General features: G+C 68.0%; 99 protein-coding genes, 2 tRNA genes and 1 riboswitch (1 of these 102 running past the window's edge). Of the genes, 58 read left to right on the top strand and 43 right to left on the bottom strand.

Going from position 1 to position 114,380, the window contains the following annotated elements:
* Positions 1-163, top strand: partial view of a YciI family protein gene (locus ABD768_RS14215; protein ID WP_343977053.1) — the 3' portion only. Its footprint begins 110 nt before the window's first position; only the last 163 of its 273 coding nucleotides appear in the window; the start codon falls outside the window, past its left edge; the stop codon is at positions 161-163.
* A 26-nt stretch (positions 164-189) separates the two neighbouring features.
* Here the strand turns inward: ABD768_RS14215 and ABD768_RS14210 are convergent, their stop codons facing one another.
* Complete coding sequence (locus tag ABD768_RS14210) at positions 190-1,422, bottom strand: hypothetical protein (protein WP_343977056.1); 1,233 nt, start codon at positions 1,420-1,422, stop codon at positions 190-192.
* Positions 1,423-1,736: 314 nt separating this feature from the next.
* Between ABD768_RS14210 and ABD768_RS14205 the strand changes: the two genes are divergently transcribed.
* A complete protein-coding gene (locus tag ABD768_RS14205) occupies positions 1,737-3,263 on the top strand; it encodes a helix-turn-helix domain-containing protein (protein WP_343977058.1) in 1,527 nt (508 codons plus the stop codon).
* On the opposite strand, the gene ABD768_RS14200 is transcribed toward ABD768_RS14205, so the two are convergent.
* Both ABD768_RS14200 and ABD768_RS14195 read right to left on the bottom strand, forming a co-directional pair.
* A complete protein-coding gene (locus tag ABD768_RS14200) occupies positions 3,228-4,085 on the bottom strand; it encodes an alpha/beta hydrolase (RefSeq protein WP_344840869.1) in 858 nt (285 codons plus the stop codon). The two genes, ABD768_RS14205 and ABD768_RS14200, sit on opposite strands and share 36 nt — an antisense overlap.
* Positions 4,082-4,672, bottom strand: a complete 591-nt coding sequence (locus ABD768_RS14195; protein ID WP_344840868.1) for a TIGR03086 family metal-binding protein — start codon at positions 4,670-4,672, stop codon at positions 4,082-4,084. Before ABD768_RS14195 ends, ABD768_RS14200 begins: the two co-directional genes overlap by 4 nt.
* Before the next feature lie 100 nt (positions 4,673-4,772).
* Here ABD768_RS14195 and ABD768_RS14190 point away from each other — a divergent pair, with 100 nt between their 5' ends.
* Positions 4,773-5,405 carry a TetR/AcrR family transcriptional regulator gene (locus ABD768_RS14190; RefSeq protein ID WP_344840866.1) on the top strand — a complete coding sequence of 211 codons (633 nt, stop codon included), beginning with the start codon at positions 4,773-4,775 and terminating at the stop codon, positions 5,403-5,405.
* A 1,888-nt stretch (positions 5,406-7,293) separates the two neighbouring features.
* Here the strand turns inward: ABD768_RS14190 and ABD768_RS14185 are convergent.
* Together ABD768_RS14185 and ABD768_RS14180 are read right to left on the bottom strand one after the other, a co-directional pair.
* Positions 7,294-8,562, bottom strand: a complete 1,269-nt coding sequence (locus ABD768_RS14185; protein WP_344840865.1) for an MFS transporter — start codon at positions 8,560-8,562, stop codon at positions 7,294-7,296.
* Positions 8,559-9,116: a helix-turn-helix domain-containing protein gene (locus ABD768_RS14180; RefSeq protein ID WP_344840862.1), complete on the bottom strand. Its 558-nt coding sequence runs from the start codon at positions 9,114-9,116 to the stop codon at positions 8,559-8,561. Before ABD768_RS14180 ends, ABD768_RS14185 begins: the two co-directional genes overlap by 4 nt.
* Before the next feature lie 85 nt (positions 9,117-9,201).
* On the opposite strand from ABD768_RS14180, the gene ABD768_RS14175 reads away from it, so the two are divergent.
* Both ABD768_RS14175 and ABD768_RS14170 read left to right on the top strand, forming a co-directional pair.
* A complete protein-coding gene (locus tag ABD768_RS14175) occupies positions 9,202-9,852 on the top strand; it encodes a RibD family protein (protein ID WP_344840861.1) in 651 nt (216 codons plus the stop codon).
* Positions 9,853-9,863: 11 nt separating this feature from the next.
* The gene (locus ABD768_RS14170) at positions 9,864-11,210 is read left to right on the top strand and encodes a deoxyguanosinetriphosphate triphosphohydrolase family protein (protein WP_344840859.1); all 1,347 of its coding nucleotides are present in this window, start codon (positions 9,864-9,866) and stop codon (positions 11,208-11,210) included.
* Between the two features lie 14 nt (positions 11,211-11,224).
* Here the strand turns inward: ABD768_RS14170 and ABD768_RS14165 are convergent, their stop codons facing one another.
* Entirely contained in the window at positions 11,225-11,920 is a 696-nt protein-coding gene (locus ABD768_RS14165; RefSeq protein WP_344840857.1) for a FadR/GntR family transcriptional regulator, read from the bottom strand.
* Positions 11,921-12,055: 135 nt separating this feature from the next.
* Between ABD768_RS14165 and ABD768_RS14160 the strand changes: the two genes are divergently transcribed.
* Positions 12,056-13,300, top strand: coding sequence for an NAD(P)/FAD-dependent oxidoreductase (locus tag ABD768_RS14160; RefSeq protein ID WP_344840855.1), 1,245 nt, complete (start codon positions 12,056-12,058; stop codon positions 13,298-13,300).
* Here ABD768_RS14160 and ABD768_RS14155 read toward each other — a convergent pair.
* Positions 13,277-13,711, bottom strand: a complete 435-nt coding sequence (locus tag ABD768_RS14155; RefSeq protein WP_344840853.1) for a hypothetical protein — start codon at positions 13,709-13,711, stop codon at positions 13,277-13,279. The two genes, ABD768_RS14160 and ABD768_RS14155, sit on opposite strands and share 24 nt — an antisense overlap.
* 132 nt (positions 13,712-13,843) lie before the next feature.
* Between ABD768_RS14155 and dnaG the strand changes: the two genes are divergently transcribed.
* From dnaG to ABD768_RS14135, 4 genes are all read left to right on the top strand, one after another.
* Positions 13,844-15,751 carry a DNA primase gene (gene dnaG, locus ABD768_RS14150; RefSeq protein ID WP_343977091.1) on the top strand — a complete coding sequence of 636 codons (1,908 nt, stop codon included), beginning with the start codon at positions 13,844-13,846 and terminating at the stop codon, positions 15,749-15,751.
* 95 nt (positions 15,752-15,846) lie between these two features.
* Positions 15,847-16,734: a sigma-70 family RNA polymerase sigma factor gene (locus ABD768_RS14145; RefSeq protein WP_344840851.1), complete on the top strand. Its 888-nt coding sequence runs from the start codon at positions 15,847-15,849 to the stop codon at positions 16,732-16,734.
* A 47-nt stretch (positions 16,735-16,781) separates the two neighbouring features.
* On the top strand, positions 16,782-17,324 hold the full coding sequence (locus tag ABD768_RS14140) for a hypothetical protein (RefSeq protein ID WP_343977097.1): 543 nt from the start codon (positions 16,782-16,784) through the stop codon (positions 17,322-17,324).
* Positions 17,325-17,417: 93 nt separating this feature from the next.
* A tRNA-Asn gene (locus ABD768_RS14135) sits at positions 17,418-17,490 on the top strand.
* A gap of 63 nt (positions 17,491-17,553) precedes the next feature.
* Here the strand turns inward: ABD768_RS14135 and ABD768_RS14130 are convergent.
* Positions 17,554-17,700, bottom strand: a complete 147-nt coding sequence (locus tag ABD768_RS14130) for a hypothetical protein (RefSeq protein WP_344840849.1) — start codon at positions 17,698-17,700, stop codon at positions 17,554-17,556.
* Between the two features lie 109 nt (positions 17,701-17,809).
* Here ABD768_RS14130 and ABD768_RS14125 point away from each other — a divergent pair.
* Together ABD768_RS14125 and ABD768_RS14120 are read left to right on the top strand one after the other, a co-directional pair.
* Positions 17,810-17,886, top strand: a tRNA-Ile gene (locus ABD768_RS14125).
* 576 nt (positions 17,887-18,462) lie between these two features.
* A complete protein-coding gene (locus tag ABD768_RS14120; RefSeq protein ID WP_344840847.1) occupies positions 18,463-21,138 on the top strand; it encodes a glycosyl hydrolase family 95 catalytic domain-containing protein in 2,676 nt (891 codons plus the stop codon).
* 69 nt (positions 21,139-21,207) lie between these two features.
* Here ABD768_RS14120 and ABD768_RS14115 read toward each other — a convergent pair whose 3' ends face one another.
* Positions 21,208-22,101: a hypothetical protein gene (locus ABD768_RS14115; protein ID WP_344840845.1), complete on the bottom strand. Its 894-nt coding sequence runs from the start codon at positions 22,099-22,101 to the stop codon at positions 21,208-21,210.
* A 119-nt stretch (positions 22,102-22,220) separates the two neighbouring features.
* Positions 22,221-23,336 (bottom strand): phosphotransferase enzyme family protein, encoded by a 1,116-nt coding sequence (locus ABD768_RS14110; RefSeq protein ID WP_344840843.1) that lies wholly within the window; start codon positions 23,334-23,336, stop codon positions 22,221-22,223.
* Between ABD768_RS14110 and ABD768_RS14105 the strand changes: the two genes are divergently transcribed.
* Positions 23,335-23,997, top strand: coding sequence for a hypothetical protein (locus ABD768_RS14105; RefSeq protein ID WP_344840841.1), 663 nt, complete (start codon positions 23,335-23,337; stop codon positions 23,995-23,997). The two genes, ABD768_RS14110 and ABD768_RS14105, sit on opposite strands and share 2 nt — an antisense overlap.
* Positions 23,994-24,476 (top strand): hypothetical protein, encoded by a 483-nt coding sequence (locus ABD768_RS14100; protein ID WP_343977115.1) that lies wholly within the window; start codon positions 23,994-23,996, stop codon positions 24,474-24,476. The genes ABD768_RS14105 and ABD768_RS14100 overlap by 4 nt, the downstream gene beginning before the upstream one ends.
* Before the next feature lie 10 nt (positions 24,477-24,486).
* On the opposite strand, the gene ABD768_RS14095 is transcribed toward ABD768_RS14100, so the two are convergent.
* The 4 genes from ABD768_RS14095 to ABD768_RS14080 all read right to left on the bottom strand — a co-directional run bounded on the left by ABD768_RS14095 (position 24,487) and on the right by ABD768_RS14080 (position 27,012).
* Positions 24,487-24,981, bottom strand: coding sequence for a pyridoxamine 5'-phosphate oxidase family protein (locus ABD768_RS14095; RefSeq protein WP_344840838.1), 495 nt, complete (start codon positions 24,979-24,981; stop codon positions 24,487-24,489).
* Between the two features lie 10 nt (positions 24,982-24,991).
* The gene (locus tag ABD768_RS14090; RefSeq protein WP_344840836.1) at positions 24,992-25,537 is read right to left on the bottom strand and encodes a P-loop nucleotide/nucleoside kinase family protein; all 546 of its coding nucleotides are present in this window, start codon (positions 25,535-25,537) and stop codon (positions 24,992-24,994) included.
* Positions 25,538-25,541: 4 nt separating this feature from the next.
* The gene (locus ABD768_RS14085) at positions 25,542-26,354 is read right to left on the bottom strand and encodes an MBL fold metallo-hydrolase (protein WP_344840834.1); all 813 of its coding nucleotides are present in this window, start codon (positions 26,352-26,354) and stop codon (positions 25,542-25,544) included.
* 82 nt (positions 26,355-26,436) lie between these two features.
* Positions 26,437-27,012 carry a TetR/AcrR family transcriptional regulator gene (locus ABD768_RS14080; RefSeq protein ID WP_344840832.1) on the bottom strand — a complete coding sequence of 192 codons (576 nt, stop codon included), beginning with the start codon at positions 27,010-27,012 and terminating at the stop codon, positions 26,437-26,439.
* A gap of 109 nt (positions 27,013-27,121) precedes the next feature.
* Here ABD768_RS14080 and ABD768_RS14075 point away from each other — a divergent pair, with 109 nt between their 5' ends.
* Entirely contained in the window at positions 27,122-27,673 is a 552-nt protein-coding gene (locus ABD768_RS14075; protein WP_344840831.1) for a hypothetical protein, read from the top strand.
* Here the strand turns inward: ABD768_RS14075 and ABD768_RS14070 are convergent.
* On the bottom strand, positions 27,641-30,463 hold the full coding sequence (locus tag ABD768_RS14070; RefSeq protein ID WP_344840829.1) for a helix-turn-helix transcriptional regulator: 2,823 nt from the start codon (positions 30,461-30,463) through the stop codon (positions 27,641-27,643). The two genes, ABD768_RS14075 and ABD768_RS14070, sit on opposite strands and share 33 nt — an antisense overlap.
* 124 nt (positions 30,464-30,587) lie before the next feature.
* Between ABD768_RS14070 and ABD768_RS14065 the strand changes: the two genes are divergently transcribed.
* The 3 genes from ABD768_RS14065 (at position 30,588) to ABD768_RS14055 (ending at position 33,038) form a co-directional block, all read left to right on the top strand.
* Entirely contained in the window at positions 30,588-31,190 is a 603-nt protein-coding gene (locus ABD768_RS14065; protein ID WP_344840827.1) for a dihydrofolate reductase family protein, read from the top strand.
* 105 nt (positions 31,191-31,295) lie between these two features.
* Positions 31,296-32,624 carry a phosphoinositide-specific phospholipase C-related protein gene (locus tag ABD768_RS14060; protein WP_344840825.1) on the top strand — a complete coding sequence of 443 codons (1,329 nt, stop codon included), beginning with the start codon at positions 31,296-31,298 and terminating at the stop codon, positions 32,622-32,624.
* A gap of 57 nt (positions 32,625-32,681) precedes the next feature.
* Positions 32,682-33,038, top strand: coding sequence for a VOC family protein (locus ABD768_RS14055; protein ID WP_343977141.1), 357 nt, complete (start codon positions 32,682-32,684; stop codon positions 33,036-33,038).
* 27 nt (positions 33,039-33,065) lie between these two features.
* On the opposite strand, the gene ABD768_RS14050 is transcribed toward ABD768_RS14055, so the two are convergent.
* The 3 genes from ABD768_RS14050 to ABD768_RS14040 are packed head-to-tail and all read right to left on the bottom strand — an operon-like array spanning position 33,066 to position 36,077.
* Entirely contained in the window at positions 33,066-34,211 is a 1,146-nt protein-coding gene (locus ABD768_RS14050) for a winged helix DNA-binding domain-containing protein (RefSeq protein WP_344840824.1), read from the bottom strand.
* Positions 34,208-35,470, bottom strand: a complete 1,263-nt coding sequence (locus tag ABD768_RS14045) for an alpha/beta fold hydrolase (RefSeq protein WP_344840822.1) — start codon at positions 35,468-35,470, stop codon at positions 34,208-34,210. The genes ABD768_RS14050 and ABD768_RS14045 overlap by 4 nt, the downstream gene beginning before the upstream one ends.
* Before the next feature lie 13 nt (positions 35,471-35,483).
* A complete protein-coding gene (locus ABD768_RS14040; protein WP_343977150.1) occupies positions 35,484-36,077 on the bottom strand; it encodes a helix-turn-helix domain-containing protein in 594 nt (197 codons plus the stop codon).
* A 61-nt stretch (positions 36,078-36,138) separates the two neighbouring features.
* Here ABD768_RS14040 and ABD768_RS14035 point away from each other — a divergent pair, with 61 nt between their 5' ends.
* From ABD768_RS14035 to ABD768_RS14025, 3 genes are read left to right on the top strand one after another with little or no spacing between them, the layout of a single operon-like run.
* Complete coding sequence (locus ABD768_RS14035; protein WP_343977153.1) at positions 36,139-37,179, top strand: glycoside hydrolase family 113 protein; 1,041 nt, start codon at positions 36,139-36,141, stop codon at positions 37,177-37,179.
* 9 nt (positions 37,180-37,188) lie between these two features.
* Positions 37,189-38,055 carry an exodeoxyribonuclease III gene (locus ABD768_RS14030; protein WP_344840820.1) on the top strand — a complete coding sequence of 289 codons (867 nt, stop codon included), beginning with the start codon at positions 37,189-37,191 and terminating at the stop codon, positions 38,053-38,055.
* Positions 38,056-39,186: a hypothetical protein gene (locus tag ABD768_RS14025; RefSeq protein WP_344840819.1), complete on the top strand. Its 1,131-nt coding sequence runs from the start codon at positions 38,056-38,058 to the stop codon at positions 39,184-39,186.
* Between the two features lie 24 nt (positions 39,187-39,210).
* Here ABD768_RS14025 and ABD768_RS14020 read toward each other — a convergent pair whose 3' ends face one another.
* On the bottom strand, positions 39,211-39,711 hold the full coding sequence (locus ABD768_RS14020) for a mycothiol transferase (RefSeq protein WP_343977159.1): 501 nt from the start codon (positions 39,709-39,711) through the stop codon (positions 39,211-39,213).
* 82 nt (positions 39,712-39,793) lie between these two features.
* Between ABD768_RS14020 and ABD768_RS14015 the strand changes: the two genes are divergently transcribed.
* A complete protein-coding gene (locus ABD768_RS14015; RefSeq protein ID WP_343977162.1) occupies positions 39,794-40,825 on the top strand; it encodes an aldo/keto reductase in 1,032 nt (343 codons plus the stop codon).
* On the opposite strand, the gene ABD768_RS14010 is transcribed toward ABD768_RS14015, so the two are convergent.
* Genes ABD768_RS14010 through ABD768_RS14000 form a run of 3 tightly spaced genes read right to left on the bottom strand, consistent with a single transcriptional unit; the run spans position 40,822 to position 43,294 of the window.
* The gene (locus tag ABD768_RS14010; protein WP_344840816.1) at positions 40,822-41,361 is read right to left on the bottom strand and encodes a hypothetical protein; all 540 of its coding nucleotides are present in this window, start codon (positions 41,359-41,361) and stop codon (positions 40,822-40,824) included. The genes ABD768_RS14015 and ABD768_RS14010 overlap by 4 nt on opposite strands.
* Before the next feature lie 32 nt (positions 41,362-41,393).
* Entirely contained in the window at positions 41,394-42,098 is a 705-nt protein-coding gene (locus ABD768_RS14005; protein WP_344840815.1) for a M50 family metallopeptidase, read from the bottom strand.
* A gap of 29 nt (positions 42,099-42,127) precedes the next feature.
* Complete coding sequence (locus ABD768_RS14000) at positions 42,128-43,294, bottom strand: hypothetical protein (RefSeq protein WP_344840813.1); 1,167 nt, start codon at positions 43,292-43,294, stop codon at positions 42,128-42,130.
* A gap of 98 nt (positions 43,295-43,392) precedes the next feature.
* Here ABD768_RS14000 and ABD768_RS13995 point away from each other — a divergent pair, with 98 nt between their 5' ends.
* On the top strand, positions 43,393-45,291 hold the full coding sequence (locus ABD768_RS13995; protein WP_344840811.1) for a S41 family peptidase: 1,899 nt from the start codon (positions 43,393-43,395) through the stop codon (positions 45,289-45,291).
* Between the two features lie 177 nt (positions 45,292-45,468).
* A complete protein-coding gene (locus ABD768_RS13990) occupies positions 45,469-46,305 on the top strand; it encodes a phosphatase PAP2 family protein (protein ID WP_343977178.1) in 837 nt (278 codons plus the stop codon).
* Here the strand turns inward: ABD768_RS13990 and ABD768_RS13985 are convergent.
* Positions 46,245-48,467 carry a bifunctional SulP family inorganic anion transporter/carbonic anhydrase gene (locus ABD768_RS13985; RefSeq protein ID WP_344840810.1) on the bottom strand — a complete coding sequence of 741 codons (2,223 nt, stop codon included), beginning with the start codon at positions 48,465-48,467 and terminating at the stop codon, positions 46,245-46,247. The two genes, ABD768_RS13990 and ABD768_RS13985, sit on opposite strands and share 61 nt — an antisense overlap.
* A gap of 193 nt (positions 48,468-48,660) precedes the next feature.
* Here ABD768_RS13985 and ABD768_RS13980 point away from each other — a divergent pair, with 193 nt between their 5' ends.
* Positions 48,661-49,434 carry an SDR family NAD(P)-dependent oxidoreductase gene (locus ABD768_RS13980; RefSeq protein ID WP_344840808.1) on the top strand — a complete coding sequence of 258 codons (774 nt, stop codon included), beginning with the start codon at positions 48,661-48,663 and terminating at the stop codon, positions 49,432-49,434.
* A gap of 237 nt (positions 49,435-49,671) precedes the next feature.
* Here the strand turns inward: ABD768_RS13980 and ABD768_RS13975 are convergent, their stop codons facing one another.
* Positions 49,672-51,726, bottom strand: a complete 2,055-nt coding sequence (locus ABD768_RS13975) for a fibronectin type III domain-containing protein (RefSeq protein ID WP_344840806.1) — start codon at positions 51,724-51,726, stop codon at positions 49,672-49,674.
* Between the two features lie 251 nt (positions 51,727-51,977).
* Between ABD768_RS13975 and ABD768_RS13970 the strand changes: the two genes are divergently transcribed.
* Together ABD768_RS13970 and ABD768_RS13965 are read left to right on the top strand one after the other, a co-directional pair.
* Entirely contained in the window at positions 51,978-53,486 is a 1,509-nt protein-coding gene (locus ABD768_RS13970) for a lysyl oxidase family protein (protein ID WP_344840804.1), read from the top strand.
* A 113-nt stretch (positions 53,487-53,599) separates the two neighbouring features.
* On the top strand, positions 53,600-54,298 hold the full coding sequence (locus tag ABD768_RS13965) for an SRPBCC family protein (RefSeq protein ID WP_344840802.1): 699 nt from the start codon (positions 53,600-53,602) through the stop codon (positions 54,296-54,298).
* Here the strand turns inward: ABD768_RS13965 and ABD768_RS13960 are convergent.
* Positions 54,292-55,809, bottom strand: coding sequence for an MFS transporter (locus ABD768_RS13960; protein ID WP_343977194.1), 1,518 nt, complete (start codon positions 55,807-55,809; stop codon positions 54,292-54,294). The two genes, ABD768_RS13965 and ABD768_RS13960, sit on opposite strands and share 7 nt — an antisense overlap.
* A 122-nt stretch (positions 55,810-55,931) precedes the next feature.
* On the opposite strand from ABD768_RS13960, the gene ABD768_RS13955 reads away from it, so the two are divergent.
* Positions 55,932-56,804, top strand: coding sequence for a LysR substrate-binding domain-containing protein (locus ABD768_RS13955; RefSeq protein ID WP_343977197.1), 873 nt, complete (start codon positions 55,932-55,934; stop codon positions 56,802-56,804).
* A gap of 47 nt (positions 56,805-56,851) precedes the next feature.
* Here ABD768_RS13955 and ABD768_RS13950 read toward each other — a convergent pair whose 3' ends face one another.
* Entirely contained in the window at positions 56,852-57,667 is an 816-nt protein-coding gene (locus ABD768_RS13950; RefSeq protein WP_344840799.1) for a UbiA family prenyltransferase, read from the bottom strand.
* An 18-nt stretch (positions 57,668-57,685) separates the two neighbouring features.
* Between ABD768_RS13950 and ABD768_RS13945 the strand changes: the two genes are divergently transcribed.
* Genes ABD768_RS13945 through ABD768_RS13935 form a run of 3 tightly spaced genes read left to right on the top strand, consistent with a single transcriptional unit; the run spans position 57,686 to position 60,440 of the window.
* The gene (locus ABD768_RS13945; RefSeq protein WP_343977202.1) at positions 57,686-58,732 is read left to right on the top strand and encodes a type III polyketide synthase; all 1,047 of its coding nucleotides are present in this window, start codon (positions 57,686-57,688) and stop codon (positions 58,730-58,732) included.
* Positions 58,732-59,259: an isoprenylcysteine carboxyl methyltransferase family protein gene (locus ABD768_RS13940; RefSeq protein WP_343977205.1), complete on the top strand. Its 528-nt coding sequence runs from the start codon at positions 58,732-58,734 to the stop codon at positions 59,257-59,259. Before ABD768_RS13945 ends, ABD768_RS13940 begins: the two co-directional genes overlap by 1 nt.
* Positions 59,256-60,440 carry an NAD(P)/FAD-dependent oxidoreductase gene (locus tag ABD768_RS13935; RefSeq protein WP_344840797.1) on the top strand — a complete coding sequence of 395 codons (1,185 nt, stop codon included), beginning with the start codon at positions 59,256-59,258 and terminating at the stop codon, positions 60,438-60,440. The genes ABD768_RS13940 and ABD768_RS13935 overlap by 4 nt, the downstream gene beginning before the upstream one ends.
* A gap of 256 nt (positions 60,441-60,696) precedes the next feature.
* Here ABD768_RS13935 and ABD768_RS13930 read toward each other — a convergent pair whose 3' ends face one another.
* On the bottom strand, positions 60,697-62,250 hold the full coding sequence (locus tag ABD768_RS13930; RefSeq protein WP_344840796.1) for a helix-turn-helix domain-containing protein: 1,554 nt from the start codon (positions 62,248-62,250) through the stop codon (positions 60,697-60,699).
* A gap of 90 nt (positions 62,251-62,340) precedes the next feature.
* Here ABD768_RS13930 and ABD768_RS13925 point away from each other — a divergent pair, with 90 nt between their 5' ends.
* Entirely contained in the window at positions 62,341-63,609 is a 1,269-nt protein-coding gene (locus tag ABD768_RS13925; RefSeq protein ID WP_343977213.1) for an NAD(P)/FAD-dependent oxidoreductase, read from the top strand.
* 439 nt (positions 63,610-64,048) lie between these two features.
* On the opposite strand, the gene ABD768_RS13920 is transcribed toward ABD768_RS13925, so the two are convergent.
* Both ABD768_RS13920 and ABD768_RS13915 read right to left on the bottom strand, forming a co-directional pair.
* Positions 64,049-64,375, bottom strand: coding sequence for a hypothetical protein (locus ABD768_RS13920; RefSeq protein WP_344840795.1), 327 nt, complete (start codon positions 64,373-64,375; stop codon positions 64,049-64,051).
* Positions 64,376-64,615: 240 nt separating this feature from the next.
* The gene (locus ABD768_RS13915; RefSeq protein ID WP_343977219.1) at positions 64,616-65,458 is read right to left on the bottom strand and encodes an SDR family NAD(P)-dependent oxidoreductase; all 843 of its coding nucleotides are present in this window, start codon (positions 65,456-65,458) and stop codon (positions 64,616-64,618) included.
* 47 nt (positions 65,459-65,505) lie between these two features.
* Between ABD768_RS13915 and ABD768_RS13910 the strand changes: the two genes are divergently transcribed.
* A complete protein-coding gene (locus tag ABD768_RS13910; protein ID WP_344840793.1) occupies positions 65,506-66,108 on the top strand; it encodes a TetR/AcrR family transcriptional regulator in 603 nt (200 codons plus the stop codon).
* Between the two features lie 87 nt (positions 66,109-66,195).
* On the opposite strand, the gene trxA is transcribed toward ABD768_RS13910, so the two are convergent.
* Positions 66,196-66,585 (bottom strand): thioredoxin, encoded by a 390-nt coding sequence (gene trxA, locus ABD768_RS13905; RefSeq protein WP_344840792.1) that lies wholly within the window; start codon positions 66,583-66,585, stop codon positions 66,196-66,198.
* Between the two features lie 90 nt (positions 66,586-66,675).
* Positions 66,676-67,551, bottom strand: a complete 876-nt coding sequence (locus ABD768_RS13900) for an aldo/keto reductase (protein WP_344840790.1) — start codon at positions 67,549-67,551, stop codon at positions 66,676-66,678.
* Between the two features lie 620 nt (positions 67,552-68,171).
* On the opposite strand from ABD768_RS13900, the gene ABD768_RS13895 reads away from it, so the two are divergent.
* The 8 genes from ABD768_RS13895 to ABD768_RS13860 all read left to right on the top strand — a co-directional run bounded on the left by ABD768_RS13895 (position 68,172) and on the right by ABD768_RS13860 (position 78,270).
* A complete protein-coding gene (locus ABD768_RS13895; protein WP_344840788.1) occupies positions 68,172-69,275 on the top strand; it encodes a conjugal transfer protein in 1,104 nt (367 codons plus the stop codon).
* A 49-nt stretch (positions 69,276-69,324) separates the two neighbouring features.
* Entirely contained in the window at positions 69,325-69,612 is a 288-nt protein-coding gene (locus ABD768_RS13890; protein ID WP_164597436.1) for a hypothetical protein, read from the top strand.
* Positions 69,612-70,190 (top strand): hypothetical protein, encoded by a 579-nt coding sequence (locus tag ABD768_RS13885; RefSeq protein WP_344840786.1) that lies wholly within the window; start codon positions 69,612-69,614, stop codon positions 70,188-70,190. The genes ABD768_RS13890 and ABD768_RS13885 overlap by 1 nt, the downstream gene beginning before the upstream one ends.
* Positions 70,190-73,057 carry an ATP-binding protein gene (locus ABD768_RS13880; RefSeq protein WP_344840784.1) on the top strand — a complete coding sequence of 956 codons (2,868 nt, stop codon included), beginning with the start codon at positions 70,190-70,192 and terminating at the stop codon, positions 73,055-73,057. The genes ABD768_RS13885 and ABD768_RS13880 overlap by 1 nt, the downstream gene beginning before the upstream one ends.
* Complete coding sequence (locus ABD768_RS13875) at positions 73,054-75,066, top strand: TrbL/VirB6 family protein (protein WP_344840782.1); 2,013 nt, start codon at positions 73,054-73,056, stop codon at positions 75,064-75,066. The genes ABD768_RS13880 and ABD768_RS13875 overlap by 4 nt, the downstream gene beginning before the upstream one ends.
* 6 nt (positions 75,067-75,072) lie before the next feature.
* Positions 75,073-75,945, top strand: a complete 873-nt coding sequence (locus ABD768_RS13870) for a hypothetical protein (RefSeq protein WP_344840780.1) — start codon at positions 75,073-75,075, stop codon at positions 75,943-75,945.
* A 21-nt stretch (positions 75,946-75,966) separates the two neighbouring features.
* Positions 75,967-77,106: a VldE C-terminal domain-containing protein gene (locus ABD768_RS13865; protein ID WP_344840778.1), complete on the top strand. Its 1,140-nt coding sequence runs from the start codon at positions 75,967-75,969 to the stop codon at positions 77,104-77,106.
* Positions 77,107-77,169: 63 nt separating this feature from the next.
* Positions 77,170-78,270 carry a M48 family metalloprotease gene (locus ABD768_RS13860; RefSeq protein ID WP_344840776.1) on the top strand — a complete coding sequence of 367 codons (1,101 nt, stop codon included), beginning with the start codon at positions 77,170-77,172 and terminating at the stop codon, positions 78,268-78,270.
* Positions 78,271-78,413: 143 nt separating this feature from the next.
* Here the strand turns inward: ABD768_RS13860 and ABD768_RS13855 are convergent, their stop codons facing one another.
* The 3 genes from ABD768_RS13855 to ABD768_RS13845 all read right to left on the bottom strand — a co-directional run bounded on the left by ABD768_RS13855 (position 78,414) and on the right by ABD768_RS13845 (position 81,830).
* Positions 78,414-79,517: a winged helix DNA-binding domain-containing protein gene (locus ABD768_RS13855; RefSeq protein ID WP_344840774.1), complete on the bottom strand. Its 1,104-nt coding sequence runs from the start codon at positions 79,515-79,517 to the stop codon at positions 78,414-78,416.
* A 61-nt stretch (positions 79,518-79,578) separates the two neighbouring features.
* Positions 79,579-80,370, bottom strand: a complete 792-nt coding sequence (locus ABD768_RS13850) for an SDR family oxidoreductase (protein WP_344840773.1) — start codon at positions 80,368-80,370, stop codon at positions 79,579-79,581.
* A complete protein-coding gene (locus ABD768_RS13845; protein WP_344840772.1) occupies positions 80,367-81,830 on the bottom strand; it encodes a flavin-containing monooxygenase in 1,464 nt (487 codons plus the stop codon). The genes ABD768_RS13850 and ABD768_RS13845 overlap by 4 nt, the downstream gene beginning before the upstream one ends.
* A gap of 43 nt (positions 81,831-81,873) precedes the next feature.
* Between ABD768_RS13845 and ABD768_RS13840 the strand changes: the two genes are divergently transcribed.
* The 9 genes from ABD768_RS13840 (at position 81,874) to ABD768_RS13800 (ending at position 94,256) form a co-directional block, all read left to right on the top strand.
* Complete coding sequence (locus tag ABD768_RS13840; RefSeq protein ID WP_344840771.1) at positions 81,874-82,467, top strand: TetR/AcrR family transcriptional regulator; 594 nt, start codon at positions 81,874-81,876, stop codon at positions 82,465-82,467.
* A gap of 128 nt (positions 82,468-82,595) precedes the next feature.
* Entirely contained in the window at positions 82,596-84,077 is a 1,482-nt protein-coding gene (locus ABD768_RS13835) for a M4 family metallopeptidase (protein ID WP_344840769.1), read from the top strand.
* Positions 84,078-84,126: 49 nt separating this feature from the next.
* Positions 84,127-85,044: an oxidoreductase gene (locus ABD768_RS13830; protein ID WP_344840767.1), complete on the top strand. Its 918-nt coding sequence runs from the start codon at positions 84,127-84,129 to the stop codon at positions 85,042-85,044.
* Between the two features lie 86 nt (positions 85,045-85,130).
* Positions 85,131-86,723, top strand: coding sequence for a CocE/NonD family hydrolase (locus ABD768_RS13825; RefSeq protein ID WP_344840766.1), 1,593 nt, complete (start codon positions 85,131-85,133; stop codon positions 86,721-86,723).
* 91 nt (positions 86,724-86,814) lie between these two features.
* Positions 86,815-87,924 carry a lactonase family protein gene (locus ABD768_RS13820; RefSeq protein WP_344840765.1) on the top strand — a complete coding sequence of 370 codons (1,110 nt, stop codon included), beginning with the start codon at positions 86,815-86,817 and terminating at the stop codon, positions 87,922-87,924.
* 151 nt (positions 87,925-88,075) lie between these two features.
* Positions 88,076-90,571, top strand: a complete 2,496-nt coding sequence (locus tag ABD768_RS13815; RefSeq protein WP_344840763.1) for a LamG-like jellyroll fold domain-containing protein — start codon at positions 88,076-88,078, stop codon at positions 90,569-90,571.
* Between the two features lie 85 nt (positions 90,572-90,656).
* Positions 90,657-91,547, top strand: a complete 891-nt coding sequence (locus ABD768_RS13810) for an aldo/keto reductase (RefSeq protein WP_343977287.1) — start codon at positions 90,657-90,659, stop codon at positions 91,545-91,547.
* A 66-nt stretch (positions 91,548-91,613) separates the two neighbouring features.
* Positions 91,614-93,896 carry a right-handed parallel beta-helix repeat-containing protein gene (locus ABD768_RS13805; protein ID WP_344840760.1) on the top strand — a complete coding sequence of 761 codons (2,283 nt, stop codon included), beginning with the start codon at positions 91,614-91,616 and terminating at the stop codon, positions 93,894-93,896.
* Positions 93,897-93,907: 11 nt separating this feature from the next.
* A riboswitch (guanidine-III (ykkC-III) riboswitch) is annotated at positions 93,908-93,978 on the top strand.
* A gap of 20 nt (positions 93,979-93,998) precedes the next feature.
* Complete coding sequence (locus ABD768_RS13800) at positions 93,999-94,256, top strand: CBU_0592 family membrane protein (RefSeq protein WP_343977293.1); 258 nt, start codon at positions 93,999-94,001, stop codon at positions 94,254-94,256.
* Here the strand turns inward: ABD768_RS13800 and ABD768_RS13795 are convergent.
* The gene (locus ABD768_RS13795; RefSeq protein ID WP_344840758.1) at positions 94,253-95,131 is read right to left on the bottom strand and encodes a hypothetical protein; all 879 of its coding nucleotides are present in this window, start codon (positions 95,129-95,131) and stop codon (positions 94,253-94,255) included. The genes ABD768_RS13800 and ABD768_RS13795 overlap by 4 nt on opposite strands.
* Positions 95,132-95,368: 237 nt before the next feature.
* Here ABD768_RS13795 and ABD768_RS13790 point away from each other — a divergent pair, with 237 nt between their 5' ends.
* From ABD768_RS13790 to ABD768_RS13780, 3 genes are read left to right on the top strand one after another with little or no spacing between them, the layout of a single operon-like run.
* Positions 95,369-96,403 carry an AAA family ATPase gene (locus tag ABD768_RS13790; RefSeq protein WP_344840757.1) on the top strand — a complete coding sequence of 345 codons (1,035 nt, stop codon included), beginning with the start codon at positions 95,369-95,371 and terminating at the stop codon, positions 96,401-96,403.
* Between the two features lie 4 nt (positions 96,404-96,407).
* Entirely contained in the window at positions 96,408-97,397 is a 990-nt protein-coding gene (locus ABD768_RS13785; RefSeq protein ID WP_425552175.1) for a DUF58 domain-containing protein, read from the top strand.
* Entirely contained in the window at positions 97,397-98,350 is a 954-nt protein-coding gene (locus tag ABD768_RS13780; protein ID WP_344840755.1) for a VWA domain-containing protein, read from the top strand. Before ABD768_RS13785 ends, ABD768_RS13780 begins: the two co-directional genes overlap by 1 nt.
* Here ABD768_RS13780 and ABD768_RS13775 read toward each other — a convergent pair whose 3' ends face one another.
* Positions 98,351-101,437 carry a glycoside hydrolase family 9 protein gene (locus ABD768_RS13775; RefSeq protein WP_344840753.1) on the bottom strand — a complete coding sequence of 1,029 codons (3,087 nt, stop codon included), beginning with the start codon at positions 101,435-101,437 and terminating at the stop codon, positions 98,351-98,353.
* A gap of 301 nt (positions 101,438-101,738) precedes the next feature.
* Here ABD768_RS13775 and ABD768_RS13770 point away from each other — a divergent pair, with 301 nt between their 5' ends.
* From ABD768_RS13770 to ABD768_RS13755, 4 genes are read left to right on the top strand one after another with little or no spacing between them, the layout of a single operon-like run.
* Positions 101,739-103,022, top strand: a complete 1,284-nt coding sequence (locus tag ABD768_RS13770; RefSeq protein ID WP_344840751.1) for an ABC transporter substrate-binding protein — start codon at positions 101,739-101,741, stop codon at positions 103,020-103,022.
* On the top strand, positions 103,019-104,047 hold the full coding sequence (locus tag ABD768_RS13765) for a carbohydrate ABC transporter permease (RefSeq protein ID WP_344840750.1): 1,029 nt from the start codon (positions 103,019-103,021) through the stop codon (positions 104,045-104,047). The genes ABD768_RS13770 and ABD768_RS13765 overlap by 4 nt, the downstream gene beginning before the upstream one ends.
* A complete protein-coding gene (locus tag ABD768_RS13760) occupies positions 104,044-104,892 on the top strand; it encodes a carbohydrate ABC transporter permease (protein ID WP_344840747.1) in 849 nt (282 codons plus the stop codon). The genes ABD768_RS13765 and ABD768_RS13760 overlap by 4 nt, the downstream gene beginning before the upstream one ends.
* Positions 104,893-104,936: 44 nt before the next feature.
* Positions 104,937-105,950, top strand: coding sequence for a LacI family DNA-binding transcriptional regulator (locus ABD768_RS13755; RefSeq protein ID WP_344840745.1), 1,014 nt, complete (start codon positions 104,937-104,939; stop codon positions 105,948-105,950).
* Positions 105,951-105,968: 18 nt separating this feature from the next.
* Here the strand turns inward: ABD768_RS13755 and ABD768_RS13750 are convergent, their stop codons facing one another.
* A complete protein-coding gene (locus tag ABD768_RS13750; protein WP_344840744.1) occupies positions 105,969-106,550 on the bottom strand; it encodes a dihydrofolate reductase family protein in 582 nt (193 codons plus the stop codon).
* 288 nt (positions 106,551-106,838) lie between these two features.
* On the opposite strand from ABD768_RS13750, the gene ABD768_RS13745 reads away from it, so the two are divergent.
* Positions 106,839-107,336 carry a DUF3145 domain-containing protein gene (locus tag ABD768_RS13745; RefSeq protein WP_343977321.1) on the top strand — a complete coding sequence of 166 codons (498 nt, stop codon included), beginning with the start codon at positions 106,839-106,841 and terminating at the stop codon, positions 107,334-107,336.
* A gap of 205 nt (positions 107,337-107,541) precedes the next feature.
* On the opposite strand, the gene ABD768_RS13740 is transcribed toward ABD768_RS13745, so the two are convergent.
* The 6 genes from ABD768_RS13740 to ABD768_RS13715 form a co-directional block, all read right to left on the bottom strand.
* The gene (locus tag ABD768_RS13740) at positions 107,542-108,966 is read right to left on the bottom strand and encodes an acyl-CoA carboxylase subunit beta (protein ID WP_343977324.1); all 1,425 of its coding nucleotides are present in this window, start codon (positions 108,964-108,966) and stop codon (positions 107,542-107,544) included.
* A gap of 109 nt (positions 108,967-109,075) precedes the next feature.
* On the bottom strand, positions 109,076-110,311 hold the full coding sequence (locus tag ABD768_RS13735; protein ID WP_344840741.1) for a beta-ketoacyl-[acyl-carrier-protein] synthase family protein: 1,236 nt from the start codon (positions 110,309-110,311) through the stop codon (positions 109,076-109,078).
* A gap of 138 nt (positions 110,312-110,449) precedes the next feature.
* Positions 110,450-110,698 (bottom strand): acyl carrier protein, encoded by a 249-nt coding sequence (locus tag ABD768_RS13730; protein WP_270131318.1) that lies wholly within the window; start codon positions 110,696-110,698, stop codon positions 110,450-110,452.
* A gap of 99 nt (positions 110,699-110,797) precedes the next feature.
* Complete coding sequence (locus ABD768_RS13725) at positions 110,798-111,796, bottom strand: beta-ketoacyl-ACP synthase III (RefSeq protein ID WP_343977333.1); 999 nt, start codon at positions 111,794-111,796, stop codon at positions 110,798-110,800.
* A gap of 1 nt (position 111,797) precedes the next feature.
* The gene (locus ABD768_RS13720; protein WP_343977336.1) at positions 111,798-112,988 is read right to left on the bottom strand and encodes an acyltransferase domain-containing protein; all 1,191 of its coding nucleotides are present in this window, start codon (positions 112,986-112,988) and stop codon (positions 111,798-111,800) included.
* A 79-nt stretch (positions 112,989-113,067) separates the two neighbouring features.
* Positions 113,068-114,282, bottom strand: a complete 1,215-nt coding sequence (locus tag ABD768_RS13715) for a PucR family transcriptional regulator (protein ID WP_343977339.1) — start codon at positions 114,280-114,282, stop codon at positions 113,068-113,070.
* Positions 114,283-114,380: the final 98 nt, after the last annotated feature.

Here is a 114,380-nt window from a genome sequence, read left to right as displayed (position 1 = left end):
CGCCGCCGGACCGTTCGCCGACGCGAGCGGCGCCCTGCTGATCTACGACGTCGCCGACGAGGCGGAGGTCCGCGAGATCATCGCCAACGACCCCTACACCGCGGCCGACGTCTACGAGGTCGTCACGCTGCAGGAGTGGGACAAGAGGTTCCCGCCGGCCTGAAGGCCGGCGGGACGTAGTACAGGTCCTCAGACCTCGGTCGGCTCGAGTTCGAGGTAGTCGACGTAGGCCCACAGCCAGACGAGCGGGGCGAGCACCATCTCGGGCTCGCCCGTCTCGTCGTCGGCGACGAACAGCATCGACGCGTCGCCGTTCGAGATGTCCTCGACGACGGCCGGGCAGACCGCGACGGCGGCGTCGAACGGCACGATCTCCGGGCCGTCGTCCCACAGCGGCGCGGGCAGCGGCAGGACCGGCGCCTCGTCGGTGCCGTCCATCTCGACCGAGACCTTCTGCAGCATCTCGTACAGGTCGTAGGAGATCAGGCCGGCCAGCGGGCTGCCGCCGATGCCGATCAGATACGGGTCGTCGGCGCCGGAGCGGAACGCGTCCCGGACCTCGGGGAACGCGGCCGGCAGATCGTTCACCTCGATGTACGGCGCCTCGGTCCCGTCGTCCTCGTACTCGTCCTCTTCCTCGGCGAGCTCACCGCTGCGCATCTGGTCGAACGAGTGCAGCAGGTCGTTCAGCTCGTCGTACGCGCCGCCGCCCGGAGCCGCCTGGGCCCGGTTCTCCAGGTCGCGCAGGTGCTCGACCAGGTCGTCCTCGAAGTGCAGGTCGTACTTCGGGAGTCCGGGCTCACGTCCCGCGTTGATCCGCGCGACGAGCTGGGTGGAGATCGGCCCGAGCCGCTCGGCCAGCACCTCGAGCGGGGTGGTCGGCTTCTCCTCCTCGTCGTGGGCGCAGGAGTCGTCCTCGGTCTTGCCGTCGCTCTCCATCGCGAGCAGCACCGAGAACGCGGGGAAGGCGATCAGGGCCGCGGTGGCGAGCATCCCGTCGCCGATCAGCATCAGCGGGTTGCCGCCGGCCTCGGTCCGTCGCAGGTGGTCGGGCAGCAGCAGCGCGGCCTGCTCGACGTTGACCTGGCTGGCCAGGGAGGACAGGCCGTGGTCGGCGTCCACCCCGAGCTGCTCGACGAGGGTCTCGGAGCTCATGTCGAAGGTGGAGCGGAGGTAGTAGCGCAACCAGCCGGCGTCGACCGGGTTGCCCAGCAGTTCGGCGATCCGGGCCCGGAAGTCGGCGAGATCGGCGATCGCCAGCACGACCAGCACCGGCTGGTCGCCGTCACCGATCACCAGCGGCCGGGTGTCACCGTTCTGGAAACCGTCGATCACTTGGTGCAGGCCTTCGGCCGCTGCCTCCAGCGGCCAGGACTCCGCCTCGAACTCGGTCACACCCGCGGTGTGAACGTCGTCGGGCATCTTAGTGTCCCGTCAGCGAGGTAGCTCGGCGCTTGCGGCGCCCAGGCACGCACCTCGCGGCACTTGAGCAGCATCCACGATGCTCCGCATCGAGGACGCTCCTCAAGCGCCGCGATGCACGCACCTGAACACCTCCATCGTTCGAGCTACCTCGCTGACGGGACACTGGTGTTCCTCTCCGGGCGGTCGGAATGGCTAAGACTATGACGCGGGGGACGCACCGGGGGTTGGCGGGCGGTGCGTCGTGACGTTGGCTACGCTGTGAGCGGCGGGTCGGTGCAGGGGTATCTCACATGTGAGATAAGGTCCGGCGCATGACTGATGACTACCTGAGCCGGATCGGCAATCTCATCCGGGACGCCCGCAAGCACCGTGGCTGGACGCAGACCCAGCTCGCCGACGTGCTGGGCACCAGTCAAAGTGCGGTGAACCGGATCGAAAAGGGTCATCAGAACCTCACTCTCGAGATGCTCGCCCGGATCGGCGAGGCACTCGACTCCGAGATTGTCTCTCTCGGTGGCGGTCCGGTCCACCTCCGTGTCGTCGGTGGACGCCGGCTGTCCGGATCCATCGACGTGAAGTCGTCCAAGAACGCCGGTGTGGCGCTGCTCTGCGCCAGTCTTTTGAATAAGGGCCGCACGACGCTGCGCAAGGTCGCGCGGATCGAGGAGGTCAACCGGCTGCTCGAAGTACTGAACTCGATCGGCGTGAAGACGACCTGGCTGAACGACGCCGGCGACCTGGAGATCGTGCCGCCGGCGCACCTCGACCTGGCCGGGATGGACGCCGAGGCGGCCCGCCGGACCCGCAGCATCATCATGTTCCTCGGCCCGTTGCTGCACCGCGAGGACACCTTCGCCCTGCCGTACGCCGGTGGCTGCGACCTCGGCACCCGGACGGTCGAGCCGCACATGTCGGCGCTGCGCCCGTTCGGCCTGGAGATCAAGGCGACCGCGGGGGAGTACCACGCGCTGGTCAACCGGGCGATCACGCCGGGCAAGCCGATCGTCCTGACCGAGCGCGGCGACACCGTGACCGAGAACGCCATCATGGCCGCCGCCCGGTACGACGGCGTCACGGTGATCCGCAACGCGTCGTCGAACTACATGGTCCAGGACCTGTGCTTCTACCTCGACCTGCTCGGCGTGAAGATCGACGGCGTCGGCTCGACCACGCTGACCGTGCACGGCACCCCGGACATCGACGTCGACGTCGACTACGCGCCGTCCGAGGACCCGATCGAGGCGATGAGCCTGCTCACCGCGGCGATCGTGACCAGCTCGGAGATCACCATCCGGCGGGCGCCGATCGAGTTCCTCGAGATCGAGCTGGCGCTGCTGGAGGAGATGGGCTTCGACTACAGCCGCAGCGACGAGTACCTGGCCGAGAACGGCCGGACCCGGCTGGTCGACCTGACCACCCGGCCGTCAACGCTGCACGCGCCGATCGACAAGATCCACCCGATGCCGTTCCCGGGCCTGAACATCGACAACCTGCCGTTCTTCGCGGTGATCGCGGCCACGGCGACCGGGCAGACGCTGATCCACGACTGGGTCTACGAGAACCGCGCGATCTACCTGACCGACCTGAACAAGCTCGGCGGCCGGGTCAAGCTGCTCGACCCGCACCGGGTGATGGTCGAGGGCCCGACGCACTTCTCCGGCGCCGAGATCATGTGCCCGCCGGCGCTGCGGCCGGCGGTCGTCACGCTGATCGCGATGATGGCGGCGAAGGGTACGTCGGTGCTGCGCTCGGTCTACGTGATCAACCGCGGCTACGAGGAACTGGCCGCCCGGCTCAACTCGCTAGGCGCCCAGATCGAGACGTTCCGCGACATCTGAGTCCTGCACACTCTGCTCGTCCTGGACGAAGGCGACGGCCTCGGTGACGACCTCTGGATCAACCATGATCTGGCGGTGGCCGAGGCCGTTCGTCTGCAGGAAGTGCGCCTTCGCTCCGTATCTCTCGAGCAGGATCGGCGCTTGACCCGGATCGACCACCTCGTCCTCGTCGTTGTGGATCGCCAGTAGCTCCGTCGCGCCTTCCGATACCGAGTACTTCGTCCAGATCGTCTCGTCGCCCTCGAACAGCCCGCGCTCGATCGCCTTCCTCAGCTCGGCGTTGACCTTGGCGTCGAGTTCGAGCTCGCGGCAGAACGCATCGACCAGATACCCGAAGTCAGCCAGCCCGCTGATCGTCACCACCCGCTTGGCCCGCACCCCCTCGCGGAGCGCGTACAGGGCGAACGGGACGCCGAGCGAGTGCGCGATCACGCCCTCGAAGGTCCCGTTCTCGTCGGCCAGCTTGTTGATGATCCGCTGGTGATCGAGGATCGTGCCCGCCTTGAGCATGGTGTCGCCGTGCCCGGGAGCGTCGTACGAGACGGGGCTGTAGCCGAGCTCGACCAACCGCTCGACGAACGCGTAGTACCGCGAAGCCCGCGACCGCCAGCCATGCACCAGCAGCACCGGCCGCTCGCCATCACCCCACGCGTACGTCACCACCCCGTCGACCACTCGGGTCTTCGCCGCCTCGTGCACCGCGCGCTCAACCGTTCGCACCTTGCCCCGCGCCAACGGCCGCCGCCACAACTCGAACGCCACCCGCCCCGCGATCCTCGACGGCAACACCTTCAAACTCGCCCGCACCACCTCGACGATCACCGCGCACTCCACTCCGGATCGCGCCCGGTCAGCGCCAGCAACCGCTCGACCGCCCCAGCCCCTTCACCCACCGGTACTACGGCCGCGAACGCCCCACCCACGGGCCGCGCCGCCGGAAACAGCGCGCTCAACCTCAACGCCGCGGCAGCCAGCTCAACCGGAATCGGGTTGGGCAGGTCGATCGCCCGAGCCACATCCCAGGCATGCACGAGGTAGTCGAGGAAGTGCATCGCCGCGGCGACCGGCCCCGGGAATACGCCGAACTCCCGCACCTCGACCATCCGCTGCAGCACCTCGTCATCGGCGAACGCCTTCGCCAGCAGTTCGACCGACGCCGGGAACTCGACCAGCGCGACCTCCGGCGGACCCGGCTGCCAGGCGAGCCGGTCGACCACCCCGGAGGCGTTGCTCGCGAAGCCGCGGTTCTCGGCCACGAGGTGGGCGACCAGTTCGCCGAGGTTCCACTCGTCGCAGGGGGTCGGATAGGAGAGCTGGGCGGGCCGGACGGCGCTCACCTGGGTGAGGCAGAGGTCGGTGGCTGCTCGATCGAGGCTTCGGGGATCGAGGTCACGCAGTACAGAGGTCATCGGAAGTCCGATCCTAGGAAAACTATACGAACGGTCGTATTATTAGATCGTGAATGCGGTGGCGTCAAGCGAACTAAGATCTCCGGCACAGGAGGTGGCGGTGGAGACGCGTGTCGACGGACGGCTGGTGCGGGGCGACCAGACCCGGCGGATCGTGCTGGCCAAGGCGGTCGACATCGCCTCGGTGGACGGGCTGGAGGGCCTGTCGATCGGGCGGCTGGCCAAGGAGCTGGAGCTCAGCAAGGGCGGGGTTTTCGCTCACTTCGGGTCCAAGGAAGAGCTGCAACTGGCGACGGTCCGCGCGGCTCGCCGGATCTATGCCGAAGCGGTGGTCGAGCCTGCCTTCGCGGTTGAGCCCGGCCTTGGTCGCGTGTGGGCGTTGAGCGAGGCTTGGCTCGACTACTCCGAGCGCCGCGTCTTCCCGGGCGGCTGCTTCTTCGCGAAGGCCTCCCATGAGTACGGAGCGCGGACCGGAGCCGTGCACGACTACTTGGCCGAGGTCAATCACGAGTGGATCGGATTGGTCGAGCAGACCATCTCCGAGGCGATCGCGGCGGGCGAGCTGGCGGCGGATCCGGTCCAACTCGCCTTCGAGTTGAACGCCTACTACGACTCGGCGAACCTCGCCTCACTACTCCGCACTGACGACGGCGCCATCTACCAGCGCGCCCGCCACTCGATCCGCGCCCGACTCGAGTCCGCCGCAACAGCCGGCACTCCACTGCCTTGGTGATCCCCGGTACGCCGACCTGGCGTGGTGGGGGTTGCATGGTGCTGGGCCCGAGGAGCTGCGGCTTGCGTGGTGCCGAGCCAAAGGGGCTGTGGATTGCGTGGTGTTGAGCGTGGTCCCGGGGTGCCCCGTCATCGCGAGTAGCTGTCCGCGCATCGTTCGGCGTCGGCTGGACGGCGGGCCGATGGCTCCGTCGAAGCTGGCGTCCGGTTGCGACTAGGAACTGTGGTTGCGTGGTGCTTGGCTGAGGGTGCAGTGGTTGTGGGGTGCTGAGGGGCTGCCGATGGCGTGGTGCTGAGCCAAAGGGGCTGTGGATTGCGTGGTGCTGAGCGTGGTCCCGGGGTGCCCCGTCATAGCGAGTAGCTGTCCGCATCGTTCGGCGTCGGCTGGACGGCGGGCCGATGGCTCCGTCGAAGCTGGCGTCCGGTTTGCGACCAGGAGCTGTGGTTGCGTGGTGCTGAGCCGAGGGTGCTGTGGTTGTGGGGTGCTGGGCCTGAGGGGTTGTGGATTGGGTGGTGCTGAGCACCAGGGGCTGTGGATTGCGTGGTGCTGAGCGTGATCCCGGGGTGCCCCGTCACCGCGAGTAGCTGTCGGCGCATCGTTCGGCGTCGGCTGGACGGCGGGCCGATGGCTCCGTCGAAGTTGGCGTCCGGTTGCGACCTGGAGCTGTGGTTGCGTGGTGCTGGGCCGAGGGTGCTGTGGTTGTGGGGTGCTGAGCCTGAGGGGCTGCGGATGGCGTGGTGCTGAGCACCAGGGGCTGTGGATTGGGTGGTGCTGAGCTGAGGGGACTGTGGTTGCGGGCTCCCGCTGCGGGAGTGTGCTAGTCGAGACAGTGCGCGTCAAGAGCGCTTCGCGTCCCTTCGGGATCGAACAAGTTCGACTCTTGACCCGCACTGTCTCGACCAGGGAAGGACGCAGCTATCGGGATCCCGCGCAGGAGTCTGGGCCCAGGGTCTCTTGGGTGAGGCGGGTCGTGTCCCGGGGTGCCGATCGCAAGGTAGGCCGGGTTGCGGGGTGAGGGCGGCAAGGGTGGCGGGGTGGCGATGGCGGGGTCGGCCGGGTTGCGGGGTGAGGGCGGCAAGGGTGGCGGGGTGGCGATGGCGGGGTGGCCGGGTTGTGGGGGTGATGGTGGGCGGCGTGGGGGTTTGGGGAGGAAAACCTTTCAGGGTAAGGGGGTTGGGGAGGGTATTGCTCTCGAATTGGGGTAATTGTCTCCCCGGTTTCCAGATAATCCTCCCCAAGTTGCCGTCGGGGCCCAGTGCCACACCGGCACGAAGGATCGGGCACGGTGAGGTAGGGGGCTGGGGTGGGACGGGGCTGTCGCGCGGGGCCGTGGCCTGATGTGGGCCTTGACGGTTGTCAGTGCATGCACAACTCACTGGGCGAGCGGTTACCCCCGGCGTGGCGGGGTTATTCCTGAGGGTTGTGCGTGCATGGCGGTCCGGGCGCTGGCGTCCGCGCTGTCCCCGCAGGGCCGGCCGTCCCATCTGGGGCCGTAGCGCGGGTCCGCTGGGCGACGGGCGCCGACCTGCTGGACGCAGACCCGCTGGGCGACGGGCGCCGACCTGCTGGACGCCGACCCGCTGGGCGACGGGCGCCGACCTGCTGGACGCAGACCCGCTGGGCGACGGGCGCCGACCTGCTGGACGCCGACCCGCTGGGCGACGGGCGCCGACCTGCTGGACGCCGACCCGCTGGGCGACGGGCGCCGACCTGCTGGACGCCGACCCGCTGGGCGACGGGCGCCGACCCGCCGGACGCCGACTCGCTGGGCGATGGGCGCCGACTCGCTGGGCGGTGGACGCAGACCCGTCGCTCCTTTGTTGCGGTGGTTCTCAGTTGCGTGTCGTCCAGGACACTCATGCAGCCCGGTCGCGGGATCCGCAGTTCCTCAGTTGGGCGACCCCGGATTCGCTGAGCCGACCGCGACCAAGTCGCCGGCAGGCAGGTCGCGTTGGTGGCGGATGGGGGAGAGGAGCAGTATCAGGCCGGCGAGGGGTATGCCGGCTGTTGTGATCCATAGGGCGGTACGGAGGCCCAGTACTTCGCCCAGGGTGCCGCCGAGCAACGCGCCTAAAGGGATCGTGCCGTAGTTGAGGAAGGAGGTGCTGGCGGCGAGGCGGCCGCGGAGTTCGGGTGGGCAGTAGGACTGGTGGAAGGTCTGCTTGATCGTGTTGCCGGCGACCACGCCGACGCCAATGCAGAAGGCGCCGACGGTGTAGAGGGCGAGGCCGGGACCCCTTGTGGTCAAGGGGATCAGCAGGGCGAGGGCCGGCAGGGCCAGCTCGAAGAAGAGGGTTGCGCGGGCGGTACCGATGGCTGTGGCGACCCGGCGGCCGAGGAACGCGCCGGCGACTCCGCCGCTGCTGGCGATCGCGATCAGGGCGCCGACGACGCCGGGGGAGACGCCGACCTCGCGGACGAGGAAGACGACGATGATCGACTGGTATCCCATCAGCGCGAGGTTGGAGACGCCGCCGAAGATGGTGAGCGTACGGAGCCAGACGTCGCCGGCGACGAGTCGCAGGCCGGCCAGCACCTCGGTGGCGAGTGGGGTGTGGGCGACGTCGGGGCGGCGCGGTTCGCGGTACCGGATCGCGGAGATGCAGAGCAATGCGATCAGGAAGGTCGAGGCGTCGACGTACATACCGTTGACGGCGCCGGCTGCCTGCACGATCACGCCACCGCAGCCGACTCCGGCGATCTGTGCGGCCGAGGCGCTGCCGTGGAGTTTGGCGTTGCCCTCGGCCTGATCCGCGTGGGGGATGAGGTTGGGCAGGTAGGCGGTGTAGGCGGTCTGGAAGAAGACGGCGGCCGCGCCGGTCAGTACTGCGATGGCGAGCAGCAACTCGATCGTCAGTACGCCGGTATGCGCGGCGATCGGGATGCTTGCGAAGAGGACCAACGAGGTCGCCGAGCTGATCCGCATGATCGGCCGACGCGACCAGCGATCGACCCAGGCGCCGACCGGCAGCCCGATCAGCAACCACGGAAGCCAGGCGGCCGCACTCAACAGCCCGACCTGGAATGTCGTTGCCTGAAGCACCGAAACCGCAATCAACGGCAACGCCACCGTCGACACCGCACTACCGAACCTATTGACCGTCTCCCCAACCCAGAACCACCGGAAGTCCCGATGCCTGGTCAGCAGGCTGTTCATGCCGGGCGCCGGGGGAAGGACTGGAGCTGGACTATGACTGGGAGGGCGTCATCGCTGGGTGCTGTTTCGGTGTAGCGGTCGATGACCTGGCCGAGTTCTTCGTTGAGGGCGAAGAGTTGTTCGGGGGTGAGCTTGAGGTCGCGCCAGTCGGAGAGGGCGGCGGCGTGTTGCCATTCGCCGGACCAGTTCTCGTCGACGTAGCGGCGTACCCGGTCGTAGTAGCGCTCGACCAGGTCCTCCAGATAGACCTTCAGCGCGCCGCTCGTCTCGGGATCGTCGCGGAAGTCGGCCGGATTGAGGACCGTGCGACCCGGCGGGATCCGCCACCAGCGCTCCCGCTTGGTGCCGCGATCGACCTCCTCCTCGATGTACCCGTGCTCGGCGAGCAGCCGCAGATGCCAGCTGATCGTCCCGGTGCTCTCACCCAGCCGCGCCGACAACCCGGTCGACGTCGCGGCCCCATCCAGCTCGAGCGCCTCGATGATCCGCATCCGCAACGGATGCGCGAGCCCTCGCAGACTCCGCGCGTCGATCCTGCGCATCGGCTTCTCCATACCCGCGACGCTAACATGCAGAGACTTCTCTGCAAAGACTCCTCTGTAAATATTTCTGTCGGTGGCCACTCCTAGGGTCGAAGACATGCGACCTCACGTGGTGGCTCAACTGGCGGTCTCACTCGACGGCGCGACAACCGGCTTCGAGGCCGATCACGCGCGCCTGTATGCCCTGGCGACCCTCTGGCAAGAGGACGTCACCCTCATCGGGGCAGACACCTTGCTCGCCCAAGAGAGCTCAGTCCGTACTGCGCTACGCCCCGGCCCCCGCGACGCCGGCCCACTCCTCGCAGTCGTCGACAGCAGGCACCGAGTCCACAACCTCGAAGCGCTTCGCGAGCTCGGCTACTGGTCCGACGTACTGGCCCTGTACTCCGAGCTGACACCGGCCCGTCGAGCCGACAGCCTGATCCGCGAGCTCGTCACCGGCTACGACCATGTCGACCTGGCCGAGTGCCTCGACCATCTCGGCCGCCGAGGCGCCAAGCTCGTCCGCGTCGACAGCGGTGGCGGGTTGCTCGGGGCAATGATCGACCAAGGCCTCGTCGACGAGCTCTGCCTGCTCGTCCATCCCGTCCTGATCGGCGACGCGCCGCGCTGGCACGACTCCTTCACCCGCCACCTCGACCTCTCACTGGCGAACGTCGAGACCTTCCTCCCCGGCGTCACCTGGCTCCGGTACTGCGTGGCCGAGAGTTCCGTCGAAGTTGGCGAAACTGTCGGTGGCGATGGCTAGTGTGACTAGTAATGAGAAAGCAGCACGAGTGGTACGACGAGCACGACGCCGAGCGCTGGGTCGCGGAGCCGGTCAAGCGGCCGGGCCGGACGGCGTTCGCGCGTGATCGGGCGCGCGTGTTGCACAGTGCCGCCCTGCGCCGGCTGGCGGCCAAGACGCAGGTCGCAACCGCCGGGAGCGACGACTTCGTCCGGAACAGGCTGACCCACAGTCTCGAGGTCGCCCAGATCGGCCGCGAGCTGGCCAGCACGCTCGGCTGCGATCCGGACATCGTCGACGCGGCCTGCCTCGCGCACGACCTCGGCCACCCGCCGTACGGGCACAACGGGGAGCGGGCGCTCGACCAGCTCGCCGAGAAGATCGGCGGATTCGAGGGCAACGCGCAGACGTTGCGGCTGCTGACTCGGCTGGAGTCCAAGACGTTCGACGCGGCCGGTCGAAGCGTCGGGCTGAATCTCAGTCGCGCGACACTCGACGCAGCGACGAAGTACCCGTGGCTGCGGCAGCCGGGGCAACGGAAGTTCGGCGTGTACGACGACGACGCGGCGGTCTTCGACTGGCTGCGACAAGGCGTCGAGGCGGGCGGGTCGACGTCGGTCGCCTTCGCAGCGCCGGCGGCTGACATGCAAGGAACACAACGACGCGATTCTGGCGAAGCCGGCCCGCGATCCGGGCGGGACCCGGGCGGCGAGCGGCGCTGTCTCGAGGCGCAGGTGATGGACTTCGCCGATGACGTGGCGTACTCGGTGCACGATGTCGAGGACGGGATCGTCGCGCACCACATCGACCTCGGCCAGGTGGACGCCGAGCGGGCGCCGTACTGGGAGACCGTCCGGCGGATCTACTTGCCGGAGGCAACCGACGCGGAGCTGGACGACAGCTGGGAGCGACTGACCGCCCTGCCGTACTGGCCGCGCGCTGCTTTCGACGACAGCCGCCGCGCGCTCGGCGGGCTGAAGGACTTGACCAGCCAACTGATCGGCCGGCTCGTCACGGCGGCGGAGCAGGCGACGCATGCCCGATTCGGGCGATCGCGGCTGATCCGCTACGAGGCGGACCTGGTCGTTCCCGACGGCGTACGCACACAGATCGCGTTGCTGAAGAGCATCGGTATGTTCCACGTCCTCAACTCGCCCGAACGCCAAGCCCGCCGCGCCAGCCAACGCGAGCTGCTCACCGAACTGGTCGAGGCCCTCTGGGACTCAGCACCCCGGGACCTGGACGTCGCCTTCGCCGCCGACTTCAAGGACGCCCCCGACGACGACGCCCGCCTCCGCGTCATCATCGACCAGGTCGCCTCCCTGACCGACCCGTCCGCTCTCAGCTGGCACACCAGGTTGGTCGGCCCAAAGCGCTGAGCCGCGCCTCGACGTCAGGACGCCGTGGTGCTCGCGGCCGCAGCCTCTTCCTCTGCCCGGCTGATCCGCGCCCGGACATCACGGAAATGCAGCCGCATCGCATCACGAGCAGCCTTCGAGTCGCGATCACGCAAGGCGTCAACGATCCGCCGATGGTTGGCGATCAGGTCACCGGTGCGGTCGGCCGGCTCGCCGAGCAGATGCTCCACCTCGTGGTACGTGTCCCAGAACAGCCCGATCAACTGCAGCACCAACTCGTTGCCGCAGTTCTCGTAAAGCAATGCATGAAAGGCCCGGTCAGCCCCCGAGTCGTGCGCGATCGCCGTCACCAGCGCCTCCAGCGCCGACAGCTTCGGCTCGCTGGTACGAGCCTTCGCAACCTCGCCGATCAGCCCGGTCTCCAGCAACTCCCGGACCTCCACCAGATCGCGGATCGCCCGGATCCCGTCACTGGACCGCACCCGAAATGCCAGCGAAGTCGTCAACCCGGTCAGCGACGCCTGCCCGACGAAAGTCCCGTACCCGTGCCGGATATCCACGATCCCCAACGCCTGCAGCGCCCGGATCGCCTCCCGCACGCTGTTCCGGCTCGCGCCGAGCAACTCCATCAGCTGCGGCTCGGTCGGCATCGCGGCCCCCGGCGCCAGCCCGCGCTCATGGATCAGCTCGATGATCCGCTCCTCCAGAGCAGCCCCCGCCCGCACCCGCATCGCGCCTCCCGTAGTACGCCGAACCCCGGCCGATTCATCCTATGTCCGGCGCCTGCCGTCACCGCTCACATACCGGACATGTACGCCGACGCGGCTGCCTGACGCGAGCGAGCCCGAAGGCTTAACCTCGGGGACATGACCGACTCGGAACGCATTGTCATCATCGGAGCGAGCCTGGCCGGCGCCAGGGTTGCGGACACCCTGCGCAAGGAGGGCTGGACCGGGCAGATCGTCTTGATCGGCGACGAACCCGAGCTCCCCTACGAACGCCCGCCGCTGTCCAAGACGGTTCTGCTCGGCAAGGAGCAGCCCGAGGTCTCCCAGCTGCACGACCAGGCCTGGTACGACGAACGGAACATCGAACTCCGCCTGGGTGTCGCGGCGACGGCGATCGACACCGCCGCGCACAAGGTCACCTTGGCCGACGGGACCGAGGCCGGATACGACAAGCTGCTGATCGCCACCGGTAGCCGGGTGCGCAAGCTCGACGTACCGGGTGGCGAGCTGATCGGCGTGCATTACCTGCGGACCGTGGCGGAGTCGAAGGCGCTGGCCGAGGCGTACGCCGCGAAGCCGCGGGTGGTCGTCGTCGGCGCCGGATGGATCGGGCTGGAGACCGCCGCGACCGCGCGGGAGCGGGGCTGCGAGGTCACCGTCGTCGAGCCGCAGCCGACAGCCCTCGCCTCCGTGCTGGGTCAGCAGGTCGGCGATCTGTTCGCCGAACTGCACCGCAGCCACGGCGTGGAGTTGCGGTTCGACACCGGCGTCGAGGGTTTCGAGGGCGACGACAAGGTCACCGGCGTTCGGCTCTCGAGCGGTGAGGTACTGCCCGCGGACCTGGTGGTCGTAGGGGTCGGCATCCAGCCCAACACCGAGCTCGCGGAGGCCGCCGGGATCAAGGTGGCGAGCCGCGAAGAAGGGCTGGGCATCCTCACCGGCCCGGACCTGCAGACCTCCGTACCGGGTGTGTACGCCGCCGGCGACGTGGTTCGCTGGGACCACCCGTTCCTGGGCCGGTCGATCCGCGTCGAGCACTGGCAGAACGCGATGGACAGCGGCAAGGCGGCCGCGAAGGCGATGCTCGGTCAGGACGTGTCGCAGGACGCGCTGCCCTACTTCTTCAGCGACCAGTACGACGTCAGCATGGAGTACACGGGCGACGTGCCGCGCGATACGTCGTACCAGGTCGTCCTGCGCGGCGACCCCGCCTCTGGCGCCTACCTGGCGTTCTGGCTGGCCGACGACAACCATGTCCTGGCCGGCCTGCAGATGAACAGCGGCTGGGATGTCATCGACCCCATCAAGGCCCTGATCCGCTCCAAGAAGCCCGTCGACCCGGCGCGCCTCGCGGACACCTCAGTGGAACTCGCCGACATCTGACCGTCCCCCTGCCGCCCGGACCCGCTCAGTCGGGTCCGGCGCGCTGGGGTTGTTCAGTCGATCGGTGATCAGGAAGTCCGGCAGTTCGAACGCCGCGGCATGCTCGTGCTCGGTTAGTACGAAGGTTCCGCCGACCTCGTCCGTCTCCCAGCCGTTGACCAGTGCGTAGTCGACGATCGCCCGGACATCCCCGGACGTCGGATAGGCGGTGTCCGTCGCGCAGGCACCCCACGGCCCGGGTGGTGTGGTGGACAGCAGGTCCACTTGCAGCGTGCGGCTGTTCTTGCCGTTGCCCCAGACCCGCAGCCGAATGACGCGATGGCAGTCGTGCTCCCCGGCCGCATGCGTGATCCGGGCGGTCCAGGCACACCGTCGAGCGCCGATCCGCAGCGTCCGTAGTCTCGTCTTCATCCGGTTCCACCTCACCTCGCAGGCGAGTATCTCTTGGTGGGCCCGCGATCCGAACTGCTTTTCGGGTGGTCGTCGTACCGTCGTTGTACCTCCGTTGTGTCACCGGCTTCCGGTGGACCGTAGACTCGGCGCGTGGCGGGCAGGATCAAGGAAGAGGACATCGCGCTGGTGCGCGAGCGGGCTCGGATCGACGAGATCGTCGGCTCCTACGTGACCCTGAAGAACGCGGGTGGCGGATCGCTCAAGGGGCTGTGCCCGTTCCACGACGAGAAGTCGCCGTCGTTCAACGTCACCCCGGCCCGCGGCTTCTTCTACTGCTTCGGCTGCCAAGAGGGCGGCGACGTGATCGACTTCATCCAGAAGATCGATCAGATCAGCTTCCACGAGGCCGTCGAGACGCTGGCCGCCAAGGTCGGCATCCAGCTCCGGTACGACGAATCCGGCGCGCCGATCCAGCGGTCGCAGAACAACCAGCGGCCGCGGCTCGTCGAGGCACACAAGGTCGCCGCGGAGTACTACGCCGAGCAGCTCTTCACCGCGCCCGAGGCGATGCCCGGGCGGCAGTTCCTCGACAAGCGCGGCTTCGACCGCGACGCTGCGGCGACCTTCGGCGTCGGCTTCTCGCCGCGCGGCGGGGAGTCGCTGGTGGCGCATCTGCGCGGTCGCGGCTTCACCAACACCGAGCTGCTCGCGTCGGGTCTTTGCTCGGACGGTCAGCGCGGGTTGTACGACCGATTCCGGGGCCGGCTGATGTGGCCGATCCGCGACGCCGGCGGGGACGTGATCGGGTTCGGGGCGCGGCGGCTGTTCGACGACGACAAGATCGAGGCGAAGTACCTCAACACGGGTGAGACCGCGATCTACAAGAAGTCGAAGGTCCTGTACGGCGTCGATCTCGCGCGCCGGGAGATCGCGAAGGGCAAGCAGGCGGTCGTCGTCGAGGGGTACACCGACGTGATGGCTTGCCACCTGGCCGGAGTACAGACCGCTGTCGCTACGTGTGGCACGTCGTTCGGTGAGGATCACTCGCGGGTGCTGCGGCAGCTGTTGCTGGATCATGACCAGTTCCGTGGTGAGGTGATCTTCACCTTCGACGGGGACAGCGCGGGGCAGCGGGCTGCGTTGAAGGCCTTCGAGGGTGATCAGGCGTTCGCGTCGCAGACCTATGTGGCGGTGGAGCCGGACGGGCTGGACCCGTGCGATCTGCGGCTGCAGAAGGGCGACGCGGCGGTGCGGGAGCTGATCGGGCGACGGGTGCCGCTGTATCGGTTCGTACTGTCCAACGTGCTGTCGAAGTACGACCTGGATCGGGCGGATACCCGGATCGATGCGCTGCGGGACGCGGCACGGCTTGTGGTGAGCATTCGGGACCGGTCGAAGGTCGATGCGTTCACGCGGGAGCTGGCGGGGCATCTTGGGATGGAGGTGGATCAGGTGCGTACCGAAGTACATCGTGCTGCTTCTCGTCCTGCCCCGGCTCCGGCTGCCGTGGTCGACCGTGGGCCGGTGCAGACGACGAGCGAGGCGCCGGTCGCGCCGCCTCGGGTGGATCTGCCGTCGCCGCGGGACCAGCGGTTCGTGATCGAGTGGGACGTGCTGAAGATCGCGATGCAGTATCCGCACTTGATGGGGACTGCTTTCGACGAGCTGGACGACCAGGACTTCACCCATCCGTGGCTCGCGGCCGTGCGTGGTGCGATGGCCAAGACCGGTGGGCCGGCGAACGCGGCGCCGGGGGAGGCGTGGGTGGTCGCGGTCCGGGAGGCGATGGGGATCGATCCTGCGGCGGCCGTGGTCAGCGCGCTCGCTGTCGATCCGGTACGTCTGGATCGCGACCCGGACGAGATCTACGCGCGGGCGCATCTGGCGCGGCTGCAGGAGCTCACCTGTCTGCGGCGGATCGCCGACCTGAAATCGAAGCTGCAGCGGACGAACCCGATCGATCGGGCCGACGACTACAACCGGATGTTCGGCGAGCTGATCGCTTTGGAGCGGTACCGCGCCGAGCTCCGCGAACAGGCGATCAGCGGCGCGATCTGAGCTTCGTCGGCGGGCTGTTATCCACAGCTTCTGAATTACAAGCCGGTCACCCCCGGTGATCACGGCACTATCCCTAGTGACAGAGGGAGACTGCCATGCCTGACCTGGACTGCGACCCGGCCGACCTGCACGCCTTGATCGCGTACCTCCGCGACATCGGCCGCCACGAACTGCTGACCACCGAGGAGGTCACCGACCACGCCACCTGGATAGAAGCCGGCCTCCTGGCCGCCGACCGCCTGGACCACCTCACGCCCTCGGCCGAGCTGCGCGATGACTTGCAAGCCATCGTCGTGCTGGGAGAGCAGGCGCGCCGGCGCATGATCGAGGGCAATCTGCGCCTCGTGGTGTCGCTCGCAAAGCGATACACGAACAAGGGCATGTCGTTGCTCGACCTGATCCAAGAAGGCAACCTCGGGCTGATGCGCGCGGTGGAACGGTTCGACCACAAACTGGGCCACCGCTTCTCGACGTACGCGATCTGGTGGATCCGGCAAGCCATCGGCCGAGCTATCTCCGACCGCTCCAGACTCGTCCGCATGCCCGCCCAGGCCTACACCGACGCCGGTCGCGTGATCGCCGTCCAACGCGACCTCACCCAACGGCTCGGCCGCGAACCGACGACCGCCGAGGTAGCCGCCGGCGCCTGCCTCACCGTCGCACGCGTGGAGCGCGCGTATGCCTGGAAGGTCCGCCCCGAGGTCCTCGACCTGGAGGAGACCGACCAGTACGTCGACGACGAGGCGATCGTCCTGCAAGCCGCGCTCCGACGTGATCTGCATTACCAACTGGAGTTCCTGGACGACCTGCAACGGGAGGTCCTGACCCTCCGCTTCGGCCTCACCCGCCCAACCGCCGCCTCAGTCGAGGAGACAGCCCTGGCCCTTGGAATCACCCCTGAGGAGGTGCAGACCCTCGAGGCCGAAGCCCTACGCGCCCTCCGCCCCCGCTGTGCCATCGGCCTGCGCGACTACGCCGCCTGATGGGACGGTTCTGTCCGGTGGTTGGAGCGGGCTGCGATCATGGCGGTGTGCTGAGACTTCGTCGTACGTCATGGCCGCGCGAGCTGACCGAAGCGGTTGCAGTCGCCTCCAGGCATTCTCCGGGCGGCAAGGAGGACGTCCTGGCCGCCGTCCAGCTGATCGACGGCAACTGGGTCGCCGGCAGCCGTGCGGCCCTCTACCTGCCGACCGAGACCGAAGGCGCAGTACGCCGCGTCGGCTGGGAAAAGATCGAGCGAGCCGGCTGGGACTCCGAGGAATCAGTCCTGCGCGTCTACGAGACCACCTCCTTCGGTACGCCGCTACGCGCCACCGAACTCAAGGTCGAAGACCCAGGCCGCTTCGGCCAGCTGCTGCGCGAACGCATCGACGCCAGCGTCCTGGTCCAGCGCCACGTCCCACTGGCCGGCAAGAAGGGCGTCCGCGTAGTAGGCCGCCGCAACCCCTCCGACCCCAACGCCCCCGTGAGCTGGAACTTCGTTCTGGACAAGGGATTGGAGCCCACCCAGCCCGGCCTCGTCGACAGCGCCGAAGCCGCCCTGGCTGCAGTCCGGGACGAGTTCGGAGTCTGACCCGGAAGCCACCCCAAATCCCATTTTTGTACTTCGTCCCAGTCCTGCTAACCTACTCAAGTCCTCGGGATCGAGCACAAAGAAGCACCACGATCCCGCGTAGCTCAATTGGCAGAGCAGCCGGCTGTTAACCGGCAGGTTACTGGTTCGAGTCCAGTCGCGGGAGCAACAATCAAAGGCCGGTTCCACACCAGGAACCGGCCTTCCGCATGTCTGGCCCGCGCTGATCTCAGCGCCGCTTGTTCTCCTTACGCCGCTCGATCGCCCGCTGAATCCGCTGCGGCGGCTGCCCGGTCAGCTTCGCGATCAACGGCACCCGGAACTTGTAAGCCGCCACCGCAGCCACCACAACCACCAGCAAGATGAAAAAGCCCATCGAACTTCCTTCCATCGGACCTAGCCCCCATCATCCCGCACCCCCACCCCAAAACCCCTCCGTCATCCCCCTGACCCACCCCTGGAATCCGATACCATCACCACGCACGGGGGCGGTAGCTCAGCCGGTTAGAGCAAGGGACTCATAATCCCTGGGTCGTGGGTTCGAGTCCCACCCGCCCCACCAGCACCACCCACTCAGAGCACCCTCCCACCCAAAGACCCCACGCGCCCTCCGCCGCAGGCTCCTGCGTCGCCCGCGGCTTCGGTCGCTCCCGCCCGCCCGTTTCTTGCCGCTTCTCCGTCGCGGTGACTACGGGACGGTCTGGTACCTCGCGATACCGGCTCACCCCATCGGGTTCGCTGCGCGTCAGCGTGCACTCGGGCTGGGATCCCTTGAACAACAAGCGGTTCGACATGGCAACGGTCGCCCTGCTCATCGAGCGGTGCTTCGATGTGGCCGATGTTGACGGGCAAACGAATCTCGGAACCACAAGCCGCAAGGCCCAGGCAGCCGTTCGTTAGGTGTCCTTGTGCTGGTTGACGTAGGTGAGGTCGACGTCGCCTTGCCATGACTCGCCGTCGGCATTGCTCGGTTCCTCGATCTGTTGCTAGCTCTGACCCACCACACCGCGGCGGCGGAGGAGGTCGGGAAAGTGTCGGTGAAGGGTAGACATCCGATCTCGGATTCGGCATTCTCGCTCGGAAGTCTGGGATCTGTGCAGAAATGGGCAGATTCACCCGATCTCCTGGAGAGGCCGCCATGCCTGAGTTGAGTCGTCGTGCTGTTCTTGCTGCTGGTGGTCTGGCGAGCGCGGCCTGGGCGGGTGGGGTGGGCGTGGCGTCGGCTCGACCGGTGTTGCCGACGGTTCGGCCGGGGCGGCTCGAGTACGACGGGCCGGCTCGGGCGTGGGAGTCGGGGGCGCTGCCGATCGGCAACGGCCGGCTGGGAGCGATGCTCTTCGGGGGCGTCGGCCGCGATCGCGTCCAGTTGAGCGAACAGAGCTTGTGGGGTGGCGTCAACGACTACGACAACGGTCTGGCCGGAGTCGGCGACGACGCGTTCGACACGTCGATGAGCGGCTTCGGCTCGTACCGGAACTTCGGTGACCTGTACGTCGAGCTGGGCGGTGGAGTCACCGAGCTGACCGCGCCGGGCGGGCCGTACGAGACGTCCGCCGCCGAGACGGTGCAGCAGACGATCGACGGCCGGAAGGAGACCAAATGGTGCGTGATCTCACCGCCGGCGACGGTGGTCTGGCAGTTGGCGTTGCGGTCGGCGGCCAGCGTCAGCGGCTACAGCCTGACGAGTGCGAACGACGTCCCGGAACGGGACCCGCAGGCATGGGTGCTCGAGGGATCGAACGACGGCCGGGTCTGGACAGTGCTGGATCGGCAGCAGTTGGCTGGTCCGTTCGGCGCGCGGCTGGAGACCAGACACTTCGGCGTCGCGGCCCCCGCGTCATACCGGCTCTACCGTTTCACGTTCACACCGGTCGCCGGGGTAAGCCACTTCCAGGTCGCTGAGATCGCACTTGACGGTGTGGATCCGCACGACACGCCGCACGTCACGCAGTACCGGCGTTCGCTGGATCTGGTGAGTGGTGTGCACAGCACCGAGTACGTCGACGAGCGTGGTGTGCGGTTCCGCAGTACTGCGTTTGCCGGTGATGTACTCGTGCTGCGGTACGTCGGGCAGCTGTCGGGCCGGGTGACGTTGCTGGCCGGGCAAGGCGCGCGAACGACCGCGGACCGGACGACGCTGAGATTCAGTGGTGCCATGGGCAACGGACTGCGGTACGCCTGCGAGGTGCGCGTCGTACCGCGGGGCGGGTCGGTGACGACAGATGGCACCTCGATCGAAGTACAGGACTGCCGGGAGCTGGTGCTCTACGTGGACGGCCGCACCGACTACGCGATGTCCGCGGCGAACGGGTGGCGTGGGAGCGCCCCAGGACCTGCGGTGCAGCAGTCCGTTGCGACTGCTGTCCGGCGAGGCGCGGATGCCCTGTTGAGCAAGCATCAGGAGGACTTCAGTGCGCGGATGAACCGCGTCGCCGTGGACTGGGGGACCACGTCTGCCGACATCGCCGCACTTCCGACAGACCAGCGACTCGCCCGGTACGCCGACGGTGCGGCAGATCCCTCACTCGAGCAGACTCTGTTCACCTACAGCCGCTATCTGCTGACCTCCTCGTCGCGGCCGGACGGACTGCCGGCGAATCTGCAGGGACTGTGGAACGACCAGGACCAGCCTGCGTGGGCGTCGGACTATCACACGAACATCAATGTGCAGATGAACTACTGGGGTGCGGAGACGACGGATCTGCCGGATTCGCATCAAGCCCTCACCCGCTTCATCGGTCAGGTCGCGGTTCCGAGCCGAGTCGCCACCAGACATGCGTTCGGCGCGAACACCCGGGGGTGGACGGCCCGAACCAGCCAGAGTGTGTTCGGCGGCAACGCCTGGGAATGGAACACGGTCGCGAGTGCCTGGTACGCGCAGCATCTCTGGGAGCACTTCGCCTTCACCCAGGATCTCGATTATCTGCGCAAGGACGCCTATCCGCTGATCAAGGAGATCTGCGAATTCTGGGAGGACCGGCTGGTCGAGAACGCCGACGGCCGGCTGGTCTCGCCCGACGGGTGGTCGCCGGAGCACGGCCCGCGTGAGGACGGCGTGATGTACGACCAGCAGATCATCTGGGATCTGTTCCAGAACTACATCGACGCCGCGGGAGTTCTGGGTGCCGATGGGCAGTATCGCCGGACGGTCACGGACCTGCAGGCCCGGCTGGCGCCCAACAAGGTCGGCCGCTGGGGGCAGCTTCAGGAATGGCAGACCGACCGTGACGATCCGGCCGATATCCACCGGCACACCTCCCACCTGTTCGCTGTCTACCCAGGTCGGCAGATCACGCCGGCCGGTACGCCGGAGCTCGCCGCGGCGGCCCTGGTGTCGCTGAAGGCGCGCTGCGGTGAGAAGGAAGGTGAGCCGTTCACCGCGGCCACGGTGTCCGGGGACAGCCGTCGTTCGTGGACCTGGCCGTGGCGATGTGCGCTGTTCGCACGGCTTGGGGACGGTGAGCGTGCGGCGATCATGCTCCGTGGGTTGCTGGCCTTCAACACCCTCCAGAACCTGTTCGCGACCCATCCTCCGTTCCAGATCGACGGCAACCTCGGCGTGTCCGGTGCGATGACGGAGATGCTGCTGCAGAGCCACACTGGCGAGATCTCGCTCCTGCCCGCACTGCCGGCCTCGTGGGCCGACGGGTCGTTCCGCGGCCTTCGTGCCCGCGGTGGCTATCGGGTCGACTGCAGGTGGGCCGGAGGCAGGGTTCAGTCGTTCCGGATCACGGCCGACCGTGCAGCCTCGCGCAGTCCCGTCCAGGTACGAGTGAACGGGACGGTCCGGACCGTCCGCCCGGAGGCGCCCTGACCGGCAAGCGGCGGACGATGAGGAGGCGGCCCGGCCCGGACTGTTGTGTTCGGCACGCGGGCGCCGACCTCACTGGGTCAGGGCGGTGAGTCGCTGCTGGTGCGCGTTTCTTCGGCGTTCGGCCGAAGCGGCGGCGCGGGTGGCTTTGTCGAGTGCGCGTTCCAGTTTTGAGGTTTCGCGCTGGGTGGACTGCAGTTGCTGCCTGGTGTGGTCGAGTTCGTCGGTCAGCCGTTGGAGCGTGGCTTGGAGGTCTGCGACGTGGTGCTGGTTGGCGTCGAGCGCGGCTTCGGCTTCGGAGCGCTTCTGTTCGGCTTCGCGGTAGTCGTTCTCGACCTCGTTCGCGCGAGTTTGCAGTTCTGCCCGGCGGCGCTGCAGCGCATGCTCGGCTCCGGAGTGGTCTGGGCCGGCCTCTGTCCGGGCGGTCCTCGTCTTCTTGGCCGGCGTGCTGCGTACGGCGCGGGGCTTCGTTGGAGGGAGTTTGGCCGGCTGGCCGGTTTCGTCGATGACGCCGAAGCCGATGTGTCGTAGAGCGCTCGTCAGCTGGCCGCTGCGGAGGAGTTGAGCCGAACCGGGATCGACGAGCGCTGCGTCGAGGGTCTCGGTGAGGCGGTCGGCGACCGTAGGGGTCACGGTCCGGCCCAACTGTTTGGCCTCCCTTCGGGCGGAAGCGACCAGTTGTCTGACCAGGGCATGTCGTTTCCGGGTCAGAGCGCGCAGCCGGGGGCCGTCCGCGGACAGGTGGGCAGCACGCAGTTCCTCGCCGAGTTCGGTGAGGTCGTTGACTCCGTCGGGGTCGGTCCGGACGAGCAGATTGGCCAGCCATGCCGCTCGTGTCGGCTTCTGCAGCGCCCTGATCGCGGCCGCGGTCGTGGCGTCGGCGCTCTTGGCCAGCCGGCTGCGCGCAGGGGTGAACTCTTCTGGTGTCAGGCCGTACAGCTCGACGGCTACCCGAGTCAGGTCCACCTCTCCAGGGTGACGCCGCAGCCACCGGCAGTCCAGAGGTGGGGGTGTCGTTTCTACATTTCAATCGAACATATGTTCGGATCGATGCCCTGGGTGTTACGCGCGCGACTGAGCTCAGGTCAGCCGCTGTTGATTGAGAGGGCGAGGCGGCGGAGCTCGTCGACTCGGATGGGCAGTTGGTTCAGCAGTTGCTCGATGCTCGACTCGATTGCGTGGTTGTCGCCCATCCACCAGGTGGGTGGGTTTCGGTTGAGGGAGACGAGGACCCGGTCGTACAGGACTTGTAGGTCGTGTCTGAGCACGCTGATGAAGAGGTCCGGGCCGGGCCAGGAGATGTCGCCGCCTGCGGCCGTGTAGGCAGTGAGGATTCGGGTGAGCTGAGCTGGGTCGCCGGCGGCGAAGATGTGGGCGACCCGGCCGGCTTCGAGGGCGGCGCTGTCGATGCGGACGCTGTCCCAGTCGATCAGAACCGGGCCGGTGGGGGTCATCAGCAGGTTGTGGGTCTTGAAGTCGCCATGGGTCGTCACTGGGTCGGGCGCGACTTCGCAGAGCTCGGCTATCCGGTTCGACAGGTCAAGTACACCGGCCAGGCGCTCCCGGGCGAGCGACGACCAAGGGCGATCGAGGTGCTGGGCTTCGTCGATCCATTCTTCCCAGTACGTTCGGGGCCAGACCGGACCTCGCCACCAGTCCGGAAGGCCGACGCCGACCATCGGTTCCAGTTGGTGGATCCGCGCCATCGTCCGGCCGATCCAGTCGGTGAGGTCGTCGTCGGGGCGCAGTGGGCGGTGGTCGATCCACCGGTAGACCCGGAAGAGGCGATCGTTGATTCGGGCAACCGAATCCAGCCATGGATCGACCGGTGAGATCGGCTCCGGCATGGCGATGCCGGCTTCGAGGGCGCGGCGCTCGAAAGCCATCGCCGCGGAAAGCTGATCGGGCACCCCACCAGGTGTGAACTGCAGGCCCAGCCCGTCCCAGGCGCCCTTCACGAAGTAGCTGCCCCGATCCGTGTCGAGTCGCCAAGCCTCTGTCGAACCCCGCCTGACGAGCACCAGGTCCGTCAGCGTCCGCCCGAGATCGAAGGCTCGCGCGACGACCTCCGGCCCGGGCGTGTCCACAATTCGCCAACGGCCGCCATCCCCGCCGAGTTCCGATCGGACCCGCCGGTTGGCGTTCCGCGCACGGACGACACGCGACGCAAGGGCCTTGTTCACCTGCCAGAATGTCTCCATGGGAACCACCTCGTACGTCGGCGTAGCGGTGACCGCCCTGACGATCGTCGGTGTGCTCTTGTACGGCTGGCAACGCTCCCGCGACCGCCACCGTCGCCAGCCGGTGCAGGTGGTGAGTGGTTGGGAGGAGTCGGCCAGGAGCGAGATGGCTGAGGTACACGCGACGTACGGGCAGCGCCTGGAGCTGCCTGGGCGGCGTCCCGACGTACTCGGGCTGGCGATCACCGTGGGGTTGTTGCTGTTCCTGCTGGCCGAGGCGTTGCCGAACGGACTGACCGGCCCACAAGGCTTCTGGATCGGCGCGGGCGGCCTCGTCGCTCTCGTCGTCCTGGTTCTGCTCGTCGCCGTCACGGTGGACAACCGCAACAGCCGCTCGCCGGAGCGCGACGAAAAGCTGGAAGACTTCGTGTTCACCCGGCTGGCCGATCAGGTCGTGGGTTTCCGGAACGACCTCACCGATGACGGCGTCGACAGCCTGGTGGACCTGCTGCTGAGATGGGACTCCGTTCCGCCGGAGGACCGGCAGCGGGGGATGAAGCAACTGCTGGGGAGTACTGAATTCTGGACCCCCGATCAGGTCGCCCGGCTGATGTCGGAGATCGCCATCGCTACGAGGTCGCAGCGGGTTCTGTTGTCGTACCTGGTCGGGGACCGCCCGTGATCGACGACCTCGAGACACTGCTCAAACAGGCCTCGAACCCGGCCGACATGGCCGTTGTGCTGCTGGCGGGAACGGCTGGGTTCGTCGCCGAGGCCGGGCTGAGTCTGGTCGGCTTCATGTCTCCCGGCGTCGTGGGCATCACTGCGGCGACCGGTGCGCTCGGCGTCAAGCGAAGTATCGATGCGTGGCAATTGAGGCGGCGACGGATCAGAGCCGAACACCTGTACTCCCAAGACATCATGCGGCGGATCGACACGATTCGGCTGATGCTGCGAGCGGCGTATGTGCCCGCTGAGGTCGAGAGCCGTCTGGACCGCGAGGTGGAGCTGTACACGGCCGGAGTGACCTCGATCGAGGACCTGCACGAAGCGGTACAGCAAACGGTCGAGTACCTCCGCCGAGGTGAGGCACCGAGGGAGCCTGTACCCCTGTCAGGCCCCGCCCGGTTGCGACGCCGCCGGCTTCGTGAACCGGACTGAGGTCCTTGCGCTAGGGGGCTTCCCGCCAAGCGTGTTCGGCGAAGCTGAAGAGGCGGTGGGGGGTCATGCGGAGCCAGGCTGTTGCCCAGTCGAGGGTGCCGCCTTTGTTGCGTTGGTTGGTGAGGGCGATGACTTCGGGAGGGGCTTCGGTGAGGACCTCGGCGGGGCCTTCGGTGAGGACGGCGGCGTGGGTTTCGTGTTCGCCTTCCAGGACTGAGAGGGCCAGCCAGGGATTGGCTTGTACGTTGCGGACGCGGATCGCGTTGCCCAGGGTGGGGAGCCAGAAGGACTCTGCATAGGTCGTGAAGAGCGTCGGGGCGGCGTGGGCCCGGCCGTCGGCTCGGGTGGTGGAGGCGAGCGCATAGCTCCGGCGGTCCAGATAGACAGCCAGTTGCGCCCCGGTCAGCCGTCGTTCCGGTGGGTATGCCGTGCGTACGGCCCCGCCTTTGCTGAACGACGCGTCCTGCAGATCTCCCAGCCAGGTCACCAGATTCGGATCATCCACGGGTCGGATCCTATGGGGCCACGTACTGGTCGGGTAGGGATGGCCAGCGTTGGGAGGCCCAGGTCGACCAGGTTGGGTAGCCGGAGGGGGCGGGCGGGAGGTCGGTACCCAGAAGCTCTTCGTCGTCCGGCGTCTCGAACAGGGTGCTCCAGTGCTCGAGCTCTGCGTCGGTCATCTGGAACGTCTGGTCGGGGGTGGTGGCGAAGCGGTGGGTTACGCGGCGGCGTTGTTCGGTGGGGGTTATCGGGAGGTAGATGACTTGGCTGTGGGCGCCGACGGTGGAGGCGATCCAGCGGAGGGAGGAGCGCTCGGCTTGGCTCCAGAAGCCGAAGTCGAGGACGACGTCGGTGCCGAGTTGGGCGGCTCGCATGGCTAGCTGGATGAGTTTGCCTTCGACCAGGTCGCGTTTGTCTTCTGGGTTCTCGTCGCCGAAGAGGGCGATCTGCCATTCGTCGGGGGTGAGGCGCAGGGCCGGGGCGGTGAGTTCCAGGTGTCTGGCGTGGGTTGTTTTGCCGGCGCCTGGGAGGCCGACGATCAGGTAGACGGTTGCGGGCATGCAGTCAGGTGTACCAGCGACGGCCTTCTCCGGTGAGGACGCGGCCGAAGGCGAGCTCGGGGAAGTGGGCGCCGACGCCGACGGTTCGTGGGTCTTCGAGTTCGCGGAACAGGCGGTCGCGGACCGTCTGGGCGAGCGCGGGGTCGACGTCGCCCAGCGAGCTCCAGGTCGGCTCGTCGAGCTGGACCGGGCAGATGATCGCGTCGCCGAGGAGCAGGGCGCGCCGGTCGCCGGACGAGATGATGACGCAGAGATGGCCGGGCGTATGGCCTGCGGTCATGATCAGGGTGAGGCCGGGCGCGATGGTGGTGTCCTGGGTGAGCAGGTTGAGGTGGTCGCCGGTTTCGGCGGCGGTACGGAGGCCTTGCCGGAGGTGCTCGGCCATGCGGGCCTGCGGGCCGTCGACGAAATGGGTCCAGTCGGCGGTACCGAACCAGATGGTGGCGTTCGGGAAGACCGGTACTGCGTCGAAGTCGAAAAGCCAGCCGCAGTGGTCCGAATGCAGATGCGTGCAGACGACGTCGGTGATGTCGGCGGGCGCGACCCCGATCGCTCGCAGGCCGAGCGGGAGTTGGCCACCGACCAGGAGCCGGCGCGGGTCCGTGTCGTTCAGCGCAGGACCCATGCCGGCGTCGACGAGGATCACGCGTTCGCCGGTACGGACCAGGAACGACCCGATGGGCAACCAGGCCATTCCGTCCCGCTGCTGGAAGAGGTCCTCGTGCCCGTCGGGTCGAACATGCTCACCGAAGTACGCCGGTGAGGCGCGGAAGGTTCCGTCGGTGAGCGGGTGGATGTCGATGTCACCGATCCGCATGCTGATCCCTCACCTCATCGCCGGGGATGCGCCTCATCCCACGGTAGGGCGTCCGCCGGGCAGCTGGCAGAGTGCCGCAGGGTCAGCGGGGTTGGGCTGTTCGGTAGGTGAGTAGGCCTTCCACTCCTTGGAGGAAGGTGTTGCAGACCTCGGTGGGGTTGCCGAGGCAGCCGGCGGACATGGCTCCGTCTCGGAGCATGATGAAGTGGCGCGCTGGGGGGTGGGGGTCGGCGTCGCCCAGGTCGGTGAAGAGAGTCGCGATGGTGGTGGCGAACCAGGCGCGGTGGGTCAGGACTGCTTGGTGGACGGGGTGGTCGGGGTCTGGGTATTCGGCGGCGGCGTTGAGGAAGGCGCAGCCGCGGAAGCCGTCGGAGGTGATGGTGGTGGTGATTGATTTGGCTACGGCGCGGATGCTGTCGGCGGCTGAGTCGGCGCCGGCGATGGCCTGGTTGAGCTGGTCGCGCTCGAGTTGAGCCGCGCCCTCCAGGTAGGCGACGACCAGTTCTTCCTTGCCGGTGAAGTGGCGGTAGAGGGTCGCGCGGGTGACCGAGGCCTCGGCGACGATGCGATCGATGCCGACGGAGTGGATGCCCTCGGTGTAGAAGACCCGCGTCGCGGTGTCGAGCAGGCGCAGACGTGCTTCGGAAACCTTCACCATCTGACCGAGCGTAGCAGATAGGTAGAACGTTCTGTCTTGACAAGGAGCCGACCGTCACCCATGGTTGAGGGAGGTAGAACGTTCGGTCTCTTTTGAAAGGCTCACCCCAATGACCACGATCGAAGCCACCACCGCCGGGATCGCCCCGGCCTTGCGCCGCCTGTACTTCGGACGCTTCGCGTTCGCCATCGTCTGGGCCGGACTGATGTTCGCCACCAAGTCCGGCCTCGGCCCGCTCGGCGTCGCGTTGATCGTCGTCTACCCCTTGTTCGATGTCGCGGCAGCAGTAGTCGACATCCGCACCACCGGCCCGACCCGCGGGCTCTACATCAACATCGCGATCAGCCTGCTGGCCGCGATCGGTCTGGCGGTCGCCGGCGCTTCCGGCGTACCGGCGGTACTGCGCGTGTGGGGTGCCTGGGCGGTCGTCTCCGGGTTGATCCAGTTGATCGTCGGCGCCGGCCGTCGCAAGCTGGGTGGCCAGTGGCCGATGATGCTGAGCGGTGGAATCTCCATCCTGGCAGGGCTCTCGTTCGTCGCCGGCGCTTCCGTGGACGACCCGAAGCTGACCAACATCGCCGGATACGCCGTACTCGGTGGAATCTTCTTCCTCGTCTCGGCGATCCGGCTAGGTCGTCAACAGCCCGCTGCCGTGCGCTGACGCGACTGCCTCGGTGCGCGTCGTGACGGAGAGCTTGCGCAGGATCCGGGCGACGTGGGTGGCGACGGTGTTGGAGGAGACGAAGAGTTCGCGGGCGATCTCGGCGTTGGACAGGCCGCGGGCAAGGACCTTCAGAACGACGAGTTCTCGCGCGGTCAGGCCGTACGCGTTGGCCACGACGGGAGCCTCGGCCAGCCCGGCGCGAGTGGTCAGGGCGGCGATCTCCGTCAGCAGGGGAGTGGCGGAGAGGTCGGTGGCCAGCGCCTGGGCTTCGGTCAGGCGGAGGCGGGCGCCAGGTTTGTTGCTGGTGGCAAGGGCTGCCGAGGCGGCGGCGGTGAGGGTCATCGCGAGTTCGTAGGGCTCGGAGAGGGCGCGCCACGCAGCCACGGCAGCATCCCAGGACTTGAGAGTGTTGGATTCGGCCGCCTCGGCGGTGCGGAGGGCGGCGGCGACCGTCGGCCAGCGGGATTCGCCGTCGGCCAGTAGAGCCCGTACTTCGGGCAGCCGCGTGGCGGGTTGTCTGCGATGGGAGCGGGAGAGCCGCTCGAAGTAGACGCCGACGAGGAGTACCCATGCCGTTTCGTAGTACAGGACGTCGGTGCTCGCGAGGACCTTGTCGAAGTGGTCGGCGAGGACCTTCTCGGCGGCGTCGAGGTCACCCTGGCCGGCCAGAACGAGCACTCGCAGGCTGGTGAAGAAGTGCTCGAAGGCGGCCGGCCGGCGCTCGCCGAAGGTGTCCGAAGCGATGCTGATCAACTCGCCGGCATAGTCGAGATCTCCACGCCTGCAGGCGATCTGGGCGACGAGGAATCGCAGAGCCGCGTCGTGGCGCGGCGGTGGGCCGTCCGCGAGGGCGTCGTCGACGACGTCGAGGGCCTCGTCCCAGCGGCCGAGGTAGAACAACGCGTAGGCACGGTTCTGAGCGAGCATGCTGCCTCGGGCGCGACCGAGCCCCCAGCGTTCGGCTGACTGTTGCGCGGCCGCGATGAGGGCGACCGCCTCCTCGCGATGACCGTTCTTGTTGAGGGTCAGGCCGGCCCATTGCACGGCAGTCAGATAGGTGTAGTGGTCGCCGCCTGCCTCCGCCGCCGCGCGGCAATCGGCGTACTGCTGCAAGGCGGACGGTACGTCGCCGTTGCGGTCGTCGACCCAGCCGAACACCAGCAGCGCCGCCGCTCGCAGGCTGTCGTCTCCGCGCGCGAGCTCATAGGCCTCCGTGGCGCAGGCTTGGGCGCGCGACTGCAGTCCGTCGATGCAGTGCAAGTAGGCGAGTGAAGACAGCAAGCGGCTTCGCAGTACGTCGTCCGCGCCGGCCGGTACGAGTTCGACAGCGGCGGTCAGGTCCTCGATCCCGCTGTTGTCGATCCGGTTCCGCAGCAGCCCTCTGAGCCCGAGAAGCCGAGCTGCCTGCGCAGGCGCTGACGAGGCATCGAGGTCGGCCAGCGCCTCGGTCGCGTAGGCGACGCCGGAAGTCGATCGACCCGCGGCATAGGCAGCTTCGACCGCCGCCAGGAGTACGTCGACTCGATCGGCTTCGATGTGGGCGGCAGAAGCCGCCGACCACAAGGTCAGGACGCGTTCGAGCAAATGCAGTTGTTCGTCGTAGGCATGCTGCTGCGAAGCGACCGCCGCTGCCTGCCAGGCCGCTGCCAGGGACAAAGCCGGTTCACCAGCCGCTGCCCAATGCTCCGCCAGCGCTGCCGACGGATTCGTGCGATCCCCAAGTACATGTGCGTAGCGCGCATGGAGTCGACGCCGTTGCCCGGGAAGAAGTGAGCCGTAGACAGCTTCGCGGATCAGGTCGTGCCGGATCGCGTAGCCGTCGGTCGTAGCGATCAGTTGGTTGCGTTCGATCAGTTCGCGCAACGCGTTGTCGGGCGGGCCGTCGCAGACCTCGGACAGCAGTTCGTCGGTCACTTCGGCACCGGCAACCGCGATGGTCTCCAGCAACTGGCGAGCATCCGATGACAGGTCCGCCACACGGTCGAGTAGCAGCGTGGTGAGGTTGGCGAGCCCGGCGGGCGAAGTACCGGAAGCTCTGAGAGCCTCCACGAACAAGGGGTTTCCGGCGCTGCGTCGGTGGATCTCGGCGCTGACCACCGGATGTGCCGGCTGGCCCTCGATCGCGGAGAGCAGCGCGCCGACCTGCTGGCGGCTCAGCGGTTGCAACTCCAGTTGGACGATCTCGGCGCGTCGCCCAAGCTCGCCGAGCAGCTGCCGAGTGGGGTGCGCGGCCGCCAGGTCGCCAGTACGAACCGTGCCCACCAACAGCACAGCCCGCGGCCCGAGGTTGCGCGCCAGGTAGACGAACAACTCCCGACTCGACGCATCAGCCCACTGCAGATCCTCGATCAGTACGACGACGGCCCGGTCGCGCGCCGCCAGGTCGAGCAGCGCCACCAACTCCTCGAACAGCCGGATCTGCCCGCCGTCAGCAGGCGTCAATCCGAGCTCCGGAAGCCAGGCCGCCAGCGCCGTACCGTCCGACGGGAGCTCCGCCCGCAATCGCTCAGCGCCCCAACTGCGCAGGAGGTCACGGAGTACGGCGACGAACGGGACCCACGGCGTACCACCGGCGCCGAGCTCGAGGCAGCCGCCGGACAGGACGAGCGGATCGCCCGGCAAGGACGCCAGCGCGGTCGACGTCAGGCGCGATTTACCGATGCCGGCCTCACCCGAGACGAGCACCGTCACCGATTCGCCTCCGGCGGCCTTCTCGTACGCCGCCAGGATCTCGGCCAGCTCGTCGCTGCGCCCGACCAGCTCCGGACTGACGATTGTCGTCGGCATGCCGCCCATGGTCGCACCCTGAGGGATCGGGATCGGATGTCATCAGATCAAGTGACGACCGGACCAGGGGTCGACAGCCAGGGTTGAGCCATCGGAACGACAACCCGTGATGGAGGAGCCCGAAATGACCGACACTTCGCACCGTACCGTCGTAGCGAACATCTCCTTGACCCTGGACGGGCGGGTGAACGGCCCCGGTGGCGACTACGACCAGAGCTGGGTCGTGCCGCATGCGGTCAGCCAGGTCGCGCTGAGCCACATGAACCGGGTGACCGGGCCGGCGACCACCGCGCTGCTCGGCCGGAAGAACTACGAAGGCTTCGGCGGCTACTGGCCGACCGTCGCCGACGACGAGACCGCGCCGGCCGAGTGCCGTGAGTTCTCGCGCTGGCTCAACGAGGTCGACAAGGTCGTCTTCTCGACCACGCTGCGCAAGGCCGCCTGGCAGAACAGCCGGATTGCGACCGGCGACCCGGTCACGACGGTGAAGGAACTGCGTGGGCAGCGCGGCGGTGACATCGTCGTCCTGGCGAGCACGAGCGTGATCAAGGCGCTGCTCGCGGCGGACGAGGTCGACCGGCTGTCGGTGACGCTGTGCCCGGAGCTGGTTGGCGGAGGCGTCCAGCTTTTCGACGAGACGGTCACGCGAGGCTCCTGGGCGCTCGTCGACCCGACCCCGACGGACAGCGGAGCCCTCTGCCTCCTGTACGACCGCAAGCGCGACTGACCGGGTCGTTTTGACGGGGTGCGCATGGTTGGGCACGCTGTGTGCGGGACGCCTCGGATCCGCACCGCCCAGCCGGATCCAGGCGAGACGCCGGAGGTACCTGAGATGGTTCTTCGAACGGTCCGACTGTTGACGGCTGTCCTGCTCGCCGGGGCCTGCGCCCTGGGAACCAGTGCTCTGGGTTCCACGCAGGCCGAGGCGAAGCAGGACGCCGAGCCGCCGAGCTGGCCAGTCTTCATCGTCAGCGTGCCGAACGGCCGGGTCGCCGACCTGGACGGCGGCGGAGTCGACGAAGGCCACAAGATCCAGGAGTGGCCCGCGAACGGCTCGGTCGCCCAGCAATGGCTGGTGCAGCGGGATGGCGATCACTACAAGATCAGACTCGAGAGCAACCACGCCTGGTGCCTGTCGCGGGACCAGGCCAGGGTGGTACTTCGCAGCTGCACGAACAACGCGTCTGGCTGGGATGTCGAAGACCTCGGCGGCCGTTTCCGGCTCAAGGACCCAGCCGGCGGCTACCTGCACGTCGTCGCCACGGGTCCGTCGAACGGTCGCGAGCTGGTCACCAGCGCCGACTCGGGGGCCGGCGCCGAGTGGTACCTCAACGGCATCGACGTACCGCGTCGCCCGATGCCGGCTGACCCGCGGCTCGACCAGGTCACCTTCCTGGCCGCGCACAACGCGATGGCCAACACGGACGAGGGTTTCTGGGGCCGGTTCCCCAACCAGTCATATCGTCTGAAGGACCAGCTCAGCCAAGGAGTGCGCGGGCTGCAGATCGATGCCTACCCGTACCAGGGTGACGTCCGCATGTGCCACGGCAGTTGCTGGGGCAACGAACGGACGCTGACCGCGGGCCTGCAGGACGTGGTCGACTTCCTCAACGCGAACCGCGACGCGATCGTCACGGTGTTCATCGAGGACTACACGAGCGTCGAGGAGCTGCGCGCGGCCGTTGCCCGGGTCAACGGGTTCGCGGATCGCGTCCTCAATCCCGCGCAGGCCGGCGTACGGCAGAACGGCTGGCCGCGCGTCTCCGAGCTGGTCGCCCAGAACCGCCGCCTGCTGGTCTTCTCGCAACGCTCCGGGCGCGACTCGTACGGCGTGATGTTCGACCGCGACTGGACCGCCGAGAACTACTGGTCGCTCGGCTCGAGCGGAAACGACGTCCAGTGCTACAGCCGCTGGGACGAGGTCCCGCTCGCGAAGGAAGAGCCCGGCTTCCGCCGCCTCTACTCGATGAACCACTACCGCGACATCCCGTCCGAAGGCTCCGCCGGCAGCGACAACGGCACCAAGCTGGCCGACCGCATCCGCCGCATCTGCGGCCCCGCCGCCGGCCGCAAACCCAACTACGTAGCCCTCGACTTCTACCAGAAACCCGAAGGCGGAGCCGTCCGCAACCTGCTCGCGGACCTCAACACCTATTGGTGATGACGCGCCCAGCTATCCGGACGCGCTTCGTCCGGGTAGCTGGGTACCGTGCTGAGCATGGCTATTGGACAGTTTCCCAGTGTCGTTCTCGACTGCCCGGATCCTGCGGCGCTGGCCGCGTTCTACGGCGCGATCCTGGACTGGAAGGTGGAGAACAGAGACGGCTGGAGTGAGATCCGGGCGGACTACGGGCACTGCATCGGCTTCCAGCGCGTCGAGGACTACCGTGCGCCCGCATGGCCGGGCCAGGACGTGCCGCAGCAGATGCACCACGACATCATGGTCGAGGACCTCGACGCAGGCGAGGCCGCCGTGCTCGAACTCGGTGCGACCAAGCCCGAGCACCAGCCCGGTACGACGTTCCGCGTCTTCCTCGACCCGGCCGGCCACCCGTTCTGCCTCTGCGTCGACTAGCTGGGGGAGTCGACCAGCTCAGGTCGACTAGCTGGTCAGCATGCGGTGGTGGCCGGCGGGGAGTTTGGACCACCAGTTGTTGTAGCGGGAGTAGACGGCTGGGTCGCGGTCGGCGAGGAGCGCGGTGAGGGACTCGGCCTCGGCGCGTAAGGCCTTCCAGACCTTGGCGGGTTGGCGGCGGAAGGTTATGGCTTCTATGCCTGCGGGGGTTGGGCGCCAGAGGCCGGCTACGTGGCCGTCTACCAGGATGGTCGGCAGTACGTCGCCGTTGGTGCGGGTGACGATGGACTTGTACTCCGTCGGCACGATGCGCGAGCGGTCCGCGTAGGCGAGCAGGGTGCTGTCCCACATCGCCATCAGGCGTGGGGGAGCGGGCGTTTTGGCCGGCGGGCGTGGTGCGTCCGGTACGTCGTACAGCTGCTCGCCGGCCGGTCCTTCGAGGACGATCAGCTTGTCGAGGAGCGACGCGATGGCAGCCTTGGCGCGGGTGCGGTGGACGGAGGCGAACTGGGCCACGTCGGCCATCGACGCCGGGCCGAATCCTTCGAGGTAGCGCCAGACGAGCGTCTCGAGCGCTTCGGCCGCCAGCTCCTCGGAGTACGGAAAAGGTTGTGGCGAGGCGACGTACAGGGGGCGTTGGCCGAAGGACCAGGGGCCGCCGGTCGGTGCGTGCACGACGGGGACGAAGCTGCGGAGTCCCCACCACACGTCCTTGCCGGGGACATCGCCCTGCTCGCCGAGCCACTGCTCGATCTCCGCGTTGGTGCGCGGCTCCTTGGTGAACTCGAGTAGCCCGGGGATCAGGTCGTGCGCGTCGCCGAGCGGCAGGCCGCCGGCGCGGGATTGCGTCAGACGACCGCGCAAGGTCGCCTGCATGGCGGTGTGCAGCGGCAGGTGATCGTCGCGATGCACCGCATGCAAGGTGAAACGCATCAGCGTCGCCTTGACCAGTTGGCCCTCGGTGAACGCCGTGTCGAGATCGGCCGCCTTGAAGTCGGTGAGCCGGTTCCAGAGCGCGATGTACGGCGATGCCGCCTGCTGCGCCTGGATGGCGACGATTCGCCTTGTCCCTTCGACCGGATCCAGGGCCTCTCGCTCGAGCAACAACTGTCGCGCAAGCGTCGCCCGGTTCAGCTCCTCGGCGCTGACCTTCAGCGGCGAACCCGGGCTCATGCGGGCGGCAGGTCTGCGGCGATGGTGAGGAGCCGGTCGAGGACCGAGCCGCCGGACGCGCGGCCGCCGTCGTGCTCCCACTCGTTGGTGATCCAGGTCTTGAGGTTGCCGACGCGAGCAGCGGTCTGCAGCGAGAGCCCTGCGTCGACGTACATGTCGTCGTGCCAGACGGCAGCCGCGACCGGCACTCGATTGGCCTGCAGTTTCGGTACGTCGTACAGGGGAGTCCAGTCGGTCGCTGTCGCGAGTAGCTCGGCGGCTTCCTTGAACGGCTTGAGCAGCGCGATCTCGTCGAACATCCAGGGATAGATCATCTCGCCGGTGAACAGGAAGTGCTCGGCGTCGCCGTCGAACTCGGCCGGGCGCAGGCGGTCAGCGGCCCAGTTGGTCGGGCGGTCGTCCTGTCCGTAGATGCTCTCGTGCAGGACGCTGAAGAGCGGGCCGGTGCCGAACTGCGTCCGCTCCATCACGCCGTAGAGGAATTCAGCGCCCAGCTCGCCGTCGTCCCAGGCTCCGTCGATCAGCCAGTGCAGGGTCTCGGCGTAGTCGCCCATGCCGAGGTTGAGGCCGAGCGTCTGGAAGCGCCGGACGGTCAGTGGGTCGCCGTCGGGAAGTCGTACGTCGTTGTCGCGCAGGTGATCCACGATCCGGCGTACCCGCTCGACGTCTTCTGGATAGCGCTGGTAGAACGCCTCCACCTTGGCGCGGACCCGCGGATAGGTCCGGCTGTAGACGTCGTCGGCGATCGTGTCGAGGCCGGGCAGTCCGCCGGTGATCAGGCAGGTCTTGAGACCCTCGGGGGCGAGTGACAGGTAGGTGAGGGTGATGAAGCCGCCGTAGCTCGTGCCCAGCGTCGTCCACGGCTTGTCGGGGCTGAGCTGTGCCCTGATGAGTTCGGCGTCCCGCACGATCGAGTCGGCGCGGAAGTGCCGCAGGTACGCCGCTAGCTCCGCCGGCGTTCGGCTGGACGCCGTACGGGCTGTTACCGCGGTACTGCGACCTGTGCCGCGCTGGTCGAGCAGCAGCACCCGGTAGTCCTTGGCGGCGCGGCCGATCCAGCCGCTGGCGCTCATGGGTCGCGGTGACGCGCCACCCGGGCCGCCCTGCAGGTAGATGAGCCAGGGAAGGTCCGCGTCGACCTTGGCCGCTGCGACGACCTCACGGGCCAACACCTCGATGGTCGGCCCGTCCGGCTGCGAGTGGTCGAGCGGCACGGTGAACACGTGGTCGGTGACGACAAGTCCTGGAAGTCTGGGCACCGGCCCATTGTCCTCAGTCGAGTTGCGCGAGGGTACGGCGGATCCGGACCAGGTGGTCGGCGGCGACCGTCGGACCGTCTTCGCCCGCCAGGATCCGGCGGATCGACTCGACGTGCACGGTCCGGTAGGCCGCCACCACCAGGGCCGCGGTCAGCTTGGGCTCCGGTACTGCTGTTGCTGCCATCGCGGTGGCGATTGCGTTCTCCAGCATTTCCAGGAGTTCGCGGGCGCGGGCCTGGAGGGCGCGGGAGCCGGTGACCAGCCGCCAGAAGGGGGCGAAGTCGGCGCTGATGGCCGACAGCGGGTGGCCTTGCTCGGCCAGAGTGACGAGGAGGGTGGTCAGGGCTCGGGTGGCGGTGGTGCGGGGCGAGCGATTGGCGACTGCCGCGACGACGAGGGCTTCGGCCTCGGGGTAGCGGTCGAAGAGCAGGTCCTCTTTGCGCGGGAAGTGGGCGAAGACGGTCGGGCGGGCGACGTCGGCTGCCTCGGCGATCTGGGAGACGGACACCTCGTCGAAGCCGTGCTCGAGGAAGAGCGCGGTGGCGACGTCGGAGATGTGGGTCCGGATCGCCACCTTCTTGCGTTCGCGCAGACCAGGTTGACTCATACAGAAAGCTTACTCGGACAAAAGACATACTGGGTATGAGTTTGTTTGCTATCGTGACGGCATGCGCAGCATCGGGGTGAACTACGACACCGGACTCGACCTGGAAGGGCGCTCGACCCGCTCGGTCTTCGATCGGGAGACGGCGCGGCGCGAGCTGCGGACGATCGCGGGGGAGTTGCACGCGGAGGCCGTCCGGGTGACGGGAAGCCATCCGGAGCGGCTGGCGGTCGCCGGAGCGGAGGCGCTGGAGGCAGGGCTGGAGCTCTGGTACTCGCCGATCGCGATGGATCTGGAACCCGACGAGCTGGTTACGTTCCTGACCGGCGCTGCAGTGGACGCCGAGCGGTTGCGGGTAGAGGCAGAGCAGCACGCCGCGCAAGGGGTCGGGGAAGGTGCCGGGCTCGAGGTTGTGCTGATTCTGGGCTTCGAGATCTCCTTGTCCTGCAAGGGGTTCGTGCCGGGGGAGACGATGGGTGAGCGGATTGCGACGATGATGGATCCGGGCACCTGGAGTGATCCGGTGATGATGGGCCGGATGATGGCGGGGCTGCAGCGTTGGGGTGTTGTGCAGGAGCAGCTGGCCGCGGCGGCTCGTGAGGTCTTCGGTGGGCGGATCACCTATGCGGCGGGGATGTGGGAAGAGGTGAACTGGGATCTCTTCGATTTCGTCGCGGTCGATGCCTATCGCGATGCGCAGAACGCGGCGACCTTCCGCGATGAGCTCGCTGGGCGGTTGAAGTGGGGGAAGCCGCTGGTGGTCACCGAGTTCGGCTGCTGCACGTTCCGGGGTGCGGCGGATCAGGGTGGGACGGGGTGGCTGATCGTCGACCGTTCGGTGGATCCGCCGGCGATCAAGGGGGAGTACGTCCGCGACGAGGGCGAGCAGGTGCGGTACCTCCGGGAGCTGGCGGCGACGTTCGAGGAGGTGGGGGTTGAGGCGGCGTTCTGGTTCAGCTTCGCTGGGTACGAGTTGCCACACCGTGCTGACGACCCGATGCATGACCTGGACTTGTCGGCGTACGGGCTGGTCGCGGTGGATCCGGACGGCGGGTGGCGGCCGAAGCAGGTGTTCCATGCTCTCGGCGAGCTGAACGGGAGCTAACGTAGGCGGGTGCGAGTAGCTACCTGGAACGTGAACTCGGTCAAGCAGCGGATGCCGCGGTTGTTGGAGTGGCTGGACGAGCGGCAGCCTGATGTCGTCTGTTTGCAGGAGACCAAGCTGGCGGACGATGCCTTCACGAAGTTGCTGGGGGACGAGCTGTCGGGGCGCGGGTATGAGTCCGCTGTCTATGGGCAGGCGCAGTGGAACGGTGTCGCGCTGCTGTCGAAGGTCGGGCTGGAGGACGTCGTCACTGGAGTTGCCGGAGCGCCGGGATTCCCGGACCCGGAGGCGCGGGCGATCGCCGCGACGTGTGGCGGGGTTCGGATCCACTCGCTGTACGTGCCGAACGGGCGGGAGCCTGACTCGGATCACTACCAGTACAAGTTGGCGTGGCTTGCCGCGTTGAAGGATGTCGTCGCGGCGGGGCCGGCTGAGCAGATCGTCTGTGGCGACATGAACATCGCGCCGACCGATGCGGACGTCTTCGATCCCGCTGCCTTTGTCGGGTCGACGCATGTCACGGCACCGGAGCGGCAGGCGCTGGCAGATCTGATGTCGACTGGATTGCACGATGTCGTTCGCGATCGATGGCCGACCGAGCGGGTGTTCAGCTACTGGGACTACCGCGCCGGGATGTTTCACCAAGACCTCGGTATGCGGATCGATCTGATGCTGACGTCGGGGCCGGTGGCCGAGCGGGTCAAGGCGGCGTGGATCGACCGGAAGGCGCGGAAGGGGACCGGGCCGAGCGACCACGCGCCGGTGATCATCGATCTGGACACTGCGCCCGATGGCGACATCGGTCCGGTCGTACCGCCGCCGTCGGCACCACGCGGCGCGAAGAAGAAGACCACCAAGCTCCCCCAGAACCGCTGAATGAACGGCCTCCGCCTGGTTGCACTCGTCAGTGCACTCTCAGTTCTTGTCGCGGGGTGTTCGGAGGACAAGGGTGCGTCGCCGCCGCAGGCGGTGGGGTGGACGCAGGTCGAGTTGCCGGCTGAGCCTGTGGTCCTGACTGGGCATGGCGACGAGTTGCTCATCGGGCTGCGGGATCGCAGTGCGAAGGTTGTGCCGAGATTGCTGCTCCAGCAGGCGGATGGGAGCCGGCAGGAGATCAAGGTCGAGGCCAAGAGTCCGTACGCGCTCCTCGCGACCTGGCAATCCGTTGCGTATGACGGGAAGCGGCTGCTGGCGCTCGGCGGGGCTTCGGGTGGGGCGCACTCCAACACGCGGTGGACGGTGTGGACGGGGTCGGTGAAGACGCTGACGGAGTACCCGCAGGAGTTCAACACGTTCGGCGGGCAGAATGCGGGCGGGCTGTACTCGGCGATCATCACGCCGGCAGGTCAAGCGCTCGCCGGTACGTGGGGAAGTGCGAACACCGGGCTCGATGGTGCCATCTGGTTGCCGCAGGGGACGAGCAAGTGGGTGCGGCAGTCGTCGGCGAAGACTCCGTTGGAGAGCGTGAAGACGTTGCTGCTGAGCCCGAGCTACGGCACCGCGGCCGGCGACGGGATTCTGCTGGTCGGGTCGCAGGTCCGGTTGGATTCGAAGGTCAAGCAGGAGACCGCGGTCTGGCGTTCGGCGAAGGTCAACGAAGGGTGGAGCCGGGTCGAGCTCCCGGAGCTGGGCGATCGCAGTCAGGGCAACACGGCGACCTGTACCAGTGCGACGGCCTGCACGATCTCCGGATTCGTCGACGGCAAGCTCGCGATCTGGCAGCTCGACGGTGACCAGGGCAAGCGGCTGGCGAACGTGCCGGCGATCCCGGTCGGCGACAAGGACAAGCTGCCGCCGCCGGTGGTCGCCGACGGGCGGACCTACCAGCTCATTGCCGAGGGCAACAAGGTGAAGGTGGTCAGCGGGCACGACGGCACCTGGACGGTGCAGGAGTCGACCGGTCCCGGGGGCGTGGTGAGAGACGCCGCGCTGGTCGGCAAGACCCTCTACCTGCTCGCTGGTCCTGCCGACAAACCGGCATCCCTCTGGAAGACCACCCTCAACTGAGCGCCCTGAGCGGAGCTGCCGGCTTCAGCTGATCAGGCCGCGGACGTAAGCCGCTTGGCCGGCGTGCTGGAGGTCGTCGGACAGGACGCTGATCAGGCGGACCCCGAGCGTCACCGGCGGGTTCCAGCGCTTGTCGACGATCCGGTCGAGATCGTCGGCGGTCAGCGTCTTCAGGTACTCGAGGCTGCGGGCGTGGACGGCGTCGTAGTACCCGAGCAACTGCTCGCCCGACAGCTTGACCGCCGCGACGTCTTCCGCCGAGTGCCCGTAGCCGGTGTCGGCCGCGTCGAACGGAAGGCCGAGCCGATCGTGCCAGCCATCAGCCGTGTAGGTCTGCTCGTACCCGCCCGCGTCCGCGAGGTGATCGTCCTGGATCCGGGTCAGATGCCAGACCAGCCACCCCATCGAGTTGCCGGTCTCCTCGGGTCGCGTCCCGAGCGTCAGGTCGTCGAGCCCTTCGACGGCTTCGTGCACGACCTCCTGGATCCGGCCGAAGGCGTCGAGCAACAGTTCACTGGTGTTCATCAGCTGCCTTCCATCAAGCGCTGTCCTTCGTCACGGGGAGTCTAGTCTGGTCAGGACATTGGTTCTCGAGCGAGGAGCAGTCGTGGAATACCGCACGCTGGGCAGCAGCGGCACGGTCGTGTCGACGTACGCGCTGGGCACGATGACGTTCGGCAACGAGACCGACGAGGACGGCGCGCACGAGCAGCTCGACCGGTACGTCGAGGCCGGCGGCAACTTCGTCGACACCGCCGACGTATACACGGCCGGCGCCTCGGAGAACATCATCGGGCACTGGCTGGCCAAGTCCGGCGCGCGCGACGACGTCGTACTCGCGACCAAGGGACGCTTCCCGATGGGCGACGGGCCGAACGATCTCGGTACGTCGCGGCGGCACCTGCGGCAGGCGCTCGACGCGTCGCTGACCCGGCTCGGTGTCGATCACGTCGACCTGTACCAGCTCCATGCCTGGGACCCGATCACGCCGCTGCAGGAGAGCCTGAGCTTCCTGGAGGACGCAGTACGGGCCGGGAAGATCCTGTACGGCGGCCTGTCGAACTTCACCGGCTGGCAGTTGCAGAAGGCTTGCGACCTGATCGACCGGCGCGGGTGGTCGCCGCTGGTCACGCTGCAGCCGCAGTACAACCTGCTGGTGCGTGAGATCGAGTGGGAGATCATCCCGGCCGCGCAGGAGAACGGTCTCGGGCTGCTGCCCTGGTCGCCGCTCGGTGGCGGCTGGCTGACCGGCAAGTACTCGTTCGACGAGGAGCCGACGGGCGACACGCGGCTGGGCGACGATCCGAACCGCGGTGTCGAGTCGTGGTTCCGGCGGAGCAAGAACCAGCGCGTACGGGATGTGGTCGAGGCGGTCCGCGCGATCGCGGAGGCGCGGGGTGTCTCGATGGCGCAGGTCGCGCTGGCGTGGCTGGTGGATCGGCCGGCGATCACCTCGGTCATCCTCGGCGCCCGCACCATGAAGCAACTCGACGACAACCTCGCCGCGGCCGGTCTGCACCTCACCCCCGAGGAGACCCAGCGCCTCGACGAGGCGAGCGACCCGGGCGCGGCCGACTACCCGTACGGCGGTCCAGGCGTCGACCAACGCGACCGCCCAATCACCGGCGGCCGCGCCTAATCCTCGACTGCGATTCGAAGAGCGGCGTACGACGCAACGAGCGCGCGCCGCTCTTCGACCAGCAATCGGTCGTCGAGGTTGCAGCCTGCCGCGACCCAGCGGTCCGAGTAGTCCATGGCGTCGACGCGATGCGCCGCAGCCGGCCGTACCGCTTCCTTGTCGGCTTTGTAGACATAGGAATAGAGCTCCACCAGCGCGTCCTCGAGTTGCACGCGGGTCACCGAGGAGTCGTGCTGATGTGCCCGATGGATCCGCCACCACTCGACCTCGAGCCGCGCGGCCTCGGCCGGATCGAAGTCCTCCGAGTCGGCCACCAATTCGTAGAAGCGACGCATATACGCCCGCGCCCCATCCGGCTGGTTGTCCGGGAAGGGCGCCCAGAGCTGGTTGGCCTTGAGCACGTACCAAGCGCCGGCAAGCGTCCGCGCCCGACTCATCCCGAACCCCGCCGCGACCATCCCGACCGAGCTCCGCAGGAACTTGATCCAGTCGTGCCGGTAGTACGCGACCCAGGCATCCGTCTCGCGGTTTCCCACCACGACAGGATCGAACGACCGCGGCCCGCTCATCAGCTCGGCAGGATTCCGGACCAGGCCACCCCGAGCGCGAGGCAAGCAAGAGTGAGAATTCCGAAGAACCCAACCCACAGAATCGCCGGTACGCCGGTAAGCCGCCGCAACTGATCAGCGTCCGAGCTCCGCCCGCCGCCATGCCGCCGCGACCGCTGCAACTCCAGCACCGCGCGCGGCGCCGCAAGCAAGAGGAACCAGGTCAGCAAGTGCGCGAACCCGGACTGCACCTGCTCCGAGCCCCACCACGACACACCGAACACGATCGCACCGAACGCCAGCACCGACCAGAGCCCGAACAGGTTGCGGATCTGCAGCAACAGCAGAAGCAGCGCCGCGAGGAGTCCCCACAGCAACGCCACGGCATACCCCTGCTTCAGCACGAAAGCCGCCGCGATCCCGAACAGCGCCGGCCCCGGATACCCGACCAGCAACACGGCGATCATCCCGACACCATCCGGCTTGCCGCGCGAGACGGTGACGCCGGACGTATCCGAGTGCAACCGGATCCCGGCCAGCTGCCGCCCGACGAGCAACGCGATCAACCCGTGCGCGCCCTCGTGCGCGATCGTCACCACCTGCCGCGTCTGCCGCCAGACCGGCCGCCAGGCGATCAGCAGCAACGCGACGATGCCGGTCACGATCACGACCGTGCCCGAAGCACCCGGCTGGGTGCTCGTGATGTTGTCCCAAACCTCGCCCATCACCCCATCCTTGCAGGCACCCGGTGAGGTCAGCTCCAGGGGATGTGGACGGTCACCCGCTCCCGCAGCTGTTCGCTGAGCAGCCAGAGTTCGTTGGTGGCCGGCCAGTAGGAGAGGTTCTCGGTGTTCTTGGGCGCTTTGGTCCAGACCGTAGTGGAGACTCCGGCGGTGCCACGGTGGAGGCAGCTCGGGTAGTCGATGCCGTCGCCGATGTTGTCGGCGTACTCCGGACAGACCCCGGTGATCACGAACTTCCCGCCGTACGAGACCGCGCCCTGCATTCCCCACACCGGCGAGTTGAACGCCTCGACAGCCGGTACTACGCCAGCCGCATTCACCGGCGGGAGCCCAGTCGCGAGGTCGACCGGCCACCGGACGATTCGCCCGCCGCCGCGCTCAGTGTGCTCGGCCGCCACGAAGGATCCGGTGTGGTCGAGCCCGAGACTCGCGAAGCACGGTTTGACGCCGGTCGTGTTGGCACACCCGCCACCGGCGTACCAGTAGGCGCCCGTCTGGGGCAGCGCGAACGCGTGCCACAGTGCGTGGTACTTGCCGTCGGCACCTAATCCGACCTCGCCGGTGCTGGTGTCGGTGCGCCAGATGTGCCGCAGGTCGAAGGTTCGCAGTACCGATCCGCCCGTGGCGACGACGAGGGTGTTGCCGGACCAATACATACCGTGCCCATGACCGGCGATCGCGGCGAAGTTGCCGATGCTGGTCGGCTCGACGAGCAACACATGCCGGTACTTGTTGGTCGCCAGGTCCAGGAACGACACCCGGATCGCGCTGTCGTTGCCGTTGTGCCAGGTCGCGGCGACCACCCTCCGCGCTCCACCGCCGGGCTGCGCGTCGCCAGACCCGGTGACGCCCTGCGGGATCCAGACGTTCTCGTCATCGTCCTCGCCGTCCTGCCAGCAGAACCCTTGCGGATTGAGCGACGCGGTCAGGTACGTCGGATGACACAGGTTCCGCCCGGTCCGGTTGGAGGCAGCCAGTACTTCGCTGACGCCGACCGGCGCGAGCGACGGCTTCTGCTCCAACGCCGCGATCCGCCCGCCGTACGTGGCGAACGTGTCGCCCGCGACGAGCTGCATCCCGCTCGCGTCGATCCTCGGAAACGAAGCGGCAGCCCCGGCCGGCGCCGTACAGACGCCCGTCACCACCGCGATGGCCAGCAACAAACGTCTGATCCTCATCACCCGATGGTGGTCGAGCCGCATGCTGTTGGCCATCTGGACAACGAGGCGTTGACAGCGATCCGGTCGCGCAGGACGGTGAGGGCAAGGGGGAGATCATGAAGGCTGCTGCCGTCGTACCGTTGTCGCAGTTTCTCGACTCGGCGGGGACGCTGACGCTCGATCAGCGGAAGTTGCTCGTCGATCAATCGTTGTTGTTGCTCGAGCAGAACTATGTGCATCTGCAGCTCAAGGTCGCGATGCACGCGGTCAATCCGCTGCAACGGCTGCGGGTGATGCGCGCACGGATGGAGCGGCAGACCGCCGAGACGATGGAGGCCGAGTGGCTGTTCCATCGGCAGATGTCGAGCATCTTCCACTCGGTCCGGGACCTGCACACCAACTACCTGCTGCCGGCGCCGTTCGCGGGCAAGATCGCGTTCCTGCCGTTCATGATCGAGAAGTGCGTCGACGAGGCGGGCGGTGAGCAGTACCTGATCACCCGGACCGTCACCGGCTACACCGCGCCGCAGTTCGGGGCCGGCGCCGAGGTGACGCACTGGAACGGTACGCCGATCGCTCGCGCCGTCGCCCTCAACGGAGCCCAGTTCGCCGGCAGCAACGACGCCGCGAACCTCGCCCGCGGACTGGAATCCCTGACGCTGCGCCCATTGGTGATCCAGTCGCCGCCCGACGAGGACTGGGTGACCTTGACCTATGTCGGCCTCGACGGCTCCTCCCAGGAACTGCGCGAGCAATGGAAGGTGACGACCAACCTGCCGCCGATGACCGACCTCGACGCGCTCACTCCAGCCTCGGCCTCCATGGGCCTCGACCTGGACTCGGACGAGAAGTCGCGAGCCAAGAAGGCCCTGTACGTCCGTGAGGTCGTCGACCTGGAACGCGGCCAGAGCTCGGCCGAGCTCAAGAACCCCAAAGCAGTCGGTGGCGACGATCTGCCGACGACGATGCCCGGTGTGTTCCGCGCCCGCGAGGTGGTCACCGCGAGCGGCACCTTCGGCCACCTGCGGATCTTCACCTTCAGTGTCACCGACCCGATCGCCTTCCGCGACGAGTTCGTCCGGCTTGCCGCCGCACTGCCGCAGAACGGCCTGATCGTCGACGTCCGCGACAACGGCGGCGGGCACATCTACGCGAGCGAGTTCACCCTGCAGACGTTGACGCCCCGGCACATCTCGCCCGAGCCCGTGCAGTTCATCAGTACGCCGCTCAACCTGCGCATCTGCCGTCGCCACAAGGACAACCCGGCCGGCATCGACCTCGGCCCCTGGTTCGACTCACTCGACCTCGCCACGGAGACCGGCGCCGCGTACTCCGCTGCGAAGCCGATCACCCCCGAGGACGGCGCGAACGCGATCGGCCAGACCTACTACGGCCCGGTCGTACTCATCACCGACGCCCGCGTGTACTCGGCGACAGACATCTTCACCGCCGGATTCGCGGATCACCAGATCGGCCAGATCCTCGGCGTCGACGAGAACACCGGCGCCGGTGGTGCGAACGTCTGGACCCACGGCCTGCTCGCCACCTTGCTCAACGAGCCGCCGCCACCCGACGAGACCTCGCCGTACGTCGCGTTGCCCAACGGCGCCAACCTGCGCGTCGCGATCCGCCGCACCCTCCGCGTCGGCGACCTGGCCGGCACGCCGGTCGAAGACCTCGGCGTACGGCCTGATTCGACCCACCAGATGACCCGGCGAGACCTCCTCGAAGGCAACGTCGACCTGCTCGACGCGGCCGGCGCCCTCCTCGCGGCGATGCCCAACCGCCGCCTCGACGTCACCACCAAGCTCACCGGCACGACGCTGACCGTCGAGCTGGACGTGGACGGTCTCGACCGCGTCGACCTCTACCTCGACGACCGCCCGATCAGCTCCGAAGACCTGGCCGGCGACCCCATCAGCATCGACATCGTCGACGTCACTCCCGGCCAACTCCTCCGCGCCGACGGCTACTCGGCCGGCACCCTCACCGCCTCCCGCCGCTCGGTGGTCTGAAAGGGCAGCGCCGGTGTGATCTCTTTCATATTCTTCGCAACTATCAGCAGATTGCGATAATTTCGAAGATGTAAGTCAGATCACAAGGTAAAACGAATGACCGTTCTTGATCTCCACGGGCTCGCGGGCGCAGGCTGGACGGTAGAGAACGAGCGTTCGGTTTCTGGGGAGGGCGACATGGCGCAGGTGACTCTGAGTCGACCACTGGAGGACCTGCCGTCGCTGTCCCCGCCCGCCGAGCACCACGCGAAGCTGAAGCGTGTCGTCCGCGAGATCGCCCTGCTGGCGGTGCTCTTCGGCATCTACAACCTCGGCCGGCTGATCTCGGCGCATCACGCCGGCTCGGCCTTCATCCACGCCGACGAGGTGCGGCACTTCCAGGCCTGGCTCGGCCTGCCGACCGAGGCACAGGTCCAGCACGTCGCCTTGCAGATCCCCGACCTGGCGCGAACGGCCAACCGGTACTACGCGATGGTCCACTTCCCGCTGACGGCCGCGGTGCTGATCTGGCTGCTGATCCGCCGGCCGGCGGAGTACGCGAAAGCACGGTGGGCTCTCGCGTCGCTGACCGGTCTGGCGCTGATCGGGCACCTGGTCTTCCCGCTCGCGCCGCCGCGGATGTTCCCGCAGTACGGGCTGGTCGACACCGCGCAACTACTCGGCCAGTCGGTCTACAGCGCCGATGCCGAGAGCGGGCTGGCCAACCAGTTCGCGGCGATGCCGAGCCTGCACGTCGGGTGGGCGTTCATGGTCGCCGTGTTCCTGATTCGTGCCACGAAGTCGCGGTGGCGGTGGTTGTGGATCGCGCATCCGGTGATCACCTTCGCGGTGGTCGTCGTGACGGCCAACCACTACTGGCTCGACGGGCTCGTCGCGCTCGCGCTGGCGGTCCCGTTGGTGCTGATTTTCGACAGCCGGCGGGTGCGCCGGGACAGCACACCCGCCGACCTGTCTCAGTTGTCGGCCGGCGGTCTCGCCGTGGTGGCCAGTTCCTCGTCGGCGCGGACCAGGTAGGGCTCGCGTTCGAGGACCAGCCGGGCGGCGGCCGCGCCGATGTCGAAGTACAGGCCGACGAGTTCGAGCCGGCCGGCCTCCTCGGCCTTGCGGACGCAGGCGAAGCTGCGCAGGTTCTCCAGCTGGACCGCCACGTTGGTGACGGACAACTTGTCGGCCGGTGACAGTTTGATGCCGGTCACCGGGTCGACGATGTCGGGCAGCGCGGCGGACCGGCGTACCGACACCTCCAGATGCTTCAGCCAGGTGTGCAACGCGGAACCGTTGTCGGTCGAGGCATCCAGCGCCGCCGCGGCCGCACCACAGTGCGAGTGACCGCAGACCACGATCTGCGCGACGCCGAGGATGTCGACCGCGTACTCGACCGCCGCGTCGACGGAGTTGCTGTTCGACCCGTACGGCGGGACGAGGTTGCCGACATTGCGAACGCAGAACTGGTCGCCCGGTCCGGTCGTCGTGATCATGTTCGGCACGATCCGCGAGTCGGCACAGGTGATGAACAGCTGCGTCGGCTGCTGGCCGTCGGCCGCGAGTCGCGCCATCATCGGCCGGATCGGATCGGCGGACGCCTCGAACTCGAGGATCCCGTCGAGCATCGCGGCCCGCTGGTCGACCTCGGCCACCAACTGGCGTTGTGGCTGCCAGGGGATGAGCCGGCGGCCCGTGTCGCCACGCATCGCGGCCCGGAACGCCGCCCGGTTGAGGACGACCGAACCGCCGCGCGCGATGTGCCCGCGTCGCCAGTCCTCGATCGCCTCGTACGCCGCGTGGTCCAGGTGATCGACCTGGAGATCCACCCGGACGGGCGCGCCGACCGGGATGGTGCGCAGCGTCCGGACCAGCGACGCCACCCCGAGGAAGACCAGCGTGCCGCGGATCCGGACGATCCACAGGCCGTCCTCCTCGGCCGCGGTGACCGTTGCCCTGGCCAACCGATAGAGCACCCGGCCGAGCGCGAGGATGAGCCCGGCGAGCACGCCCTCGGCCAGTCCGAGGGTGGCGACGCCTGCCGCTGTCACGACGTACACGAGAAGTTCGTCGTGTCTGCGGAGGGTGCGGATGTGGGCCAGCTGTACCAACCGCAGGCCGGTGACGAGGAGCACGCCGGCCAGGGCGGCCATCGGGATCAGCTCGAGCATCGCGCCCGCTGCGAGCACGAAGACCGCGATCCAGACGCCGTGCAGGATCGCTGATGCCCGGGTGCGGGCACCGGCGGCCACGTTGGTGGAGCTGCGCACGATCACGCCGGTGACGGGCATCCCGCCCAGGGCACCGGAGATCGCGTTGGCGGCGCCTTGGCCGATCAGTTCGCGATCGAGGTTGCTGCGCTTGCCGCGGTGAAGCTTGTCCACGGCAACGGCCGATAGCAGTGACTCGACGCTGGCGACGAGGGCGACGGTCAGGATGGCCGTCGCGATCTCGAGCGGGCCGCCACCGGGCAGCGCGGGTGGGATGAGTTCCTTCAGTGGCGCGTCCGGCAGGTTGACGCGGGTGACGTCGACCATGAAGACGGCGGCCGCCGCGGTGGCGGTGACCACCGCGACCAGCGGCGCGGGGACCATCCTGGCCTTGGGGATCTTCGGCCAGACGAGCAGGATCGCCACGGTCAGGATGCCGATCAGCACGGAGCCGGCATGGTGCGCCAGCAACTGCGCGGGAAGCCCTGCCACGTTGGCGATCAGGGAGCTCTGGGCCTGCCCGCCGAGCACCACGTGCAGCTGCTGGACGGCGATGGTGATGCCGATACCGGCCAGCATGCCGTGCACCACGGCGGGGGACAGGGAGAGCGCGAGCCTGCCGATGCGGGTGACGCCCAGCAGGATCTGAAGCAGGCCGGCCGCGCAGGTGATCGCCGCGGTGGCGGCCCAGCCGAACTGCGTGGCCAGCCCGGCCACGACGACCGTGAGACCGGCCGCGGGACCGCTGACCTGCAAGGGGGAGCCGCCGAGCGCGCCGGCGACGATGCCACCGACGACGGCGGCGACGAGCCCGGCGATCAGCGGGGCCCCGGAAGCGGCTGCGATCCCCAGTGACAAAGGGATCGCGATCAGGAAGACGACCAGCGAGGCCGGTACGTCATGTCGGACGATGGACCTCCACGAGCTGCGCTCGGGCGCAGCCTCGGACGGAGGCGGTGAGTGGTTGGGTGAGATGGTCGGCACGGGTCCTCCGGCGTTGGGTGCTGACAGCAACAGAACGTCGAAACAAAGAGTGTCGATCTGAGCACTCATAGTAGCCGGGCGATCAAGGGCAGACGAGCAGTAATTCGAATTCGTTGCCTGGGGCTCCGTTAGTGGGAGCTAGGCTCGCGATCGGCACACAAACGCGCAGCACGAGGTCCTGGGAGGACGACGAGTGGATCTGCAACTGTCCGGGAAGATCGCGGTGGTCACGGGAGCCAGCAAGGGGATCGGGCTCGCCTGTGTCGAGGCGCTGGCCTGGGAGGGGGTGCAGGTGGTCGGGATCTCGCGGGATCCGGGCAACCTTGCGGCTGCTCAGAAGGTGCTGGCGGAGAAGGGGCTGGGGTTCGATGTCGAGGCGGTGGATCTGACGGATCCGGAGGCTTCGGCGGAGGTGTTCTCGCGGATCGGGATTCCGGACATTCTGATCAACTGTGCGGGGGCGGCACGGCGTACGCCGGTGGCAGAGTTGGACAGCAAGGCGTTGCATGCGGCGATGGAGGCCAAGTACTTCACGTACATGCACGCGACCGAGGCGGTTGTGCGCGGGATGGCCGAGCGCGGGACTGGCGCGATCGTGAACATCGTCGGGCAGGGTGGTCGCGCGGCGAACCCGCTGCACATCGGCGGTGGGGCGGCCAACGCGGCGCTGATGCTCGCGTCGGTCGGCTATGCGAAGGCGTACGCCGATCGCGGCGTACGGGTGAACGTGATCAACCCCGGCATGACCCGCACCGGCCGCGTCGACGAAGGCCTCGAAGCGGCAGTCCGCTCCACCGGCCGCCCGAAGGAAGAGCTGCTCGCCGAGATGGTCGCCGACATCCCCTTGGGCCGAGCCGCCGAACCGTCCGAGGTAGCCGACCTAGCAGTCTTCCTGGCCTCACCCAGAGCCAGCTACATCACCGGCGCCGTCATCCCCATGGATGGCGGCGTCGCCTCCGTCATCTAGGCCCCATGACGCTTCGCGTCACCTCGACCGGTTCAAGAGCGGGGAAAGCACAGAGCGCCGCCAGGTTTGAGCGATGCAGCGTCCGGGGGCCGGCTCGCTTGAGGTGCGCGGAGCGCCGCCAGTTGAGGGCGGGAGGGCTGCCAGGTTCGAGTGTGCGGAGTGGCCTCAGGTGCGCAGGGGGCGTGTGAAGGGGACGGGCCCCGGGCAGGTGGTCCGTCCCCCTCGCACGGCTTTGGGTCAGACGGTGATCCAGTCGATGTCGGCGATGTAGCCGGACGGGTTGGAGACCTTGATGGAGTTGGTGCCTGCGGTGAGTTCGACTGGGAGGTAGACGACCTGGGGTGTGCCCCAGTCGTTGTCGCCCAGGCCGTGGTAGTTGACCCAGTAGGTGTCGGCGTTGTTGATCGTCAGCATGCTCTGGCGGCTGGTGTCGCCGTCGGTGTAGGCGATCTTCACCAGGTAGGTGCCGGTGAAGGGCACGGTGATGTCGTTGAGGGTCACCGAGGCGTCGTAGCCGATGTTGCCGATCTTCTTGCCGCCGGAGCAGAGTGTGCAGCCGTTGGCGCTGGCGTTGCCGGTGAGGGTGCTGTTGGCGGCCTCAGCCTCGTAGCGGACCGGCCCACCCGACTTCGAGGTGAACATCGTGACCGGAGCGCTCGCCTCGGACGACTTGTTGCCGTTGGCACCCTTCACCTCGAACTTGTACTGCGTCTGCGGCAGCAAGCCGGTCACCACAACACTCGGCCCAGTGCTGGTCGCCACCTGCTTGCCGTTGGCGAAGACCTTGTACGACTTGGCGCCGGTGCTCGGCTGCCACGCCAGCGAGACCGTGGTCCGGCTGACATCGGTCGCCTTGACGTTGGCCGGCTTGCTGACCGAGCCGAGGCTGTTCGGGAAGATCTTGTACAGCTTCGACCCGTGCGCCGGCAGCACCGCGCTGACCTGGCCGCTCACGTTGTTCGTGTTCTGCGCCGCCCAGACATCCCGCACCCGTGCCTTGCCGGTGATCCCGAGCTCGTCGAACTTCCCGGTCACCGTGGCGGGCTCCTCACCCAGGTTGAACAGCCCGACGGTGACGGACCCGTCGGTGTTCTTGGCGAACCAGGTCTGCTGCAGCTGGTCCTGGTTCAGCGGCCGGGCCGGTACGCCGGCCTGGTCGATCGCGATCACCTCGCGGTTGGTGAGCAGCTTGAGCCCGTACGCGTCGAGCTTGGTCAGGTCGTCACCGGCGAACAGCGGCGCCGAGTTGATCGCCCAGAACGTCATGTACGACTGGCGCTCGGTCTCGCTGATGCCGTCCATCGCGCCGACGCCGACGTTGATCGCGTCGAGGTTGTTCCAGTGCCCCGGTCCGGCGTCGTCGGCCCACTGCGCGACGTCCCACCAGCGCTGGACGACGGAGCCGGTCCAGCGGACGATCGTGTCGCAGTAGCACTCGACGTCGGTGTCGATCCGCCAGCCGTTCGAGTTCGCCTTCCAGGTCTCGGCGTACCGGTGGCTCAGTGACCACGACAGCGTGTACTGCATCGGGCGGCCGGCGTTCTGGACCGCGCGCCACCAGGACTCGACGTCCTCGGTGTTGTTGTGGTTCGGGTCGTCCGGCGAGCCCTTCCAGGAGCCGGGGCCGACGCCGTCCATCTTGATGAAGTCGACGCCCCAGCTCGCGAAGGTCCTGGCGATCGAGTCCGCGTACTTCTGCGCGCACGGGCTGGCGTAGTTGATCTTGTACGCCTGGTCCCAGCCGTTCGTCGTGCGCAGATCCGGGTAGACGATGTCGCGGGTGAAGCAGCCGGGCGCGTCGAAGATCGGGGTGTTGCCCTCGCGGTAGACGTCGAAGCCGAGGCCGACGACCGTGTAGATGCCGAACTTCAGCCCGAGCTTGTGGATGTCGTCGCCGACCGCCTTCATGCCGCGGGGGAAGCGGGCCGGGTTCGCGATCGGCCGGCCGTACTCGTCACCGCCGCCCTGCCAGCCGGCGTCGACGTTGATGTACTCGTAGCCGTAGGGCTTCAGCTTGGTGGCCAGCGCGTTGGCCTGGGTGAGGATGTTCTTCTCGTTGATGAAGCTGCCCGGGCCGTCGGGGTTCACGCCGGGGTAGTTGGTGGACTGCAGGCTCCAGCTGCTCCAGCCCAGGTAGGGCTTCGCGGCGATCTGCGGGTACTTCGCTGGTACCGGCGCCTTGGCGGTCGGCACCTCGATCGGGACGGTGGCACTCGCGGGCGCGATCCAGGCCGCTGCCGACACCAGGGCGACGGCGGCCAGCAGAGTAATGCCAGTACGGCGTACAGACATAGGAGTCCTCCGTTGTGGGCGGAACGTGCGCCGAGCCTAGGACCGTTTAATTTACTAGGTCAAGTAACAAGCCTCAATAACCGTGAGTAAGTGCTGTAACACGATTGCCATCCAACTGAGATCAACCTTGGCAGGGGGCTGGGGGTCTCTATTCACGTAAGGGATCGATGACCCGTGTGAGGCGGGTCTGCCCGAACGGGAGGGGATTGATCATCAACATTTCACGGAAGTTCGGTCGTACGGCGGTGGCCGTGACCGGAGCGGCGACACTCGTCGCGCTCGCGGCGGGGGCCGCGGGAGCAGCGACCTCGAGCCGGCAGGCGGCGGCCCAGCCGCAGCTGAAGCTGGTGGCGGGCAGTACCGACGTGACGCTCGACCGCTATCCCGAAGGGGGTGGCATCGTGCTCGACCTCGGCACCCACATGGTGGCGGGCAAGAACCCGATCGAGGTCCGGGCGACGCGCAAGTCGTACAAGGACCCGGTCGTCGGCGTGCAGATCGTCAACGGCAAACCCAAGGCACTGCCGGCCGGCTCGGTGACGGACTTCGGCGGCCTGGCCAAGTTCCTGCACCTGACCATCACCGATGCCACCGGCAAGAAGGTCTACGACAAGGACCGCACCTTCTGCCTGAACGGCGAAGGCTCGCGGACCCGGCCGGACGCGCCGGCCACCTCGCCGTACCCGGAGGGCTGCAGCGCGAATCCGTTCACGCTCGGCGCGGTCTGGGGTCTGCAGGCCGGCTGGTCGTCGAACACCACGAGCTACTACGGCAACGACGAGAACGTCGACCTGCCGGAGGGCAAGTACACCGCGAAACTGACCGTCAACAAGGTGTACAAGGACTTCTTCAAGATCGGCGCGTACGACTCGGCCGTGACGCTGAAGGTGACGGTCAAGAACGTCGAGGACTGCGGCCACGGGGTCGCTGAGGGCTGCAAGCAGGCCTTCGCGAAGGCGCAGGCGAAGGCGCTCACCAAGACCGGTGTCGCGCCGAAGCCGGCCAAGATCCAGGCCAAGCCGCACGCGCAGCGGCCGGTCGGCAAGGCGTCGGTTCCGGCCGGTCCGAAGCCGGACCTGCGGTCGGTGCCGGCCTGGGGAATCCAGGTCACCACCGGCGAGGAAGGCACGCCGGAGGCCGACAAGGACTACCTGGCGTTCTCGGCAACTGTGTGGAACGCGGGTCCGTCGCCGCTGGTGCTGGACGGTTTCCGGCAGCAGGGCAAGGACCTGATGGACGCGTACCAGTACTTCTACGACGCGAACGGCAAGGAGGTCGGGTACCAGAACACCGGCACGATGGAGTGGGACCCGCGGGAAGGCCACACCCACTGGCACTTCACCGACTTCGCCCGCTACAGCCTGCTGAGCGCCAAGCAGACCGAGGTCGTCCGCAGCCAGAAGGAAGCCTTCTGCCTGGCCGCGACCGACGCCATCGACTACACGGTGAAGAACGCCAACTGGCACCCGTCCAACACCGACCTGCACACCGCGTGCGGCAACCACGGATCGCTGTCGGTCCGCGAGGTGCTGGACGTCGGGTCCGGTGACACCTACGAGCAGTTCCGTCCCGGCCAGTCCTTCGACATCACCGGCCTGGCGAACGGCACGTACTACATCCAGGTGCAGGCCAACCCGGAGAAGCGGCTGATCGAGTCGAGCACCACGAACAACGTCGCCCTCCGCAAGGTGATCCTGGGCGGCACCGCGCACCACCGCACGGTCAAGGTTCCGCCGGTCGGCCTGATCGACGTTCCGTGACCTGTTAGTTGCTGAATGCATTGGCGGCCCTTCCTGGGGGAGGGCCGCCTTTGCGTTGCCCGGGTTCTGGGTACGGGTGGTGGAATGGCAGTAGCCGACACCCTGGAGCGACGATGACCGAGGAACGCCGGATCGAGGCGGAGATCCCGCTGGACGCGACCCCCGCCGAGGTGTGGGACGCGATCGCCACGGAGGCCGGCCTGACCGCTTGGTTCGCGCCGATGGACCCGGAGCCGGACGAGAACGGGCTGTCCGCCGACGGCGTCGTACTGCGCTGGGAGCCTGGTCTCGGCTACGCCATTCAGACCGAGACGAGTGCCTTCGAGTACCTGATCGAGGAGCAGGACGACGGCTCGTCGATCCTGCGCTTCGTCCAGACCGGTTTTCTCGGGGACGACTGGGAGGCGGAGTACGAGGCGACCGCGCGCGGCTGGGACCTGTACTTCCACACGCTGCAGCTGTATGTGTCCGGCTTCCATGGCGCGCCTGCTACCTATGTGGTTGCCGAGGGCCCCGCATGGTCTGGGACCGCGGAGGCCTGGCAGAAACTGCGCGAGGCGGTCGGCGGTGAGGTCGGCACGAAGGTCGAGCTGGATGTCTACGGGCTGGGTGTGGTGGTCGGCGAGGTCGACTACGACGGGCCGAGCCATTTCGGCATCACCACGGAGTACGCGCTGCTCCGCTTCCACAACCGCAGCCTGCTCGGCATGCCCGTTGCCCTCGGCCACCATTACTACGGACCTGGCCAGGACGCCAAGCGCCTCGAGGACGCTTGGCAATCCTGGCTGACCGAGTTCTACCTGACTCAGTAGTGCAAGGGCTTCTTCCTGGTACGCCGGGGGTGCGGGTGATTGACGTCGCGCTGGTGATGCCGCCGGGCGATCGTGCGTGGCCGCTCGATCCGCGGTGCCGCCGGCCGTTCGACCCGTACCTCGGTCTGCGTCAGCCCGAGTCGCGGCGGCTGCAGCCACGGTGAGCGGGTGTCCGAGCGGACCACGACCACGCGGAACCGGCCGGTCCGGGCGAGCTTGATCCCGATCGCGATCGTCGCCACGGCCGGGATCATCCCGGCCAGCAGCAGCCCGAAGCGGGCACCCCAATGCTGGGCGATCCAGCCGACGGTCGGTCCGCCGATCGCGCCGCCGCCGATGAAGACCAGGTTGTAGATCCCGGCGACCCGGCCGCGGAGTCCGTCGGGAGTGGTGAGCTGGACCATCGACTGGGCGGCGGTGAGGAACATCAGCGTCGCCATGCCGAGCGCGGCGAGCAGCGGGAGGAACGTCCACAGCGACGGCTGGATCGCGGCCACCATCTCGGTCACCGCGAGGATCGAGGCGATCGCGACGAGGTTGCGCAGCCGGGTCGGGCGCACTCTCCTTGCCGAGAGCAACGCCCCCGCGAGTGAGCCGACCGCAACGACGGAGTTCAGTACGCCGTACCCGGTGGCGCCGGTGTGGAAGACGCGATCCGCGAAGGCGGTCAACGTGACCGGCAGGCTGATCGTGAACATGCCGTAGACGCCGACCAGCGCGATCGCCCAGCGCACGGCCGGCTCGTGGAACGCGTACTTCACGCCGTCCTTCAGCCCATCGCGGATCTTGATCCCGGCGCCGGCCTTACGGGCAGCCTGCAGGCCGGGCATCTCGCTCTCGCGCATCATCGTCAGCGCGGTGATCGAGCCGAAGAAGGTGATCGCGTTGAGTGCGAAGGCCCAGCCGGTGCCGACCGTGCCGAGCAGCGCGCCGCCGAGCGCCGGGCCGATCAGGCTGCCGAGCTGGAACGTCGACGAGACCATGCTGATCGCGTTGCGCAGTCGCTGCTTGCCGACGAGCTCGGTGACGAAGGACTGCCGGGTGGGGTTGTCGACGGCGGTCGCGAGGCCGAGGAAGAGAGCGAGCGAGTAGACCTGCCAGACCTGGACGCTGCCGGTGAACGCGAGGGTGGCGAGGATCGCGGCGGCCAGGCCCATCGTGGACTGGGTGACGAGCAGGACCTTGCGCTTGGGGAAACGGTCGGCGATCACGCCGCCGTACAGGCCGAGCAGGAGGGTCGGGAGGAACTGCAGGGCGGTGGTGATGCCGACCGCGGTGGCACTGCCGGTCAGTGTCAGGACCAGCCAGTCCTGGGCGATCCGCTGGACCCAGCCGCCGGTCGAACTGACGAACAATCCGCTCACCAGGAGGCGGAAGTTACGGACCTGCAGAGCACTGAAGGTGTCGCGGAAGCCCGGCCGTTTGAGCGCGGCGTGCGGGTCGATCGGGGTGCTGCGATGGGTGTGGAAGTCGGGGACGGGGTGGACAGAACCGGTGGCCCGGGTGGTCAAGAGTCATCCCTACGGAAGTTTGTGTCAGGGGAGGTCTCCTCCATCCTCACCGGCCGGGGGTGGATTCTGACAGCGAATTACTCCTATTAGTCTTATTGCGTCCCGCAATGAGAGGGGTTCTGGTGACCTACGATCCGGACCAGTTGCGCACGTTCCTGGCGGTCGCGCAGTCGCTGAGCTTCACCCAGGCCGCGGAACGGCTGGGCATCCGCCAGCCGACGGTCAGCCAGCACGTCCGCAAACTCGAGGGGGCGGTCGGGCGGCCGCTCTTCGTCCGCGACACGCGGACCGTCACGCTGACCGCTGACGGGGAGGCGATGGCGGGTTTTGCCCGGACGATCCTGGCGGCGCACGAGGAGGCTGCTGGGTACTTCACCGGGTCGGAGTTGCGTGGGCGGCTGCGCTTCGGGGTGACGGATGACCTTGCGCTGACGCCGTTGCCGCGGATCCTGCGGGACTTCCGGCAGTTGTACCCGCGGATCGATCTCGAACTGACCGTTGCCCAGAGCCCCAATCTGCTGCGGCGGGTCGAGTCGGGTCATCTGGATCTGGCCTACGTCAAGCACAGCCTTGGTGGCGGCTACGAACCGAACGGCCGGGTCGTCCGGCGGGACCCACTCGTCTGGGCCGGCATCGCCGGCACCCGGATCGCCCCCGACGGCCCGGTCCCGCTGGTCGCCTACCAAGCCCCCAGCCTCAGCCGCTCCCTAGGCGTCCAAACCCTCGAGCAAGCCGGCCGCTCCTGCCGCATCACCTGCATCGTCCGAGGCGTCAACGGAGTCCTCGCCGCGGTCCGGGCCGGCCTAGGCATAGCCATCTTCGCCCGCTCCCTGATGCCCGCTGACTTGGTCGAGCCGCCGCCGAGTGCGGGGCTTCCGGAGTTGCCGGCGATCGATCTGGTGCTGATCACCAACCCAAGAGCAGCCAAGGAACCCGCCGAGGCCCTGACCTCCGCAATCCTCAGCAACAACGCCCCCCTCAAACCAGCCGACTGAGCGCGCCCATCCCGTGCGCGCCCCAGGGGCTACGCTCCGCGCTCGCGCTAGCGGATTAGGGCGTCGCCGCGGGCGACCAGGGTGAGGATGCTGATCGCGGCTACGCCGATGGTCAGGAGAAAGGGTGCCTTCTTCCACAGGACGATCAGGGTGAGCAGTGCGGCGACCACGAGCAGGGTGAGCCAGCCGATTGCGCCCAACGGACCGGGTGGGGCGATGACCAGGAGGGCTGTGGCGATCGCGAGGGGGAGCGGCGCGGCGTACCGGGCCAGCTTGCCCAGGCGTTGGGGCCAGCCGGTTACGCCGGTGGCTAGGTCGTCGGCTAAGTCGGGGACTACGTTGGCGAGGTGGGCGCCGACGCCGAGGAGGGCGGTGGCGGCGGTGGCCCACCAAGGGGCCCAGGTGCCGGCGGTACCGAGGGTGACGAACGACGGGAGCAGACCGAAGGCCACGGCGTACGGGAGCCAGGAGATCCGGGTCGACTTCAGGCCGAGGTTGTAGGCCCAAGCGGCTGCCACGCCGATCAGGTGTGCGAGGCCGGCCAGCACGCCGCTGGCGAGCGAGAGTGGGACGCAGGCAACTACCATCGAGATCGCGCCGATCCACAGGGTCCGCCGACTCACCAGTCCGAGCACGATTGGTTTGTCGTTCCGGTGGACACTGGTGTCGCGGGGTGCGTCAATCGCGTCATTGCTCCAGCCGATCGAGAGGTGGCCGGTGAGGATTGCTGCGGCGACTAAGAGGCATCCGGAGGCGTTCCTGCCTGCCGACCAGGCGACGACGGTGACCAGGGTGGTGACGGCAACGGTCGGGCCGGGATGGCTCGCCATCGCGAGCCCCTTGAGTACTCTCAGCCCGCTCACCGACCCAACGATGCCACGATGACGCGGATCGCCGCGGTGCAGGCCGCGTTGCCGCCCAACCGATACGCCCAACACGAGCTCACCGACGCGTTCGCCGAGATCTGTCTCCCGGACGGCAAGGGGATCGGTCTGCTCCGCCGGCTGCATGCCAACGCCGGCGTGTCCCATCGCCATCTGGCGCTCCCGTTGGAGCGGTACGCCGCGCTGAAGGACTTCGGCGAGGCAAACGACGCGTGGATCTCGGTGGCGGTCGACCTGGGCGCCGAAGCGGTGTCGGGGGCGCTGGCGGCGGCCGGGCTGACGGTGGATGACGTCGACGTGCTGATGTTCACCACCGTGACGGGGGTCGCGGCGCCGTCGATCGACGCGCGGGTCGCCGTACGGCTCGGGCTGCGGCAGGACGTGAAGCGGATGCCGTTGTTCGGGCTGGGGTGCGTCGGGGGAGCGGCTGGGGTTGCGCGTCTGCATGACTATCTCAAGGCCTGGCCGGGGCATGTCGCAGTACTGCTGTCGGTGGAGCTCTGCTCGCTGACGCTGCAGCGGGATGACTCGTCACTGCCCAACCTGGTTGGCGGTGCTCTGTTCGGTGATGGGGCAGCGGCAGTGGTGCTGACTGGGTCGGAGCATCCGGCTGCGGCCGGGCCATCTGTGGTGGCTACGCGGTCGCGGCTCTATCCGGACTCGGAGCGGGTGATGGGGTGGGACGTCGGGTCCGGTGGGTTTCGGATCGTGCTCGGGGCCGACGTACCGCAGGTGGTTCGGCAGTACCTCGGTGGTGACGTCACTGCCTTTCTGGCCGCGCATGGGCTGACGATTCCGGAGATCGGTACCTGGGTGAGCCACCCAGGTGGGCCGAAGGTGCTCGAGGCGGTCGCGGAGACGCTGTCGTTGCGGCCGGGGGCCCTCGACCTGACGTGGAAATCGCTCGACGCGGTCGGCAACTTGTCGTCGTCGTCGGTACTGCACGTGCTCGGTGACACCCTCCGGCTGGATCCTTCGGGTATGGGCGTGTTGCTCGCGATGGGCCCAGGCTTCTGTTCCGAGCTCGTACTCCTGGAGTGGTGATGGACTCGTCGTTGTGGTGGTACGTCGCGCTGGTGCTCGTGGTGGGGCTCGAGCGAGTGGCCGAGCTGGTCGTCTCGTTGCGCAATGCCGCTTGGAGCTTCAAGCAGGGTGGGGTGGAGTCGGGCAAGGGGCACTACCCGTTCATGGTGGTGCTGCACACTGGGTTCCTGGCGGGGTGTCTGGTCGAGGCGATCGTGGCGGACCGGCCGTTCATCCCGGCGCTCGGGTGGACGATGCTTGCTGTCGTGGTGCTGGCGCAGGGGTTGCGGTGGTGGTGCATCTCGGTGCTCGGACATCAGTGGAACACGCGCGTGATCGTCGTACCGGGGCTCTCGTTGGTTGCTGCTGGCCCCTATAAGTGGTTGCGTCATCCGAACTACGTGGCGGTGGTCGCGGAGGGGATCGCGCTGCCGCTGGTGCACACGGCGTGGGTGACGGCGGTCTTGTTCCTGCTGCTGAACATCCCGCTGCTGACGGTCCGGATCCGCGCGGAGGAAGCAGCGTTGGACTCAGCGCTGACGAAGTGATCGACCTCCTCGTCGCCGGCGCCGGCCCGGCGGGCGCGGCCACCGCCATCCGAGCCGCCCTGGCCGGCCTCTCCGTCGTCGTCGTGGAGCCTCGCTCGATGCCGATCGACAAAGCCTGCGGCGAGGGCATCTCTTCTTCTGCTGTCGAATACCTTCGACGGCTGGGCGTGGAACTGGACGGCCGCCCGTTCCACGGCATCCGCTACCTGGATTCGTCGCATGTGGTCGATGCCCGCTTCCGCCAGGGACCAGGCCTCGGAGTCCGCCGCACAACCCTCCAGCGCGCCCTGGCCACCCGCCTGGCCGACCTGGACATCCCCGTCATCCCCACCCGGATCTCGACCATCACCCAAAACCAGCACTCGGTAACAGCCGCCGGCCTCACCGCCCACTACTTAGCCGCCGCCGACGGCCTCCACTCCCCAACCCGCCGCCAACTCGGCCTAGGAGCTGGCAGCAGCCAGCGCCTGATTCCAGCCGAGCAAGCCCGGTTCCCAGCCGCGGCCGACGCCCGACCGCAGGACGCTGACAGCGAGCCCGGCTCTATCGCCCCACCCCGCCTACCGTGGGCCCTGCCCCACCTGCCCAGGCTCCCGACCCTGCCCCGCCTTTCCGCAGCCCGCGACGCGGCGCAGCCGCGGCGTGGGCTGCGCCGGCACTACAGCGTGCGGCCTTGGTGTGACCTCGTAGAGGTCTACTGGTCTCGCCTCGGCGAGGCCTACGTGACTCCGGTGGCCGACGACCTCGTGGGGGTCGCCATCCTCACCTCCGAGCGGGGTTCCTTCGACAGTCATCTGGAAGCCTTCCCCGCCTTGAAGCGCCGCCTGGTGGGTGCCTCCGAAGCCTCCTCCGTCATGGGAGCCGGCCCGCTCCGCCAGCGGGTCCGAGGGCGGGTTGCCGGGCGGGTGATGTTGGTTGGGGATGCGGCTGGGTATGTCGACGCGTTGACCGGGGAGGGGATCGCGGTGGCTTTGCGGACCAGTGCCGAACTGGTCCGGTGCGTCGAGCGCGACGACCCAGCGGCGTACGACGCGGCCTGGCGGCGGGTGTCCTGGGAGTGCCGGTTCCTGACGGGTTCGTTGCTCTGGGCCCGCAACAGATCGTTGCTGGCTCCCCGCATCGTCCCGGCCGCGGCGCGGCTGCCGAAGATTTTCGGTGCCATCGTCAACCAACTCGCGTAACGCCTGCCCCAGAACGCGCGTTGGCCCGGCGATCGCTCAGACAATCGCCGGGCCCACACGCGACCGAGCATCCTGGTGAAATGCTCGCTCGGGTTGCTCCAGCCTCCTGGTGAAAGGCTGGAACGATCTGGCCCCAGCCTCCTGGTGAAAGGCTGGGACAAGTTCTCGGTGTTTCTGAGTTAAAGATTGCCAGCCGCATGTTGCCCATCCGTTGCCGGAATATGAAGCCTTGTTACTTAGCCCGGTGACCTACGTCTCAGTGCTCGGTCCGCACGGCCGCGATCTGCAACTGCAGAGCCAGCCGCTCGCGCGGGCTGGACAGGTCGAGCCGGGCGATCTCCCCGATCCTTTTCATCCGGTGCCGCAGCGTGTTCGTGTGCAGATGCAGCTCTCGCGCCGCCTGCTGCGGCTGACCGGGATAGTTCAGCCACGCCTGCAGGGTGTCGACGAACGCGGTGTCGTGCTCGATGTCATGCCGTAACAAAGTCGCGAGCGGCCCATCCAGCTTCGTCGTGTCGAGCGAGGTGACCGCCCGGTGAACAGTGAGGACGTGCCAGGCCTGCTCGACCCGCAACGCCGGGCCGGGCGCAAGCTCACGCCGTACCAGTCCCAGCAGCTCGACGGCCTCGGCGCGAGAGCTCGGCAAGTCCGCCGCGCCACGGGCACGCCCGCCGGCGGCGGCCGTAGTACCGGGGAAGTCTTTGGCCAGGTCGATGACCAGCTTGCGCAACCAGCGCCACGATCCAGGTCCGTCGCCATCCGAGACGACTGCCAGGACGGTCCCATCCAGGTCGGCCAGCTGCGGCTCACTCCAGCCATGGCGGCGACCAGTCGACTCCCAGAGGTCCAGCTCTTGCGGTACGTCGTACGCGGCCGGCGAACCCAGCGCTACCACCCGCCACGGCGCAGGCGGCAGCCGTACGTCCAGCGGAGTGTCAGGGGAGAACTGCCGCAAGACAGTGCGCAATCTGTCGATCGCACTGCGCCTAGCGACGTCCGCCTGCGCCCTGAGCCGCAGCATGTGCAGCGCAAGCACCGACGCCGCGTTACTGAGCTCAGTAGTCACCTCTGCGCTCACCGGCCCATCCACCACAGCCCAGATAGACCCCAACCACTCACCACCGGCTCTGACGGGTACTACTAGCCGCGGCCGAATGCCGTTCGGCCCATCCGGCACCAGGAACGGCTCACTCGACCGGGCCAGCCGCCGGAAGATCCCTCGGGCCCGGAAGTGCGCAATGACCTCAGCAGGCACGCGACGGCCGACAATCGTCGACACCCGGGTCGGGTCCGTGTCAGAGACGTCATGGAGGCTCGAGTACGCCAGTACCCGGGACTGGTTGTCCTCGATGGTCACCGGCGCGTCGACGATGGCTGCAGCGGCATCGGCCAGTGCGAAGAGCTCCTGGTGCACCCCGGCGTCTCCGGCAGTGGGGGAGTCCGGTGCGGCTGCCCTGTCGATCACACCTCGCAGTAGCCACACCACGTGGGCCCAGGTGACTGACGGCTGCAGCGCGACCAGGGTGAGTCGCCGCTTGTCCGCATGAGCCACCACGGCCGGGTCCTGGGCCAGCGTCGTCCGCAGGATGATCCCTGAGGCGTTACCGACGGCACAGCGCTCTACTAGCTCTACTGCCTCCTCCGCGCTGCCCAGGCCGAAGCCAAGGACCAGGTCGCCCGGCTGACCGGTCGACGCCTCCTGCGGATCGGCGAGGAATACATCGCGGACCTCACCGTCGCCCTGCCCGGCGACGACGATCTCGAACAGGGCCGGTCCGACGGCGACGACCAGGTCAGGGACGGTGATCATGAAGTTATTGTGCTCTTGCCACTGTCATCAGTGCCAGCTGTGGTGCGATCGCACCATGACAGCGGTTCCGGGCGGCCGCACCATCGATACATGGTCGCTTCCGTGCAAGGCACTCACATCGTCCCGGACCGGGTCGCCGTCGTCGGCGCCGGCATGGTCGGTCTCGCCACCGCCTGGTTCCTCCAGGAGGCCGGCATCGAGGTCACCGTGCTGGATCGCGAAGGCGTCGCCGCGGGTGCCTCCTGGGGCAACGCGGGCTGGCTGACCCCCGGCCTGGCGACTCCGCTGCCGGAGCCGGCCGTTCTCAAGTACGGCGTCCGTGCGGTGCTGAGCCCCTCCTCGCCGGTCTATGTACCGCCGACGGCGAGCCCGCGGCTCATTTCGTTCCTGACCCGCTTCGCTCGCAACAGCACCGCCGGACGCTGGAAGACCGCGATGGAGGCGCTGGTGCCGATCAACCGGCAGGCGCTGAACGGGTTCGACGCGCTCGCCAAGGCGGGGGTCGAGGCCGAGACGTACGAGGCCAAGTCGTTCCTGGCGGCGTACCGCACCGAGGCCGAGCGCTCGGTGCTGCTCGAGGAGATCGAGCACATCCACGCGGCCGGCCAGGGCATCGAGTTCGAGGCCATCACCGGTGACGACGCCCGCGAGATCGAGCCGTCGCTGTCCGACGAGATCGGCGCGGCGATCCGGCTGCACGGCCAGCGCTTCATCAACCCGGGCGAGTACGTGAACATGCTCGCCGACTCGGTCCGCGCCCGCGGCGGCACCATCGTCACGGGCGTGACGGTGAAGGACATCGTGGACGAGATCCGCGGCGTCCGGATCGTCACGGCGGACGGTGAGAGCACGCCGTACGACGCGGTCGTGATGGCGACCGGCGCCTGGCTCGGCGATCTCGCGCGGCAGTTCGGCGTACGGACCGTCGTGCAGGCCGGACGCGGCTACAGCTTCAGCGTCCCGATCGCGCACGTGCCGGCCGGACCTGTGTACTTCCCGGCGCAACGGATCGCCTGTACGCCGCTGGGCGACCGGCTCCGGGTGGCCGGGATGATGGAGTTCCGCAAGCCCGACGCGAAGCTCGACCCGCGCCGGATCGACGCCATCGTGGAAGCGGCCCGGCCGCTGCTGCGGGACGCGGACCTGGACGCTCGCACCTTCGAGTGGGTGGGACCGCGCCCCTGCACCCCGGACGGCCTGCCCCTGATCGGTGCGACCTCCTCCCCGCGCGTCTTCGCCGCCGGCGGCCACGGCATGTGGGGCATCACCCTCGGCCCGATCACCGGCCAGCTCCTCGCCGAAACCATCACCACCGGCCGCACCCCGGTCGAACTGGCCCCCTTCAACCCCCTCCGCTGACCCACCGGCCAGCAGATCCTCGGCCGGCTGCGTGGAGATACCAGCCGACCAGACTCAAGAGCCCAGCTGCAGCCGGGCTCCCTCCCCACCGACCACCCACGAACTCCCGTCGCGGCCGAGCCGTACCCCAGCCGCCTCTTCCGCGACGGGACCAGACGGCCTCCACCCTGCAGGAGACCACCGGCCGGCCCCGCTATCTCCCGGGGCTCCGGCAGCACCACCCCGGGCCCGCGGCTCCGCGGTCCCCGGCAGCACCACCCGGGCCCTGTGACCCCACAGCCCCGGCAGCACCACCCCGGAACCACAGATCCGGGCGCACCACCCCGGGCCCCTCACCAAGACCCGGCGCACCACCCGGGTCGCTCAAGGCCCGGTGCACCACCCGGGTCCTTCACCAAGACCCGGCGCATCACCCGGATCGCTCCAGGACCCGGCAGCTCTATCCGGACTGCTCACCGCGATCCGGCGGCACTACCCCGGGACCACAGGCCCGGGCCAGCAGTACCGGCGACGTCCCGGCCCCTGTCGGGAAGTCGCCAGCACCACCGGCGGCCGCACCCAACGGCCGGCCAGTCGCACCGGCAGACCCGTTCAGAACCCAGCGGACCTGCCAGCACCACGACGGATCTCCCGCAGCAACCGGCAGATCCGCCGGCACCACCCGGTATCCGTACGGCGCCTGCTCTGCGGACACCGGCAGCACCACCCGCGACTCCCACCCTGCTGGGAGACCGCGGCGCAGTACCCGGATTCCGCGGAGCCTCACCTCCGGAACCCGGTAGCGGTCCAGCACCCGAGCGCCTGACGGGACCGTGAACGCAAGACCCGGCTCCCGCGATGCCGCGCGGGAGCCGGCCGCACCACCAGCGCAGGCGCCGGAAGCAGCAATGGACCTTCCGGCCAGCGCACCAGCGGTCCTCGGGCGGGAGGACCGTCGCACCGCCTGGCCCGGCCAATGACGCCCGAGCCAGAAGAGAGCGTGGCTCCCCAGGGAGCCACGCTCTATCTAATTCCGCAGGGCCGTGTCGGCGCCGATCGGCTCTGCCATCTCAAGCTCGTCGAGCCGTCTGCTCAAATAACCCCGGATCCACTGGTACGCCTCAGCCCCCAGCGGCAACCGCAAAGGCGAATCGTCCCGCTCAACGGCCTCGATGATCGCCTCGGCCGCGCGCAACGGATCACCACTCTGCGTCCCATGCGACGCCTCGAAGGCAGCCCGAGCCGGCCCGATCAGCGCCGCGTAGTCCTGCAGCGGCTGCCCCCAACTCAACGACCGCCCACCGAAGTCCGTCCGGAACGGCCCCGGCTCGACGATCGTCACCCGGATCCCCAGCGCAGCAACCTCCGCCGCCAGCGCCTCCGACATCGCCTCCAACGCAGCCTTCGGCCCCGCGTACGCCGAACCGCCCGCACCCGACGTCACGCCCACCACCGACGACATCTGCACCAGATGCCCCGACCGCCGCGCCCGCATCCCCGGCAGCACCGCCCGCGTGACCGCCAACGCCCCGAACAGATTCGTCTCGAACGCAGCCCGCAACTCCTCGTCCCCGTGCTCCTCGAACGCCCCGAGCAAGGCAGACCCCGCGTTGTTCACCAGTACGCCGATCCCGCCGAACGCCTCCTCGGCCGCAGCCACCGCTGCCCGAACACTCGCCCCATCCGTCACATCGAGCCGCGCCACTCGCACCCGGCCGGGCGCCAACTCCTCCAGCTCAGCAATCCGGCCAACCTCCCGAGCAGTAGCCATCACCCGCTCACCTCGCGCGGCCAGCACCTCGACCAGTGCCCGGCCGAGCCCGCTGCTCGTCCCGGTGACCAGCCAACTCCGTCCATCCTTCGCATCCATGCCGTCCACCTTGCCCAAAAGATCGCATGGTTGTAAAGTTTTAATCGATGAACAATCTGCGTGAGCGCAAGAAGGCAGCCGCTCGCCAAGCGATGTCGGACACCGCCACCCGCTTGTTCGAGCAGCGCGGCTTCGAGCACGTCACCCTGAGCGAGATCGCCACCGCCGCCGACGTCTCGGTCAAGACGATCTTCAACTACTTCGGCAGCAAGGAAGACCTGTTCTTCGACGCCGAGCCGCAAGCCCTCGAGAACCTGCTGACCACCCTCCGCGACCACCCCGACGAGTCCTGGACCAACGCCGTCCGCCCCCCGCTCCTCGAAGGCCCGATGCTCGACCTCAACTGCCCCTGGCCGGTCGTCGACCAGACCATCTACGAAGGCCTCCGCGCCTTCCACAGCTGCGAGAACGACTCCCCGACCCTCAGGGCCCGCCGCCTGGTCATCATCAACTCCTGGGCTACGCCGCTGGCCACGGTGACCAACTCACCAGCCTGGTCAGCCATGCTCGTCGGCCTGCTCGCGTTCCGTCACCAGCTACTCGTCACCGGCCTGGTAGCCGCCGACCCCATCACCACCATCGAAGACGCCATCCGCGCCAACGTCGGTGCCGGCCTCGACGCCCTCGACCGCGCCTACCCACTGACCTGAGCACCGCGTACGTAGTACGGGCAAAGAGAAGCGGTCCGGACCCGAAGTACGGGTCTGGACCGCTTCCTTATATATAGAGCGTTTGACTCAGTGCGTGTGCGGCTCGGTGCCGTGCTCGGCCTCGTGGGCCGCGATCTGGGCGCGAACCTCTTCCATGTCGACCGCGCGGAGCTGGGTGATCAGGTCCTCCAGCGCCGGCGCCGGCAGGGCACCCGGCTGCGAGTACAGGACCACGCCGTCGCGAACGGCCATCAGGGTCGGGATGGACTGGATCTGGAACGCCTGGGCCAGCTCGACCTGCGCCTCGGTGTCCACCTTGCCGAAGGTGATGTCCTCATGCGTCTCGGACGACTTCTCGAACACCGGCCCGAACATCTTGCACGGACCACACCACTCCGCCCAGAAATCCACCAGGACGAGCCCGTCGGAACCGACGACCTTGTCGAAGTTCTCCTGGGACAGCTCGACCGTTGCCACTACGACCTCCGAAGTTAGACGAATTCGTCATGCATAACAGCGTGGACCCCGCGAGTGTTCCCGGGGCCGCGCGCGGTGCCGCGCAGGGGATCAGATGGGCATGTCGACGAACGGCGACTGATAGTCCTGCACCTCGTCCAGGATGGCAGCCGCGGCGTCCGGGCTGAGCTCGGCCCGCTCTTTCTCGGCCTGGACCATCTGGCGCAGCAGCCGGGTCTCGCCGGCCGTCGCCAGGCCGGTGATCTCCGGATGCCCGTTCAGCAGCCAGGCTGTGGCGGCCGTCACATACCGTTGCTCGTCGAACGGCCGGTACCAGGTGTCGTACGCCTTCTCCTCGCCGTCCTGCCAGTTCCGCCGGGCGATCATCTTGATCGTCATCAGCGCGGCGTCGCTGGCCCTGACCGCCTCGACCAGCGCAGCGTAGTCATCGGCGTACTTCGGATCGGTGGACAACTTGTAGTTGAGCGGCGTCAGCACGCTGTCGAAATCGAACCGGCGCAGGCCCTCCAGATGAACACTCGGTGCCTCGGCGGTGTGCCCGGTGATGCCGATCGCCGACACCATGCCCTCTTCCTTGGCCCGGATCGCGGCCTCGAGCGAACCACCCTTGCCGGTGACCAGGTCGAGGTTCTCCAGATCGCAGACGGCGTGCATCTGGATCAGGTCGACGTGATCGGTCTGCAACCGCTCGAGCGACCGGTTGATCTCCGCCCAGGCCTCGTCGTACGTGCGCCGTCCGGTCTTGGTGGCCAGGAAGATCCGGTCCCGGATCTCCGCCATCCGCGGCCCGAGCCGCAGCTCGGCCTCGCCGTAATCAGCGGCCACGTCGAAATGGTTGATCCCGGCGTCAAGGGCCTCCTGGATCGACGCGTCGGCCCGATCTTGGTCGACCCCACCCAGTGATGCCGCGCCATAGATCAGTACCGAGCTCTGGTGCTCCAGCCGCCCTAGTCGACGAGTCTCCATCGCATGTCCTCTCAAAGGTCCTCGGATGCGTCAAACACTAGTACTTTGACCCCGCGCCACGGGAGAGTTTTCCACAGGGCGCACCGGGTGATCGGTTACTATCTGTGATCAGTTGGATCGTTCTGCTTACCATGGTTGTTCGCACGGATATTCGAACGTCGGTTCCGTGTGGCATGGTTTGCGCTGCCTGATCGATCGGGTCGGGCATGAGAGAGGAGTTATGGCGACGGTACCGAAGGTGTCACGCTTCACCCGTGGATGTGCATCGAGCGCAGAAGCGGGTAACAGTATGGCTGCGGGGAGCGATGGAGCTTCCGGATCCTGGTCTCAGGTCTCCCGGTGGACAGTTGCTTGCCGTATCCTCCCGGCTACTGTCCGCGTAACTGCTGTCTGAGGGGCGGGTAGCGATGAGTTGGTGGCGAACGTTGCTGAATCTGCCGCCAAAAGGTGAGCATTGGGCGGACCAACGGCGCACGAAGAGGTCGGGCAGACAACGCCCGCAGAACACCGCACCGGAGTGGTGGTCCCACCCCGATGGACCGGTGTCACCCACGCCTCGCCAGGCGCAGGGGGTGGCAGCGCAGTACAGCCAACCCCAACCGCCGAACTCCGGTGGTGTGATGGCCCCTCCGCGTCGCCCGCAGCAGCCGGGCGCCCAGCCCCCGGCCGGCCAAGCGCCTCCGGGTGCGCCTCCTGGTCAGTCGTCGGCGGCAGCCCGTAGTACCGGGCAGCCACCGGAGGGCGGGACCAGGCAGCCCGAGCGGCTTCGGCAGCGATCACCGCACGGCGCCCACGCGGCGCCCGGGCCGGTCCGCGAGCCGATTCTCGAGCCGAGTCAGACTCCTTGGGCGACCGAGCCCGAGTCCTCTTTCTCCACCTGGGCGCGGCGATTCTTCCGCGGCCTGGTGGTGGCCGTTCTGCTGCTCGCTGCCATCAGCGGCGTGCGGTCCTGGGTCCGGCCGAACAACTCGACCACGACCGGCGGCCAGACCACCCAGTCCGGCTTCCCGGCCGACGAGGCCAGAGCAGTCGCGACCCGGTACGCGGTCTCGTACCTGAACTGGGACGAGACCAACCCGGACGCCCGTCCGGCCTCGATCGCCCTCGACCTGGCCGACAAGCTGGACGCCCGGGCGGGCTGGAACGGTCAGGGCAAGCAGACCGCCGACAAGGCATACCCGGGTGAGGTCAAGGTCGACCCGTCCGGCGTCACGGCGGTCGTCGACGTCCGGGTGCAGGTCCGGGCGTTCACCAAGTCGGGCCGTACCTTCGTGCCCGGCCCTTACACGTGGCAAAGGGTCTCCGTGCCGGTGGCGCGGACGGCATCGCGGGTCGTCGCCAGCGGCCCGCCCACCTTCGTCGCCGACGAGCGGGCAGCGTTGCCCGACAACATGCCGGGGACCGGTCAGCCGGACGACGATCTGACCGCGGCCACGTCGAAGGATGCCGAGGCGTTCTTCAGCGCCTACGCCGAATCCGACGAGAAGGTCGAGGCGGTGGCGGCACCTGGTGCGGCTATCCACAGCCTGAACGGGGTCGTCAAGCTGGACGACCTGGAATCGTGGCAGGTTTACACCGGAGACGACAACGAGCGCCGGGCCACGGCCGCCGTCACCTGGGACGGGGCCGGGGACGCGACCCTCAAGCAGACCTACACGCTCACTCTTCGGCGTACTGTCGCCGCGGACGGGGCACAGCGATGGCAAGTGGCTGCCGTCGGATGACCACAGCAGACTGCCGTCGGATGACCAGAGCACCAAGGGAGATACCGCAATGATGACGCACCAACTCGTCGCGAGCGTGGTGGAGCTGACCGCGCCGATGGCCGACAGCAACGTCCCCACCGGGGCGGATTTCAAGGACTGGGTCCTGGTCATCGCGGGGAACATCTTCATCGCGATCCTCGTGCTGCGCGCGATCGGCCACTACTTCAAGCGCGAGTGGGGCGAGCTGTTCGGTCACATCGCGGCCGGCGTGCTGGTCGGTGGGCTGATCTACGCCAACAACCAGACCATCAACGTGCTCAAGGGCTTCTGGGGATTGCTGGCCGGAGGTAATTGATGCGTGTCGGCCGCACCCTGACCCACCACTTCGAGATCGAGACCCGGCAGTACGACCTGCTCGGGATCGATCTGGGAGAAGGCGCCCGCCGGCGGATGATCATCTTCGGCGCGGTCATCATCATCGTCTGGATCGCTCTGCTCGTCCCGTTCATCGGGGTGCCGCAGAAGGCCACGGTCAGCCTGTACATCGTGCCGCCGTTCGTGATCACCGCCTTCGGCTGGCGGGCGGGCAAACACCACGAACGCCGCCGCCGCGTGACCGAGTGGGCGCTCGCCGTCCGCTACGCGTTGCGGGCCCATCGCCCGGTGATCGGACTCGGCGCCCGGGCCGCCGACAAGACGGAGTACCTGCCATGGCGTGAGCGCGTCGCGACCCAGAAGGTGGCCAACCTGGCGAAGGCCAGGGTGACGCCGGAATGGGAACGCGAGGACGTGGTGGAGCTCGACCCACAGGTCCGGGCCGGCGCGGAGATCACCGTGAACCAACGAGCCCGGCTGCTCGGAGCTGACCACGTGCAGAGGGTCAGTCGCAGGACGTCGTCCGGGCTCAGCCGATCGAAGAACAAGGGGCACTGATGAAGATCGCGGACAAGCTCCTGAACCTGGTCGGTGTCGGCCGTGAGCGCGGCCTGCCGCCGCCTCGCCTGGTCGCCATCGCCGACGGTCTGCTGGTGACCGAGCGCAGCGCCGAGGCGTGGTTCCTGATCTCGGTCGCGAACACCGACCTGGCCACCGAGGGCGAGCAGGACGCCGCCCTCGACGCCGCGGTCAGCGCCGCCGCGACCATCCTCGGCGACCGGCTCAGCCATCTGAAGGTGGTCTGGGGCCGCTCGACCGGTCTGGACTACATCGACAGCGTGGCCGGCCACTACCGGATCGGCGACCACGAGGGCTGGGCGCAGACCCGCGCCGACCGGATCGACGAGATGCGGATGCCGGAGCGGTACGTCGCGCTCGGCGTGCACCTCAGCGACCGCGACCCGCGGGCGACCGCGCAGGTCCGCGGCTCGATCAGCGACGCCCTCGGCACGACCTCGTGGCGGGTGAGCGCGCGCGAGCTCGCGCACCTGGACGAGCGCGTCCACAAGCTCGCCCGTCAGCTCGGCTCGACCGTCTGGCGCGCGCACACGGCGCCGGCCGAGGTGATCTCCTGGCTGATCAGCCGCGAGATGCACCGTGGCGCGGTGGCCGCACCGCGTCGCGGCCTGATCACCGGCGCCTCGCTGGCGCGGCTGACGTCCGGCCGGGTCGTGCCCTACACCGACCACCTGCGCATCTACGACTCCCGCGGCCAGATCGCGGCGTACACGAGTGTGCTGGCGATGACCGACTTCCCCGAGGAGCTCGAGACCCCGGGCGCGGGGGAGTGGCTGCGGACGCTGTCCGAGATCAAGGCGATCGACGACGACGGCGACGAGATCGACGTCACCGTCGAGGCCTCGGTCCGGTTCCGGGTACTGACCAAGAAGACCGCGCGGCACCTCGTCGACGAGACCCGCAAGTCGGCCAAGGAGCAGCGCCGGTCGGCCGCGAAGGGCACCGCCGAGGAGACGGCCGACGAGATCGTCGAGACCGAGCGGATCATGCGTGAGGTCAAGCGGGACATCAACCGCAGTGGCCTGACTTTGGTCGAGGACCACCCGCGACTGCTGGTCAGCGCGGACACTCGCGAGGACCTCGACGCGTATGTCGACGCGGTCATCGCGCACTACGCGGACCGCGGCATCACGGTGGCCGCCGGTGCGGACGAGCAGCGGGACCTGTGGCTGGAATCGCTGCCAGGCGACCAGCTCCGGGTGCCCGATCTGGGGCACGTGCGCGAGTCGACGGCGTTCTTCGGCTCGTGGTTCTGGGGCGGGGCGTCGATCGGTGACGCGACCGGTCCGGCGATCGGGTATCTGACCGGGTCCACGCCTGGGTTGGTGCGTTTCGACGCGGCCGCCGGGTCGGCGTTGGGTGACGCGACGACGACGCTGTTCCTCGGCCGGTCGGGTCGAGGGAAGACGACTGCGGCGATGCTGGGCGGGTTGGATTCTGCCTTCGCAGGGGCCTGGGTTCCGCTTCTGGATCTGAAGGGTGATGCTGCTGGGGTGTCGGCGGTCGCCGCGGAGTACGGCGTACCGACTGCTGTCATCGAGATCACCGCCCAGTTCTCCGGTGCTGCTGACCTGCTGCGCGTGCTGCCTGTGGACGACGCTTTGCTGCAGGCGCCGTCGCAGCTCATGTTGCTGCTGCCGCCGCATCTGCGGGGTGCAGCCGAAGCGCCCGTCATGGCGGCGACTCGGGCGGAGATCCAGTCGCCCGATCCGTCCTCGTGGGGCGTCATCCAGCGACTGTGCGCGGCCGAGTCGGAGACCACCCGGACCGTCGGCTTCGCCCTGCGCGACCTGGTCGAGACGGGCCTCGGCTCGGTCGTCGCCGGCCCGCCGTCGGGCCTGTCCTCACTGACGACGAACCCGGGCCTCTGGGTCGTACAGATGCCCGGCCTCACCCTGCCCTCGCCGGAGTCGGCGCCCGAGTCATGGTCGCCGATCGAACGCGTCGGCATGGCCTGCCTCCGCGGCTGCCTCGCCTGGATGGTCCGTACCACCGGCCGTCGCGAGTTCCGCGGCCGCTCGAAGGTCGTCATCGTCCCCGAGGTCCACCTGCTGACCAAGACGCCTGACGGCGCATCGTTCCTCGACTACATCGCCCGAGTCGGTCGTGCTCTCGGCGCCTCGCTCGTGCTGGACACCCAGGACCCGGCGTCGATCCTGAAGCTCCCCGGCCTGGTCGAGCAGATCACCACCCTGTTCGCCTTCAGCCTCCGCTCCCGCGAACAGGTCGACTCGCTCCTCGAACTGCTGGGCCGGCCGCAGACCGCGCCGTACCAAACCCTCGTCCGAGGCATCAACACCGCCGCCAACGGCAAGTCCATCCGCCACGGCCACTGCATCATGCGGGACCGCTGGGACGAGGTCGCCACCGTCCAGATCGACATCCCCAGCCAGCGCGTAGCCGAACTCCTCCGCACCACCCCGGAGTCCGAGCACGACCTCGAACCCACCCAGCCGATCCTCCCGCCCTACGAGGACCCGGACCCCTTCGCCGAAGACGACGAAGACCGCGCCGACGCCGCCCTCCAACCAGCCGCGGCCGCCGCCTCCCAGGCAGAGGCCCACACCCAGGAACCGGTCCAGGACACCCCCCTCCCATCGGTCCCGGTAGTAGAAACCTCCAACCACCACGCCCCCACCGACACCCCCGCCCCGTCGAACGGCACAGCCCCCAACGGCGTGGACCACCACCACCCACCCCGCTACGAAGAACCAATCGGCCCCGACGAGGTCTACGACCAAGAAGCCGACGAAGCCGCCTACAACGAAGCGATGTACCCCGCCAACGAGCCCGACCCGACAAACTCCAACGGCAACGGCCCCGGCAAGAAGGAACACGTCGCATGAGATGGTCTCGCCGTCTCCGCACGGCGTTCACCGTCCTAGCGATCTCCTTCATCGTCACGGCCCAGGTCGCCATGGCCGCCGACCCCCACACGGGCCCCACCAACCCCACCGGCTTCGGCGACCTCCTCCCCACCCCCGACCTGACCCACGGCGACAGCAGAACCCTCTTCGAGTCCTACAGCCCCATGCTGTACACGCTGGAATTCGACAAGGGCATCACTGACTCGTTCAACATGATCTTCAACGGCTACGCCCTGATCGTGATGATGTATGTCACCGCGATCACTCGCGCGGCCATCTCCGTCGGGTGGTGGTTGTTCTCGTTCACCGATGTGACGTCGCTGACGACTGCGACATCCGCGACTGTAGGGGCCACTGGTACGCAACTGGCCGGATGGTTGTTGCCCTCGGCCCTGGCATTCGGCGCGGTTGCCGCCTACACCCAGCGAAAGACGTCGGGAAGTGCGCTCGGCCAGCTGCTCTGGGTCTTCGTTGCGGGACTCCTCAGCATCAGTTTCGCGCTGGCGCCGGGAACGTGGATCCGCGGTGTGGACGGTGCCCGGCAGCTCGGTGCAGGTGCGGTGATGACGGCATCGTCGGACGCGATGGGCTCGACCATGCAGACGCCCGTCCCGTGGCCGGAGCCCGGCTTCACCGGTACCCCGAAAGACACGCTGTTGCGTAAGTCTGCCGATGCCAGCTGGCGTGGGTTCGTCGTGACGCCTTGGTGCATCGCGGAGTTCGGGTCGATTGATGCCTGTGAGCGCTATGGCAAGGGGCTTCTGGATGTAGGCACAGACCCGGACGCTCGCTCCAAGTACGTCAATGACGTCGTCACACCGGCCGAAGGCGGCGGAGATGCGCCGACCGTCAAGTGGCTCAAGGGTGACAATCCGTTCGGCCGGGTGAGCGTGGTGATGATCGCTGCGATCGCGGCGACGCTCTTCGCCTTCCTGAATATTGCCTTGGCCTTCACAGCCCTGATGGCCTTCATAGGCTGTCTGCTGCTTTTGGTCGTAGGGGTGTTCTTTGCGTGTCTCTGGATCATCCCCGGCAGACCACGTCAGTGGGGGCTGAACTGGTTCGAGGCACTGATAGGCCTTGTCCTGCAGTCCTTCCTGGCAATGCTCATCTTCGGTACGGCGCTGACGCTGCTCACCGCCGTCTTCAGCCTGAGCGCTAGCCTTGGCTGGCTGCCGGTCACAGGTCTCGCGATCTGCGTCTTGATCGTGGGCGTCCGCGTACGACGTCTCCTCGACAGCTTGACTACGATGATGCGCCCTGGCACCGGCAGCATCATGCTGGGGAACCTTGCACGCCGAGGAGCGACCGGCGCGATCCAGCGTCTGACCAGCGCGATCAGCAACAGGGGTGTCACCTCGCCGACGCCGTCGGAACGGAATCGCGAGCGGTCCACTCAGCCTGGTAGCGGCACGCAGCGCGTTTCTACGGTTCGGGTCTTCCGGCAGGCGCCGGCCATCGGCACGGTCGGGCGATCGGCGGTGTCTGGTGGAAGTGGGAGCCCCTACGAGCTGACAACCGGCGCGGAGCGACGGAGGACCGACACGGTGGGGGCCGCAGGAGCAAGCGGGCCTGGTGGGGCCGGGTTGGCTACGTCCGAAGCAGCAAGCGTCGGTGGCGGTGGGTCCGGGCGCAAGGCGTCTGCTTTGAGCCTTTCGCGGATGCGGACGCAGACACACGGAGAAGGTCGCCGAACGATCTCGGTCGGCACAGGTACGGCGGCCGCCGGTCCCTCGGCGGCAAAGGCGCCGCGACCTGCTCCGTCAGATGCTCAGCGCCCCGCGCGTCACTCGAAGCGGATCCAAGCTGCACCGGTGAGCGAACCTCGCTACGAGCCGCGTTCCTACGTGCAGTCCGCGAGCCTGCGGGACGGCCCGCCGAAGGGGACGTCGCGCCGACGGCCCACCTCGGCGAAGCAGCGCCGGTTCAGGGAGTACTCGCAGTTCACGAAGGACGGCGTGACTGTGCACGTCCCGAAACGTCGGTGATGGGCGATGGCTGGTAGAAAGCGCGACAAGGACCCGGATCCGCGGCAGTCGGGTCAGCGTCCTCTTCCGCCGGAGCCGGACAGCTGGCGCTCCGTCATCAACAACGACTACGACTATCCCGAGGAGCTCGACGAGCTCAGTGGTCGCGAGCGACGGCGCGCCAAGAAGACCTGGCGTCGCGACGATCACGCGGCGCGGATGGCTTGGCTGCGGAGCCAGCGGCAGGCGGAGCCGGTCTCGCCTGCGGCGATCGTCGTGCTCGTGGTCATCGTGATGGTGGTGATCCTCGGGCTCGGCGGAGGCTTGCCGAAGATCCTGGGCGGTGGCGACGACGACAAGCAACCGGTTGGGTTGTTGACCCCGACGAGCCGGCCGGTCCCGTTGCCGACCGCTTCGGACACAACCTCGACCTCGATCTCGGAGCAGCCAACCGTCACCCCGACTCAGTCGACGCCGCCGCCGGAGACCCGTCGTCCGCCGGCGACGGCGATCGCCGATGCGGTGAAGGTGATCCAGACCTGGGCTCGCGTCTTCTACACCCGCGATCCGGCGGCCGAGAGCTATTCACAGCTGATCAACAAGACCGCTGAGTATGTGACGCCGGGAGTCGGAGCCAGCTTCGCCGCCGCGGGTGACTCGACGTACGACGCGTTGAAGGCAAGCAACGGCCGGTCGACGGTGGTGGCGGCCGTGGTCAGTGCTCCCCGGGCCGATGTCGCGCCGGTCGATACCGAGATCCGAATCACCCGTCTGCTGACGGTGACGATCCAGACGACCGGTACGAAGCCTCAGCGATTCGACGTTCCCCTGCTGATCACCGTGATCTCGGAAGAGGGCAAGTGGCTGATCAGTGAGGTCTCCGGCGGCACCGGGCCATGAGGATCGCGAGAGGAGGCCGAGATGTTCGACGCTCGTAACGCGTCTCGGGCCGGCGGCTTGATGAGCGCGGGCCTGGTTCTCAAGGCTGTCTCAGCGATGGCGCTGGTCGGGGTGGTCGGCCTCTTGATGCTCGCGCCGTTCGGCGCCTCGGGCAAGCCTCAGGCCGCCTGCCTGCCACTCGCGCCGGGGCAGGCGGGCGACGCCAACACCAGCGTGAAGCTCCGTCAGAACCAGATCGCCTTCGCCAGGATCATCGACGACGTGGCGGTCAAACGAGGACTACCCGGCCAAGCCACTCTGGTCGCCCTGATGACCGCTTTGCAGGAGTCGCAGCTACAGAACCTCTCCTACGGCGACCGCGACTCCGTCGGGCTCTTCCAGCAGAGACCAGCCGCCGGCTGGGGAAGCGTGGAACAGATCATGGACCCTCGCTACGCGGCGGAAGCATTCTTCGGCGGGGTCAATCCGCCAGACCCGCCAGGCCTGGTCGACATCAACGGCTGGCCGTCGATGTCCTACAACGATGCAGCTCAGGCAGTACAAGTCTCTGGCTTTCCGGATGCCTACGGACAACACGAGGAGGCGGCCAAGAGCATCGCAGCCTCAGCGGGTATCAACTTGAATCGCCCCGGTGATCCGTACGCCGGTCGCGCGGGCGCGCCACCCGGTGGCGGCGACGATGCGCAGGCGCTGACCGACAACAGCCAATGTGGACAAGGACTGATCTCCGGCCAGCCGGTCAACGGCGTGTGGCCGCCTGAGCAGCAGACGATCGCCGATCCGACCGGAACCGGCGGCCTGGTGACGCCGCGCACCGCCGCGTGGGTCGCTCTGGCACGCAAGTCGCTAGGCACGCTCAGCATGAGCTGCTGGGACGCACACGCCTGGAACCCGACTAGCGACCATCCACGCGGCAAGGCCTGCGACATCATGGTCGGAGGCGATTCCCGACGGTCGGCGCCGATCAAGGCCGAGGGAGACCGGATCGCCAACTGGGCGGTACAGACAGCGGCGCAGACCGGCGTCCACTACGTGATCTGGTACGGCAAGATCTGGTCCGCCAAACGCGGCACCTGGATCCCGTACAACGGCGGCGGCGTCTACGTCCCCACAGACGTCACCGGCGGCCACTTCGACCACGTCCATGTGTCGCTCTACTAAGACCGGCCAACCCGTGCCTAACGTTGAGACCCGAAGGCCACGACCCGACAAGGAGCGCAACCCATGAGCGGCCCGCCCGACCCGTTCGACAACAAAGGGCCAGTTGGCGGCGACCAGCCTTTCCCTGCGGTGCCGCCTCCGTACGGGTACCCGAACCCTCAATCGCAAGGCCCGGGCAGCAATCCTCCCTACGGCAGCCAGCAATGGAATCAATTGCCGCCTGGCCCGCAGCCAGGGCAGTTCCCGGGTGGACAACTACCTGAGCTGTCGCAGGGGAGTCCCGGGCCGGTCCGGCTGGACGCAGGTATCGGCTCTGCCTTGGCTGCTGCTGGAGCGTGGTTCTTCTGGAGCCTGTGTGTCGTCGGGTGGCTAGGCGGATTCTTCGGGGCCAGCGTCGGCTGGGCTGTTATAGGGGTCTGGGTGATTTCGGGCGGATTGACGTTCATCCGTCCGGTAGAGGAGCTGATTGCTCGCCATTTGCTGCGACTGCGGCTGCCAACCGCTATCGAGCGGCAGCGGATCGGGCCCGGGTGGTATCAGTTGGCTCGTCGGGCCGGCGTCGATCCGGAGCGTTACACGATCTGGATCCAGGAATCAGAAGACGTCAATGCGACGCCGACACCTGGACACACGATCGCAATTACTCGCTGGGCTCTCTACACCGTCCCGGTTCAGCATCTGGAGGCGGTTCTTGCCCATGAACTGGGTCATCACCTCGGTGGCCGCGCGTGGCTCAGCCTGCTGAGTTTCTGGTACTCGATTCCGGCGCGGGTCACGCTCATCGGCGTCCGTGCACTCGGACGCCTGATGCGCAGAATTCCGGCGCTCGGCTGCTTCATCGTCGGTTTCCTGGTCATCGGTTATGCGGGTGTTCTGGCAGCGGTACTGATCTTTGGTAACGGGTATCTCTGGCCGTTCTTGTTCCTCACACCTTTCATCGCACCCCCGATCCTTGCTTGGGTCAGCCGGGCACAGGTCAAGCAGGCAGATCGAAAGGCAGCACAGCTCGGCTACGGCCCTTCGCTGGTGCAGGTGTTGCACGGTTGGCAGATGCAGCATCAGAACACCCTGGGGCAGCGCGGCACTCGTCGGGCTGAGTTCATGTCGAGCAGGCCCTCATTGACCGATCGGATCCACGTTCTCGAGACGACTCCCAACCTCTGAAGCAGACCGCGGCGCACGGAGTCGGATCCGAAGATGCGCCGCGGTCTGATCAGCTTCAACGGTGTTGGTGCACCTCAGCCGACGCTGGAAGCATATCGCCGGCCGTGTTCAGCTCGACCCTTTTGGGTCGGGCTGTTCGTGCGTTAGGGGAGGAAGCGGATGTCGGTTGTGGTGGCTGTGGGGGAGGTGAAGGTCAGGAGGGTTTGGGCTTCGGTTTCTATGGCGGTGCGGGTGGATGGGGTGAGTTTGGTGAGGGGTTCTATTTCTAGGATCTCGGTTTTTTTGGATTGTTTGGGGCGGCGCCAGAGGGCGGTTAGGTAGCCGTTGTGGAGGATGGAGCCTTTGCTGAGGGTTTCTAGGAGGGGGCGGGTGGGGGGAGCGGGGGTGGGGTGGAAGCGGGTGCGGTTGGCGTGGGAGAGGAGGAGGTTGTCGTACTCGGGGAGGAAGCGGGTGGGGACTTCGGTTTGCTCGTCGGGGAGGGCCTGGTCGGGGAGGTCGTAGAGGGGGCGGTTAGTGGAGGGGTCTGTGTAGGTGCGGAGGTCTAGGCGGTCGAAGACTTCCGCCAGGTGGGTCAGGCCGGACCAGGTTTGGGCGTCGGCGACTGTGGCGGGGCCGTAGGCGGCTAGGTAGCGGAGGACTAGGGCGTCTACGTCGGGGGTTTGGGTGATGGGGGTGCCTAGCCAGAGGTCGGCGGTGGACATGGTGGGGTTGCCGGATTTGCCCCAGACGCCTCGGGGTGGGATTTGGATGGTGGGGAGTAGGCAGCGGACGGCGTGGGCGAGGGACGGGGCGTCGCGGTCTGGGTAGAGGGGGGCCAGGTGGTCGCGGAGTTCGGCGGCGGTGGCTGGGGCCTCGGAGAGGCGGGCGGTGCCGGCGGCTAGGACGGACTGCATGTCCAGGCCTTCCAGGCGTTTGCCGCCGTAGGTGGTGTTGGAGTAGACCTCGCGTTCCAGGCGGGGCTGGATGAGGCCGCGGATGGCCAGGAAGTCGCGGCTGGACATCAGGTGGATGGTGGCTCGCATGAGGGAGCCGCGGACGGCCTGGCGGGTCTCGAGGAGGTTGGCCAGTTCCATCGGGTCGAAGTCGACCAGGCGGGTCCAGAGGCCGACGTAGGGGGCTTGGGGGGCCTGGGCCTGCATGCCGACCAGGTGCTCGATCGCTTCGAGTGCAGTGGCGGACCGGCGGGAGATCAGCCATTGGCGGTCCAGGGTGGCCCGGTTCTGGGCTCGCAGGCTCAGCTTGGTCATGGCAGATCCTCTCCTTTGCGGGAGGTCAACACTAGGAGCAGAAGAGGCCGTGACGAGTCCGCTACTCGCGGCGGCTGAACGCCTCGATCCGGGCCGCGTACGCCGCCCGCGCCGCGGGATCCACAGCCAGCCCCCGGTCGTCACCAAGTAGGCGCATGCACCAGGCCATCAGCGGTGCAGCCACCAATCCGTCCAGCAGCCCCCATCCGGTCAGGAAGCCCGGTACCGGCGTCTCGGCGCGACGAGTGCGACAGGTCCGCACGACAGCCGCCGCGACGTCCTCCGGATCCACCGTCGGCAAGATCCCACCCAACCGCACTCCGGAGGACAAGGACGTCCGTACTGCGCTCGGCAACACAGCACTAACGCTCACCCCCGTCCCATGCAACTCCCGCCGCACCGCTGCCGAGAGCCCCACCGCAGCAAATTTCGAAGCGTTGTAAACCGCCATCCCCGGAAACGGAATCTTGCCCGCCATCGAAGCGATGTTGACCACGTGCCCGTGGCCCCGGGCAACCATCCCCGGCACCACCAGCCGCATCCCGTGGATCAGCCCCCACACGTTGACGTCGAGCGTCGCCCGGCTGATCTCGTCCGGCTCGTCGAGGAACGGCCCCAGCGGCATCACGCCCGCGTTGTTGACCAGTACGTCGATCCGCCCCGCCTCCCCGACAACCGCGTCGACGAAGCCCGCGTACGACGACCGCGAAGTCACATCCAGAACCCGCGGACCGTCCAGATCACCCACATAGACCGAAGCCCCCAGCGCCGAGAAGGCCGACGCCGTCGCCGCCCCGATCCCACGCGCCCCACCCGTGATCACCACCACCGACCGGCCGATGTCGATCTTCATGATGCCACCTCCACACCCGAACGGATCGCATAGTCACCAGGCGAGAACCGCCCGACCTGATCCCGCAGCCGCCGCGACGACCACGGCCAGTTGAAGCTGTTCCGCCCATTCGCGTCGTGGTAGTAACTCGCGCAGCCACCGGTCTCATAAACCGTCGACGGCAGGGCAGCCTGCACAGCCGAGTTGAAGGCGGCCTGCACCGACGGCCGCACAGACAGACTCGACCAGCCCCGATCCCGCAAAGCCGTCAAGGCGGCAACAGTGTGCTCGAGTTGCGCCTCCAAGATCATGAACGCCGAGGTATGCCCGGTCCCCAGACTCGGCCCGAGCAGGTTGAACAGATTCGGGAACCCACTCACTGTCGTACCGAGGTACGCCGACGGCGACCCCTGCCAGTGATCGTCGAGACTCTTGCCGGCGGCATCGAAAACGCGCGAGGCCAGCGGCAGATCGAGGATCTTGAACCCGGTGCCCAGCACAACGACATCGACATCGGTCACGGACCCATCCACCCCGACCACCGAGGAGCCGGACACAGAGGCGACACCGGATGGGTGGACAGAAACGTTGGAAGAAGCAACCGCCGGGTAGTAGTCGTTGGACATCAGAATCCGCTTACACCCCAGCGTGTACGACGGCGTCAACGCGGCCCGCAGCAACGGATCACGCACCGACCGGCGCAAGTGCCAAGCACCCACCCGTTGGATCTGCCGCATCACCGCCGGATGCCGGAAGCCGACCCCCAACGCCTCCATGCCGCCATACTCCACAGCACGCAGCAGACGCTGAGCAGCGGGCACCCGCCGCATCAGCCACCGCTCGGCCGAGGGCACGTAGTGATCGGGCTTCGGCAACACCCACTGCGCCGTCCGCTGATACAGCTGCAGCGACGACACCAAGGGCTGGATGGCCGGCACGAACTGCACCGCGGACGCTCCGGTACCGATCACAGCGACCCGCTTGCCGCGCAGATCGACGGAGTGATCCCACCGGGAGGAGTGAAACAAAGGCCCGTCGAAATCAAGGGGTACCGACGGCATCAACGGCTCATGCCAAGGCCCGGTCCCAGTGATCAACGCACGTGCCGTCACCGGACCCGAGGACGTCGACACCTCCCAATGCTGATCAGCATCCGACCAGGACGCGCGAAGCATCTCGACACCGAAACGAAGATGCGGAACCACGCCGTACCGCGCGGCCGTCGACTCCAGATACGCCTGGATCTCGGCCTGGCCGGCGAAGGCGCGGGTCCAGGACGGGTTCGGCGCGAACGAATAGGAGTAGAGCGCCGACGGTACGTCGCAGGCGCAGCCGGGGTAGGTGTTGTCGCGCCAGGTGCCACCCAGGGCGGTGGCTTTCTCCAGTACGGCGAAGGAGGTGATCCCGGCCTGACGAAGGCGGATCGCCGCTCCGATGCCGGAGGCGCCCGCTCCTACGATGAGTACTTCGTGGTCAGCCATATTTCAAATACTAGTAGTATCTGAATACTAATGGAAGGTGAAGATGCCGAGACTGACCCGCGCGGAGAGCCAGGCGCGCACCCGCGAGACGCTCGTCGCGACCGCCATCGAGCTGTTCCTGCGGGACGGGTACGCGGCGACCAGTCTGGAGAAGGTCGCCGACGAGGCCGGCTTCTCCAAGGGCGCGGTCTACTCCAACTTCCGCAACAAGGACGAGCTCTGCCTGGCCGTGGTCGACGCGATCCGGCTCGACCAGGCGCACAAGATGGCCCAGGCGCTGGACGGCGCCGCCACCTTGGAAGCGATGCTCAACGGGTTCCAGCGCTGGGCCGACGAGACGATCGGCGACGTGGCCTGGACGGTCTTCGAGGTCGAGTTCGCGACCCGGGCCCGGCAGGACGACGTGGTCCGCCGGGAGCTTGCCCTGCGCAACGCTCAGATCCGGGCCGCGGTCACCGAGCTGCTCGCGACGCACGCCGAGGAGTTCGACATCACTCTCCCCATGCCCGCTGAGGACTGCGCCACGGCGTTGCTCAGCCTCGGCGTCGGCCTGGGCGTCCAGCGAGCCATCGACCCAGACGTCGGCGTCGATGTCCTGCCGGCAGTCATCCGGTTGCTGGCAGGAGGCAACCGCTAGATGTTTTCCCTTGCCGAGCCGGGATCACGCAAAGTTTTGCTTCCCCTGACGGTGCCGGGCGAACTAGGGTCGCGACGGATCGTAGTCGTTTCACCACGGTCGTTCGCCCACCTTGGGAGGGAATGAGTATGAGGGAGCAGTCGCGTCGCCGGAAGGCGATCGCAGCCATCACCACCACTGGAGTGGTGCTGGCACTCGGGATGTCGTTCACCAGCGCGGCGGGGGCAGCGCCGGCGAGCACGTCGGCCGCCAGCGCGGTGCCGGGCAACCTGAAGCTGATCAAGACGAAGACCTCGTTGCTCGGCAAGCACTACTGGTACCAGCAGACCTTCAAGGGCCTGCCGGTCGTCGGCGGGTACTACGCGCAGCACGTCGACAAGTCGGGCAAGGTGCAGATCACCGACGGCCGCGACGCCGTACCGGCGAACCTCGACGTCAGCGCGAAGGTCGCCCCGGCCACCGCGACGAAGAGCGCCAACACCGCCGTCACCGCACGCGCCGCGCGGAGCCGGACCACCGGCGGCAAGGACGCCACCCCGGTACCGGCCGCAGCCACCGGCGCGGCCCAGCTGGCCGTGCTCGGCGGACCGAACGCCAAGCTGGTCTGGAACGTCACCTCGCGCTCGACCGAGGGCGTCAGCCGCTCACTGGTCGACGCCAAGACCGGTACGGTCGTGGAGTCGAAGGTGATCAGCGACAACATCGACGGCACCGGCTCGGTCTTCGACCCGAACCCGGTCGTCACGCTGAAGAACGAGGACCTGACCGACCAGGACGACAAGAACCAGAACGCCTTGTTCCTGGCGCAGAAGAACGTCATCCTGCGCAACCTGGACGGCTCGGGCAAGCTGAACGGCACCTACGTCAACATCGCCGAGGCAAAGGGCGGGGTGGCGGTCAACAAGAACAACCACTTCGTGTACCAGCGCGCCAACGACAAGTTCGAGCAGGTGATGGCGTACTACCAGGTCAACCAGACCCAGGAGTACATCCACTCGCTCGGCTTCAGCGACGTGAACAGCGAGTCGCAGGACTTCTCGATCAACACCTTCGAGGGCGACAACTCCTTCTACGACCCGTCGACCGACGTCATCACGATGGGCGAGGGTGGCGTCGACGACGCCGAGGACGCCGAGGTGATCTGGCACGAGTACGGTCACGCGATCCAGGACGACGTCGTCCCGGGCTTCGGCGAGTCGGAGCAGGCGGGAGCGATCGGCGAGGGCTTCGGCGACTACTGGGCCGTGCAGCAGTCCATCCCGGTCAGCAAGGGCTACGACATCCCGTGCGTGATGGACTGGGACGCGACGTCGTACACGGATGGCCCGAAGCACTGCCTGCGCCGTACCGACACCGGCAAGACCACCGACGACATCGACGGTGAGGTGCACGACGACGGCGAGATCTGGTCGAACGCGCTCTGGGACATCCAGAAGGCACTCGGCCGGAACAAGGCCAACAAGGTGATCCTGCAGGGCACTTTCTTCTACGCGCCCGACACCTCGTTCGCCGACGCTGCCCGGGTGACCGTGCAGTCCGCACGCCTGCTCTACGGCAAGGCGGCCGCCGCCCAGGTGACCACCGCCTTCAAGGCGCGCAAGATCCTCTAGTACGACCAGTACGAGCCGAGGCTCATGCGCCCACGACTACTGTGGGCGCATGAGCTGGAGCACTTCGGACATCCCTGACCTGACCGGCCGCCGCGCCCTCGTCACCGGCGCGACCAGCGGGCTCGGCTACGAGACCGCCCTCGAACTCCTCAGGCACGGCGCCGAGGTGACGATCGCCGCCCGCAATCCGGAGAAGTCCGAGCAGGCCGCCGCGAAGCTGAAGGCCGCCACCGGCAAAGAGCCGGACGTCCTCGCGCTCGACCTCGCCGATCTGGCCAGTGTCGAAGACGCCGCCAAGAGCTTCAGCGCATCGCAGGACAGCCTCGACCTCTTGATCAACAACGCCGGCGTGATGGCACCGCCCTTTCGGCAGACCGTCGACGGTTTCGAGTTGCAGTTGGGCACCAATCACCTCGGCCACTTCGCTCTCACCGCGCGCCTGCTGCCGCTGCTCCACAAGGCGAAGAATCCAAGGGTCGTCACGGTCAGCTCGTTCATGCACAAGACCGTCAACACGGTCCGCCAGGCCGACCTCCGCGCCGAGAACGGCTACGCCAAGTGGGACGCGTACGGCAGGTCCAAGCTCGCCAACCTGCTCTTCATGAGCGAGCTCGACCGCCGCGCCCGCGCCGCCGGCTCGAACCTGGTCAGCGTCGGCTCCCACCCCGGCTACGCCCGCACGCATCTGCAGTCATCCGGCCCCCAACTCGGTGGCGCCAACCTGGAAGCCCGCCTCCTCGCGATCGGCACCAACCTCGTCGCCCAGTCCGCAGCCGCCGGCGCCTGGCCGAGCCTGTACGCCGCGACGACGCCCGGCGTACCGTCCGGCTCGTACTACGGCCCGTCCTTCTTCGAGTTCCGCGGCAAGCCCAAGCTGGTGCATCCGAGCAAGGCCGCCCAGGACCCCGAACTGGCCCAGCGCCTCTGGACCTGGTCTGCCGAGGCCACCGGGGTCAACGCCTTCTGACTGAGAGCAATGAACTAGTGACACACCGGTAACTTCGTGGTTACTCTTCGGTAAAACCGAGGAGTAACCCCGCCCGGAGGTCATCGATGCGCAGACTCGTGGTCGCCCTAGCAGTCCTCGTCGCGAGCATCGGCCTCGCTCCCGCCCCGGCGCAGGCCCAGACCCAAGCGGCCGGTTTCAGTACGTCGTACCAGCGCATCCCCGGAGCCGGCGGGACCGAGCTCGGGGCCGTCGTGCTCACCCCGACCGGGCAGGGCGCCGGCCCGTTCCCGCTCGTGGTGATGCCGTCGAGCTGGGGCGTGCCGAACCTCGAGTACGTCGGCCAGGGCAGCAAACTCGCCACGGCCGGCTTCCAGGTCATCTCGTACACCAGCCGTGGCTTCTGGGACTCCGCCGGCGGGATCGACATCGCCGGCCCGCCGACCGTCGCCGACGTCACCGAAGTGATCGACTGGGCGGCCGGCCACACCCCGGCCGACACCAGCCGGGTCGCCTCCGTCGGTATCTCGTACGGCGCCGGCGTTTCGCTCCTCGCGGCCGCCCACGACCCGCGGATCAAGGCAGTCGGCGCACTCAGCGGCTGGGCCGACCTGATCGCGTCGATCCACCCCAACGACACCGTCAGTCTCCAAGCGGTGGCCGGTCTGCTTGCCGCCGGCAACATCACCGGCCGGCCGGGCCCGGAGATGCAGGCGCTGCAGACGAAGTTCATCACCGGCGACTTCGACGGCGCGATCACCGACGCGACGGCGCTCGCGCCCATCCGGTCGGCCAAGACCGTGGTCGGCCAGATCAACGCGAACCACCCCGCGGTCTTCCTGGCCAACGCCTTCGAGGACTCGATCTTCCCGCCCGGCCAGTACACCGACTTCTTCACCCAGTTGACCGGGCCGAAGCGCCTTCTGCTCGCGCATGGCGACCACGCAACCCCTGAGGTGACAGGCGCGATCGGCCTGCCCAACGAGGTCTGGGACGAGCTCGCACCCTGGCTGCGGCACTTCCTCACGGGCGCGGACAACGGCGCCGACCAAGAGGCTCCGGTCCAGCTGAAGTCGCAGCGAAACGTCTGGCGGAGCTACCCCGACTGGGCGTCGGTCGGCACCGAGAAGACCTCGTACCTGACCAAGCCGACCGGTCTGTCGCGGACCGGATCCCTGCAGTCCCAGGCCTCCACCGGCTGGTCCAACGGCATCGGCGCCGGCGTTCCGACGGTCGCCGACAGCGGCGTCGCGCTGCTCTCGGGTGCGTTCCAAGGCCTGCTCTCGATCCCGGTCGGCGTCGCCACGCCACTCGTCGATCGGACCTTCGCCGGGGTGTGGTCGGGTCCGGCGTACAGCAGCAGAACCGTGGTCAACGGTGCTCCGAAGCTGCACCTGACGGTGACGCCCAGCGCGAGTGACACCTCGCTGTTCGCCTACCTGTACGACGTGGACGCGCTCGGCGTCGGCTCGCTCGTCTCGCACAAGCCGTACACGTTGCGTGGGGCAACGGCCGGGCAGCCCGAGACCGTCGACCTGAGGCTCGAGGCGACCAGCTGGGAGGTGTCTGCCGGGCATCACCTGGTGCTCGTCGTCGACACCGTCGATCCGCGCTATCTCGGCTACAGCAGCCTCGGCAGCTCGGTCACCTTCAGCTCGCCCGCCGGCAACCCGTCATCGCTGACGGTCCCAGTTGCGTAATTTGCAACCTAGGTTGTGCCTATTGCCTCATCCGCCGAGCTAGGCCACTCTTTGTGGTCGGATCATTACCTAATTGCTCGGAGGATGTGTCATGGGTACGAGCCGCCGCCAGTTCCTCGGACTCACCGCCGCTGCCGTCGGCAGCGCAGCAGTCGGTGTCACGACCCCAGCTCAGGCAACCGCCAGTTGCCTGGCCACGGGCACGCTGTACCTCGGCACCTACACCTCCGAGTCGGGCGGTGGTACCGGCATCGGGATCGCGTCGTACGACGCAACGACCGGCAAGCTCAGCTCGACCGGCGTACTGGCCGGCGTCCAGGACCCGTCATTCCTGATCCTCTCGCCATCAGGCCGCAACCTGTACGCCGTGAACGAGCAGTCGTCCGGCGGCGTGACCGCCATCGCGGTCGACTCACCCGGCCATCTGCGCGTGCTCAATCGCCAGCCCAACGGTGGAAACGCGCCCTGCCATCTTGCTCTCGTTGCCAACGGCAAGTACCTCCTGAGCGCGAACTACGGCTCCGGCGACATCTCGGTCCACCCGGTCAGGACCGACGGCAGCCTCGGCGCCCGGACCGACCTGGTCAAGCATGTGGGCTCGGCCCCGCATGCACACCAAGTCCTGCAGGACCCGACCGGCAACTACGTCCTGGGCGTCGACCTGGGCACCGACACGATCTACACCTACACGATTGCCAACGGCAAGCTCGCCCTCAAGAGCCAGGCGAAGCTCACGACCGGCGCCGGCCCGCGCCACCTCGCCTTCCACCCCAACGGCCGCTACGCGTACGTCGCCGCCGAACTGAACAGCACGATCACCGTCTGCCAGTACGACGGCGCGACCGGCAAGGTGACCCCGGGGGCGGCCCAGGCCACGGCCCCCGCGGGCCCGACGAACTACCCGGGCGAGGTGATCATTTCGCCGGACGGCCGGTTCGTCTACCTCACCAACCGCGGCCACAACAGCGTCGCGATCTTCGCCGTCGAGTCCGGGGGAGCGAGCCTGCGGCGGATCGGTACGCCGTCCTGCGGCGGCGACTGGCCGCGCCACGTGACGCTGGACCCGACCGGCAAGCTGATGTTCGTTTCCAATCAGCGATCGAACAACATCACCACCTTGGCGGTCGACGTCCAGACCGGCGGGCTGACCCAGAAGAGCTCGTTCACCGCCCCCATCCCGGTCTGCGTCCTGCCAGGCTGACCACTACCGGTCAGCTGATGTTTGATTCTGACTGAACTCTTGCCTTTTTGTTCCCGTCGGCCTTGAATGACGAGCGTGTCCGCCCGGTCACGCTTCGTCATGGAAGCGTTTCCAGTGGACTGACCTTTCTCCGCCCACGAGAGGTAAGCCCATGCATTTCAGACGACGCGCGGTGGCAGCCGCGGTCGCCGGCCTCCTGGCCGCGACCGCGCTCGCCTCCGGCACCCAGCAGGCAGTCGGGCAACCGGCCGCTCAAACTGGTTGGCACAAGGGGACCCCGCCGCTGAGCACACCGTGGACCGACGACGTGTCGCCCACCAACGCGCTCCCGGAGTACCCGAGGCCGCAGCTCACCCGCAAGAAGTGGCAGAACCTCAACGGACTCTGGGAGTTCGCCCCGGCGGCCACGGGGGAGGCGCCGCCGTTCGGCAAGACGCTGGCCGAGCAGGTGCTGGTCCCGTACCCGATCGAGTCGGCCCTGTCCGGCGTACAGCGCCATGAGGACCGGATGTGGTACCGCCGGACCTTCACAGTGCCGAGCAGCTGGAAGGGGCAGCGGCTGCTGCTGCACTTCGGCGCCGTCGACTACGACGCGAAGGTCTGGGTGAACGGCCGCCAGGTCGCCACCCACCGCGGCGGCTACGACGGCTTCGACGTCGATGTCACGAACGTGCTCAAACGGTCCGGCCCGCAGGAACTGATCGTCTGGGCCGAGGACCTCACCGACGAGACGTTCCAGCCGATCGGCAAGCAGCGCGAGGTCAGTGACCACGGCATCTTCTACCAAGGCAGCTCCGGCATCTGGCGGACCGTCTGGATGGAGCCCGTCGCCACCTCCTCGATCGACCGCCTGCAGCTCACCCCCGACCTGCCGAGCAGTTCACTCAAGATCACCGCCGATACCAGCGGCCCCGCCGGCCTCGACGTGGAGGCCTCGGCGTACGACGGCAGCAAGCTCGTCGGCAGGGTGTCGGGCAAGGCCGACACCGAGCTCGAGCTGCCGATCAAGAACCCCAAGCTCTGGTCACCGGACAGCCCGTTCCTCTACACGCTCAAGGTCAAGCTGATCGACCGCGGGAAGACCCAGGACGAGGTCGGCTCGTACTCCGGGATGCGGTCGGTCGGCAAGGTGAAGGGTGCCGACGGCAAGCTCCGGCTCGCCCTCAACGGCAAGATCCTCTTCAACCTGTCGACCCTCGACCAGGGCTTCTGGCCCGACGGTCTCAACACCGCCCCGACCGACGAGGCGCTCGCCTTCGATCTCGTCCAGCACAAGAAACTCGGCTTCAACACCGTGCGCAAGCACATCAAGGTCGAGCCGGACCGCTGGTACTACCACGCGGACCAGTTGGGCCTGATGGTCTGGCAGGACATGCCGGCCGCCAAGCCCGACCCGATCCCGGCCGGCCCGTGGCGTGACCAGTTCAAGGCCGAGCTGCGGGAGATGGTCGACGAGCACAAGAGCTTCACCTCGATCACCACCTGGATCCCGTTCAACGAGGGCTGGGGTGAGTGGGACCTGGCCGAGACCGGCCGGATCGCGGACAGCGTGAAGGCACAGGACCCGTCCCGGCTCGTCAACGCGCACAGCGGGATGAACTGCTGCGATTCGCTCGGCGACTCCGGCCGCGGCGACATGATCGACCACCACGCGTACCTCGGCCCGGCGACGTCCACCCCGGCTGGTGATCGGGTGGCGGTCGACGGCGAGCACGGCGGGTTCGGCCTCAAGACGACCGACCACATGTGGTTCGGCGACGGGTTCGCCTACGAGATGACGCCCGACCAGGCGACGCTCACCCGCCGGTACGTCGAGAACCAGCGCGACGTCCTGCGCTCCGCCAACTCCTGTGGCATCAGCGGCTCGGTGTACACCCAGATCACCGACGTCGAGGGCGAGCTGAACGGCTTCTTCACCTACGACCGGCAGATCCCCAAGATGGACTTCGCCCAGGTCAAGGCGGTGAACACCGCGATCATCAAGGGCGCTGACGGCACCGGCACGAGTGGGCCGCAGCTCCCACCGGGCACGCCAGGTGCCGACGGCATCCACTTCTACCCGCTCGATGGAAACGCGGATGATGTTGTCGGGACCAACGACGCGACGCTGCAGAACGGCGCGGTCTTCGCCCCGGGCAAGACCGGTGAAGCCGTTGCCCTGAACGGGTCCAATCAGTTCATCGACACCGGCGCGCAGTTGCTCGACACGTCCGGCAACTACAGCGCGACGGCGTGGGTGAAGCTGAACAAGGCCGACGGATCGTTCCAGACCGTGGTCAGTCAGGACGGCGATCGCGACAGTGCCTTCTTCCTGCAGTACTCCGGCGCCGACCAGCGATTCGCGATGAGCTTCCCCGGCCAGCGCGCCCTCGCGCCGACCAAGCCCAACCCGGACCAGTGGTACCACCTCACCGGCGTACGGGATGCCGCGAAGGGTGAGCTCAGGCTGTACGTCGACGGCGAGCTGGCCGCGACCAAGAGCGCTTGCAGCCTCGACTCGACCTCGACCGGCCATGCCGTGATCGGCCGGGCGAAGTTCGGCGGCAACTCGGTCGACTACCTGGACGGCACCGTCGACCAGGTGCACTTCTTCGACCGGGCCCTCGACGATGCGGAGGTGCGCGCGCTGTACGCCTCCGGGCGCTGATCGAAGCGGGTCAACGGATTCGAGATGCGAGGCGGTCGCAAACCACGCATCCTGGTAGTGGTGCCGACCAGGGAGGGCCAGTCAGATGACCGCTCCGAGCCACGTTCTCAGCCCGTTGACCTCGACCAAGTTCCGGTTGCCCCGGTTCGGGCTCGGCGGATCGCCGATCGGTGATCTGCCGGACCCGGCCGGGGACGCGGTCGCGATGGCAACCATCGACGCGGCGTACCAGGCCGGCATCCGGTACTTCGACACCGCACCGAGCTACGGCGCCGGCCGCTCCGAAAGGCGCTTCGGTACTGCGCTGGCCCGCCGCCCCCGAGACGAGTACCTGCTGTCCACCAAGGTCGGCCGGACGATCGACGGCGCCCCCGACTTCTCCGCCGAGGGCATCCGCCGGTCGCTGGCCGAGAGTCGCGAGCGGCTCGGCCTGAGCATCGATCTGGTCCTGCTGCACGACCCGGGAGAGCACTGGCAGCAGGCGATCGAGGAGGCCTACCCGGTCCTCGACGAAATGCGGGCTCAAAGAGACATCGGCGCCGTTGGGGCGGCGGCCGGCGACTGGCAACTACTCGATCGGCTCGTCCGCGACACCGAACTCGACGCGGTCTTGCTCGCCGGGCAGTACTCGTTACTGGATCGGTCGGCGACGCCATTGCTCGACCGCTGTCAGGCCAGGGGAGTGCTGGCGATCGTGTCCGGCGTACTGAGCAAGCAAGTGCTGCAGGTCGACCAATCCAAACAAACGACTGACCCCGCGATCATCCTCGCGCGCCGGATCTCGGCGGTCTGCGAGCGGTACGGCGTATCGCTGCCGCAGGCCGCGCTGGCCTTCCCCGGCAGGCATTCAGCGGTCGCCTCGGTCCTGATCGGCGCGGCCAGCCAGGCCGAGATCCGGGCCGACGCGGCGCTGGTCCGGCAATCGGTTCCTGGTGACCTCTGGCGTGACAAGGAACTCCTCCGGCTTCTCGACTAGCAACCTCTTGTCAGTGACCTCCCGCTAGGTGATTCTGGTCGTTCGATTCCTGTGGGGGGATGGCACATGTCCAGAATCATTTCGTCCTGTCTGCGCGCCGCCGTGCTGACCGGGCTGCTCGGCTCCGGCCTGGTCGCGGTCGCCGCGCCGGTCGCCTCGGCCGCCACCATCACGGTCACCACGACGGCCGACGTCGTCAACGGCGGCGACGGTCTGACGTCGCTGCGGGAGGCGTTCACGACGGCCGGTGCGAACGGTGCCGACGACACGATCTCGCTGGGCGCCGGGCTGACCTACCCGCTGACGAACTGCGCCGGTCCGCTGACCCATGCCGACGGCCACGAACTCATTGTCCAGGGCAACAATTCGACGATCGACCAGTCCTGCAACGCGGTCGGCATCATCGACAGCACGAACCACGCGGGCCGGCTCGAGCTCCAGGACCTGATCATCGACGGTGGCCCGAACCCTGGAGCGGTCGCGCTGGAAGGTGCCGCGGTCCGCTCGGACAGCGAGTTGCTGCTGTCGAATGTCGAGATCCGCAACGTGCTCTCGCCGGGCGGCACGGTCGTCTGGTCGAGCTTCGACCACGGGATCACGCCGTACCGGCTGACGCTGAACAACAGCAACCTGCACGACAACACCGGCAGCATCGTGAGTTGTGACAACTGCTCGGCGCACTTGGACGGTACGACGATCTCGAACAACGTCGGCTCGGGCATCTCGCTCGTCGACGGCTACCCGCTGCTGGTCGACAACTCGACGATCTCGAACAACACCCGGGCCGGGATCAGCAACACCGGCCAGGGCTTCCCGGCCAACAAGACCGAACTCAACTTCAGCCAGGTCGAGAACAACGGCCGGGTCGGCATCCGCTGCGTCAACTGCGGCCGGCTGAACCTGTACTCCGCCAGCGTCGCCAACAACGGGCTGACCGCGGTCGACGCGCTCGGCGGCATCTCGATGTCGATGTCTCAGCGCAGCGGCACCCCGGCATCGGGGATCAACATCATGCTGTCGGGCATCACTGGCAACAAGAGCACCGTGTCCGGCGGCGGGCTGTCCGTCACACCGGTCCTGGTCGAGGACGGCGGCAACACCGCTTCGACCTACGTCGACCGGACGCCGATCGACAACAACATCTCGGCGGGTGATGGCGGTGGCGCGGTGATCGGCGTCGGCGACTTCAGTGCCTACAAGGGCAGCTTCATCGGCAACACGGCGGCTCAGCGTGGTGGCGGTCTGGCCTTCCTCACGGTCGGACCGGACGTGGTGCCGACGTCATCGATGTCACTGGACTCGACGGAGATCAGCAACAACACGGCCGGTACCGATGGTGGCGGTGTCTACGCCTTCAGCGCGGGATCGGTCAGCGGCTTCCAGCCGATCATCTCCGCCAACACGGCGACCGGCAACGGTGGTGGCGTCAAGGTCGGCTTCGCCTACCAGGCCACGTTCGACGGCGGCAAGTACTACGGGAACCACGCGGCCAACGGAGCCGGCCTCGACCTGGCCGCGGAGTCGGTGAAGTTCGACAAGGCGACGATCAACGACAACTCCGTCGTACCGGCCGCAGGCACGGGCGGTGGCGCGCGGATCTCGGCGATCGCGGCGAGCATGCTGAACAGCACCGTCAACGGCAACACCGCGACCACCGGCGGCGGGCTGAACTTCACCACGGCGACGCACGTCGACCTCACCCACGTGACGATGGCCGACGACCAGGCGACGACGGGCGCGCACATCGCCGCCGTACCGGCCGCCACGGTCGCCATCAGCCGCAGCGCCCTGGTCCTGCCGATCACCGGTACCGCGTGCGCCGGCGTCGGCGGCGCCTTCCACGGCGTCTCCGGCGGTTTCTCCGTACTACGCGACGCCACCTGCAGCACAATCGCCTCCGACTTGGTCACGGCCGCCGACCCGCAACTCGGCGCCTTGTCGAACGGCTACCCCGAAGGCCGGTTGCCCGCCGCGACCAGCCCACTCGGTGGGCGGGTACCCGTCGCCAGCTGCACGACCGTGGACGACCAGCGCCTGCAGGCCCGCCCGCTGGGCGCCAACTGTGACGCGGGGTCGGTCGAGTTCGCCGAGACGCCGAGCCTGGACAAGCTGCTGACCGACCTGATCGCCGAGGTGAAGGGGCTGCACCTGCAGAAGGCGCTCGAGACGTCGCTGGTGCTGAAGCTCGAGAAGACCCGGACCGCGCTGAAGGCGAACAACAAGCTGGTCGCGAGGGTCTTGCTGGTCGCGTTCGTGGTCGAGGTGAAGGCCAATTCCCCCGCGAAGATCCCCGCGGCCGCGGCCAGTCAACTGGTGACGAAGGCAACTGCGATCCGGCACGCCCTGTAGGTACTGTGGACGGAGGCCCGCTGATCCGGCGGGCCTCCGGACGAGAAGGCGCCGTACCCGGTTCACGACAAGACGACGCCGGTCCCTGGAGGGGCCGAGTCCATGCATGTCGTCGATGTGATCGAGATCGTTGGTGCCCTGACCGTGCTGGTGGCCTTCGCGGCCGCGCAGGCGGGTCGGCTCGAGCAGAAGACCCTGTCCTACCAGCTGCTGAACCTGATCGGTTCGGCCGTACTGGCCGTGATCGCGGCCGCCGAGAGCTCCTGGGGCTTCCTGCTGCTGGAAGGCAGCTGGGGGATCGTCAGCCTGATCGGGTTGGTGAGCCTGCTCCGGACCGCCAAGCCCACCACGGTGAGTTAGAAGCGGTCGCCTGGCTCCGGGGTGCCGGGGGAACCCGAAGTAGGCGAGCCCGGCGGGGGAACCGTGACGGTGTCCGACGGCGATGCGCCGGGCGTGGTCGGGCTCTCCGTGCTGTTCGAGCCGGGCGGCGGGGTGGTCGGGGTGACGGTCACCGTGAAGGTGTTGGTCGGCGGCGGAATGAGCGGGTCGGGCTCCAGCTCGGGGGAGTGCCGGAACATCAGCCAGGCGACCAGGATCGCCACTGCCATCAGTACCGCCATGGTCAGCAGCGAGAGTGCGACCGCGAGCCAGGAGGCCGGCCGCAATGCGGACGGCCAGGGGAGCGGCCAGATGCGGAACAGGCCCGGACGGCGGCGGTTCTCCCAGTAGTGGCGGAAGTCCGGTCCACGGACGCGGCCGATCGGCGGGATCCGGTCCATCAGGACCGCCGACAGGATGTCCTCGCCGCGGCGCTCCGCGATCAGCTGCTCGTCGTCGGCGGCGCTCGAGCCGTCGTACTCACGGACCGGTCCGATGGCCGCCCAGAGCGCGACGTCCTCGTCGTCTTCGTCGTTGTGACCGAGCACGACGCCGTCGGGCAGCTCGTCGACGGCGGTGATGAACCGGTCACGGGCGGCCGCGTCGTCGGAGGAGCCCTCCGTCATCATCGCGACGACCGCGCCACGGCCGGTCTCGTCGGCGGCGATGTAGAGATAACCGGCCGCATTGGCGCCCAGGCGGCCGCGGAGCCAGAAGTCGCCGACGCGCGGCGGGTCCTCCGGCAGCAGCGGCAACGCGTCCGGCACGGCCCGCGCGGGAGCCTCGGCGGGCACCTCGGCAGGAGCCTCAGGCTCGGTCGGCGCCGCCGTGTCGGTCTGGGAGTCGGTCGCGGTCATCACCTCCAATCCCACCACATCCCCGGTAGCCATGTCGCCCGCGCCCGCCGCGTACGGCGTACCGGGTGCTGTTGGGCGCCGCGGCCCGGCGTACCGGGGTGTTCGGATTTGAGCGGCTGGGCAGGATAGGAGGGGAGCAGGGCGGGGCGCGCGCGTGCCCTGGGTCGGCGATCTGATGGAATGGGCGGCAGTTCCCGTGCGCAGACATGGTCCACCGCGGACCCCGGAAGGACAGGCATGACCGAAACCACTGTGCCGACCGGGTCGGTGGCCCAGCAGTCACACCTGGTCAGCGAGGCGATCAGCGAGATCAAACGGGTGATCGTCGGCCAGGATCACATGGTCGAGACGCTGATGGTGTCGCTGCTCGCCAAGGGTCACTGCCTGCTCGAAGGTGTGCCCGGCGTGGCCAAGACGCTCGCGGTCCGCACCTTCGCGTCGGTGGTCGGTGGTTCGTTCGCCCGGATCCAGTTCACCCCCGACCTGGTCCCGTCCGACATCGTCGGCACCCGAATCTACCGGCAGACCCGCGAGGCGTTCGACATCGAGCTCGGTCCGACCTTCGTGAACTTCGTCCTGGCCGACGAGGTCAACCGGGCGCCGGCCAAGGTGCAGTCGGCGATGCTCGAGCTGATGGCCGAGCGGCAGGTGTCGATCGGCGGCCAGACCTTCCCGATGCCGAAGCCGTTCATCGTGATCGCCACCCAGAACCCGATCGAGTCCGAGGGCGTCTACCCGCTGCCCGAGGCACAGCGGGACCGGTTCCTGGTCAAGATCGACGTACCGCACCCGCGCGGGCACGAGGAGTTCGAGATCCTCCGCCGGATGAGCGTCGACCCGCCGCAGGCCCGCCAGGTGCTCAAGCCCGAGACGATCATGGAACTGCAGCGCTCGGCCGAGCAGGTCTTCGTGCACAACCTGGTCGCGGAGTACGCGGTCCGCCTGGTGATGGCGACCCGCACGCCGTCCGACTTCCATCTGCCCGACCTCGAGCCGATCATCGAGCTCGGCGTCAGCCCGCGTGCGACCCTCGGCCTGGTCTCGGCCGGCCGGGCGCTGGCGCTGATCCACGGCCGCGACTACTTGCTGCCCAGCGACATCCAGACGATCGCGCTCGACGTGATGGGCCACCGGCTCGGCCTGACCTTCGACGCGGTCGCCGACAACATCGACCCGCGCGCGGTGGTCGAGCGGATCCTGGCCACCGTCCCACCGCCGCAGCCGGTCTGGCGCGACGGCAGCGACGGCAGCGGCCGCCCCGAGTTCGTCTAACCAGATGGCCAACCGACCAGACCCACGGGTTGCGATGACGATCTCGCAGCTCGCGCCCGAGCGCGCGCTGCGCCGGCTCGAGCTCACGGTGGTCCGGCGGCTCGAGGGGTTCCTGCACGGCGAACACCTCGGTCTGCTGCCCGGCCCGGGTACCGAGCTGGCCGAGGCCCGCGAGTACCAGGTCGGCGACGACGTCCGCCGGATGGACTGGGCGGTCACCGCCCGGACCACGGTCCCGCACGTCCGCGACCTGATCGCGGACCGCGAGCTGGAGACCTGGGCGATGGTCGACCTGTCGGCCTCGATGGACTTCGGTACGTCGCAGCTGGAGAAGCGGGAGCTTGCCGTGGCCGCGGTCGCCACCGTCGGCTTCCTGACCCACCGGCTCGGTGACCGCTTCGGCGGGCTGATGCTGCGCGACTCGACCCTGCGCCGCTGGCCGGCCCGGTCGGGGCGGCTCGCCCTGTACGGCCTGCTGCGGGCGTTGCTCGCGGAGACCGATCACGGCGAGCACCAGGCGCGCAGCGACCTGGCCGGCGCCCTGGACTCGATGGCCCGGACCCAGCGCAAGCGTGGTCTCCGGGTGATCGTGTCGGACTTCCTCACCCCCGAGGACGGCGAGATCGACAGCCGGATGGAGCCGTCCTGGGAGCGGTCGATGCGCAAGCTGACCGCCCAGCACCAGGTGCTCGCGGTCGAGATCGTCGACCCGCGCGAACTCGAACTGCCGAACATCGGCGTCGTCATGATCGGCGACCCGGAGACCGGAGCGATCCGGGAGATCGACACCCGCAAGCGCCGGGTGCGCGAGGAGTTCGCCGTCGCCGCGCTGGCGCAGCGGGAACGAACCAGGACGGCCCTGCGTAGGGTAGGAGCCGGACACCTGGTCCTGCGGACCGACCGAGACTGGGTCGCCGACACCGTGCGGTTCGTCCTCGCCTACCGGCGAATGGCGCCCCGCCTGCACCAACCGCCGAAGGGAGTGGCTCGCTGATGGAGTTCCTGTCTCCGGCCAGACTGTGGTTCCTGCTCTTCATCCCGGTCGTCGTCGCCGGGTACATCTTCCTGCAGCACCGGCGAGCGCAGTACGCGCTGCGGTTCACCAACATCGCGCTGCTCGACCGGGTCGCACCACGCCGGCCGCAATGGCGCCGGCACTTGGCGGTCGTCCTGGCGCTGTTCGCGACGGCGTCGTGCATCATCGCGTTCGCGCAGCCGAAGGACGAGGTGAAGGTGCCGCGCGAGCGGGCCACCATCGTCGTCGCGATCGACGTGTCGCTGTCGATGATGGCGACCGACGTCGACCCGAACCGGCTCGAGGCGGCGAAGCGGTCGGCGAAGAACTTCGTCAGCCAGTTGCCGGCCAAGTTCAACGTGGCGGTGGTCAACTTCGCGGGGACCGCGTCGATCATCGTGCCGCCGACGACGGACCGGGCCACCGTGCAGCGGTCGATCGACGGGCTGGAGCTGGCCGAGTCGACGGCCACCGGCGAGGGGATCTTCACCTCGTTGCAGGCGCTTACCCAGGTACCGGCTGATCCCGAGCACCCGAACGATCCCGCTCCGGCGCGCATTGTGTTGCTGTCCGACGGCAAGCGCACTGTCGGCCGGACCGCCCAGGAAGGCGCGCAGGCCGCCAAGGCGAAGCACACGCCGGTCTACACGATCACCTTCGGTACCGACTCAGGCTTCATCGAGATGGACGGCATCCGCCAGCGCGTCCCTCCGGACCGCGCCGAGCTCCGCAGCGTCGCCGAGATCACCGGCGGAGAGGCCTACACGGCCGAATCCGCCGGCGAACTCGAAGACGTGTACAAGGACATCGGCTCCTCGGTCGGCTACGACAAGGTCGACAAAGAGGTCACCTCCCGCTTCGCCGGCATCGCCATGCTCTTCACCTTGCTGGCAGCCGGCGCCTGCATCGCCTTGGCCACCCGCTTCCCGTAATCAACTGCCGTTGATCAGACGGACTGCCAGGTCGGGGTCGAACTGACCTGCGGGGGTGCTTGGAGCAATCCCGCAGGGACCATCTGAATTGCCGGGGACCTTCACCCAGAGGAGCATTTCGGCGCCGCCGCCGGTTTGGGCGGGGGTGCCCAGTTTGCGGCCGGCTGGATTGCACCACTCGCCGTTCGAGCCGTTGCCGTTGCGGCTGGTGTCGATGACGAACGGTGTCGCCGTACCGAGGCTGCTGCGGACGTTGTCGGCGTAGGTGACCGAAGCGCTGGTCGTGTAGTAGTTGGATACGTTCACCGCGAAGCCGCGTGCGTTGGCGATCCCCGCGTCTTGCAGTCGCGAGGCCATCGTTGCCGCCGGCACCCAGCCGGCGTTGCCCGCATCGAGATACGCCCACGTGTTCGGCGCCCGATCGTGGAACTGCTGCGTGGCGAAGGCAAGCATCCCGTTGCGCTCGGCAATCTGATCCGCCGTCATGCACTCGAAGTCACCCAACGCGTCCGGCTCGATCACCACCACTGCCGGGCGAGTACCGATCGAGTCCGCGAACGCCGAGATCCACGACCGGTACGCCGCAGGCGACCCTGCCCCGCCGCCGGAGAGCCCGCCACACGCATCCCGCCCAGGCAGGTTGTACGCGACCAGTACCGGCAACTTGTCCGCATTGTCGGCCGCCCCGACGTACCCACCGACCATCGCGCCGATCGTCGTACCGGAAGGCGGCTGGCCGAACCACTTGGCCGTCGGCTTGCTCGCGATGTTCGTGGTGATCGTCGCGGCCCTCGAGTCACTCCCATGACTGTCCACCCAGGCCTTGGGCGTCGAGTCCGGATTGACGTAGAACCCACTCGTCAGATCGATCCGACTCGCCGGCGACGCCTGAGTGTTCAGTTGCTCATGCGACTGACGGTCAGCGAACGCCGTGATCCACGCCAGCGCCGAGTTCCAGTTCACCGCGACCTCGTTGGTCGAGTACGAACCGATGTTGTCGAGATAGCAGGTCGCCGGCGCACACCCCTGCAACCCGCGCTGAGCCACCGGATCCTGCAGGCCGGAGTTCGGCCCACCGGCCAGCGATCCAGGAGCAGGCGACGGCAGCGTCGGGTCGAGCGACTTCGCCCAGAACCGGTGATGCTGGTTGTGGCTGTCCCGCTCGCCGTACCCCGTCACGTACGACTGATTGATCGCGTTCCGCCCGAGCAGATAGTCCAGCGACTCCAGCGCCCCTTCGAGGTACCTGCTCCGATCGGTCAGCGTGTAGGCCAGCCCCATGATCATCGCGTTGTTGGCGACAGCGCTGTTCGATCCCCAGACGTACTTGCCGTCCGCCGGGAGATACGGGTTGGGGTATCCCTGCGCATGCAGGTCGTCGAGGTACACGCCCGCAGCCCGCGCGATCCGGTCGACCACGGCTTTGTACTCCGCCCGGGGCAAGGCCCTTGGCACTCTGGCGAGCGCGAGATCGGCCAGGCCACCGGTGTCCCGCCAGGAGAAGCCCTCCGCAGCGTCGAAGCGGGTGGTGATCGCCTTCCGGTAGGACTGTTGACCAGTGGCGGTGAGGAGCTCGGCCGCCGCCCACGAGAACTCGTCGGTCACCTTGGTGTCGTCGTACGCACCGCCGCCTTCGCCGCCGTCCGGCGCATAGACCGCCGGGTTCTGCACCGCTGCCTTCCACGCCTTCTCGGCCGCGGTCAGGCAACGGCCGGCCAGCGCCTTGTCCCACTGCGCATAGACCCGTGCACAGCGGGCGCCCACCGCCGCGAGGTTCAGCGTGGCCGCGGTCGACACCGGATAGAGGTAACGCTGCTGCGGGTCGGCATCCGGCCTGAGCGGGAGGCCGGTCCACTTCTCGTCGTGGATCTTGTGATGCACCAAACCCGACGGCGCCTGCATCCGGAGCAGGAAGTCGATCTCCCACTTCGCCTCGTCGAGCAGGTCGGGAATCGTGTTGCCTGCTTCAGGAATCTTCAGCGTCACGTCACCGGACTGCTCGTACTGATCGAGCAGCTGCCACGCCGCCAGCGCGCCGTTCACCACGTACTTGCCGTGGTCGCCCGCGTCATACCAACCACCCCGTACGTCGAGGCTGTACGTGCACGTCCCCGGCAGGCAGGGAACCGAGGTGTCGCCCTTGTTGGGCGCGACGCCGAGATGGCCGGCTGCCCGCGCGCGCTCCGCGCCGACGTACTGTGCCTCGATCGGGATGCCGCTGCGGTTGTTGTAGAAGTACTCCAGCGCGTCCTGCGACAGCGACTGGTAGATGTTGTTGCCGATAGCAAACGGTTCGCTGAGCTGGTCGCCGACCGCGAGACGGTAACCGTCGCCGGACCCCTCGTACCGCTTGAAGTCGATCAGCTGGACGCTGGTTCCGGACATCGCGTCGGCACCGTAGGGCATGGTTCTGCCATGGGCGACGACGGCGTCCGTAGCGTCGAGCAGACGCCAGTCGAGCGGGCTGGTCTCGTCGGTGACATAGGTGGCCCGCTTGGGTCCACTCTGCAGGTAGCCGAGCTGGTTGACCCGGACCGGAGAGCCGAAGTCCCGTACCCCACCAGGTGGTACGACACCGCCGACCAGCGAGATGTTGTCCAGGCACAGCGTGTACGGCGTACTGCCGCCGCCGGCCTGGAAGCTGACCTGAGTGTGCTCGGACGTGGTCGGCGAGGTGCCGGTGAAGGTGAAGGTCTGGGTGCCGGTGGTGACGTTGACCGTCTTGTTCAGCACCGTCGCCGTCGGCTTGGACGAGGTCTGCAAGACGGCGCGGAAGGTGGTCGCGAGGCTGGCCGACGCCTCGAAGCGCAGCGTGTAGGGCTGGCCGTTCTCCACCGGGACGTCGTCCTGCCCGATCATCGAGTCCCACACGTTCACCGTGCCGCCGGGGACCTGGGCGCACAGCCGCCCGTCGGTGACGGTCGACGGGGTGTTCCCGCTGGTCCACCACGGCGCCTTCACGCCGCTGTCGAAGTTCCCGTTCAGGATCCGTTCGTACTGCGGGCCGTCGGCCGCCGCGGCCTGGACGGCCAGGGTCGCCGGGACAAGGGTCGCTGGGACGAGGAGGAAGGCGGTCAGGGTGGTCACTGAGCGCCTTCGGAGTGTGGTCATGCAGCTGCCTCCGGAGGGATCGCGCTGGGAGCGCTTTCAGATTTTGGCCAAAGGGTCAGCGGCGTCCCTGTGCATGGTGCCGACGCCTCCGGGGCGTGTCAAGACTGAAACAGGCGGGAAATCTGCCCTTCACAACTGGCCTCCGGTGCCCTATGGTCGGCCGGAAGCGCTCCCAGTTTTTGTCCGACGCTGACTCAGCGGCGTCACCGTGGCCTCGGCGTCCATCGCACTGGGAGCGCTTCCAAAATCAGTCGCACGGAATCGGAAAGGCACCATCATGGCGAAGAGGAAAGCGCTTGCCGTAGGGCTTGCGATCGGCGCGAGCGTGGCGCTGCTGGCGGCCGGTTGCGGTGGCGGTGAGCAGGCGGCGGACGGCAAGGTCACGCTGACGATCAAGACCTTCGGGCAGTTCGGCTACGAGGACCTGATCAAGACCTACGAGTCGTCGCACCCGGGCATCCAGGTCAAGCAGGACAACATCGCCAAGCTCGCCGACTACACGCCCAAGCTGCAGCAGTGGCTGACCGCCGGTAGCGGCGCCGGCGACGTGGTCGCGCTGGAGGAGGGCATCCTGATCAAGCTGATGGGCAAGCCCGATCAGTTCGTCAATCTGCTCGACCAGGGCGCCGGTGAGCTGAAGGGCAACTTCCTGGACTGGAAGTGGCAGCAGGCGCTGACGCCGGACGGCAAGAAGCTCGTCGGTCTCGGGACCGATATCGGTGCTCAGGGCATGTGTTACCGGACGGACCTGTTCGCGAAGGCCGGGTTGCCGACGGATCGGGCGAAGGTCGGTGCGTTGTGGCCGACGTGGGACGGCTACCTGGCCACCGGCAAGAAGTTCGTTGCCGCGGGCACCGGCGCGAGCTACTTCGACACCGTCGGCGGCGTCTACCAGAACATCCTCATGCAGCAGGGCGATACGACGTACTTCGATCGCTCGAACAAACTGATCGCGGACAGCAACCCCGGCGTACGGGCTGCTTGGGACCAGTCGGTCGCGATGGTCGGCGCCGGGTTGTCGGGCAAGCTGCAGATGTGGAGCCCGGCGTGGAACGCGGGCTTCAAGAAGGGCACCTTCGCCACCATCCCGTGCCCCGCGTGGATGCTCGGCGTCATCAAGGACCAGGCGGGCCCGGAGAACGCAGGCAAGTGGGATGTCGCCCGGGTCCCCGGTGAAGGCGCGGTGCGCGGCGGGTCGTTCCTCGCCGTACCGGCCCAGAGCAAGCACCCGAAGGAAGCCGCTGAGCTGACCAAGTTCCTGACCAGCCCCGCCGGCCAGATCGGCGCCTTCAAGGCCAAGAACAATTTCCCCTCGGCACCTCAGGCCATCGACGACCCGTCGGTCTCCAGCGCGGTCAACGACTACTTCAACAAGGCGCCGGTCGGCAAGATCTTCGGCCAGTCGGCGAAGGAGCTCAAGCCGGTCTACCTCGGCCCCGACAACCAGGTGGTCGGCGACGGCATCGGCGACGCCCTCACCGCGGTGGAGCAAGGCAAGTTGCAGCCCGACGAGGCCTGGACGAAGGCGATGTCGGACGCCAAGCGGGCTGTGGAGAAGTGAGCGCAACAGTCAATCGCTCGCCGCGTAAGAGCCCGCCGCCCGCCGTCAAGGCGGCGGGCGGCGGGGGCGGGCTGCCGCCCGGGCACGCGCGCGTGCGGCGCGCTACCGGGAGAGGTGAGGCTGCGGCGTCCTGGCGGAATCGCCTTGACCTCCATGGGTCGCCGTACTTCTTCATCACTCCGTTCTTTGTCTTGTTCGCGCTCTTCGGGGCGTTTCCGTTGGTCTACACCGCATGGGTTTCGTTGCGGGCTTGGGATCTCACCGGGGACGCGGGGTTCGTGGGGCTGCGGAACTACTCGCGGCTGGTGGGGGATCCGGACTTCTGGAACGCGATGGGGAACACGCTGGGATTGTTCGTGTTGTCGACCGTTCCGCAGTTGTGTTTCGCGTTGGTGATCGCGGGGTTGCTGAACCGGCCGATCCGGGCGTTGATGATGTTCCGGCTGGGGGTGCTGGCGCCGATCGTCACCTCCGTGGCGGCGGTGGCGATCGTGTTCGGGCAGCTCTACGGACGCGACACCGGGTTGGTCAACGGTCTGCTGGGGCTGGTCGATATCGGGCCGATCGACTGGCAGGCGAGCAAGGCGTCGTCGTGGGTCGCGGTCGCGAGCATGGTCAACTGGCGGTGGACGGGGTACAACGCGTTGATCTACCTGGCGGCCATCCAGTCGATCCCGCGCGACCTGTACGAAGCGGCCCAGATCGATGGGGCCGGCGCGATCCGGCAGTTCCGGGCGATCACCGTGCCGCTGATCCGGCCGGCGCTGATCTTCACCGTGGTGATGTCGACGATCGGCGGCATGCAGTTGTTCACCGAGCCGCTGCTGTTCGGCCAGGGCGACATCTCCGGCGGCAGTCTGCGCCAGTTCCAGACGATCGCGATGTACATGTTCGAGCAGAGCTTCCAGAACTTCGACTACGGCTACGGATCGGCGATCGCGTGGGCGATCTTCCTGCTGACCGTGCTCGCCGGCGTCGCCAACGCGCTGATCGCCAGGCGCTGGAGAGGCGGTAGTACCCAATGAGACGGCAGTACCTACTGGGACGGCGTACCCGAGGCAACTCCCTCGTCTACCTCACCCTGCTCGTCAGCCTCGTGCTGTCGGTCTTCCCGCTCTACTGGCTGTTCGTCGTCGCCACCCGCTCCAACGACGTCGTCGGCCAGATGCCACCGCCGCTGCTCCCGGGCGGCAACCTCGGCGACAACGTCGGCCGGCTCTTCAACGCCGAGGAGGCCCACTTCGCCCGCGGGCTGGTCAACTCGATGGTCGCCTCGGTCGCGGTCACCATCTCGGTCGTTTTCTTCTCGTCGCTGGCCGGCTTCGCGTTCGCCAAGCTGCGGTTCAGGGGCCGCAACACACTCCTGATCGCGGTGCTCGCGACGATGATGGTGCCGGTCCAGATGGGCATCGTGCCGCTGTACATGGTGATGGTGAAGCTCGGCTGGCAGAACCAGCTCCAGGCGGTGATCGTGCCGTTCCTGGTCTCCGCCTTCGGTGTCTTCCTGATGCGCCAGTACGCCGAACGCGCAGTACCCGACGAGCTCATCGAGGCCGCCCGGCTCGACGGCTGCAGCACCTTCGGGCTGTTCGTCCGAGTGGTGTCGCCGGCGCTGCGCCCTGGCGCCGCAGTACTGGGGTTGTTCACCTTCATGAGCACCTGGAACGAGTTCCTCTGGCCGCTCGCGATCCTCGAGGCGGACAACCCGACGGTGCAGTTCTCGCTCAGCCAGCTCGCCACGCAGTACTACACCGACTACACGCTGATGTTCTCCGGCACGCTGATCGCGACGGTCCCGCTGCTGCTGGTGTTCATCCTCTTCGGCCGCCAGATCATCGGCGGCATCATGGACGGAGCCGTACGGTCGTGACCGGGTTAAAGTCTGGACCAGGCAAGACGAAGGAGAACGACCAGGTGACGACCGAGACTCCCAGACGGCAACCCACGCTCGACGAGGTCGCCGAGCGGGCCGGGGTGTCGCGATCGGCGGCGTCCCGGGTGATCAACAACGCGCCGCACGTCAGCCGCGCCAAACGCGAGGCGGTACGCCGGGCCGTCGACGATCTCGGCTACGTGCCCAACGCCACGGCTCGTGCGCTGGCGACTCAGCAAGCGGGCTCGGTCGTGCTCGCGATCTCGGGCGACGACCCGGGCATGTTCGCCGACCCGTTCTTCGCCGAGGTGGTCGTCGGCGTCAACTCCGTCCTGGAGGAGACCGAGCTCGAACTGATGCTCTCGCTCGCCACCTCCTCCCGCGGCCAGGCGAGGTTGGAGCAGTTGCTCCGCACCAGGCAAGCCGACGGCGTCATGCTCATGTCCCTCCACGGCGACGACCCCCTGGCCGCCCTGGCCGCCAACGCCTCCGTGCCAGTCGTCTTCGGTGGCCGCCCGCTCAACTTCGAACCCCGGTACTACGTGGACGCCGACAACCGCGGTGGCGCCCGACTCGCCACCGAGCATCTGGTCGCGGCCGGCCGCCGCCGGATCGCCACCATCACCGGCCGCCTCGACGAGGGCGCCGGCATGGCCAGGCTGCAAGGCTTCCAAGACGCCTTGGCCGTCGCCGGCCTGGACAACACGCTGGTCGAGAACGGTGAGTTCCGCGAAGACGGCGGCAGCATCGCGATGACCAAGCTGCTCGATCGGGCCCCCGACCTGGACGCTGTCTTCATCGCCTCCGACCAGATGGCGATCGGTGCCCTCCGGGTCCTGGCCCGGGCCGGCCGGGACGTCCCCGGCGACGTGTCCATCGTCGGCTTCAACGACATCACCAGCGCTCGCCACACGGAGCCTCCGCTGACCACGGTCAACCAGCCGATCCACGCGCTGGGCCGTGAGATGGCCCGCATGCTGCTCGCGCTGATGTCCGGCGACCAACCGAGCCCGCTGATCCTGCCGACGCAGTTGGTGATCCGCTCGTCGGTCTGAGCTCTGGGAGGTTTGTCGTCAGCCGTGCAGGGTGGGGTGGTAGATCAGTTCCTGGGTGCGGCCGTCGAAGGTGTGGCTCTCGATCAGTTCGAGGTCGAAGTCGGCCGCGCCCTGGAAGATCGGCTCCACGCCGGTCTGACCGGCGATCACCGGGAACACGGTGATCTGCACCCGGTCGACCAGGCCGGCGGCCATCAGCGCCCGGTTCAGCGACAGGCTGCCGTGTGACCGCAACGGCACGTCGGACTCCTCCTTGAGCCGGGCGACCACCTCGACCGCGTTGCCCTTGACAACGGTCACGTCCGGCCAGTCGAACGGTCCGTCGAGGGTCGAGGAGAACACCGTGGTCGGCATGCTCCGCATGGCCGCGTTCACCGGGTCGAGCGCCTCGGCCGGAATCTTGCTCAGGCCGACCATCTGCTCCATCAGCCGGAAGGTGTTGGCGCCGAAGACCATCCGCTGCTGCTCGGCGTACTGCGCCAGCCGGCGATCCAGGAACTCGTCGCCGGCCTTACCCCAGTACGGTCCCCAGTCGGCGGCGTCGTACGAGGCGAAGCCGTCGAGGCTGGAGAAGATGTCGAAGGTGTAGGTCGCGGCCATGGTGCTCTCCTTCACTGCGTCGGGCGGCCCGGTGGGCAGCTGCTCGTCCCTTGGTCGAACGGCTCGCAGGGGAATCGACAGCGCCTGCCGAATACTTTCCGACGACAGGGGACAGCCCGGTTTGCGGACTGGAGGGTTCTGGATTGCGACACGACGGTGATGTAGTTGACACGGCGAGGTTGCTGGTGTTGGCGGGGTGCGTGGTGCAGTATGGACCTCGCCGTCCGGGATCGACGGTGGTTGTTCGAGAACGCTGGGGAAGGCGCAGCTCGAACACAGGAGGTCCCGGTGGCGACGACTCGTGGCGTTTTATACGTCCACACCGTGCCGTCAGCGTTGTGCCCTCATGTTGAGTGGGCAGCGGGCGGCATACTAGGCGTGCCCGTGAAACTCGACTGGACGCCGCAGCCCGCGGCGCAGGGAACGTACCGGGCAGAGCTGTCGTGGCAGGCCGAGGCCGGCACGGCGGCGAAGCTGGCCTCGGCTCTGCGCGGCTGGCAGAAGCTGCGCTTCGAGGTCACCGAGGAGCCCAGCAACGGAGTCGAGGGCGAGCGGTACTCCTTCACCCCGACGCTCGGCGTCTTCCACGCGACCACCGGGGTGCACGGCGACATCATGGTGCCCGAGGAACGGCTGAAGGCAGCGATGCTGAAGGCGTCCACCGGCGAGGCGGATCTGACCGAGGAGGTCGAGCGGTTGCTCGGCCGCCCCTGGGACGACGAGCTCGAACCGTTCCGGTACGCCGGTGACGGCGCACCCGTGCGCTGGCTGCATCAGGTGGTCTGAGCGGAACCTGAGAAGTTCAGAAGAAAGCCCGTGAGAGCAGGACAACCAGCGCGATTTGCACGATGCTATGAACAAGCTTCCCGTTGATCGGGACCAAGAAGTGGCCGCTGGGCCACCGGGTGTCGGGACACCCCCGGTTGTCACACACAGCGGCCGCACCACGTGAAAGGGCGCGGACCTCACGGTCCGCGCCCTTCTTTTTGTATTACAGCGGAATGTTCCCGTGCCGCCCGCGAACGCGTCCGCCGGACTCTGCGGCAGCGATTGCAGCAGCCAGGGCCGAGCGTGTCTGCACCGGCTCGACGATCTCGTCGACGACGCCGATCTGACGGGCACGCTCGATACCGCCGGCGATCTTCTCGTGCTCGGCGGCCAGCTCGGCCTCGACCTGCGGGCGCAGATCCGGTTCGACCTCGGCCAGCCGGCGCCGATGCAGGATCCGGATGGCCGCGACAGCACCCATGACGGCAACCTCGGCCCGCGGCCAGGCGAACACCCGGGTCGCGCCGAGTGAGCGCGCGTTCATGGCGATGTACGCGCCACCGTAGGTCTTGCGGGTCACCAGCGTGACCCGCGGTACGACGGACTCCGCGAACGCATGCAGCAGCTTGGCGCCCCGGCGTACGACGCCGTCCCACTCCTGCCCAACACCCGGCAGATACCCAGGTACGTCGACCAGGACCACCATCGGCACGCCGAACGCGTCGCACATCCGCACGAAGCGAGCAGCCTTCTCCGCCGACAACGCGTCGAGACAACCGCCCAGCCGCAACGGGTTGTTCGCGATCACCCCGACGGTACGACCGCCAAGCCGCCCGAGCGTCGTGACGATGTTCGGCGCCCACCGCTGATGCAGCTCGACGCCGGACTCCTCGTCGAGCACCCCGCCGACCAGCGGGTGGACGTCGTACGCACGCTTGGCCGACTCCGGCAGGAAGCCGGACAAGTCGGTGTCGGAAACCTCATCCGCCACCGAGCCGGGGTTGGCGAACAGATCCGCCAGGCTTCGCGCCTTCTCGATCGCGGCCGCTTCGGAGTCGGTGGTGATGTGCACGACGCCGGACCGCCGCCCGTGCGGCTCAGGTCCACCGAGCCGCAGCATGTCGACGTCCTCGCCGGTGACCGAGCGGACCACGTCCGGGCCGGTGACGAAGATCCGTCCCTCCGGCCCGAGGATGACGATGTCGGTCAGCGCCGGCCCGTATGCCGCACCACCCGCCGCGGGGCCAAGTACGACTGAGATCTGCGGGATCTTGCCTGACGCCTGCGTCATCTCGTAGAAGATCTTGCCGACCGCGTGCAGCGACAGCACGCCCTCGGCCAGCCGCGCGCCACCGGAGTGCCACAGCCCGATGATCGGCAGCTCCTCCTCGCGTGCCACCTTGTAGGCCTGTACGACGACCTCGCAGCCCTCGTCGCCCATCGCGCCACCCATCACGGTGGCGTCGGAGCAGAAGGCGATCACCTGAGCGCCGGCGATCGTGCCACGTGCGGCGAGCATGCCGGACAGGTTGTCGGGGGTGATCAGTTCGAGCGTGCCCGGGTCGAACAGCGCGGTGAGCCGGGAGACCGGATTGCGGGGGTCCTCTTCGCGCGGCAGCTTGACCGGCTTCACAGGTGCGGTGGTCATGGGCATCTCCCGGGGTCGGAAAGGCGCGGACTGATCAGTGGGCCGGGGACAGGGGCCCCGGCCCACTCACAGATCAGACCGATTGACTGCACCAGCCTGATTCACTGGATCAGATTGATTTGAAGGCCAGGGCGACGTTGTGGCCGCCGAAGCCGAAGGAGTTGTTCAGCGCGGCGATGTCCCCGTCGCCGAGCTTGCGCGGCTCGGTGGCGATGTCGAGCTCGACACCGTCGTCGACCTTGTCCAGGTTGATCGTCGGCGGTACCAGCCGGTGGTGCAGGGCGAGCACGGTGGCGATCGACTCGACCGCTCCGGCGGCGCCGAGCAGGTGGCCGATCATCGACTTCGGCGCGGTCGCCACGGCGGTGTCGGCGACCTTGCCGAGCGCCTTGCGGATCGCGATCGCCTCGGCGACGTCGCCGGCCGGGGTCGAGGTCGCGTGCGCGTTGATGTGCACGATGTCGCCGGTGGCCAGGTCGCCCTCGCGCAGCGCCTGCAGCATCGCGCGCTCGGCGCCCGAACCGGTCGGGTCGGGCTGCACGATGTCGTGACCGTCGGCGGTGATCCCGGCGCCGGCGAACTCGGCGTAGATCCTCGCGCCGCGGGCGACCGCGTGGTCGTAGTTCTCCAGCACCAGGACGCCGGCGCCCTCACCGAGCAGGAAGCCGTCGCGGTCGACGTCCCACGGACGCGACGCGCGCTCGGGGTCGTCGTTGCGCTTGCTCAGCGCCATCATCTGGCCGAACGCGGCCAGCGGCAGGCCGGCGATCGAACCCTCGGCGCCACCGGCGACGACGATGTCGGCGCGGCCGAGCCGGATCTGGTCGGCGGCCAGCGAGATGGCCTCGTTGCTCGACGCGCAGGCGGAGACCGGGGTCTGTACGCCGGCCAGCGCGCCCAGCTCGAGGCCGACGTTCGCGGCGGCCGAGTTCGGCATCAGCATCGGGATCGCCAGCGGGGAGACCCGGCGCGGACCCTTCTGCAGCAGGTCGTAGTTGGTCAGCGTGGTGAGCAGGCCGCCGATACCGGTGGCGATCGCCACGCCGAGGCGGGTCTTGTCCAGCTCGACGTCGGCCAGGCCGGAGTCGGCCCAGGCCTCGCGGGCGGCGACGACGGCGAACTGCGCGTTGCGGTCCAGCCGGCGGGCCTTGACCCGTTCGATGATCTCGGTGGGTTCGACAGCGGCCGGAGCGGCGATCTTGACCGGCAGCTCCTCGACCCAGTCGGCGGTGAGCAGCTTGGCGCCGGACTTACCGGCCAGCAGCGCCTCCCAGGTGCTGGCGACGTCGCCCCCGACCGGGGTCGTCGCTCCGAGCCCGGTGATGACGACTCGGGTCTTCGACATGGTTACCTCATCCTTCGGCGTATCAACGGGTGGGGGAGGCCGGTACGGCGTACCGGCTGGGGCTGCCGCAGCGGCTCACCGGATGCTGAGATCCGGTGAGCCCGCGACGGCTGCCAGCACGATCGAGACGGGTCTCGATCAGCCGTTCTGCGCGCGCTCGATGAACGCGACGGCGTCACCGACGGTCTTCAGGTTCTTGACCTCGTCGTCGGGGATCTTGACGCTGAACTTCTCTTCGGCGGCGACGACCACCTCGACCATGGAGAGCGAGTCGACGTCGAGGTCGTCGGTGAAGGACTTGTCCAGCTGGACGTCCTCGACCGGGATGCCGGCGATCTCGTTGACGATCTCGGCGAGGTCGGAGCGGATCTCTTCGGTGCTGGCCATCTGTGTGGTTCCCTTTCGGATACGTGCTTTGTAGGTACTGCGAGCCGGGATCGGCCACCTGAGCCGCCCCGGACAACTATGGGCTACCGCGCCCCCGTACTACGGGAGCCGGATCACCTGGGCGGCGAACGTGAGTCCCGCGCCGAAGCCGATGATGAGGGCGACGTCCCCGCTCTTCGCCTCGCCGTTCTCGCGCATCGTCGCGATCGCGAGCGGGATCGAGGCGGCGGAGGTGTTGCCCTGCCGCTCGATGTCGCGGGCGACCTTGACGCTCTCGGGCAGCTTCAGCGTGCGCCGCATCGCGTCGGTGATCCGCATGTTCGCCTGGTGCGGGATGAACAGGTCGAGGTCCTCGGGCTTGACGCCGGCGACGTCGAGCGCCTGCTGCGCGGTCTTGGCCATCTCAAACGACGCCCAGCGGAACACCGGGTTGCCGTCCATCGTGAGGTGCGGCCACTGGTAGCTGCCGTGCGCCTCGACCCAGGACTCCTTCTGGCTGATCACCTCGTGCTGGGTGCCGTCCGAACCCCAGACGACCGGGCCGATGCCCGCCTCGTCGGACGGTCCGACCACGGCCGCGCCGGCGCCGTCGGCGAAGATGAACGCCGTCCCTCGGTCGGTCCGGTCGGTGATGTCGCTGAGCCGCTCGACCCCGATCACCAGCACGTACTTCGCGCTGCCGCCGCGGACCAGGTCGCTGGCCATCGCGATGCCGTAGCAGAACCCGGCGCAGGCGGCCGAGACGTCGAACGCGGCCGCCGTCGGGGCGCCGACCGCGACGGCGATCTGGGTCGCGATCGCGGGGGTCTGGTACAGGTGCGTGACGGTCGCGGTGATGACACAGCCGATCTGCGCCGGGTCGATCCCGGAGTCGGCGAGGGCCTCCTTGGCCGCGTTCGTCGACATCATCAAGATGGTCTCGTCCTCGGAGGCCCAGCGGCGCTCCTTGATCCCGGAGCGGGTCTGGATCCACTCGTCGCTGGAGTCGATCTGCTCCAGGATCTCCGAGTTCGGCACCACTCTGCGCGGCCGGTACGAGCCGAGGCCCAGTACTGCGGCGTGCGCCGCTCCGGTCGACTCTGCGATCTGTCCGCCCATGTCAGTTCACTCCACTCGGGTGCAGCCGCACGAGCGGCTGTCCAGGGGCGACGGGGTCGCCTTCTTCGACCAGCCACTCGACCACGCTGCCGCCGTGCGGCGCGCGGACCTCGACCTCGTCACGCAGGCTCTTCACCAAGGCGACCACCTCACCGGCCTCGACGGTGTCGCCCGACTCCCGGGTGACCTGTCCCTCCCGGGTGAAGGTGCCCTTGATCGGCGCGACCAGCAGCCGCCACGTCGGCGACGCGTTGATCTCCGACGGGCTGCCGTGCTTGTCCACGAACGCGCGGGCGTCGTCGAGCTGGTCCGGCGTCTTCAGCGCGAACACCTCGACCCCCTTGAGCGCGCGCCGGGCGATCCCGGTCAGCGTGCCGGCCGGGGTCATCTCCAGGATGCCGGTGACCTGCAGGTCGGCCATCGTCTGCATGCACAGGTCCCAGCGGACCGGCGCGTTGACCTGCTGCACGAGCCGGCGCAGGACGTCGCGGCCGTCGTGCACGATCTGGCCGTCGCGGTTCGAGATCAGCCGGGTGCGCGGGTCGTGCGTGGTGATGGAGCGGGCGTAACCGGCCAGCGTCTGGACGGCCGGCTCCATGTGCTTGGTGTGGAAGGCGCCCGCGACGGACAGCGGGATCAGCCGGGTCTTCTCCGGCGGGTCGGCCTGGAAGGCGGCCAGCTCCTCGACCGTACCGGCGGCGACGATCTGGCCGGGGCCGTTGTCGTTGGCGGCGGTCAGCCCGTACTTGTCCAGCTTGGCGAGGATCTCCTCGCGGTCACCGCCGAGCACCGCGGTCATCGAGGTCGGCGTCAGGGCGGAGGCAGCGGCCATCGCCTTGCCGCGCTCGCGGACCAGCACCATCGCCTGCTCACCGGTGATCACACCGGCGCCGACGGCGGCGGCGATCTCGCCGACGCTGTGGCCGGCCAGCGCGCCGATCTTCTCGAACGAGTCGCCCGGGTGCGGGAACAGCGCCAGCGCGGACAGCATGCTGGCGGCGACCAGCAGCGGCTGCGCGATCGCGGTGTCGCGGATCGTGTCGGCGTCGGCCTTGGTGCCGTAGTGGGCGAGGTCGAGACCGGCGACCGCGGACAGCCAGTTCAGCCGGTTCTCGAAGACGGGGTCGGCCAGCCACGGCTCGAGGAATCCTGGGGTCTGGGCGCCCTGTCCGGGCGCAGCGATGACGAGCACGAGAACAACTCTCCCTGAGGCAGCCGGTTCGCGGAGCACAATGCGCCACGAATTCTACCCGCAGGACTTTGTAGGGTTCCTACAAAAACGACGATCCGGGCTCCGGGTTGAGCAGGCGCCCGAGGGTCAGTGCGACACGTAACGTGAAAGCGTCTCGGGGATTCGACGGCGAGTAGCCAGTGAGTTCGCCCACACGCTTCAACCTGTACCGGACGGTATTGGCGTGGATGAACATCGCCCGGGCCGTCGCCTCGATGGAACCACCGGAGTCCAGGTAGGTCGAAACGGTGTCGAGTAGTACTCCGTCGCCCATTGTGAGCGGGCCGTAGACGTCCGAGGCGAGTTGGCGGCGGGCATGACCGTCCCCGGACAGCGATCGCTCGGGCAGCAGTTCGTCGGCCTGGACCGGCCTCGGGGCACCTGGCCAGGCGGGTGCGGCGCGGAGGCCGGCGACCGCAGCCCGGGCACTGGTGACCGCTGACATGAGGTCCTTGACAACGGGTCCCACGACGATCGGGCCGGGTCCAAACCAGCCCGCCAGTTTTTGTACGATCTCGACAGGTTTGCTCGTACCACCGAGTACCACCACCAGCCGGTCGCCCTGCATCGCGCACAGCGCGTCGGCTCCTGCCTCGCGGGCGGCATGGCGTACTGCGTCTGCGACGTTGGCGCTGCCGGACTCGGCCTCGAGGGCTCGTCCGACGACCACGGCGACCTCCGACGACGTGCCGCCGGTGGTACTGGTGCCGGTCCAGCCGAGGGCCGAGGCGCGGGATCGTACGGACTCGTCGGCCTCGCCGCGGATGACCGAGTCGACGACGAGCGCTTCGAGCCGGGCGTCCCAGGCGCCGCGCATCTCGGCGGCCTGGGCGTAGATGGTGGCGGCGGCGAAGGCGACCTCACGGGCGTACCGCTGCATCGACTCGCGGACGGCCGGTACGTCGTCGGCCGGGAGCAGGTCGCCGATCGTCTGCTCGATCATCTCGATCGTGGTGCGGAGCAGGTCGACGGTCTGATGCAACGAGATGACCCGGGTGAACTCCCGCGGCGCCGACCCGAACATCCGCGTCGGCATCGAAGAGTGCGCCTCAGGATCCCGGAACCAGTCGACGAAGGCGGTGATCCCGGACTGCGCCACCAGCCCGATCCACGACCGGTCCTGCGCCGACAGCTTGCTGAACCACGGCAACTTCTCATCCATCGCCGCAATAGCAGCCGTCGCCAGCGCCCCGGTAGCCCCCTGCAACCGAAGCGCCCGCGCCTCATGCGCACTGATCCTCCGCTTCCCACCCACACCCCGACCCTACAGAGCCCACCCCTACCCCCTCCCCAACCACCAGCCACCCCGCCCCACCCCGCCAGAGTCGCCCCGCCCGCCCCGCCCGCCCCGCC

Origin of the sequence: Kribbella ginsengisoli (assembly GCF_039537185.1) — a bacterium.
GTDB classification, from domain to species: domain Bacteria; phylum Actinomycetota; class Actinomycetes; order Propionibacteriales; family Kribbellaceae; genus Kribbella; species Kribbella koreensis.
This window is presented reverse-complemented; position numbering and strand designations above follow the sequence as displayed.

Bases quoted from the DNA above. Each gene is read 5' to 3' on its own strand.
- ABD768_RS14210 (WP_343977056.1), bottom strand. From the start codon at position 1,422: ATGCCCGACGACGTTCACACCGCGGGTGTGACCGAGTTCGAGGCGGAG.
- ABD768_RS14205 (WP_343977058.1), top strand. From the start codon at position 1,737: ATGACTGATGACTACCTGAGCCGGATCGGCAATCTCATCCGGGACGCC.
- ABD768_RS14195 (WP_344840868.1), bottom strand. From the start codon at position 4,672: ATGACCTCTGTACTGCGTGACCTCGATCCCCGAAGCCTCGATCGAGCA.
- ABD768_RS14185 (WP_344840865.1), bottom strand. From the start codon at position 8,562: ATGAACAGCCTGCTGACCAGGCATCGGGACTTCCGGTGGTTCTGGGTT.
- ABD768_RS14180 (WP_344840862.1), bottom strand. From the start codon at position 9,116: ATGGAGAAGCCGATGCGCAGGATCGACGCGCGGAGTCTGCGAGGGCTC.
- ABD768_RS14175 (WP_344840861.1), top strand. From the start codon at position 9,202: ATGCGACCTCACGTGGTGGCTCAACTGGCGGTCTCACTCGACGGCGCG.
- ABD768_RS14170 (WP_344840859.1), top strand. From the start codon at position 9,864: ATGAGAAAGCAGCACGAGTGGTACGACGAGCACGACGCCGAGCGCTGG.
- ABD768_RS14165 (WP_344840857.1), bottom strand. From the start codon at position 11,920: ATGCGGGTGCGGGCGGGGGCTGCTCTGGAGGAGCGGATCATCGAGCTG.
- ABD768_RS14160 (WP_344840855.1), top strand. From the start codon at position 12,056: ATGACCGACTCGGAACGCATTGTCATCATCGGAGCGAGCCTGGCCGGC.
- ABD768_RS14155 (WP_344840853.1), bottom strand. From the start codon at position 13,711: ATGAAGACGAGACTACGGACGCTGCGGATCGGCGCTCGACGGTGTGCC.
- ABD768_RS14145 (WP_344840851.1), top strand. From the start codon at position 15,847: ATGCCTGACCTGGACTGCGACCCGGCCGACCTGCACGCCTTGATCGCG.
- ABD768_RS14130 (WP_344840849.1), bottom strand. From the start codon at position 17,700: ATGGGCTTTTTCATCTTGCTGGTGGTTGTGGTGGCTGCGGTGGCGGCT.
- ABD768_RS14120 (WP_344840847.1), top strand. From the start codon at position 18,463: ATGCCTGAGTTGAGTCGTCGTGCTGTTCTTGCTGCTGGTGGTCTGGCG.
- ABD768_RS14105 (WP_344840841.1), top strand. From the start codon at position 23,335: ATGGGAACCACCTCGTACGTCGGCGTAGCGGTGACCGCCCTGACGATC.
- ABD768_RS14110 (WP_344840843.1), bottom strand. From the start codon at position 23,336: ATGGAGACATTCTGGCAGGTGAACAAGGCCCTTGCGTCGCGTGTCGTC.
- ABD768_RS14090 (WP_344840836.1), bottom strand. From the start codon at position 25,537: ATGCCCGCAACCGTCTACCTGATCGTCGGCCTCCCAGGCGCCGGCAAA.
- ABD768_RS14085 (WP_344840834.1), bottom strand. From the start codon at position 26,354: ATGCGGATCGGTGACATCGACATCCACCCGCTCACCGACGGAACCTTC.
- ABD768_RS14080 (WP_344840832.1), bottom strand. From the start codon at position 27,012: ATGGTGAAGGTTTCCGAAGCACGTCTGCGCCTGCTCGACACCGCGACG.
- ABD768_RS14075 (WP_344840831.1), top strand. From the start codon at position 27,122: ATGACCACGATCGAAGCCACCACCGCCGGGATCGCCCCGGCCTTGCGC.
- ABD768_RS14070 (WP_344840829.1), bottom strand. From the start codon at position 30,463: ATGCCGACGACAATCGTCAGTCCGGAGCTGGTCGGGCGCAGCGACGAG.
- ABD768_RS14065 (WP_344840827.1), top strand. From the start codon at position 30,588: ATGACCGACACTTCGCACCGTACCGTCGTAGCGAACATCTCCTTGACC.
- ABD768_RS14060 (WP_344840825.1), top strand. From the start codon at position 31,296: ATGGTTCTTCGAACGGTCCGACTGTTGACGGCTGTCCTGCTCGCCGGG.
- ABD768_RS14055 (WP_343977141.1), top strand. From the start codon at position 32,682: ATGGCTATTGGACAGTTTCCCAGTGTCGTTCTCGACTGCCCGGATCCT.
- ABD768_RS14050 (WP_344840824.1), bottom strand. From the start codon at position 34,211: ATGAGCCCGGGTTCGCCGCTGAAGGTCAGCGCCGAGGAGCTGAACCGG.
- ABD768_RS14040 (WP_343977150.1), bottom strand. From the start codon at position 36,077: ATGAGTCAACCTGGTCTGCGCGAACGCAAGAAGGTGGCGATCCGGACC.
- ABD768_RS14035 (WP_343977153.1), top strand. From the start codon at position 36,139: ATGCGCAGCATCGGGGTGAACTACGACACCGGACTCGACCTGGAAGGG.
- ABD768_RS14025 (WP_344840819.1), top strand. From the start codon at position 38,056: ATGAACGGCCTCCGCCTGGTTGCACTCGTCAGTGCACTCTCAGTTCTT.
- ABD768_RS14020 (WP_343977159.1), bottom strand. From the start codon at position 39,711: ATGAACACCAGTGAACTGTTGCTCGACGCCTTCGGCCGGATCCAGGAG.
- ABD768_RS14005 (WP_344840815.1), bottom strand. From the start codon at position 42,098: ATGGGCGAGGTTTGGGACAACATCACGAGCACCCAGCCGGGTGCTTCG.
- ABD768_RS14000 (WP_344840813.1), bottom strand. From the start codon at position 43,294: ATGAGGATCAGACGTTTGTTGCTGGCCATCGCGGTGGTGACGGGCGTC.
- ABD768_RS13995 (WP_344840811.1), top strand. From the start codon at position 43,393: ATGAAGGCTGCTGCCGTCGTACCGTTGTCGCAGTTTCTCGACTCGGCG.
- ABD768_RS13990 (WP_343977178.1), top strand. From the start codon at position 45,469: ATGGCGCAGGTGACTCTGAGTCGACCACTGGAGGACCTGCCGTCGCTG.
- ABD768_RS13975 (WP_344840806.1), bottom strand. From the start codon at position 51,726: ATGTCTGTACGCCGTACTGGCATTACTCTGCTGGCCGCCGTCGCCCTG.
- ABD768_RS13965 (WP_344840802.1), top strand. From the start codon at position 53,600: ATGACCGAGGAACGCCGGATCGAGGCGGAGATCCCGCTGGACGCGACC.
- ABD768_RS13945 (WP_343977202.1), top strand. From the start codon at position 57,686: ATGACGCGGATCGCCGCGGTGCAGGCCGCGTTGCCGCCCAACCGATAC.
- ABD768_RS13940 (WP_343977205.1), top strand. From the start codon at position 58,732: ATGGACTCGTCGTTGTGGTGGTACGTCGCGCTGGTGCTCGTGGTGGGG.
- ABD768_RS13930 (WP_344840796.1), bottom strand. From the start codon at position 62,250: ATGATCACCGTCCCTGACCTGGTCGTCGCCGTCGGACCGGCCCTGTTC.
- ABD768_RS13925 (WP_343977213.1), top strand. From the start codon at position 62,341: ATGGTCGCTTCCGTGCAAGGCACTCACATCGTCCCGGACCGGGTCGCC.
- ABD768_RS13915 (WP_343977219.1), bottom strand. From the start codon at position 65,458: ATGGATGCGAAGGATGGACGGAGTTGGCTGGTCACCGGGACGAGCAGC.
- ABD768_RS13910 (WP_344840793.1), top strand. From the start codon at position 65,506: ATGAACAATCTGCGTGAGCGCAAGAAGGCAGCCGCTCGCCAAGCGATG.
- ABD768_RS13900 (WP_344840790.1), bottom strand. From the start codon at position 67,551: ATGGAGACTCGTCGACTAGGGCGGCTGGAGCACCAGAGCTCGGTACTG.
- ABD768_RS13895 (WP_344840788.1), top strand. From the start codon at position 68,172: ATGGCCCCTCCGCGTCGCCCGCAGCAGCCGGGCGCCCAGCCCCCGGCC.
- ABD768_RS13890 (WP_164597436.1), top strand. From the start codon at position 69,325: ATGATGACGCACCAACTCGTCGCGAGCGTGGTGGAGCTGACCGCGCCG.
- ABD768_RS13885 (WP_344840786.1), top strand. From the start codon at position 69,612: ATGCGTGTCGGCCGCACCCTGACCCACCACTTCGAGATCGAGACCCGG.
- ABD768_RS13880 (WP_344840784.1), top strand. From the start codon at position 70,190: ATGAAGATCGCGGACAAGCTCCTGAACCTGGTCGGTGTCGGCCGTGAG.
- ABD768_RS13875 (WP_344840782.1), top strand. From the start codon at position 73,054: ATGAGATGGTCTCGCCGTCTCCGCACGGCGTTCACCGTCCTAGCGATC.
- ABD768_RS13870 (WP_344840780.1), top strand. From the start codon at position 75,073: ATGGCTGGTAGAAAGCGCGACAAGGACCCGGATCCGCGGCAGTCGGGT.
- ABD768_RS13865 (WP_344840778.1), top strand. From the start codon at position 75,967: ATGTTCGACGCTCGTAACGCGTCTCGGGCCGGCGGCTTGATGAGCGCG.
- ABD768_RS13860 (WP_344840776.1), top strand. From the start codon at position 77,170: ATGAGCGGCCCGCCCGACCCGTTCGACAACAAAGGGCCAGTTGGCGGC.
- ABD768_RS13855 (WP_344840774.1), bottom strand. From the start codon at position 79,517: ATGACCAAGCTGAGCCTGCGAGCCCAGAACCGGGCCACCCTGGACCGC.
- ABD768_RS13850 (WP_344840773.1), bottom strand. From the start codon at position 80,370: ATGAAGATCGACATCGGCCGGTCGGTGGTGGTGATCACGGGTGGGGCG.
- ABD768_RS13845 (WP_344840772.1), bottom strand. From the start codon at position 81,830: ATGGCTGACCACGAAGTACTCATCGTAGGAGCGGGCGCCTCCGGCATC.
- ABD768_RS13840 (WP_344840771.1), top strand. From the start codon at position 81,874: ATGCCGAGACTGACCCGCGCGGAGAGCCAGGCGCGCACCCGCGAGACG.
- ABD768_RS13835 (WP_344840769.1), top strand. From the start codon at position 82,596: ATGAGGGAGCAGTCGCGTCGCCGGAAGGCGATCGCAGCCATCACCACC.
- ABD768_RS13830 (WP_344840767.1), top strand. From the start codon at position 84,127: ATGAGCTGGAGCACTTCGGACATCCCTGACCTGACCGGCCGCCGCGCC.
- ABD768_RS13825 (WP_344840766.1), top strand. From the start codon at position 85,131: ATGCGCAGACTCGTGGTCGCCCTAGCAGTCCTCGTCGCGAGCATCGGC.
- ABD768_RS13820 (WP_344840765.1), top strand. From the start codon at position 86,815: ATGGGTACGAGCCGCCGCCAGTTCCTCGGACTCACCGCCGCTGCCGTC.
- ABD768_RS13815 (WP_344840763.1), top strand. From the start codon at position 88,076: ATGCATTTCAGACGACGCGCGGTGGCAGCCGCGGTCGCCGGCCTCCTG.
- ABD768_RS13810 (WP_343977287.1), top strand. From the start codon at position 90,657: ATGACCGCTCCGAGCCACGTTCTCAGCCCGTTGACCTCGACCAAGTTC.
- ABD768_RS13805 (WP_344840760.1), top strand. From the start codon at position 91,614: ATGTCCAGAATCATTTCGTCCTGTCTGCGCGCCGCCGTGCTGACCGGG.
- ABD768_RS13800 (WP_343977293.1), top strand. From the start codon at position 93,999: ATGCATGTCGTCGATGTGATCGAGATCGTTGGTGCCCTGACCGTGCTG.
- ABD768_RS13795 (WP_344840758.1), bottom strand. From the start codon at position 95,131: ATGACCGCGACCGACTCCCAGACCGACACGGCGGCGCCGACCGAGCCT.
- ABD768_RS13790 (WP_344840757.1), top strand. From the start codon at position 95,369: ATGACCGAAACCACTGTGCCGACCGGGTCGGTGGCCCAGCAGTCACAC.
- ABD768_RS13785 (WP_425552175.1), top strand. From the start codon at position 96,408: ATGGCCAACCGACCAGACCCACGGGTTGCGATGACGATCTCGCAGCTC.
- ABD768_RS13780 (WP_344840755.1), top strand. From the start codon at position 97,397: ATGGAGTTCCTGTCTCCGGCCAGACTGTGGTTCCTGCTCTTCATCCCG.
- ABD768_RS13770 (WP_344840751.1), top strand. From the start codon at position 101,739: ATGGCGAAGAGGAAAGCGCTTGCCGTAGGGCTTGCGATCGGCGCGAGC.
- ABD768_RS13760 (WP_344840747.1), top strand. From the start codon at position 104,044: ATGAGACGGCAGTACCTACTGGGACGGCGTACCCGAGGCAACTCCCTC.
- ABD768_RS13750 (WP_344840744.1), bottom strand. From the start codon at position 106,550: ATGGCCGCGACCTACACCTTCGACATCTTCTCCAGCCTCGACGGCTTC.
- ABD768_RS13740 (WP_343977324.1), bottom strand. From the start codon at position 108,966: ATGACCACCGCACCTGTGAAGCCGGTCAAGCTGCCGCGCGAAGAGGAC.
- ABD768_RS13735 (WP_344840741.1), bottom strand. From the start codon at position 110,311: ATGTCGAAGACCCGAGTCGTCATCACCGGGCTCGGAGCGACGACCCCG.
- ABD768_RS13730 (WP_270131318.1), bottom strand. From the start codon at position 110,698: ATGGCCAGCACCGAAGAGATCCGCTCCGACCTCGCCGAGATCGTCAAC.
- ABD768_RS13725 (WP_343977333.1), bottom strand. From the start codon at position 111,796: ATGGGCGGACAGATCGCAGAGTCGACCGGAGCGGCGCACGCCGCAGTA.